General features: G+C 39.4%; 115 protein-coding genes, 1 pseudogene, 2 riboswitches and 1 other annotated feature (1 of these 119 running past the window's edge). Of the genes and pseudogenes, 24 read left to right on the top strand and 92 right to left on the bottom strand.

Annotation, left to right across the window (positions count from 1 at the left end; all coding sequences use genetic code 11):
- The 4 genes from MLE13_RS06775 to MLE13_RS06760 form a co-directional block, all read right to left on the bottom strand.
- Positions 1-1,045: the 5' portion of an acyl-CoA dehydrogenase family protein gene (locus MLE13_RS06775; protein WP_240748852.1), read on the bottom strand. 182 nt of this gene lie to the left of the window's left edge; 1,045 of the gene's 1,227 nt are visible here — the first part of the coding sequence; its start codon is at positions 1,043-1,045; its stop codon lies beyond the left edge, outside the window.
- Positions 1,038-2,618, bottom strand: a complete 1,581-nt coding sequence (locus MLE13_RS06770) for a class I adenylate-forming enzyme family protein (protein WP_240748850.1) — start codon at positions 2,616-2,618, stop codon at positions 1,038-1,040. The genes MLE13_RS06775 and MLE13_RS06770 overlap by 8 nt, the downstream gene beginning before the upstream one ends.
- Positions 2,619-2,816: 198 nt before the next feature.
- Complete coding sequence (locus MLE13_RS06765; RefSeq protein ID WP_240748848.1) at positions 2,817-3,536, bottom strand: YebC/PmpR family DNA-binding transcriptional regulator; 720 nt, start codon at positions 3,534-3,536, stop codon at positions 2,817-2,819.
- Positions 3,537-3,683: 147 nt separating this feature from the next.
- On the bottom strand, positions 3,684-4,781 hold the full coding sequence (locus MLE13_RS06760) for a nitric oxide synthase oxygenase (RefSeq protein WP_240748846.1): 1,098 nt from the start codon (positions 4,779-4,781) through the stop codon (positions 3,684-3,686).
- A gap of 138 nt (positions 4,782-4,919) precedes the next feature.
- Here MLE13_RS06760 and MLE13_RS06755 point away from each other — a divergent pair, with 138 nt between their 5' ends.
- Positions 4,920-5,708, top strand: a complete 789-nt coding sequence (locus MLE13_RS06755) for an HAD family hydrolase (RefSeq protein WP_240748844.1) — start codon at positions 4,920-4,922, stop codon at positions 5,706-5,708.
- A gap of 333 nt (positions 5,709-6,041) precedes the next feature.
- On the opposite strand, the gene serA is transcribed toward MLE13_RS06755, so the two are convergent.
- From serA to MLE13_RS06700, 11 genes are all read right to left on the bottom strand, one after another.
- Positions 6,042-7,628 carry a phosphoglycerate dehydrogenase gene (serA, locus tag MLE13_RS06750; RefSeq protein WP_240748843.1) on the bottom strand — a complete coding sequence of 529 codons (1,587 nt, stop codon included), beginning with the start codon at positions 7,626-7,628 and terminating at the stop codon, positions 6,042-6,044.
- Positions 7,625-8,788: a pyridoxal-phosphate-dependent aminotransferase family protein gene (locus MLE13_RS06745; RefSeq protein ID WP_240748841.1), complete on the bottom strand. Its 1,164-nt coding sequence runs from the start codon at positions 8,786-8,788 to the stop codon at positions 7,625-7,627. The genes serA and MLE13_RS06745 overlap by 4 nt, the downstream gene beginning before the upstream one ends.
- Before the next feature lie 94 nt (positions 8,789-8,882).
- Positions 8,883-9,109: a binding site (T-box leader), on the bottom strand.
- A gap of 239 nt (positions 9,110-9,348) precedes the next feature.
- On the bottom strand, positions 9,349-9,927 hold the full coding sequence (locus MLE13_RS06740) for a TerD family protein (RefSeq protein WP_240748840.1): 579 nt from the start codon (positions 9,925-9,927) through the stop codon (positions 9,349-9,351).
- An 18-nt stretch (positions 9,928-9,945) separates the two neighbouring features.
- Entirely contained in the window at positions 9,946-11,028 is a 1,083-nt protein-coding gene (locus MLE13_RS06735) for a toxic anion resistance protein (protein WP_240748838.1), read from the bottom strand.
- A gap of 20 nt (positions 11,029-11,048) precedes the next feature.
- Entirely contained in the window at positions 11,049-12,662 is a 1,614-nt protein-coding gene (locus MLE13_RS06730; RefSeq protein ID WP_240748836.1) for a YceG family protein, read from the bottom strand.
- Between the two features lie 24 nt (positions 12,663-12,686).
- Positions 12,687-13,502: a hypothetical protein gene (locus tag MLE13_RS06725; protein WP_240748834.1), complete on the bottom strand. Its 816-nt coding sequence runs from the start codon at positions 13,500-13,502 to the stop codon at positions 12,687-12,689.
- Positions 13,499-14,608: a cysteine protease StiP family protein gene (locus tag MLE13_RS06720; RefSeq protein WP_240748833.1), complete on the bottom strand. Its 1,110-nt coding sequence runs from the start codon at positions 14,606-14,608 to the stop codon at positions 13,499-13,501. Before MLE13_RS06720 ends, MLE13_RS06725 begins: the two co-directional genes overlap by 4 nt.
- Positions 14,605-15,975: a phosphoribosyltransferase family protein gene (locus tag MLE13_RS06715; RefSeq protein WP_240748831.1), complete on the bottom strand. Its 1,371-nt coding sequence runs from the start codon at positions 15,973-15,975 to the stop codon at positions 14,605-14,607. The genes MLE13_RS06720 and MLE13_RS06715 overlap by 4 nt, the downstream gene beginning before the upstream one ends.
- Positions 15,908-17,053: an HpcH/HpaI aldolase/citrate lyase family protein gene (locus MLE13_RS06710; RefSeq protein ID WP_240748829.1), complete on the bottom strand. Its 1,146-nt coding sequence runs from the start codon at positions 17,051-17,053 to the stop codon at positions 15,908-15,910. The genes MLE13_RS06715 and MLE13_RS06710 overlap by 68 nt, the downstream gene beginning before the upstream one ends.
- 107 nt (positions 17,054-17,160) lie before the next feature.
- Positions 17,161-17,739: a TerD family protein gene (locus tag MLE13_RS06705; RefSeq protein WP_008498412.1), complete on the bottom strand. Its 579-nt coding sequence runs from the start codon at positions 17,737-17,739 to the stop codon at positions 17,161-17,163.
- 14 nt (positions 17,740-17,753) lie between these two features.
- Entirely contained in the window at positions 17,754-18,371 is a 618-nt protein-coding gene (locus MLE13_RS06700; protein ID WP_240748827.1) for a TerD family protein, read from the bottom strand.
- Between the two features lie 276 nt (positions 18,372-18,647).
- On the opposite strand from MLE13_RS06700, the gene MLE13_RS06695 reads away from it, so the two are divergent.
- The 5 genes from MLE13_RS06695 (at position 18,648) to MLE13_RS06675 (ending at position 24,490) form a co-directional block, all read left to right on the top strand.
- Positions 18,648-19,592, top strand: coding sequence for a glycosyltransferase family 2 protein (locus MLE13_RS06695; RefSeq protein ID WP_346429156.1), 945 nt, complete (start codon positions 18,648-18,650; stop codon positions 19,590-19,592).
- Positions 19,582-19,977 carry a GtrA family protein gene (locus MLE13_RS06690; protein WP_008430244.1) on the top strand — a complete coding sequence of 132 codons (396 nt, stop codon included), beginning with the start codon at positions 19,582-19,584 and terminating at the stop codon, positions 19,975-19,977. Before MLE13_RS06695 ends, MLE13_RS06690 begins: the two co-directional genes overlap by 11 nt.
- 19 nt (positions 19,978-19,996) lie before the next feature.
- A complete protein-coding gene (locus MLE13_RS06685; protein ID WP_240748823.1) occupies positions 19,997-22,591 on the top strand; it encodes a YfhO family protein in 2,595 nt (864 codons plus the stop codon).
- A 226-nt stretch (positions 22,592-22,817) separates the two neighbouring features.
- The gene (locus MLE13_RS06680; protein ID WP_240748821.1) at positions 22,818-23,450 is read left to right on the top strand and encodes a superoxide dismutase family protein; all 633 of its coding nucleotides are present in this window, start codon (positions 22,818-22,820) and stop codon (positions 23,448-23,450) included.
- 164 nt (positions 23,451-23,614) lie between these two features.
- A complete protein-coding gene (locus tag MLE13_RS06675; RefSeq protein ID WP_240748819.1) occupies positions 23,615-24,490 on the top strand; it encodes an SDR family oxidoreductase in 876 nt (291 codons plus the stop codon).
- A gap of 49 nt (positions 24,491-24,539) precedes the next feature.
- Here the strand turns inward: MLE13_RS06675 and MLE13_RS06670 are convergent, their stop codons facing one another.
- Positions 24,540-25,340, bottom strand: coding sequence for a PAS domain-containing protein (locus MLE13_RS06670; protein ID WP_240749102.1), 801 nt, complete (start codon positions 25,338-25,340; stop codon positions 24,540-24,542).
- A gap of 136 nt (positions 25,341-25,476) precedes the next feature.
- On the opposite strand from MLE13_RS06670, the gene MLE13_RS06665 reads away from it, so the two are divergent.
- Complete coding sequence (locus tag MLE13_RS06665) at positions 25,477-26,181, top strand: type 1 glutamine amidotransferase domain-containing protein (RefSeq protein ID WP_240748817.1); 705 nt, start codon at positions 25,477-25,479, stop codon at positions 26,179-26,181.
- Positions 26,182-26,231: 50 nt separating this feature from the next.
- Complete coding sequence (locus MLE13_RS06660) at positions 26,232-26,444, top strand: hypothetical protein (RefSeq protein WP_240748816.1); 213 nt, start codon at positions 26,232-26,234, stop codon at positions 26,442-26,444.
- A gap of 61 nt (positions 26,445-26,505) precedes the next feature.
- On the opposite strand, the gene MLE13_RS06655 is transcribed toward MLE13_RS06660, so the two are convergent.
- From MLE13_RS06655 to MLE13_RS06630, 6 genes are all read right to left on the bottom strand, one after another.
- A complete protein-coding gene (locus MLE13_RS06655; RefSeq protein ID WP_240748814.1) occupies positions 26,506-27,699 on the bottom strand; it encodes a S1C family serine protease in 1,194 nt (397 codons plus the stop codon).
- Positions 27,700-27,712: 13 nt separating this feature from the next.
- Positions 27,713-28,579 (bottom strand): peptidylprolyl isomerase, encoded by an 867-nt coding sequence (locus MLE13_RS06650; RefSeq protein WP_240748812.1) that lies wholly within the window; start codon positions 28,577-28,579, stop codon positions 27,713-27,715.
- Between the two features lie 127 nt (positions 28,580-28,706).
- Positions 28,707-30,110 (bottom strand): sensor histidine kinase, encoded by a 1,404-nt coding sequence (locus MLE13_RS06645; protein WP_240748810.1) that lies wholly within the window; start codon positions 30,108-30,110, stop codon positions 28,707-28,709.
- Complete coding sequence (locus tag MLE13_RS06640; RefSeq protein ID WP_240748808.1) at positions 30,091-30,771, bottom strand: response regulator transcription factor; 681 nt, start codon at positions 30,769-30,771, stop codon at positions 30,091-30,093. Before MLE13_RS06640 ends, MLE13_RS06645 begins: the two co-directional genes overlap by 20 nt.
- A gap of 104 nt (positions 30,772-30,875) precedes the next feature.
- Entirely contained in the window at positions 30,876-31,889 is a 1,014-nt protein-coding gene (locus MLE13_RS06635; RefSeq protein WP_240748806.1) for a GTPase, read from the bottom strand.
- Positions 31,890-31,961: 72 nt separating this feature from the next.
- Positions 31,962-33,779: an LTA synthase family protein gene (locus MLE13_RS06630; protein ID WP_240748804.1), complete on the bottom strand. Its 1,818-nt coding sequence runs from the start codon at positions 33,777-33,779 to the stop codon at positions 31,962-31,964.
- A 180-nt stretch (positions 33,780-33,959) separates the two neighbouring features.
- Between MLE13_RS06630 and MLE13_RS06625 the strand changes: the two genes are divergently transcribed.
- Positions 33,960-34,583 (top strand): flavodoxin family protein, encoded by a 624-nt coding sequence (locus MLE13_RS06625; protein WP_240748802.1) that lies wholly within the window; start codon positions 33,960-33,962, stop codon positions 34,581-34,583.
- Between the two features lie 51 nt (positions 34,584-34,634).
- On the opposite strand, the gene MLE13_RS06620 is transcribed toward MLE13_RS06625, so the two are convergent.
- The 5 genes and pseudogenes from MLE13_RS06620 to MLE13_RS06600 form a co-directional block, all read right to left on the bottom strand.
- Entirely contained in the window at positions 34,635-35,165 is a 531-nt protein-coding gene (locus MLE13_RS06620; protein ID WP_240748800.1) for a histidine phosphatase family protein, read from the bottom strand.
- Between the two features lie 132 nt (positions 35,166-35,297).
- On the bottom strand, positions 35,298-35,762 hold the full coding sequence (ribH, locus tag MLE13_RS06615; protein ID WP_008432128.1) for a 6,7-dimethyl-8-ribityllumazine synthase: 465 nt from the start codon (positions 35,760-35,762) through the stop codon (positions 35,298-35,300).
- Between the two features lie 34 nt (positions 35,763-35,796).
- Positions 35,797-36,405, bottom strand: a pseudogene (gene ribB / locus MLE13_RS06610) (3,4-dihydroxy-2-butanone-4-phosphate synthase); the annotation flags it as partial.
- Between the two features lie 17 nt (positions 36,406-36,422).
- Positions 36,423-37,052 (bottom strand): riboflavin synthase, encoded by a 630-nt coding sequence (gene ribE / locus MLE13_RS06605; protein ID WP_240748799.1) that lies wholly within the window; start codon positions 37,050-37,052, stop codon positions 36,423-36,425.
- On the bottom strand, positions 37,053-37,334 hold the full coding sequence (locus tag MLE13_RS06600; protein WP_240748798.1) for a hypothetical protein: 282 nt from the start codon (positions 37,332-37,334) through the stop codon (positions 37,053-37,055).
- A 62-nt stretch (positions 37,335-37,396) separates the two neighbouring features.
- Positions 37,397-37,567: riboswitch (FMN riboswitch) on the bottom strand.
- Positions 37,568-37,689: 122 nt separating this feature from the next.
- Between MLE13_RS06600 and MLE13_RS06595 the strand changes: the two genes are divergently transcribed.
- The gene (locus tag MLE13_RS06595; protein WP_240748796.1) at positions 37,690-38,013 is read left to right on the top strand and encodes a CHY zinc finger protein; all 324 of its coding nucleotides are present in this window, start codon (positions 37,690-37,692) and stop codon (positions 38,011-38,013) included.
- Positions 38,014-38,043: 30 nt separating this feature from the next.
- On the opposite strand, the gene MLE13_RS06590 is transcribed toward MLE13_RS06595, so the two are convergent.
- The 7 genes from MLE13_RS06590 to msrA form a co-directional block, all read right to left on the bottom strand.
- Entirely contained in the window at positions 38,044-38,532 is a 489-nt protein-coding gene (locus MLE13_RS06590) for a GNAT family N-acetyltransferase (protein WP_240748794.1), read from the bottom strand.
- 38 nt (positions 38,533-38,570) lie between these two features.
- Positions 38,571-39,395 carry a metallophosphoesterase gene (locus MLE13_RS06585; RefSeq protein ID WP_240748792.1) on the bottom strand — a complete coding sequence of 275 codons (825 nt, stop codon included), beginning with the start codon at positions 39,393-39,395 and terminating at the stop codon, positions 38,571-38,573.
- Positions 39,396-39,449: 54 nt separating this feature from the next.
- On the bottom strand, positions 39,450-39,854 hold the full coding sequence (locus MLE13_RS06580; RefSeq protein ID WP_240748790.1) for a VOC family protein: 405 nt from the start codon (positions 39,852-39,854) through the stop codon (positions 39,450-39,452).
- Between the two features lie 87 nt (positions 39,855-39,941).
- Positions 39,942-40,727: an ABC transporter permease gene (locus tag MLE13_RS06575; protein ID WP_240748788.1), complete on the bottom strand. Its 786-nt coding sequence runs from the start codon at positions 40,725-40,727 to the stop codon at positions 39,942-39,944.
- Positions 40,724-41,605, bottom strand: coding sequence for an ABC transporter ATP-binding protein (locus tag MLE13_RS06570; protein ID WP_240748786.1), 882 nt, complete (start codon positions 41,603-41,605; stop codon positions 40,724-40,726). Before MLE13_RS06570 ends, MLE13_RS06575 begins: the two co-directional genes overlap by 4 nt.
- Complete coding sequence (locus MLE13_RS06565) at positions 41,602-41,796, bottom strand: PLD nuclease N-terminal domain-containing protein (RefSeq protein ID WP_240748784.1); 195 nt, start codon at positions 41,794-41,796, stop codon at positions 41,602-41,604. The genes MLE13_RS06570 and MLE13_RS06565 overlap by 4 nt, the downstream gene beginning before the upstream one ends.
- Before the next feature lie 35 nt (positions 41,797-41,831).
- Positions 41,832-42,512 (bottom strand): peptide-methionine (S)-S-oxide reductase MsrA, encoded by a 681-nt coding sequence (gene msrA, locus MLE13_RS06560; RefSeq protein ID WP_240748782.1) that lies wholly within the window; start codon positions 42,510-42,512, stop codon positions 41,832-41,834.
- 154 nt (positions 42,513-42,666) lie between these two features.
- Between msrA and MLE13_RS06555 the strand changes: the two genes are divergently transcribed.
- Entirely contained in the window at positions 42,667-43,251 is a 585-nt protein-coding gene (locus MLE13_RS06555; RefSeq protein ID WP_240748780.1) for a protein-L-isoaspartate(D-aspartate) O-methyltransferase, read from the top strand.
- A gap of 50 nt (positions 43,252-43,301) precedes the next feature.
- On the opposite strand, the gene MLE13_RS06550 is transcribed toward MLE13_RS06555, so the two are convergent.
- Positions 43,302-44,498, bottom strand: coding sequence for a MalY/PatB family protein (locus MLE13_RS06550; protein ID WP_240748778.1), 1,197 nt, complete (start codon positions 44,496-44,498; stop codon positions 43,302-43,304).
- An 86-nt stretch (positions 44,499-44,584) separates the two neighbouring features.
- Positions 44,585-46,693 carry a type IA DNA topoisomerase gene (gene topB, locus MLE13_RS06545; RefSeq protein ID WP_240748777.1) on the bottom strand — a complete coding sequence of 703 codons (2,109 nt, stop codon included), beginning with the start codon at positions 46,691-46,693 and terminating at the stop codon, positions 44,585-44,587.
- A gap of 137 nt (positions 46,694-46,830) precedes the next feature.
- Here topB and MLE13_RS06540 point away from each other — a divergent pair, with 137 nt between their 5' ends.
- A complete protein-coding gene (locus tag MLE13_RS06540; RefSeq protein WP_240748776.1) occupies positions 46,831-47,508 on the top strand; it encodes an NAD(P)H-binding protein in 678 nt (225 codons plus the stop codon).
- 32 nt (positions 47,509-47,540) lie between these two features.
- Here MLE13_RS06540 and MLE13_RS06535 read toward each other — a convergent pair whose 3' ends face one another.
- The 17 genes from MLE13_RS06535 to MLE13_RS06455 form a co-directional block, all read right to left on the bottom strand.
- The gene (locus MLE13_RS06535; RefSeq protein ID WP_240748774.1) at positions 47,541-48,317 is read right to left on the bottom strand and encodes a sulfite exporter TauE/SafE family protein; all 777 of its coding nucleotides are present in this window, start codon (positions 48,315-48,317) and stop codon (positions 47,541-47,543) included.
- A 59-nt stretch (positions 48,318-48,376) separates the two neighbouring features.
- A complete protein-coding gene (locus MLE13_RS06530; RefSeq protein WP_008498378.1) occupies positions 48,377-48,604 on the bottom strand; it encodes a sulfurtransferase TusA family protein in 228 nt (75 codons plus the stop codon).
- Between the two features lie 165 nt (positions 48,605-48,769).
- A complete protein-coding gene (locus tag MLE13_RS06525) occupies positions 48,770-49,897 on the bottom strand; it encodes an MBL fold metallo-hydrolase (RefSeq protein WP_240748772.1) in 1,128 nt (375 codons plus the stop codon).
- Between the two features lie 39 nt (positions 49,898-49,936).
- Complete coding sequence (locus MLE13_RS06520) at positions 49,937-50,494, bottom strand: sulfurtransferase TusA family protein (RefSeq protein ID WP_240748770.1); 558 nt, start codon at positions 50,492-50,494, stop codon at positions 49,937-49,939.
- A 42-nt stretch (positions 50,495-50,536) separates the two neighbouring features.
- Entirely contained in the window at positions 50,537-50,833 is a 297-nt protein-coding gene (locus MLE13_RS06515; protein ID WP_008498375.1) for a rhodanese-like domain-containing protein, read from the bottom strand.
- A 14-nt stretch (positions 50,834-50,847) separates the two neighbouring features.
- Positions 50,848-51,213, bottom strand: coding sequence for a rhodanese-like domain-containing protein (locus tag MLE13_RS06510; protein WP_240748769.1), 366 nt, complete (start codon positions 51,211-51,213; stop codon positions 50,848-50,850).
- Between the two features lie 29 nt (positions 51,214-51,242).
- Complete coding sequence (locus MLE13_RS06505; RefSeq protein ID WP_008498372.1) at positions 51,243-51,725, bottom strand: DsrE/DsrF/DrsH-like family protein; 483 nt, start codon at positions 51,723-51,725, stop codon at positions 51,243-51,245.
- A 138-nt stretch (positions 51,726-51,863) separates the two neighbouring features.
- Positions 51,864-52,124, bottom strand: a complete 261-nt coding sequence (locus MLE13_RS06500) for a metal-sensitive transcriptional regulator (RefSeq protein ID WP_240748767.1) — start codon at positions 52,122-52,124, stop codon at positions 51,864-51,866.
- Positions 52,125-52,271: 147 nt separating this feature from the next.
- Positions 52,272-52,655 carry a DUF302 domain-containing protein gene (locus MLE13_RS06495; protein ID WP_240748765.1) on the bottom strand — a complete coding sequence of 128 codons (384 nt, stop codon included), beginning with the start codon at positions 52,653-52,655 and terminating at the stop codon, positions 52,272-52,274.
- 109 nt (positions 52,656-52,764) lie between these two features.
- Positions 52,765-54,147 (bottom strand): SLC13 family permease, encoded by a 1,383-nt coding sequence (locus tag MLE13_RS06490; RefSeq protein WP_240748763.1) that lies wholly within the window; start codon positions 54,145-54,147, stop codon positions 52,765-52,767.
- An 11-nt stretch (positions 54,148-54,158) separates the two neighbouring features.
- Positions 54,159-55,658, bottom strand: a complete 1,500-nt coding sequence (locus MLE13_RS06485) for a tripartite tricarboxylate transporter permease (RefSeq protein WP_240748761.1) — start codon at positions 55,656-55,658, stop codon at positions 54,159-54,161.
- Positions 55,659-55,671: 13 nt separating this feature from the next.
- Positions 55,672-56,130: a tripartite tricarboxylate transporter TctB family protein gene (locus MLE13_RS06480; protein ID WP_065528282.1), complete on the bottom strand. Its 459-nt coding sequence runs from the start codon at positions 56,128-56,130 to the stop codon at positions 55,672-55,674.
- A gap of 65 nt (positions 56,131-56,195) precedes the next feature.
- Positions 56,196-57,206, bottom strand: coding sequence for a Bug family tripartite tricarboxylate transporter substrate binding protein (locus tag MLE13_RS06475; RefSeq protein WP_240748760.1), 1,011 nt, complete (start codon positions 57,204-57,206; stop codon positions 56,196-56,198).
- Between the two features lie 453 nt (positions 57,207-57,659).
- Positions 57,660-58,334, bottom strand: coding sequence for a response regulator (locus MLE13_RS06470; protein ID WP_240748759.1), 675 nt, complete (start codon positions 58,332-58,334; stop codon positions 57,660-57,662).
- Between the two features lie 17 nt (positions 58,335-58,351).
- Positions 58,352-59,926: an ATP-binding protein gene (locus MLE13_RS06465; protein ID WP_240748758.1), complete on the bottom strand. Its 1,575-nt coding sequence runs from the start codon at positions 59,924-59,926 to the stop codon at positions 58,352-58,354.
- Between the two features lie 138 nt (positions 59,927-60,064).
- Complete coding sequence (locus MLE13_RS06460; protein ID WP_240748756.1) at positions 60,065-60,514, bottom strand: OsmC family protein; 450 nt, start codon at positions 60,512-60,514, stop codon at positions 60,065-60,067.
- On the bottom strand, positions 60,514-61,458 hold the full coding sequence (locus MLE13_RS06455; protein WP_240748754.1) for a carbohydrate kinase family protein: 945 nt from the start codon (positions 61,456-61,458) through the stop codon (positions 60,514-60,516). The genes MLE13_RS06460 and MLE13_RS06455 overlap by 1 nt, the downstream gene beginning before the upstream one ends.
- A gap of 158 nt (positions 61,459-61,616) precedes the next feature.
- Between MLE13_RS06455 and MLE13_RS06450 the strand changes: the two genes are divergently transcribed.
- Complete coding sequence (locus MLE13_RS06450) at positions 61,617-62,180, top strand: GNAT family N-acetyltransferase (RefSeq protein WP_240748752.1); 564 nt, start codon at positions 61,617-61,619, stop codon at positions 62,178-62,180.
- 67 nt (positions 62,181-62,247) lie between these two features.
- Here the strand turns inward: MLE13_RS06450 and MLE13_RS06445 are convergent, their stop codons facing one another.
- The 4 genes from MLE13_RS06445 to MLE13_RS06430 form a co-directional block, all read right to left on the bottom strand.
- Entirely contained in the window at positions 62,248-63,075 is an 828-nt protein-coding gene (locus MLE13_RS06445) for a MetQ/NlpA family ABC transporter substrate-binding protein (RefSeq protein ID WP_240748750.1), read from the bottom strand.
- A 12-nt stretch (positions 63,076-63,087) separates the two neighbouring features.
- Positions 63,088-63,759 (bottom strand): methionine ABC transporter permease, encoded by a 672-nt coding sequence (locus MLE13_RS06440; protein ID WP_008498359.1) that lies wholly within the window; start codon positions 63,757-63,759, stop codon positions 63,088-63,090.
- Positions 63,749-64,762, bottom strand: a complete 1,014-nt coding sequence (locus MLE13_RS06435) for a methionine ABC transporter ATP-binding protein (protein WP_240748748.1) — start codon at positions 64,760-64,762, stop codon at positions 63,749-63,751. Before MLE13_RS06435 ends, MLE13_RS06440 begins: the two co-directional genes overlap by 11 nt.
- 68 nt (positions 64,763-64,830) lie before the next feature.
- A riboswitch (SAM riboswitch) is annotated at positions 64,831-64,935 on the bottom strand.
- A 49-nt stretch (positions 64,936-64,984) separates the two neighbouring features.
- Positions 64,985-65,773 carry a carbon-nitrogen family hydrolase gene (locus MLE13_RS06430; RefSeq protein ID WP_240748746.1) on the bottom strand — a complete coding sequence of 263 codons (789 nt, stop codon included), beginning with the start codon at positions 65,771-65,773 and terminating at the stop codon, positions 64,985-64,987.
- An 85-nt stretch (positions 65,774-65,858) separates the two neighbouring features.
- Between MLE13_RS06430 and MLE13_RS06425 the strand changes: the two genes are divergently transcribed.
- On the top strand, positions 65,859-67,022 hold the full coding sequence (locus tag MLE13_RS06425) for a pyridoxal phosphate-dependent aminotransferase (RefSeq protein WP_240748744.1): 1,164 nt from the start codon (positions 65,859-65,861) through the stop codon (positions 67,020-67,022).
- A 69-nt stretch (positions 67,023-67,091) separates the two neighbouring features.
- Here the strand turns inward: MLE13_RS06425 and lepB are convergent, their stop codons facing one another.
- Positions 67,092-67,625, bottom strand: a complete 534-nt coding sequence (gene lepB / locus MLE13_RS06420; RefSeq protein WP_240748742.1) for a signal peptidase I — start codon at positions 67,623-67,625, stop codon at positions 67,092-67,094.
- 236 nt (positions 67,626-67,861) lie between these two features.
- On the opposite strand from lepB, the gene MLE13_RS06415 reads away from it, so the two are divergent.
- Together MLE13_RS06415 and MLE13_RS06410 are read left to right on the top strand one after the other, a co-directional pair.
- Entirely contained in the window at positions 67,862-68,881 is a 1,020-nt protein-coding gene (locus MLE13_RS06415; protein WP_240748740.1) for an SEC-C metal-binding domain-containing protein, read from the top strand.
- Positions 68,882-69,180: 299 nt separating this feature from the next.
- Positions 69,181-69,699 (top strand): DUF421 domain-containing protein, encoded by a 519-nt coding sequence (locus tag MLE13_RS06410; RefSeq protein WP_240748738.1) that lies wholly within the window; start codon positions 69,181-69,183, stop codon positions 69,697-69,699.
- Between the two features lie 318 nt (positions 69,700-70,017).
- On the opposite strand, the gene MLE13_RS06405 is transcribed toward MLE13_RS06410, so the two are convergent.
- Positions 70,018-70,497, bottom strand: coding sequence for an acyl-CoA thioesterase (locus tag MLE13_RS06405; RefSeq protein ID WP_240748737.1), 480 nt, complete (start codon positions 70,495-70,497; stop codon positions 70,018-70,020).
- A 96-nt stretch (positions 70,498-70,593) separates the two neighbouring features.
- Here MLE13_RS06405 and MLE13_RS06400 point away from each other — a divergent pair, with 96 nt between their 5' ends.
- Positions 70,594-71,397 carry an aminoglycoside N(3)-acetyltransferase gene (locus MLE13_RS06400; protein WP_240748736.1) on the top strand — a complete coding sequence of 268 codons (804 nt, stop codon included), beginning with the start codon at positions 70,594-70,596 and terminating at the stop codon, positions 71,395-71,397.
- 41 nt (positions 71,398-71,438) lie between these two features.
- Here the strand turns inward: MLE13_RS06400 and MLE13_RS06395 are convergent, their stop codons facing one another.
- The 4 genes from MLE13_RS06395 to adh all read right to left on the bottom strand — a co-directional run bounded on the left by MLE13_RS06395 (position 71,439) and on the right by adh (position 74,277).
- Positions 71,439-72,029, bottom strand: a complete 591-nt coding sequence (locus MLE13_RS06395) for a Fic/DOC family protein (protein ID WP_240748735.1) — start codon at positions 72,027-72,029, stop codon at positions 71,439-71,441.
- A complete protein-coding gene (locus tag MLE13_RS06390) occupies positions 72,022-72,210 on the bottom strand; it encodes a hypothetical protein (protein ID WP_008432057.1) in 189 nt (62 codons plus the stop codon). Before MLE13_RS06390 ends, MLE13_RS06395 begins: the two co-directional genes overlap by 8 nt.
- 143 nt (positions 72,211-72,353) lie before the next feature.
- Positions 72,354-72,716, bottom strand: coding sequence for a DUF779 domain-containing protein (locus tag MLE13_RS06385; RefSeq protein ID WP_008498347.1), 363 nt, complete (start codon positions 72,714-72,716; stop codon positions 72,354-72,356).
- 40 nt (positions 72,717-72,756) lie between these two features.
- Complete coding sequence (adh, locus tag MLE13_RS06380) at positions 72,757-74,277, bottom strand: aldehyde dehydrogenase (RefSeq protein WP_240748733.1); 1,521 nt, start codon at positions 74,275-74,277, stop codon at positions 72,757-72,759.
- Positions 74,278-74,485: 208 nt separating this feature from the next.
- Here adh and MLE13_RS06375 point away from each other — a divergent pair, with 208 nt between their 5' ends.
- Entirely contained in the window at positions 74,486-75,193 is a 708-nt protein-coding gene (locus MLE13_RS06375; protein ID WP_240748731.1) for a pseudouridine synthase, read from the top strand.
- 13 nt (positions 75,194-75,206) lie between these two features.
- A complete protein-coding gene (locus MLE13_RS06370) occupies positions 75,207-75,923 on the top strand; it encodes a DUF6904 family protein (protein WP_240748729.1) in 717 nt (238 codons plus the stop codon).
- A gap of 89 nt (positions 75,924-76,012) precedes the next feature.
- On the opposite strand, the gene MLE13_RS06365 is transcribed toward MLE13_RS06370, so the two are convergent.
- From MLE13_RS06365 to MLE13_RS06305, 13 genes are all read right to left on the bottom strand, one after another.
- A complete protein-coding gene (locus tag MLE13_RS06365) occupies positions 76,013-76,312 on the bottom strand; it encodes a hypothetical protein (protein WP_240748727.1) in 300 nt (99 codons plus the stop codon).
- 100 nt (positions 76,313-76,412) lie between these two features.
- Positions 76,413-77,285 (bottom strand): glycine betaine ABC transporter substrate-binding protein, encoded by an 873-nt coding sequence (locus MLE13_RS06360; RefSeq protein ID WP_240748725.1) that lies wholly within the window; start codon positions 77,283-77,285, stop codon positions 76,413-76,415.
- 21 nt (positions 77,286-77,306) lie between these two features.
- Positions 77,307-78,137: an ABC transporter permease gene (locus MLE13_RS06355; protein WP_008498341.1), complete on the bottom strand. Its 831-nt coding sequence runs from the start codon at positions 78,135-78,137 to the stop codon at positions 77,307-77,309.
- The gene (locus tag MLE13_RS06350; protein ID WP_240748723.1) at positions 78,134-79,327 is read right to left on the bottom strand and encodes a quaternary amine ABC transporter ATP-binding protein; all 1,194 of its coding nucleotides are present in this window, start codon (positions 79,325-79,327) and stop codon (positions 78,134-78,136) included. The genes MLE13_RS06355 and MLE13_RS06350 overlap by 4 nt, the downstream gene beginning before the upstream one ends.
- A gap of 32 nt (positions 79,328-79,359) precedes the next feature.
- Positions 79,360-79,836: a thioesterase family protein gene (locus tag MLE13_RS06345; RefSeq protein WP_240748721.1), complete on the bottom strand. Its 477-nt coding sequence runs from the start codon at positions 79,834-79,836 to the stop codon at positions 79,360-79,362.
- Between the two features lie 31 nt (positions 79,837-79,867).
- Positions 79,868-80,830 (bottom strand): 3-hydroxyacyl-CoA dehydrogenase NAD-binding domain-containing protein, encoded by a 963-nt coding sequence (locus MLE13_RS06340; protein ID WP_240748719.1) that lies wholly within the window; start codon positions 80,828-80,830, stop codon positions 79,868-79,870.
- Positions 80,830-81,723 carry a 3-keto-5-aminohexanoate cleavage protein gene (locus MLE13_RS06335; protein WP_240748718.1) on the bottom strand — a complete coding sequence of 298 codons (894 nt, stop codon included), beginning with the start codon at positions 81,721-81,723 and terminating at the stop codon, positions 80,830-80,832. The genes MLE13_RS06340 and MLE13_RS06335 overlap by 1 nt, the downstream gene beginning before the upstream one ends.
- Positions 81,724-81,970: 247 nt before the next feature.
- Entirely contained in the window at positions 81,971-82,507 is a 537-nt protein-coding gene (locus MLE13_RS06330) for a TetR/AcrR family transcriptional regulator (RefSeq protein WP_240748716.1), read from the bottom strand.
- A gap of 169 nt (positions 82,508-82,676) precedes the next feature.
- Entirely contained in the window at positions 82,677-83,105 is a 429-nt protein-coding gene (locus MLE13_RS06325; protein WP_240748714.1) for a CBS domain-containing protein, read from the bottom strand.
- Between the two features lie 148 nt (positions 83,106-83,253).
- On the bottom strand, positions 83,254-83,976 hold the full coding sequence (locus MLE13_RS06320; RefSeq protein ID WP_008498335.1) for an amino acid ABC transporter ATP-binding protein: 723 nt from the start codon (positions 83,974-83,976) through the stop codon (positions 83,254-83,256).
- Between the two features lie 12 nt (positions 83,977-83,988).
- Positions 83,989-84,657, bottom strand: a complete 669-nt coding sequence (locus MLE13_RS06315; RefSeq protein WP_240748712.1) for an amino acid ABC transporter permease — start codon at positions 84,655-84,657, stop codon at positions 83,989-83,991.
- Positions 84,658-84,685: 28 nt separating this feature from the next.
- On the bottom strand, positions 84,686-85,525 hold the full coding sequence (locus MLE13_RS06310) for a transporter substrate-binding domain-containing protein (protein ID WP_240748710.1): 840 nt from the start codon (positions 85,523-85,525) through the stop codon (positions 84,686-84,688).
- 73 nt (positions 85,526-85,598) lie between these two features.
- Positions 85,599-86,441, bottom strand: a complete 843-nt coding sequence (locus MLE13_RS06305; protein WP_240748708.1) for a MurR/RpiR family transcriptional regulator — start codon at positions 86,439-86,441, stop codon at positions 85,599-85,601.
- A 380-nt stretch (positions 86,442-86,821) separates the two neighbouring features.
- Here MLE13_RS06305 and MLE13_RS06300 point away from each other — a divergent pair, with 380 nt between their 5' ends.
- From MLE13_RS06300 to MLE13_RS06285, 4 genes are read left to right on the top strand one after another with little or no spacing between them, the layout of a single operon-like run.
- Positions 86,822-87,571: a carotenoid biosynthesis protein gene (locus tag MLE13_RS06300; protein ID WP_240748706.1), complete on the top strand. Its 750-nt coding sequence runs from the start codon at positions 86,822-86,824 to the stop codon at positions 87,569-87,571.
- The gene (locus MLE13_RS06295) at positions 87,568-88,242 is read left to right on the top strand and encodes a lysophospholipid acyltransferase family protein (RefSeq protein ID WP_240748704.1); all 675 of its coding nucleotides are present in this window, start codon (positions 87,568-87,570) and stop codon (positions 88,240-88,242) included. The genes MLE13_RS06300 and MLE13_RS06295 overlap by 4 nt, the downstream gene beginning before the upstream one ends.
- Positions 88,243-88,244: 2 nt before the next feature.
- Entirely contained in the window at positions 88,245-89,345 is a 1,101-nt protein-coding gene (locus tag MLE13_RS06290) for a glycosyltransferase (protein ID WP_240748702.1), read from the top strand.
- Positions 89,342-90,835, top strand: a complete 1,494-nt coding sequence (locus tag MLE13_RS06285) for a phytoene desaturase family protein (RefSeq protein WP_240748700.1) — start codon at positions 89,342-89,344, stop codon at positions 90,833-90,835. The genes MLE13_RS06290 and MLE13_RS06285 overlap by 4 nt, the downstream gene beginning before the upstream one ends.
- A 56-nt stretch (positions 90,836-90,891) precedes the next feature.
- Here MLE13_RS06285 and MLE13_RS06280 read toward each other — a convergent pair whose 3' ends face one another.
- The 16 genes from MLE13_RS06280 to MLE13_RS06205 all read right to left on the bottom strand — a co-directional run bounded on the left by MLE13_RS06280 (position 90,892) and on the right by MLE13_RS06205 (position 113,260).
- Entirely contained in the window at positions 90,892-91,125 is a 234-nt protein-coding gene (locus MLE13_RS06280) for a DUF1059 domain-containing protein (protein WP_240748698.1), read from the bottom strand.
- An 87-nt stretch (positions 91,126-91,212) separates the two neighbouring features.
- Positions 91,213-92,043 carry a phytoene/squalene synthase family protein gene (locus MLE13_RS06275; protein WP_240748697.1) on the bottom strand — a complete coding sequence of 277 codons (831 nt, stop codon included), beginning with the start codon at positions 92,041-92,043 and terminating at the stop codon, positions 91,213-91,215.
- The gene (locus MLE13_RS06270; protein WP_240748696.1) at positions 92,043-93,500 is read right to left on the bottom strand and encodes a phytoene desaturase family protein; all 1,458 of its coding nucleotides are present in this window, start codon (positions 93,498-93,500) and stop codon (positions 92,043-92,045) included. Before MLE13_RS06270 ends, MLE13_RS06275 begins: the two co-directional genes overlap by 1 nt.
- Complete coding sequence (locus MLE13_RS06265) at positions 93,497-95,023, bottom strand: phytoene desaturase family protein (protein ID WP_240748695.1); 1,527 nt, start codon at positions 95,021-95,023, stop codon at positions 93,497-93,499. The genes MLE13_RS06270 and MLE13_RS06265 overlap by 4 nt, the downstream gene beginning before the upstream one ends.
- A 256-nt stretch (positions 95,024-95,279) precedes the next feature.
- Positions 95,280-96,038 carry a LysM peptidoglycan-binding and 3D domain-containing protein gene (locus MLE13_RS06260; protein ID WP_240748694.1) on the bottom strand — a complete coding sequence of 253 codons (759 nt, stop codon included), beginning with the start codon at positions 96,036-96,038 and terminating at the stop codon, positions 95,280-95,282.
- 248 nt (positions 96,039-96,286) lie between these two features.
- Positions 96,287-97,732 carry a DEAD/DEAH box helicase gene (locus MLE13_RS06255; protein WP_240748692.1) on the bottom strand — a complete coding sequence of 482 codons (1,446 nt, stop codon included), beginning with the start codon at positions 97,730-97,732 and terminating at the stop codon, positions 96,287-96,289.
- Positions 97,733-97,846: 114 nt separating this feature from the next.
- A complete protein-coding gene (locus MLE13_RS06250; RefSeq protein ID WP_240748690.1) occupies positions 97,847-99,718 on the bottom strand; it encodes an alpha-E domain-containing protein in 1,872 nt (623 codons plus the stop codon).
- Entirely contained in the window at positions 99,718-101,175 is a 1,458-nt protein-coding gene (locus tag MLE13_RS06245) for a circularly permuted type 2 ATP-grasp protein (RefSeq protein ID WP_240748688.1), read from the bottom strand. The genes MLE13_RS06250 and MLE13_RS06245 overlap by 1 nt, the downstream gene beginning before the upstream one ends.
- Before the next feature lie 109 nt (positions 101,176-101,284).
- A complete protein-coding gene (locus MLE13_RS06240) occupies positions 101,285-101,755 on the bottom strand; it encodes a hypothetical protein (protein WP_240748686.1) in 471 nt (156 codons plus the stop codon).
- Positions 101,756-101,877: 122 nt separating this feature from the next.
- On the bottom strand, positions 101,878-102,786 hold the full coding sequence (locus MLE13_RS06235; protein WP_240748684.1) for an HD-GYP domain-containing protein: 909 nt from the start codon (positions 102,784-102,786) through the stop codon (positions 101,878-101,880).
- A gap of 88 nt (positions 102,787-102,874) precedes the next feature.
- Entirely contained in the window at positions 102,875-103,336 is a 462-nt protein-coding gene (locus MLE13_RS06230; protein ID WP_240748682.1) for a hypothetical protein, read from the bottom strand.
- A 245-nt stretch (positions 103,337-103,581) separates the two neighbouring features.
- Positions 103,582-105,069: a glutamate synthase subunit beta gene (locus MLE13_RS06225; protein WP_240748680.1), complete on the bottom strand. Its 1,488-nt coding sequence runs from the start codon at positions 105,067-105,069 to the stop codon at positions 103,582-103,584.
- Between the two features lie 70 nt (positions 105,070-105,139).
- Positions 105,140-109,726 (bottom strand): glutamate synthase large subunit, encoded by a 4,587-nt coding sequence (gltB, locus tag MLE13_RS06220; RefSeq protein WP_240748678.1) that lies wholly within the window; start codon positions 109,724-109,726, stop codon positions 105,140-105,142.
- A gap of 252 nt (positions 109,727-109,978) precedes the next feature.
- A complete protein-coding gene (gene recQ, locus MLE13_RS06215; protein WP_240748676.1) occupies positions 109,979-111,754 on the bottom strand; it encodes a DNA helicase RecQ in 1,776 nt (591 codons plus the stop codon).
- 226 nt (positions 111,755-111,980) lie between these two features.
- On the bottom strand, positions 111,981-112,766 hold the full coding sequence (locus MLE13_RS06210) for an SDR family oxidoreductase (protein WP_240748675.1): 786 nt from the start codon (positions 112,764-112,766) through the stop codon (positions 111,981-111,983).
- 137 nt (positions 112,767-112,903) lie between these two features.
- A complete protein-coding gene (locus MLE13_RS06205; RefSeq protein ID WP_008498312.1) occupies positions 112,904-113,260 on the bottom strand; it encodes a helix-turn-helix domain-containing protein in 357 nt (118 codons plus the stop codon).
- Between the two features lie 550 nt (positions 113,261-113,810).
- Between MLE13_RS06205 and MLE13_RS06200 the strand changes: the two genes are divergently transcribed.
- On the top strand, positions 113,811-115,307 hold the full coding sequence (locus MLE13_RS06200; protein ID WP_240748673.1) for a peptide MFS transporter: 1,497 nt from the start codon (positions 113,811-113,813) through the stop codon (positions 115,305-115,307).
- Positions 115,308-115,343: the final 36 nt, after the last annotated feature.

The raw sequence follows: 115,343 nt of genomic DNA, 5'->3' as shown, positions 1-115,343 counted from the left end.
CATTCAGTGAAACGCGCGGTACCGCTACTTTAATCATGGCGATCTCTTTACGCGCAGCTTTTGCACCTTCCGTATCAATCTTATGTGCTGCATGTAAAGTTAGAAGACGGGCCTGCTCAATTTCAATTCGACTTTCAGCAATAATTTCTTTAATAACGTCTTTTTCAGCCAAAGTAGAACCGAATGCTTCTCTACTGTCCGCTCGCTTACATAATAAATCGAGTGCTCTTTCGGCAGCCCCAATTGCACGCATACAATGGTGAATGCGACCAGGTCCCAAACGCCCTTGTGCGATTTCAAATCCTCTTCCTTCGCCTAGTAACATATTGGATACTGGTACTCGAACATTCGTGTAATGTACTTCTGCATGTCCTTGTGGTGCATCATCATAACCGAAGACTGTAAGCGGTCGGATGATTTCCACTCCCGGTGCATCAAAAGGTACGAGAATCATTGATTGTTGCTGATGTTTCGCTGCATTCGGGTCTGTTTTCCCCATGACAATTGCAATTTTACAGCGCGGATCCATCGCCCCTGTAGTCCACCATTTCTTTGCATTAATAACGTATTCATCGCCATCACGAACGATGCTACTTTGGATATTAGTAGCATCTGAAGAAGCAACAGCAGGTTCAGTCATCGAAAAGCAAGAGCGAATTTCTCCACGTAATAATGGCTCGAGCCATTGTTTTTTCTGTTCTTCTGTTCCGTACTTAACGAATACTTCCATGTTTCCGGTATCTGGTGCGTTGCAGTTAAATAACTCTGGTGCTATCAATGAACGACCCATGATTTCGCATAGATGTGAGTAGTCATAATTCGACAAGCCTGCTCCGTATTCAGGATGGTCTATAAACAAATTCCATAAACCCTGTTCTTTTGCTTTGTCCTTTAGTTCTTCGATGATAGGTGGAATCGTCCAACGGTCATCAGCTTCCTCTAAGTATTTTTCGACAGTCGCTTCATTTGGATAAACATATTCGTCCATAAATTTTATTAGTTTTCCTTTTAATTTTTCTGCCTTCGGTGATAATTCTTTAAGCATTTGTTTTTCCTCCAATGTTTTTCAACGTATTTTTCAAAATTTTACCGGATGCATTTCTTGGTAGGCTATCGATTAACTCAAACTCTTCAGGTATTTTAAATTTTGCAAGCGACTTTTTACAATGCTCTTTTAGAGCGGTAAAATCGCGTCCATCCAATTTTGGACCCACTACAAACGCTTTTATTTTTTCTCCAAAAACCGGATCTGGTTCACCAATTACTGCAGCTTCTACTACATCAGGATGTGCCTTTAATACATCTTCTACCTCAATCGAGAAAATCTTTTCTCCAGCGCGATTGATCATATCCTTCTTACGGTCTCGTATATAGATAAATCCATCTTCATCCTTTGTACCAAGATCACCTGAATGCCAGTACCCTTCTGTAAAATTAGAATGATTGGCTACCGGGTTTTCCCAATACTCTTTGACAATCATTGGTCCTTTAATATAAAGCTCCCCAGCTTCCCCAGCTTGGCATTCCTTTCCTTCTGCGTTAACGATTTTAATTTCGCCCACTTTTACAGGGAGTCCTACTGAAGTTACCTTGGAATCAGGATACGCTACTGGCATTAACGTTGCTGGAGAACTTGTTTCTGTCGCTCCATAAGCATTATGCAATTGGGCATTTGGAAATGCTTTTTTTAACATCGTAAAGGTTTGCTGATAAATAGGTGAACCTCCAAAAGCTACTTTTTTCACAAAGTCAAACGAGTGTTTCTGAAATTCCTCACTGGTAGACATCATGATGAAAATGGTCGGTACATTAAACAGGAAATTAATCTTGTTATCAATTATCCGTTTGATATATTCTTCATTCTGATAGCGCCGCATGCTATAGGCAGTTCCGCCAACATAAAACATATGTAATAGTTGACCAATTAGCCCGGTAACATGGAACATCGGTACCGCAATAAGTGTATTAAATGTATCGTCTGTTTCAAATCCCAGTTTAAAATTCATTAAACTATGAATAACATTGATATGGCTCAACACTGCGCCCTTAGGTTGTCCAGTAGTACCAGAAGTGTAAATGATGAAAAGATTATCTTCTTCGTTGACTGTGATTTGCTCATAATGACTTTCCTTATTCAAGAGCTCTTCGTATGTATTTTCACCACCAATAATAAAAATATTTTCGTGCGCAACTCCTGAAACACCTTCGCTAGCTTTTTTCACTTTACCTTCAAATTCTTGCTCGCTGATAATAATACTTGGTTTGGAATTCCCAATAATATATTGAAGTTCCTCCACAGCTAATTTGACGTTAATGGGAACCATGACCGCACCGATTTTTGCACATGCTATAACTAGTAAAGGAAATTCACAACTATTGCCAACTACGGCCGCTACACGATCCCCTTTTTTAATTCCTCGCATTTGAAGGTTAGCAGCAATAATCGTGGCTAGCTCTTCTAGTTGCCGATAACTCAAAGATTCTTCTTCCGTCACAACTGCCAGTTTTTCACCATAGATTTTACAGCTTTCACTTACTGCCTCTCCTATAGTTTGTAGACGTTCTTTAAAAACCTTGACTCCTTGGCGACCAAACAAGCTTATTTCTTGAATTTCCATAAAACGCCTCCTCATAAACCAGAATGAAAACCCTTACATTTAGATACAAAAAATAAAATAGTCATAATTTTCATACTATTGCTTCAAATTCAGTATAATTGTTCTTTTTTTGAATTACAAGTCAATTTTAAAATTAACGGAATATTTTTAAAATAAATAAAAAAGATGCTCTGAATTAATCAGAGCATCTTTCCCTATTTATCCTTCTAAATCTACGTTGTGATAAACCTGTTGTACATCTTCTAAATCTTCAATTGCATCAATCATTTTTTCAAATTGTGCTTGCGCATCTTCTGGTAACGGCAATTCGTTTTGAGCAAGCATTGTCAACTCAGCTACAGTAAATTCTGTTATGCCTGAATTTTTAAATGCTTCTTGTACTAAATGATATTGATCAGGTTCTGCATAGACGATTACGCCATCTTCTTCTTCCATAATGTCGCGAACATCGATGTCGGATTCCATCATCAACTCGAGAACTTCGTCAGCTGTTTTTCCTTCGACACCAAATACAGCCGTGTGGTCGAACATATAAGCAACCGATCCACTAACCCCCATGTTGCCGCCATTTTTCCCAAATGCTGCACGAACATCTGAAGCTGTACGGTTAACGTTGTTCGTTAGCGTATCTACGATGACCATCGAGCCATTTGGACCGAAACCTTCATAACGCAATTCATCATAGCTTTCTTCTGATCCACCTTTAGCTTTTTCAACTGCACGGTCAATAATTGCACGTGGAATGCTGTATGTCTTTGCTCGTTCTAATACTACTTTCAAGGCTTGGTTAGATTCTGGATCTGGCTCACCTTGTTTAGCAGCTACATATATTTCGCGGCCGAATTTTGCGTAAATCCGACTTGTATTGGCATCTTTAGATGCTTTCTTTTCTTTAATATTATTCCATTTGCGTCCCATTAAATTTCCTTCTCTCTTCAAAGTTTCACATAACATACTATTCACTATCTACTATTATAATACAAATCATTCAAATGTACCGCAAATCGCTAATAAAAACCGCAGTTTTAACCCATTTAAAAAGTACGCCAGATCAACTTCTGCTTATTAATACGGAGAAGGTTGGTGAAAGTAATTCGGTTTAATCAACTTGTTTTTATAAGACTTGTGAAAAATATGCGTCGTAGCTGGAGACATCGGCGGAATGAGCCACGCCCAGTTCCCAGTAACATCTCGGCCTTCGTTTTCTTCTTTTTTCTCAAAATTTTTGAATTGCTTCGCTGCCGTGTGATGATCAACGATGGTCACGCCCACTTCTTGGTAAGACTCTAAAACTGCAATGTTCAATTCAACTAATGCTTTGTCTTTCCATAAAGAACGATTTGACTGTGTATTCAACCCCATAAGTTCTGCTACTGCCGGCAAAGCATTATAGCGGTCTTCATCCGCAAGATTTCTTGCACCAATTTCAGTGCCCATATACCAGCCGTTAAAAGGTGCCATTTTGTATTCAATGCCACCAATTTCTAGTAACATATCAGAAATTAAAGGAACCCCGTACCATTTCAATCCTAGTTGTAAAAATCCAGGGATTTCCGGATGATCTATTTCAACTTCCTTAATCGATGGTTGCGGAATTTCCTTTAAAAACAGTTCACCATTCGGCATTTCAAGGACTAATGGCAAAATATCGAAAGCGGATCCCACTCCTTGCCAGCCAAGTTTTTGACAACGTTTTGTTAATTCAACTGAACTTGAATCGCCAATAATGCCTTCCGCTGTTTTATACCCAGCATAACGGACTAGCTGGTGATTCCATAAGCGCATAGCTTTTTTATTTTTTTGTTCTTGATGAAAAATGGTAATTGCAGGACGGACTTTACCGCCATTTGTGGCAAAGTCGATATGTCGAACCAATGCATCAAAAACACCGGCCGCTGTTTTTTCCTGTCTTTGGTCAAATATCGTCAGTGAATTCCAAAACAACCGACCAATGCAGCGATTATTATTGCGCCAAGCCATGCGTGCGCCATGTTCCAACTCTTCGAAACTATGCGTATAGGTTCCGGTATTAATGATTTCTATTTTGATTTCGAGTAATCTGCTCGATTTTTCGGCCTTGCTCTTCCCAAGCTCTCCATAACAAGTTTCTATAAAGTTAGTCGCTTCTTCTAATAAAAGCATCGTCGAATTGCTAATGGTCATTGTCTTCACTCCTTATCCATATCATACACCTTGAGTCCTACTCTTTTCTGTGACAGTTCTCTGAACCCCTATATTTCCACCCACTTTTCCAGTACACTTAATGAAAAGTAAAGATATTGTCAGGGGGAGCTCACACCGATGGTAAAAGCGATTTTTTTCGATTTAGACGATACGTTGTTATGGGATAAGAAAAGTGTGGAAAAAGCATTTCAAGAAACATGTCTTTTGGCCGAAGAATTAACAGGTCAGGCTTGTTCTGGTCTAGAGGAAGCAGTAAGAGCTGCAGCAACTGAACTGTATTCAGGGTATGATACATATGACTTCACGAAAATGATAGGCATTAATCCTTTCGAAGGACTATGGGGAACTTTTGATGATGAAGGAGAAGATTTCCAAAAGATGAAAACCATCGTTCCGAGTTATCGCCAAGAAGCTTGGAAGCTTGGCTTACAGAAAATCGGAATTGAAGATCATGCTGAAATTGGCAGTCAACTCGCTGAATATTTTCCTGAAGCACGTAAAAGAAATCCTGTCCTATATGAAGAAAGCTTAAATGTACTCGCTGAATTGAAAGAACATTATCAGTTGCTTTTACTAACAAACGGTTCACCTAGTTTGCAACAACTTAAACTTGAAATCACACCTGAAATCGCGCCTTTTTTCGATCACATCATTGTATCTGGTGCATTTGGAAAAGGAAAACCAGACCCTGACATTTTCTATCATGCTTTATCTAAATTCGACTTTACCGCCGACGAAGTATTGATGGTCGGAGATAATTTAATGACAGACATTATCGGTGCTGGAAAAGTAGGCATCCGCTCTGTTTGGATCAACCGTGAACAAAAAGCTCCTCACGAAACCATCATCCCGACATATGAAATACAGCATTTAGAAGAATTACTTCAACTGTTAGAACAACTTTAATAGAATAGGAGGTCCTCATAACGAGGATCTTAGACTATAGACAAACTCGATTTATACGAGCTTTCTATAGTTTTTTTTTGAAACTAAACCGCTCTGGTCGCTTTGGGGATGGCTACCGCCAGAAGCCACGAAGACCACCTGTCTTCTGGCTTCGCCTACCCCGTAGACGCGCCTTCGCTAGTGTGTGGTTCTGTTTTAACGAAATGAACTAGCCTCTTATCCTTGCTGGTCAATGTCTTATATAAAAAACGCAATGATAAACATGATGACAAAAAACGTCGATTGTCAAAAACATCAAAAGGAGGTTCTCGTAGTGAGGACCTCCTTTTGGTTTTATAAGTTAATAGCTGTAACTCCTTGAATTTCATCTAATTTCGCCAATTGCTCGAGACTGCCTGCTTCTGCAGGTTTATCGATTGATAACATCATGATGGCACTTCCCCCAACAATTGACCGTCCCACTTGCATCGTAGCAATATTGACATTTTCTTGACCCAGTAAAGTTCCCACTCGTCCGATTACACCTGGGCGGTCATTATGACTAACGTACAATAGATGTCCTTCTGGTACAACATCTACTAAATAATCATCTACTTTGACAATCCGTGCGCCTTGTCCGTTCAATAATGTCCCAGCCACTGTTCGAATGCCATTAGCCGTTTTTACTTCTACTGTGATGAGCGTCATAAACCCTTTCGATTCAGTAGTCTTTTGTTCAGTAACTACGATGCCTTTTTGGTTAGCAAGGTACAAAGCATTTACATTATTGACTTGCTTACCAAGATGTCGCTTCAGCATCCCTTTTAACATATTGCGCGTTAACGGCCTTACATCCATATTCGCTAATTCTCCTGCATAGCGAACAATAACTTCCTCTGCCGTTGTACCCGTCAAATCTGTTAGAAAAGCACCTAGACGTTCTGACAAATCAAAATAAGGTTCGATTTTTTTCATAATCTCTTTAGGTACTGATGGTAGATTGACTGAGTTGCGTACGGTGCCAGTCGTGAAATAGCTCACCACGTCCACACTAACGTCCACAGCGACGCTTTCTTGCGCTTCAAAGGTGCTTGCGCCTAAGTGAGGTGTCGCGATGATTTCTGGTAAATCCAATAAACGAAAATCAACCATTGGCTCTTGTTCAAAAACATCGAGTGCTGCTCCGGCAACTTTCCCAGATTTCACAGCATCGTACAACGCATTTTCATCAATAATACCGCCACGTGCACAATTGACAATTTGAACGCCGTCTTTCATGATTTCAAATGCTTCTTTATTGATCAAATGCTTTGTTTCTTTTAATAGCGGTGTATGGACCGTTATGAAATCCGCTGCTCTTAACACATCTTCTACCGAGCCAAAATCGACACCCAGTTTTTCTGCTTTTTCAGCCGTTAAGAAAGGATCATACGCAATAACGTTCATTCGCTGACCTTTTGCGCGTGCCGCTACTTCTTGCCCGATTCGTCCAAATCCAACAACACCAAGTGTCTTGTTTTTTAATTCAACGCCGACATATGATTTCCGGTCCCATTGCTGATTGCGCAATGCATGGAAAGCTTGAGGGATTTTACGTGCCATCGACATAATCATCGCCATCGTATGTTCTGCAGCTGAATTGGTGTTACCATCCGGCGCATTCACAACAATAATTCCGTGCTCTGTGGCGGCTTCTAAATCGATGTTATCGACTCCAACACCGGCACGTCCAATGATCTTTAAGTTCGATGCTTTTTCGATCAACTCACGTGTTACTTGCGTTTGGCTACGTACCAGTAAGGCGTCAAAACCATGAATACGATCTTCTAATTGTTCTGGAGTTAAATTGGTTTCCATGACGATGTTTACACCGTTTGCCTGGCGTAAAGGATAAATTCCTTCTTCGCTTAATGGGTCACTAATTAGTATATGAAATGTCATTTCGTTTTCGCTCCTTCTGTTAAAAAGACTCGCTGTGCAGCGGCAGTTCCTTTACCAAGTTCGATTTCTTTCCCGACTTTCATCAACCCAATTTCCATCGCTGCGATAGTTTGTAACATATCTGCCGGAGAGCAATAGCCCATATGACCGATACGGAAAATCTTTTTCGCTAAATGCTGCTGACCGCCTGCCACTTCTAAAGCAAATTCTTTCTTCATGACTTTACGGAATTCTTCAGCATCAAAATCATCTGGTTTTACAGCAGTAACAGTTGGTGAAGCATCTTTATCAGAAGTTAGCAATGGAATTCCTAATGCGTTAAACGCTGCACGTGTCATATCTTTCATCAAACGATGTCTCGCATACACGTTCTCCAAACCTTCTTCTTCCAACAATACAAGCACTTGCTGTAAGCCAAATAAAATCGACAAGGCCGGAGTAAAGGGAGTGGTATCTTTTAAAATATTGTCGCGGTGTTTTTTAAGATCTAAATAAAATCGTGGTTGAGGATTAGCTTCGATTTTCTTCCATGCGCGTTCGCTTGCTGCGATAAACGAAAGTCCTGCAGGTAGCATAAAGGCTTTTTGTGAACCTGTCACAACTACATCAATTCCCCATTTGTCCATTTCGGTTTCCGTACCTGCTACACACGATACGCCGTCAACAATCACAAGAGCTTCTGATACTTCTTTTACAGCAGTAGCCAATTCTTTAATTGGATTTAGAACCCCTGTTGAAGTTTCACAAAATGTAGAAAATACCACTTTGATTTCTGGATGTTCCGAAAGGAAGTTCTTTACCGCTTCCGGATCCACTGCTTGTCCCCACTCTACTTCGAAAACATGAGTTTGAATCTCATATGCTTTACAAATTTTTGAAAATCGATCGCCGAATGCGCCTGTTACAAGAACCAGAACTTCTTCACCAGGAGCAACTGTATTGACTACAGCCGTTTCTAGTCCCGCAGTTCCACTGCCAGTCAAAATGATGACTTCTTGTTCTGTTCCAAAAACACGTTTTAGCCTTGGTCGGATGTCACTAATCATGTCAGATGTACTTTGTCCACGGTGTCCAATCATCGGTTGCGTCATCGCGCGTTGCACACTTGGCGGGATTGGTGTTGGTCCTGGGATTCGTAAAATTTGTTGGTCTGTCAGCATAATGATTCTATTCCCCTCTCGATTTCCCCGCTTCCACGGGTCAGTAAGTTACGTATTAAAGTGAAAAAAGACCCTTCTCCCCCTACATAAAGATGTAAGGGGCGAAGAGTCTTCTGTTCGCGGTACCACCCTAATTCACTGTCAAAAAACTGACAGTCTCATTGGTTCACATGCGTAACGGGCACGAATCGGATGGACCTACTAATTTGTTCAATCCATCTATTCAGGAGTGCTACTAAATGCTGAAACCACTGATTCTCACCAACCATCAGTTCTCTTGAGATTTCCTTGCACAAAGTGTATCTCCATCAACATAGTTAATCTGTATATTTGAATTGACTCCATCATATACAGCGATAAAACCATTGTCAATATATAAAAAATATTAAGATTATTTTGCAAGCGTTTCCACTTTCCATAAACCTAGTAGCCATAAGACTTCAAGAAATCCAAAAAAATTTTCATAATTCAATCAAGCCCGTCTATTACTACTATCCTTTTTGTTCCCAAAAAATCAGCACAGAAAAACCGCCCACCAAAAGCTTGATGAGCGGTTCGTATTAGCTTAAGCCGAAATCATTTACTAATGCTGCAAGGCCGCCTTGGTAGCCGCTGCCAATTGCGTTGAATTTCCATTCGTTGCCGTGGCGGTATAACTCGCCAACTACTAAAGCTGTCTCGATTGAGAAATCTTCTCCAAGATCATAGCGGATGAGTTCTTCATTTGAGTTTTCGTTCATAATGCGGATGAACGCGTTCGAAACTTGCCCAAAGTTTTGGCCTCTGCTGTCTGCTTCGTGAATCGTTACTGTAAATACCACTTTATGAATGTCAGCAGGAACGTTTGGCAAATCAACGATCACTTGCTCATCATCGCCGTCACCTTCACCAGTCAAGTTATCTCCTGTGTGAACAACAGATCCGTTTCCGCCTTCAAGATTGTTGTAGAATACAAAGTCTTCTGGTCCGCGTGATTTGCCGTTTTCACCTACTAAGAAAATAGATGCGTCTAAATCGAAATCGCCGCCACCGCTGTATTTGTTCGTATCCCAACCTAAACCAACGACCACTTTTGTAAGACCTGGGTTTGTTTTTGTTAAATCGATTTTCTGTCCTTTTGAAAGGTTAATTGCTGACATCGTAAATTCCTCCTCTAGTTAATTAGCTTTACGTTGAGCATCTTCATATTTCTTCTGCAATTCTTCGATGCGGAGACGTCCTTCTTCACGCATTTTACGATTTTCTTGCTCGATTTCGCGTGTGTCGTTCATCCCTTGCATAATAGTCTCCCATGTCTGTTCGATGGTTTCAATCTTGATGCTCGGTTGACCAGACATTCTAGCAATATCTACACTTTGACGTGAAATATCATTAGCGTTATTCAACAGCATTTCGTTCGTGCGACGATCCAATTCACTCATTGACTCGGCTACTAAGTTTTGACGCTTAGCTGCGATGGCATTGATCAAGCCTGTTTTAAAAATTGGAATGGTCGTAACAAAAGCTGAATTGATTTTCCCGATAAGCTTTGTGTTCCCACGTTGAAGCATACGGATTTGAGGCGCCGACTGGTAAGAAACTTGTTTTGCCATTTCCAAGTCGTAAACACGTTGTTCTAAAAGCTCAATGGCATTTTGCAAAGAGTTTAGTTCCATTAATGCCATTTGATCTCCAGATTCTGCTTTTGCACGAACAGCTGGCTCTTGTGCTCTTAATTCTTCTACTTTAATGTCGCCCGCTGCGATGTATTTTTCTAACTCCATGAAGTAATTGAAGTTTTGATTGTAGAGTTCTTCTAAAGTTGTTGTCGATTTCTTCATTTCGCCTTCATACTTTGTAATTTCAATGTATACTTTATCGATTTCAGTCCCCATCGTTTGGTACTTATTAAATAATTGTTCGATTACTTTATTGCCCTTATTGAAAATTTTATTGAGAAAACCTTTTTTTTCAACGAAATCTTTTTTATCGAATTTGTCCATAATTTTACCTAATTGCTTCAGTAATTCACTAGACTCTTCCATACTATTTGCTTGAACTGAGTTTAAGACTTTTCCAGTAAAAGCGGAAATTTCATTGGCTGGCTCACGGCCAAATTCCAATAAAGCGATTTGGTTTTTCGGATCAATTTTTTCAGCTAATTGAAGAACTTCAGGGTCTTTTTTCAACTGAACTTTTAATTGGTTTTCATCTTTCATCACCAATTCTTGTTGTTCAATTTGATCTGGCATATTGGTCATCCGTTTTCACTCCTTTTTGGCTATAGCCATTTTTTAAAGATTTTCTTCACTACGGACGGCTCACGGTATGGCTCGTTAAAGCTCCGTTCATCGAGCCAGTGTGTATCAAATGACTCTGCATCAATCCATCTTTCAATATCTTGATGCCCTTGAGGATTGATGACAATCACATCGAGACCAAACACATGAATTAATGCAATTGCATTAGCATCCGCACGGCTCAGTTCACCATCTTTTTCTTCGTTATAAAATAACATTGTTGGTACAAATTGCGGATAATCAAACAGCTGAATCAATTGAATGACCGAATCTGGTAATGCCATCGATTGCGAAAAAGCATAAAGTTGCAGCTCTTCAAACGACTCGCTACTTTGAGGTTGCAAGATTGGTTTTTCTACATGTCTTGCAATTGCAGCGGCAATTGCAGTCTGCACACCGTCAGGCAACTTATTGTATTTCCACCAATGTGCAGATTTCATCTTTTCAGGATCAAGTTGTCCACTTTTTCCAAGCGCTGCGCGGTAATGAAATTTCTGATTGCCTTTTCGTTCTTCGATAAACGGAAAACTTCGAATCAACTTCGTGTCTTCACGCTCAGTTAAGTTATGAACATTGTCCCAAAAACGTTTACGGTCTTTTTCAATGCCCATTACTTTAGAAAAGACGACAGGAATGTTGACTCGTCCACTCCCCACTGAAAAGGATGGTCGAACCATCGCACGTTCTTTAGCAAGCATAAATGCTTCGTCCATTGTTGTCTTCAATCGAACGGATTGTGTTAAATAAGATTTGAATTGAAATGGTTTATAGAGTCCCGAATCATCATGATGTAAAAGACGATCTACTTCTTGGGTTGCTCGGTAAGCGACCGTTCCTACGCGTTTTGGCTTTTCTTCCGGAAATGGCAAGAGTGAATCGGCATTTACTTGGAAACTATGACTATGAAGTCCTTCGCTTCCAATGGCTTTCTCAAACCAACGCTCTCCTTTTGGGTCAAAGACGATTATATGGAATCCAAAAGCTGTAGCAAATTTCAAAAACCAAGTTTCACTTTCTGTAACGCTGCCATACCATAAAAATCCTGGCAAACCTTTTTCTAGATCCAACTTTTCAATTTCAGGTTCGATATGATTAAATATCCATTTAACCAAGTCTGTCGTTACACGGCGGAAAGACGAATGAGTCGTATCTCCACCTGATTGCGCTTGAAACGCTTTCAGAATATCAATCAACACAATTCGCAAACGTCTATTGAGATCCGCGTCTTTCAACTTAGGGAGTAGTCCTTTACCGTCGAGAAAAGCTGTCATTCTACTGGGTGATAACCCTTTTTCTTTTTTATTCATTTCAAATAAATCTTGAAGTGTTCGCAATCGATCTTGTTCAATATGCTTGTTCATCTTGTCAGAAAGTCGAATTAACCGACCTTCTGACTCTTCCATAACGTCATAGATTGATGCGAAATATTCATCCACATCAAGTGTCATGCCTGTATATTGGCCCATCAATTGTGGGTACGTAATGCTAGTTTCTTCAATTTTAGTTTCACTGTGATCCACTATCGGTTTTTTCAGCCATTCCCCGATTTTCTCCGGATCCCAGGTTTTAGCGGGGATTGGATTCAATTGAACCATCGGAATCTCTCCTTGCTTTGTTGCTTACTGACGTTGCAGTGATATCTCAGCAACACGAGCTAAAATTTCCTCGCCTGCTTTAATGCCGTAATTTTCTGTCTTACGAATATGAGCTGAAGTAGGAGCTGCATTTTTCGCAGCTTCACCGTGGGATGCAAGCATGCCATAATCCGCACTTTCCAATAAATCAAGATCCAATAACGAATCTCCAGCAGCAACGACATAGCTAGCTCCTATACGTTTCTTAATATACTCCATTGCCCCTGCTTTCGTAATGCTTTCTGGCATAAAATATAATTTTCTGCCTTGAAGAGATAATCCCCAGCCCAGCTTTTTAAAAGTGGTGGTGTAAAAATCCAACTTGTCTTCCGGAAACCGAGCACGATCGATGATTAAATAAACAAACCAATCGTCTGCTTCTCTCACTTTTACTACCCAGTCTTCTGAAAAATGTCGCTCAATTTCCGGTAGCAATTCATTTATAACCGTTTTACGATCTATACATGTTTGGCGAATTTGGTCGGACCATTCTTTAATCGGTTGCCCATTTTCTAGAATAACCGCTCCATTAGAAATAACTGCAAAACGTGGTGGTTGTTGCCCTTCAAAAATACCGGTTACTCGCTCGTATTGAGCTTGAGTACGCGTTGTGACTGGGAGAAAAAAGGTTGAATCACCAATATTCCATAGTGCCGATTGACTCTTTTTTGTCATGAACGACAAAGGCTTGCCTTCGTAGCGCTCTACTTCGACTAACTCTTCTTCCGTGATGTCCATTCCCATTGAATTACAGGAATAAATCAATGTTTGATCTAAATCGCTAGCGAATAATACCGTCATATTTCTTTACCTGAACGGATCAAACCGATTGCGCGATAAAACAAGTCTGGAATCACTTCGACCGGCACGTCTTTTTCTTTTGCCAACATTAAAATATGATGTACATCCGGATTGTCCAAGCTATTAACAAGAACTTTCCACGGGCTTCTGCGGAGCAAAACACGTGTAGTTTCACCAACGCCTGGTTTAATCAAATGGTAATCGGTTTCACGATACATCTGCTGGCCGATTTCTTCGACTTCTTTCATGCCTTGCCACGTTCTTTTTGCTGTTACGGGAGTTGAGACAGCGTCTTTTTCGACTCTTTCTTGTGTTCCCTTAAAACAATCTGTAATTTGATCGACAAAGTCATTTGATAAATCTTCTTCCAGCAATTCACCGTAAAATTTCGCACCATGAAAATCATCTTCACCGATATACAGTTTGTTTAAAATGGTTCGGCTCACAAGTCCCGATACTGTCGCATTCAGACATGCGCTCGGAATAAGAAAGTCTTCGCGCGTACCGAATAATACTGCACACGCTCCGGGATCGGCCAGTACTGCCATATCATCATGGAGATTTAAGTTTTTCGTTTTATTGAGATGATTTACCGCCTTGGTCAATTCCTTTTGAATTGCCCCTTTTCCGGTCCATCCATCGACAAATTGAATGCGACTTGTCGGATGTGCAGCACGTATTGAATCGATCGCTTTTTCATCAATTCCTTTATCACGCAAAATAGAGACGCTATAATGTGGCCATTTCATATTCAATATTTTTTCAGCGTAACGGCGAATTAAGATGCCGATTGGGCTACCTGCTCTCGCTAAAGATACAAGGACAACATCATCTGTTCCTGCGTTCATAAAAATACGCCGTGTTACGAGGCCCACTAAATAAGCCAGTTGTTCTTTCGTTTTTACTACTGTTTCATGATAAAGCTTTGTATATTCATCAGAAGGTCGATATTCCATCGGCAGGCGCTCTGCGTAGTGAGCACCTGTTTGAACTGCTTTTTCGCGCTCTTCTAATGTACTTTCAGTAAATACTTCGCTTACATCTTTCAATAGGAAAGTGATGTCTTCTTTCGGATAACTCGTTTTTACTAAACCGGTAGCTATCATTCGATTTCTTCACTCCTTTTGGTAGTTGTTAGAGATATCCATTCTACTGGTGCTTTTTCTTCTAAATAAGCAAGTAAGGGCTGCCATTCAGAGGAATCGATAACCGATTCAGCAAGTAAATAAATCCGATCAATATCCAATTCATTCAAGTTGTAGATGAATTGGCTTATCCCTTCGGCATCTGGTAAATCAAACTTCGCTTTTTCTTGAATTGGATAGCCTGTTGTCTTTGCAGCGAAAATCGGACTACGCGTCGTCGTCTGTACGCGTGAATTGCCTCCTAATGCTAAAGCAAAACGAATTGGCAAATACATATTCTCCCCTACTCCAATGACCAATGCTTTATCGCTTTTTTTAGCAACTTGTGCTGCTGCAGTTTCTACCCAACTTGTGATTTCATCGTGTTCTTTACTCGTAAGGCCGAAGCGCCCCGTATGCGAAATATACTGTTGGTTTGTTTTCGAAACAACCGATAATTTGTTTTCACTCATTTCGATAGACGGAACCCTTTCTCCTGTACCATTTAACACTGTATCTTCAGGTTCTTCAGGTGCTCTGCTATGCACTAGTTCAAACTCACCGGACATTAACGATAAGATTTTCAAGCTAATTTCTCGGCTACTTGTCATTTTTTCTATCTTTTCTTGTTGGCTAGCATTTCGCCAATCGAGAATCGACAGCGACACGTAGTTTTTTCCAGGAAATTGATCATCCAATGCACAAACCAAATTTAACAAAGTATTGCCGGTTGAAATTTCATCGTCAATTAGCACAATGGTTTCAGCTTCTTCAAGCATTCCTGAAGGTGCATATACTTTATGGGAAGTTGCGTGGGAATGTTCTTCTTCAAAGACAAAAGATGGGGTCATGCCAACAATTTCTTCACGGGTTGTATGAAGATAAGCCGCTTTTTCAAAATGTTGAAAAACCGAATGACCAAGGCCTGTTGCAGTTTCTGCCATTCCGATAAAAACCGTTTTTTGCGGCAGCGCTTTTTTGAATTCGAGTGATTCAATGCTTAGTTCACGATTGGCTTTACCTGTTTCAATCATTTCCACAAGATAAGTTGTATTAGAATACCCTTTAAGACCTGCTTCTTCCAATAACAAAGAAGCTAGTAACGTTCCTGTTCCAAGCGCTACAGAAGGATTTACAGCTAAATGTTTGGCAATTAGCTTGCTAACAAATAAAAACTGACGCTTTTTGTTGACACGTAAAGCTACAGAAAAAAGCGATTCTGGTGAAAGCCCAAGATAAGCATCTGTAACTGAAATATGGATATTTAAGTTATCCCATAATTTAGTATTGATTTGATAATTGGTTCGCCCGGAGATGATTGAGGACGTCGATTGGTTGATAGTTTTCATTCAGCACCCCATAGACTTCCGCTTGAGCAATTACTTTTTTTGCCCAGCTCAAATGCGGTTTTACTTCGTTCATTTTGTTGCGTTTAGGACTTTGTAAAACACCATTTCTCCCCTTACTTTCATTGAGGATTAATTTGGCGTCTTCATAAGCCTCGAATGATATGATGTGTCCGGCATTAACGATTGAAATTTGAGAAGGATGAATGCATGTTTTCCCTTTAAACCCGTTTAATATATCCAGTTGGACTTCTTCCCAAAGGGTTTGTTCTGGTTTTGAAGAAAGCCAAAGTCTTTCTCCGACCGAAAAATGTTCATAGACAGGACCTGAAACTGTGAACCCGTCTTCTGAACGACCAAACTGGTTTAATATAGCAATCAGGCAATCACGAATGATGTGAACATCATAAATCGTCCGTTCAGCTGGACGCCGCAAGCCATAAAGACTAGAAAAATCGGTTGCCCCAACGCGAACGGTCAAAATACGTTCTGTTTCTGACTGTATAATTTCATATAATTCCGCTAAAGTCTGTTCACGAGATTCGCTGTACAGCACTTCTTTTGTTTCAAGTAAAGGCAAGGCGTATAGCTTTCTACCAGCTGCTTCACTGGCACGATCGAGCGCATCAAAAAACAATGGTAAAGTATCAGGTGAACATTTCGGAAAAACAATTCCTGTTATAACACTTAAAGCGCTTCCGGCAGTTTTGATCAATTTATCCAATTGATCCGGCGTGCGGATTCGCAAAAACAAAATGGGACCTGCTGCCAATTGTTCAGCACTTGCTTCTTCAAGCTTTTTAAATTCACTTATTGCATTTTTTTCCGCTTGCTCTAGTTCCGTATCCGCTACTGCATCTTCTAGGCAGATAATTAATGTGGTTAAGCCAGCAAATGTGCCTTTACTATATTCACCATTCAAAATTTTTTGAGCAAAATCCGCTCTAGATCCCGGTGTATAAAGTGCTGCGCCCAATGCTAAACTTAATGTTTCCCGTTTTGTATCACGGTTAAATTCTGCCGGGGAATATTTAAAAAAAGTCTTTAAATCAGAATCGGTTAATCCGTTAAAATGTCTCATACATGATCCCTCCCGGCATGCTGCCGTAACAGCCCGTTCAAATTATCCATTCCTTTATGAATGGAGAAAAAGCAAGGAGATAGTCTCCTTGCTTTTCCATCGTTTTCTCAGCTGTTTAAGCCAAAGTCTTTTACAAGCGACTCTAAGCCACCTTGATAACCGCTGCCAATGGCATTAAATTTCCACTCTCCGCCGTGACGGTAAAGTTCACCGACAACCACAGCAGTTTCAATTGAGAAATCTTCACCTAGGTCGTAACGGATTAACTCTTCATTTGTATCACCATTTACAATACGCACATATGAATTGCTTACTTGGCCAAAATTCTGACCGCGTGCTTCAGCATCATGGATTGTGATTGCAAAAGTGGCTTTTTCGATAGATGCAGGAATAGCTGATAGGTTAACGTTTACTTGTTCGTCATCCCCGTCACCTTCACCTGTTTTGTTATCGCCCGTATGCTCTACAGCACCGGCAGCGCCAGTTGTATTATTGTAGAAGATGAAATCAGCTTCTGATGCTGTTTTTCCTTCGCCATTCAATAGGAAGACTGAAGAATCCAAGTCGAAGTCTTGTCCACCGTCATATTTATTTGTATCCCATCCTAAACCAACAACTACTTTTGATAAGCCTGGGTTACTTTTAGTTAAGTCTACTTTTTGACCTTTTGATAAATTAATTGCCATTACTTCAACACTCCTTAAGAATATTTGTTTGCAATTGATCCGATATCAGGTTCTGATGCGCCTTCACCAATCGCAGAAAACTTCCAGTCAGTTCCTTGACGGTAAAGTTCGCCTGTAATTAGCGACATTTTGCCAGCATAATTTTCTGTTAAGTTATAATGAACCAGTTCTTCTTTCGACTGATTATCCACCAAACGAATAAACGCATTTTCAATCATACCGAAATCTTGTTTCTTTTTCTGTGCGTTGTAAATATTTACAACAAAAACTAAACGGTGAACTGATGGTGAAATTCGTTTCAAATCAATATTGATCATTTCATCATCGCCATCGCCTTCTCCAGTCAGGTTATCACCAGAATGGACTACGCTACCGTCTTTGCTTTTTTTATTGCCGAAATAGATTAAGTTTTCTTTTGCAGTCAACTTGCCGTTTTCATCCAGTAATAAGACAGATGCATCACAGTCAACGTCAGCTCCGCCGCCGCCTCCGCCGCCTAATAGATTACTTAAGAAGCCTCCACTTTTTTTGGTTGCAACTGGATCCCAGCCTAAGCCAACCATAATGCTCGAAAGCGATGAACGTCCTTTTGTTAAATCGATTTTTTGACCTTTTACAAGATTAATCGCCATTCCTAACACTCTCCATTCATCATTATGTATTCTATTTTAATGGTATTGGTCTAACATGTAAAATTCAACGAATAAAGTTTACCGGAAAGTTCAGTCATTTGGAATTTCCAAGGTTATAAAAACACGCTGAATCTTCAGAAAAATGTTTTCTTAAAACACCTGACGTATACTAATACGTATATAAAGCTAGAAAGTTTCATTTTCTTATGCTCACTTCTTAAATAGCAGGGGTAATGGGAGCTAGCAAATCATTTCAGTACCAATTGGAGAGGGGAAATAAAAATGAAGCTTATCTCGATCGTGGTTCCGGCTTATAACGAAGAAGCCAATATTGCAGCAATGTACGATAAATTGATGCAGGAACTAGAGTCGCTTCCCTATCGTTATGAAATTATGTTCATTAATGATGGTAGCAGTGATAACACCTTACAGGAAATTTTAAAATTAGCTGAAGCCCATGAACATATAAAATATATTTCGCTAACACGTAATTTTGGTAAAGAGTCCGCGATGCTCGCCGGCTTAAAACGCATTAAAGGAGATGCAGCCATTGTCATGGATAGTGACTTGCAACATCCGCCTACGTTGATTGGTGAAATGATTCAAGGCTATGAGGATGGCTTTAACCAAGTGGTAGCCAAACGATCTCGAACAGGCGATTCTAAAGTGCGTTCTTTGTTTTCTTCTCTTTACTACAAAATCATTAATTCAATCACTGATGTGGATTTGCAAGACGGTGAAGGAGACTTCCGTTTATTAAGTCGTAAAGCCATCAATGCCATTTTAGCATTAAGTGAAAGCAATCGTTTTTCTAAAGGTTTGTTCTCTTGGATCGGTCTTAGTAAAAAGACCATTAACTATGAAAATGTATTGCGTACGGATGGCGATTCAAAATGGTCATTTAGCAATCTCGTCAATTATGGCATCGATGGCATTATTTCATTTAATATGAAGCCTTTACGCGTTTGTTTTTACACAGGCTTTTTGGTTTTGTTCTTGTCACTCATTTATATTTTCTTTACACTCTACAATATTATGAAAGAAGGTATTGGTGCTCCAGGTTACTTTACGACGATTACAGCAATTCTGTTACTTGGTGGAATCCAGTTGATCAGTCTTGGTGTGATTGGTGAATACATTGGTCGAATTTATAATGAAACAAAGCAACGCCCTCATTTTCTTGTAGATATTAGCAATGCGGATGAATACCATGAATCTTAAAGCGCTCAATACTGAATTTACTCGTTTTATATTTGTCGGTGTACTTAATACCCTGAGTTACTACTCAATCTATTTAGTTCTTCATAACCTTTTCAATTTGCCTTACCTATTGGCACATATCGTCGGCTTTTTAATCAGTTTAAATATTTCATTTTTCTTAAACTGTTATGTCACGTATCGCATTAAGCCGACTCTTAAAAAATATTTGTATTTCCCATTAACACAAGTTGTGAATATGTCAGTTTCGACTATACTTATTTTTGTTTTTGTTGAATTTCTGCACCTCAACAGCAATATCGCGCCTTTTGCTGCGGTATTATTCACAGTTCCCATAACCTTTATCGTATCAAGCAAAATCCTTAAAGACACACCTTCACCAAAATAAGTAAAAAGACGGTGACATTATGCAAAAGTTACGACCTGTTATTTTTCTCATGTTCGTCAGTCTACTCTTATCAGCGATAGGGCATATTGTTTTTCTCACGCAATGGTCCAATGAACATTTTATGGTAGGGATTAATGATGGTCTTTCACAAATGATGCCTTTTAAGAAACTTCTCTATAAGCAATATACGCGAGGCGAATTTTTCTATTCGTTCGATTTTGGTTTAGGAGCTGGCACATTTAGTGAACTGTCTTATTATTTTTCTACTTCGATCGTGTTCTTGGTTTCAGTAATAATGATATCTATACTAAAAGCGCTACACATTATTCAAACTACTGATGTTTTATTTTGGGCAAACGCTGCCGTTTTCATCAGTATTATTCGTTTAGCAGCTGCCTTGTTTATCACAACTCGATTATTTATGTATATGAACATATCAAAACTAGCAGCGTTAGTCGGTGCTTCTCTTTACGGCATTTCTGGTATGTACTTCCGCCACGTTACGTATTGGGAATTTTTCGCGGATGCTTTTTTGTGGCTGCCAATTTTATTGCTTGGCGTTGAAAAGATTTTCCGCGAACAAAAACCCGGCTGGTTTGTAACTGCCGTAGCGATTTCCATGATTGATAACTTTTACTTTGCCTATATTAATCTGTTACTGACCGCTATTTATATTTTGTTCCGTTTATTTATCCCATTAACTCAGGATGAACAAACCAAAAAGAAAAGCATGATAAGTTTTTTTGTCGCTGGATCTATTGGTGCTGGTATCAGTGCAGTGTCGTTTATACCAGCTGTCTATGCATACTTAAATAACCATAGGCCAGTTTTTAAACAAGAAATTCTTTGGATGGACGAAACAATCGATAATATTTTGTTTAGTAGCTCCATAATTGTCTTACCTGCATTTTTTGTTCTTGTGTTATTTAGTTGGTTTTTATACCGCGATAAAACATTCCGCTTGTTTGCACTTCTTGGCATTGTTGCAGTTATCATGCACAACAGTCCAATGATTGGCAGTGCTTTCAACGGTTTTTCTGCCCCACAATATCGCTGGGAATACTTTTTATCGTTGGTTATGGGTGGAGCAGTGGCCGTGGCTTTTGACCAGTTGCATAAATTCACGTGGCGACGCTTTACCATACCAGCTATACTGACGATTTCTGGTTTTTGGTTTTACACGTGGAAAGATGAATATTTTGAAATAGATTCGCATTATGCAACGTTAGCGATTAGCACTCTAGTCATTACATTTTTACTATTGCTACTTTACATCTTATTCAACAAAAACTTTATTAAATATTCGGTTATGGCATCTCTGTTAATGTGGACCTTATTATTTGCCAACCTGTATCAAACCGAAAAAATTCTTGAAGTAGGAGAAATTTCGCAAGTTAGCAAAGAACTAATGACAGGTGTCGATTATGACGATCCCGAAATCAAAAAACTATTGGAATATATTCATGGAAAAGAAAATGACGGACCTTACCGCATTGAGTGGATGGAAGGCGTTCGCAACAATACTCCAATTGTTCAAGATTTCCAAGGGTTTAGTGCATATTCCAGCATTTTAAATAAAAATCTATTGTATTTTTATTTATACGATCTTGAAATCGACATGGGACGTGAAAGCGTCAGCCGCTATGCCACGCTTGGCAACCGTGCAAACTTGCATAGTATGTTACAAGGAAAATACATTATTCGCTCTCGTGGAGATTCCAATGTTCCATATGGTTTCAATGAAATTTATGCTTCTCCAAAATACATCATTTATGAAAATGACTATGTCTTGCCGTTCGCTCGTGCTACCTCTAGCGTTTATGAAGAACAGCAATTAGCCGCCGCCTCTCCGTTAATGCGCGAACAAGCTATGTTGACAGGAGTCGTACTTGATCGAGGCCAGGTTGCTGACCCTTTACCAGAGCCAGATGAAAACATTTTAAACTTTGACCCTGCCACAATTGGGGCTACGTTCAATGATGGCGTACTAAAAGTAGTTGAAAGAACCGGAGGCTTGAACTTAAACTTGGAAAACCCACCTAAATCTGGTGTTGATTTGTTCGTTTCCTTCCACTTGGTAACAAAAGCAGAAGACCAAGGCTTTCTGCTCGAAGTAAATGACTACCAAACGACAAGAAAATCCAATCAGTCGATTTACAAAACATTTGTAGATGACTTAACCATTCGCATTCCAGCTGAAGAATCTATTGAAATCCGGTTGCCTAAAGGTGAATATGAAATAACGGAACTTCAAGTATATGCAGCTTCTTATCAAGCTCTACGCAAACAAGCTGCCCAGCCCGATTTATCGAGCAATTTATCAATAGATGGCAGTCATGTGAGTTTAAATTATGATAATGCCACGAATGATGAATACTTAAAACTAACTATTCCTTATGAGCGAGGCTGGCAAGCAACAATTAACGGAGAACAAGTAGAAGTGTTAAAAGCAGATTTTGCTTTTATAGCCATTCCATTAGAAGCCGGCAACAACAACATTTCTCTCTCTTACCGCCCACCATTTTTCAAACCTGCAGCAGCAATTAGTTTAGTGTCTATGCTTCTCGGTTTTGCTTTTGTTTTTCGCAAAAGAAAAAGAATAAACAATTACTAGTAGCGAAAATATTGGCAACTCAACCATTTCTTTTACTTTAAGCGCCCCTATTTCGACTTTTATGACCAGTCGAAATAGGGGCGTTTTTTTTACTGCTACTTATTAGGAAATACTAACCTTATATGGAATTTCTCCTCCTACAAAAGAAGTGGTTTCACCTAATCTCGTTTACTATGTTGCTTTAACGTGTAAGGAAGAGTAACACAATTTTAAGGGAGGAATTCAGATGAAGCGTTGGTTTTTGCTCGGTTTACTCTTGACCTTTTTGGTATTTCTAGCAGCTTGTGGAAATGACACCACAGATGAGCCCCCTACCGAATCTGATGGTGCAACAGAAACAACGAACGACGACAGTACAGCCAACCAAGATACCACTGAAAGTGCACCTACTAACGGTGGCGAGATTGTTATGGTAACTGTCGAGTTACTAAATGGTGATGGGAATGCAATAGGGACCGCTGAATTGACTGATGAAGAGGATGGCGTGTCAGTAGCACTACAAATTGAGGACTTGGAAGCAGGTATGCACGGCATTCATTTCCACCAAGAAGGAAAATGCGAAACTCCTGATTTCAAATCGGCTGGCGATCACTTTAACCCAGAAAATTCAATGCATGGCATAGACAACCCCGATGGTCCGCATGCTGGTGATTTACCGAATATTGAAGTAGGGGAAGATGGGACAGTTTCTCAAGAGTTTAAAGCTGAAAATGTCACACTTAAAATTGGCGAAGAAAATTCATTGTTTAAAGAAGAAGGAACTGCCCTTGTTATTCATGGAGGAGAAGATGACCAAATAACCGATCCTTCTGGTGACTCAGGTGACCGAGTTGCTTGTGGAGTTATTACCGCAGAATAGCAATAAACGAGATAGAAAACAAACTAAAACGACAATCCTTCTTTCAGAGTGGGCATTGTCGTTTTTACTAAATCCTATTATTTAGTTTTTCTATATGGTGTTTAAGTAAATTAACGGCGGGAATATTGACGTTAAATACCACTTAATCTAGAGGAGGATTCATCATGACAAAAGATAAATTCGAAAAAATAGATGAACAAGTTGACCCACAAGAACAGTCCACACAACCCGGTTCAGAAGAACAAATGCAACCTGAGCCAATTTATGATGACGAGAATTATGTAGGCTCAGGTAAGCTTGATGGGAAAGTTGCACTTATCACCGGTGGAGACAGCGGCATTGGTCGCGCAGTTGCAGTCGCTTACGCTAAAGAAGGCGCCAATATTGCTATCGCTTACCTCGACGAACACGAAGATGCAGAAGAAACACTAAAAGCGATTGAGTCCTATGGCGTTAAAGGTGTTAAGTTCGCTACAGATATTAGTGATGTAGAAAATTGCAATCAACTTGTAGTAGATGTCATTTCTGAATTTGGTCAATTAAATATTTTAGTAAATAATGCTGCTAAACAATTTCCACAAGAAGATTTTTTAGCGATTAGCCCTGATCAATTAATGGAGACGTTCTCTACCAATATTTTCAGTATGTTCTATTTAACACAAGCTACCCTACCACACCTGCAAAAAGGAGACAGCATCATCAACACTTCTTCTGTAACAGCTTATCAAGGTTCTCCTGGCTTAATTGATTATTCATCTACTAAAGGAGCCATTACGAGCTTTACGCGTTCTCTCTCTGCTAATCTTGCGCATCAAGGAATTCGTGTGAATTCAGTAGCTCCGGGACCTATTTGGACACCATTAATCCCTTCAACTTTCGATGCCGAGAAAGTCAAAAAACATGGGCAAAACACATTATTAGAACGACGCGGTCAACCTTCCGAATTGGCTCCCGCTTACGTATACCTAGCTTCTAAAGATTCTACTTACGTAACTGGCCAAGCCATTCATATTAATGGCGGTGACTTTATTAGTTCTTAAAAAAAACAGACTCAGCAAATGCTGAGTCTGTTTTTTTATTCACCTAATATTATTTTTGCTTTTTTTCTTCTTGTGCGATGAAAGTTAACGCTCTTTCAATTGTTGAGAATGTTACTAATCGACTATCACGGTCTAAATCATTAGAAAATTGTTGTGCTGCCGCTACGGTTATACCTGTTACATAAAGCTTGCTTCCCATAATTCGAAGGGCATCGTAAATCTGCTTAAACCAATAAAGTGGTGAATTTTCATTCCAAGATAAACCGGTAATATCGATGATGACGTATTCAATGCGATTCGATTGAACATATTCACAAACTTTAACTTTCAACGTTTCAAAGCGATGATGGTACATTGTTCCAACGAGTGCTACAGTTGCCACATTTTCTTGTACAGATAAGATTGGCAACATCAATTTTTCAATCTCATTTTCGTTGGCCATAATTGCTTGTTGCTGAGAACGCTCGAGAGTAATATCTGTTTGAGTACCGATAAAGTACAAATTTCCTTCAATTCGAACTGGATCAATAACTAGCCGATTCCAAAATGGCGAGCCGTCTTTACGGTAATTTCGGATTGTTACAACGACTTTTTCTTCAGCAGCAATTGCCGTTCTCATCTTTTCGATATCTTCTTTAGCTGTACCCGCTCCTTGTAAGAAGCGGCAATTCCGACCAATTATTTCTTCCTGCGAGTAACCCGTCATATCCATAAAGGTTTTGTTTGTATAAATAATAGGGTTATCCGGTTGCGACGGATCGGTCACAATCGTGCCCACTTTACTACCATCTAACATAGCTTCAAGCAAAGTTACTTGTACTTCATGGTTTAACTCCTTCAAGCGTTCCACCTCGTCTTTCGTTTCATAAAATAATCCTAGCATAACCACAAAGCGAAATCCAAAGACTCCTCCGCTTTCGCGTTTCATGTTCTTTTCATAGGGTAAATAAAAGAACAAAGAATCTTTCATACAGGAGGAAGATATAATGGCAAAAGTATTAGCAGTATTATCGAGTGGCTATACAAATGAAGAGCATAATTACGTAACGGGTTGGTGGGCAGAAGAACTGTTTGCTCCTGCATTAGAGCTTGAAAAAGAAGGTCATACTGTTGAACTAGCTTCTATTGACGGAGGTAAACCTATCGTAGACCCGATAAGTATTAGCTCAGATTATGACCCGACCGGTATATACAAAAAGCAATATGAATCAGGGATTGCGGATAAAACAATGCCCATCGTTAATGTCAAAGCTAGTGATTATGATGCGATCATGATTGTCGGTGGACATGGCGCCATGTTCGATTTAGCGCATAATGAAGATTTGCACGCAGTGATTAATGTAGTTTACGAAACAGGCGGTATCGTGTCTGCTGTTTGTCACGGACCCGCTCCATTAATTTATACGAAAACAAAAGAAGGACGTAGCTTGCTTCAAGGTCTAAAAGTAACAGGCTACCCAAATGATAAAGAGCCAAAAGAAGTGGTCGAGTTGTTGCCTTTCAGCTTAGAAGATGAATTAGATAATATTGCGAATTATCACGAAGAAAAAGAGCATGACGCTTATGTTGTTTGGGGCAGTAAGCAAATCCTTACAGGACGCGACCCACAATCTTCTGAGTTATTCGGTAGAGAATTGGCTCAAAAGTTAACCCAACGCACACTTCAATCAGAAGAAAAGTTTACGAGTTAAAGTCAATTTTAGATAGAAAAAAATAATAGCGATTTTGAGGAGGCATTTATATGAGCAATGATCATAAAGATCATGAAGAAGAGTACATGGAAGCAACCAAAGAAGAAGCAAAAAATCGTTCCCCTGAAGAAAAACAAGGGATTCAAGAGCCACGAGTTACAGGCTATAAACCGTTACAACTCGGCATGATTATTTTTGTTATTTTAGTTCTTGTTATCGTTGGTTTTGGGTTTGGTACTGATTGGTTTGGAATTTTCGATTGATTACAGACGTGTACATTCACGATAAAAGAGGCTTTCCGACAATCGGAAAGCCTCTTTAATATTAATTATTTTCGGTTAATGTTAGTTCGAAATTCTGTAGTTCACCATTTCTATAAGCTTTCACTTTTAATGTGTCGCCGACTTTTGTTTCATTATACAGATACTGTCGAAGTTCCAAAACGGAATTTACTGACTTTCCGTCCAATTCAACAATAACATCATATGGTTCCATGCCTGCAGAAGCTGCTCCTGAGCTTTCGACTACCGATTGAACGACAATCCCACCTTCAATTTCAGAAGGCAAGTTCAACTGGCTAGTGCGGTATTGCGCCGGCACTTCAGCTAAATCCAAAATAGCTACGCCCATAGATGGTCGGTGTACAGCACCTTCAGCTTCTAAATCTGAAATAACTGGAATCGCGGTGTTGATTGGAATCGCTAGTCCAATTCCTTCTACTGCCTCTTGCGAAATCTTCATCGAGTTAATGCCGATTAATTGTCCTTGTGCATTGATCAATGCGCCTCCACTATTCCCGGGGCTGATCGCAGCGTCGGTTTGAAGAACTTCTGACTGCCAATCTTCTGTCCCATCTTGGTTGATATCAAGCGGCACTAAACGTTCGGTTCCTGAAATAACTCCCGTTGTAACAGAGCCAGAAAATTGAAGACCTAATGGATTCCCGATTGCAATAACCGGTTCTCCTGCTTGTAATACAGAGGAATCTCCAAATTCTGCAACTGTTTCAATACTTTCTCCGGGCACTTTTAAGACAGCTAAATCCGTCCAAATATCGGTTCCAAGTACTTCGGCATCTAATTCCGTGCCATCGGCCAAAGTGACCATTACATCTTGAGCACCTTCTACTACATGATTATTAGTAACAATATAAGCCATGTCGCCGTCTTTTTTATAAATGACGCCAGATCCTACACCTGCTTCTTGTGACTCTTTTGAATCACCTGTTTGTGATTCAAAAGGATTTTGCTGTGCAACTTGCAAATTAGAAACACCCACAACAGCACTAGAAGTTTCCTCTACAATTTTGGTCACATCTGAAGTGACAACTGTAGATGTTGTTTGCACTCCACTAACGGCCTGGTTTGTTGAAGTTGTCGCTGCGCCTTCAACTTCTCCATCCGTCACACTTGGCAAAATAACGCCTACTAATAACGCTCCAGCGATCAACCCTGTAAAGCTAGAAGCAAAATAGCCTTTTTTGTTCGTTTTTGGTTCAGTTGAATTATAATAGCCCATCTGCATGTCCTCCTTATTCTTCTAATTCGTTAACAATGTTATATGACTCTGTTTTTTCTGCTAACCATTCCGCATATTTCGTATTTAACGCTTCATCAAACAACGTTTCTTTTATTTGTTCTTTGCTATTTTCCAAATTGGCTTCAGTTGCTTCTGTTTTTCCAGTTACTTGGATGATATGAAAACCGTAATCTGTTTCTACAGGTTGACTTATTTCATCTACTTTCAAACTAAACGCGGCTTCCTCAAATTCGGGCGTCATTTCACCGGCACCAAACTCGCCTAATGCTCCGCCATTTTCAGCGTTGCTTGTATCTATTGAATACTCAGCTGCTAATTCGGCAAAATCACCACCATCATCTAATTCCGATTTTACTTTATCTGCTTCTTCTTGAGTTTCTACCAAGATGTGATTCGCTTCTACTTTAGAAGCTTGTTCGAAAGTTTCTTTGTTTTCTTCGAAGTAAGTACTAATTTGCTCATCTGTTATTTCGATGTCTGGACCGATGATTTTTTCAACTTTCAAGTAGGTTTTCATTTCTTCTTCTAAATCTGCTATCGACATGCCACTTGAAGCAAGCGCTTGTTCAAGTGCTTCTGCACCACCATATTGCTCTTCATAAACAGCCATTTCTACATCGATTTCTTCTTGTGTCACTTCAACTTTTGCTTTTTTTGCTTCTTGACTGACCACTTCATTGGAAATCATTGCATCAAGTGTTGCCGCCCCCGAAGTAGCTACTAATTTTTCATACAATGCCTCTTTAGTGATTTCCTTGTCTCCTACTTTTGCGACCGTTTCATCGCCATTAAAAGCAGCTAGTATAAAAATAGCGGTTGCCGCTAACACACCAATCGAAATATAAATCATTTTTTTCATCTTTATTTCCCCTTTTCCTATTCGTTATTACTAGCTTAACAAGCAGTTGTGAATAAACTATGACCAGAGTTTTAACAAAAATATAAAGTTTTCTACACAAAAAAAAGAGCTAAGGAATTCCCTTAGCTCATTTCTTATGCGGCAAAAGAATAATGAATTTCGTTCCTTGTCCTTTTTTACTTCCAACATGGATTTCTCCGTCATGGAGCGTCACCAGTTGCTTGACGATAGATAAACCAAGTCCAAACTGACCGCTTCCGCGTGACAAGTCCGCTTTGTAAAAACGACGCCACACAAGATCAATTTCTTCTACGTCAATGCCTGCTCCGTTGTCTTCTATCGTTATCCTCATTTGTTCCGCTTCCATATGAGTTGAGACTGTAATCATGCCGTTCGCAGTAAACTGAATAGCATTCTTCACGATGTTCATAAGAATTTGGATTAAACGATCCATGTCCCCATAAATAACATCCCCAGGATTCGTATGAATAACAATTTGGTTGCCTTTTTCTTTCGCTTGTAGGTAAAGCTGCTCTTGAATAATCTCCAAGAGCTCATCCGCTTCAATTTCTTCTTTTGTTAATATCACCTGATTAGATCTGATTTTTTCATAATCTAAGTTTTCATTTACTAATCGTATTAGGCGTTTTGTTTCTTCACTCGCTAAACGAACGCCTTTTTCTCGTTGACCTTCTTCTATCATGTTGTTGCGCAGGCCTTCCATTATCCCCGCAATGGTCGTTAATGGCGTCCGCATTTCATGTGAAACATCCGCCATAAATTGCCGTCTGCGGTTTTCAAGTCGATCGATTTCTTCGTTAGATTGTTGAAGTTTTTCAGCCATTTTATTAAAATCATGCGCCAAATCACCAAACTCATCGAAATTTGATTCTGGTAAATTCACATCGTAATGACCTTCACTTATCATAGATGTCGCTTTTCGCATCCGTTTGATTCGACTAACATGCATGTTAGATAATCCTAAGCTAAGAAGCAATGCGATAGCTAGGGCAATTAACACCGCAGTGACTAAGGTTTTATTCAATTCTGCAATCATTTCACTTACTCCGCTAACAGGAGCAGCAAGAAGTACCCCTCCAGCTAATTGTTCGTTTTCGAAATACGGCATCGCTACAAATGTTACTGACAGTTCGAATCGTTCAACGTCCCGGTTGACGGTCAGTGTCTCACCTCGTTCAATGACGTTCCATTCTTCTGATGTCAGCTCTACGGGGGGGAAAGAACCCGACACTGGATACATAATCCGACTTTGCTGATCAAAAACGATAAAACTGATATTTTGCGCTTTTAATATAGAGACATAGGATTGCAGATTGGTCCCTGGGCGTTCTCGCTCAAGCTCTTCGATAATTTGCCCACCGTATTTCTCCAATTCTTCCGCCTTTTCAGCATAAGCAAAATCATCTACGAAACGAACAAATAAAATACTCAAAATCAAAAAAGCAATCAATAAAATACTCATGTGGCTAGCGATAAGCTGGTAAAAATACTTAATTCGCGTGTTCTTCAAATTTATAGCCAACTCCCCATACTGTATGGAACAGCTTGTCCCCTCCGTCTATTTTTTTGCGTAAACGTTTAATATGAACATCTACTGTCCGTTCATCACCATAAAATTGATATCCCCATACTTGTTCTAATAATTGTTCTCGGCTGAATACTTGCTTTGGATGTTGCAGAAAAAATACCAATAAGTCGAATTCTTTTGGTGTTAGGCTATCCACCGCTTGTCCATCTTTTTTAATATCGCGCGTCTCTTTATTGACAGTAAAATGAACGGTTTGAATTAAGTCTGATACAGGTTCCGATTTTTGGACTCTTCTTGTGACGGCTTTTATACGTGCCATCAATGTTAATGGGCTGAATGGTTTTGTGACATAATCGTCTGCGCCCATTTCAAAGCCAATAACTTGATCGGATTCGCTGTCTTTTGCTGTTAGCATGATGATCGGAACAGAGCTTCCTTCTGCTCGAATTTTGCGGCATAACGCAATTCCATCCATTCCTGGAAGCATCCAATCTAGAATCAGTAAATCATGTTCACCTTCTTTATATTTCTGGTAACCTTCCAGTCCATCTGCTGCAAACTCCCCGTCAATACCTTCTTTCGAAAAAAACAATTCCAGCATGGAACTGACACTCGGGTTGTCTTCTACGACCAATATTCTCATCCCGCACCTCCGTCTATCTTTCTCTTAAAGTTAAATGACAAATCCGAAAGACGCAAGAAAATTGAAAACCGCTCTTCTATAAAAGAAGAGCGGCTCGACAGCTTTTATGCTTTTTGCTCGCTTTTTTTCAATTTCTCGAACAAAGAACCAATCATGTCGTAATCAATGTCGATGTTGTTTTCATACGAGTATTTCACGCCGTAACCGAGTGCTAAGGTCATAGATGAGGCAACAGTGCCGCCAATAATCGACCCTGCTCCTGGAATAAATTTTAACGCTTGGCGATAAATGGTGTGACCGATTGTTTTCGTAGCAGTGACAACAATCATATCTTTTGCCGCTTTTTTAGTTAATGGCTTGTCGTATAGGTTGGATAATTTGATGATTAAGCCTGCTTGTAAAGTGGTAAGTGGCAATACGTCAGAACCTGGAATTGGTGACGCGCCAATTACACCGGCTGAAATACCTGCGCCAATAATCCAACGATTAGCAGCAGCGGACTTTTCTTTTATGCTTTTGGCGAAGAGCAAGTCCTTACCCTTCTTTTCGAGCAAAAAAAGGATCTCCTTCTTTAAGATGTCCAAGTTTTCTTCTGTTTTGGACGAAATCGGAATAACCTTGTATTTATTGGCAGTATGTCTTTTTACAAACTTAACAATGGACGGAACATCTTCCGCGGCATCGATTTTATTTAAGACAATCAAAATATCTTTATTGTGTTTTTCAATTTCATTGAACTTTTCTTTTTCACTTTCAGAAAACACTGTGCCTGCAGCATTAAGGAAAAACAAGACCACATCCGACTTCTGAACAAATTCCAAGGTTTTTTTAGGATTTTCGTCATTTGGGTCATTTAATCCAGGTGTATCCATAAATTTAATGTTTTCTAATCCTCGAATATTATAAGGATCGACGCTGACCGTTTCTCCTGGCATTGGATTTGTGCTAGCAATATTTTCTCCAATGATTTTATTGACGGTGGAAGATTTACCGGCATTTACTTCACCGATTAAAGAAATTAAAAGTTCCTGTTCAAGGGAATCATTCACTTTCTTCATTTCCCTTTCAAACATCTTGTCCATCGCTTGCATTACTTCTTTTTCAAATTCCTTTACCATAACTCACGTTCTCCCCTCGTGCATACTTACTTACTATTCACTTTAACAGCTTTTCTTGAATTATGGGCATTCTTACTCCGTATAAACTTTTAATAACGTATCCGCATAGTTCATTAACGTTTCCGTATCTTTAATGTGTTTTTTCGCTGCGCTATTTTTACTGCGTTTCTCCATGGTTTCTAAATCGTATAAAACATCTGGCAATTTAGCCCCTGGCGCTTTGTAAAATTGTTCAGACTGGATATAAGAGCCTCCTGGCATATAGTAGCGCATACCTAGTAAATTCTTTTTATACTGAAATAAGTTATGACCCATCATCGGATAGTCGTGATCGATTCCGAGTAACGCGAGTACCGTTGGCATAATATCGGTTTGACCGCCAAGGCGGGTCATTTCCGTTTCTTCAAAAAGATTTCCTCCTGTAAACAATAACGGAATGGTGAATTGATCTTTTAACGAATATTCATAACCTAAAAATTCACTTAACAATTGATGATCTTCTTCTGTTACTAAGCTGCCATGCATACCTGAATGGTCTCCTAAAATAACGATTAACGATTCATCGTAAATCTCTCGGTCTTTCAGTTCTTGAATGAAGGAACCAATTTGCTCGTCTGCATAACGAACTGCCTGCAAATAATTTCCGATATACATACCCTCATATTCAGAAGGCAGATCTAAATATTGCATAGTATCTGGCATTTCAAATGGTGTATGACTCGTGACCGTGACAATATTCGCATAAATTTGCTCATACGTTTCGAGCTGTCGCGGCAATTCACCTGCCACAAAGTCGAACAACACTTCATCTGCCGGTCCAAAGCCGACTTCTTTAACATTTGGTATGTCTTCACTGGAAAAAACTTCTTCGTATCCAAGCACTGGATAAAGCACATCACGGTTCCAAAATGTCACTTCATCGGAATGATACGTAGCCGATCCATAACCTTTCTCTTTTAATACCCGTGCTAAAGAAGGCGCTTCTTTTCCTGAGAGACTGTTAGATGTCGGAATCATACCTTGTGGATAAAGTCCTGTATTAACAATCCACTCGGCATCAGAAGTTGTTCCGGCTCCTACTTGTTGAAATACATTTGAAAAATAAGCACTTTCACTCAGCAGTTGATTGAGATTTGGCGTGATTTCCTGTTCATTTAATGACTTGTCTAGAACGAATTCTTGTAAAGACTCGACTTGTATGATGAACAAATGGCGTCCTTCCGCAACTCCAAAGCTATCATGTTCACGAACTTCTACAAATTTATTGCCTTTTAGTTCCTCTAATTCTCTTTCTGTTAATTTACTCGAAGAAGCATGTGCGCTATCTGTCGACCGGTTATACAATTGAGCTACTTGAGACTGCAAATAACCGTGTTCTTTCGCAAAATAGGAGACATCGATGATCGACTGCTGAAGAGCATAGACTACCGTAATAGCACAAATCGCTGCCATACTAACCGCTACATGTTTCAAAGCAACTAGCTTTACTGGATTTTTCCAGCGACGCGCCAAAAACAACAGCACCAAAGCATCTAGGAAAAACAAAAAATCCCATGGATTTGAGAGCATCGTAATAGTTCCACCAACAGAGCCAGATTGCGTCAATTGCTGCAAATCGTAATAAGAAGGAATTGTAGAATAGTAACGCATGTATAAGGTAATCGTAAAAAAAATGACGGAGACCAGCAAGTTAAATACCCAAACTGCCCGCCACATTTTTTTATGGGCAACCAATAAAACAACAGATAGCAACAATGCCCACATTGGAAATTCGATTAAGATAATATGCCAAATTGATTTTTCATTAAAAATAAGCACACGAAAAGCACTTACTTTAATTAATAATAAGAGATAAATAAGGACATATGGCATAAGATTTATTTTTTTCACACAGAGCACCTCTTTTCTACAGACGAAAAACTATGTTGAATGTTGCATATATTCAATTTAATAGGGAATAAAGAATGTATAGTGTTATATAGAATACACTAACAATCAGCAGGTCAACTATAAGACAAGCTAGCTAGTCGTTTTAATGAGTGAGCCTGACTACCTAAAAGGAGCGATTCGATGCAACCTTTAAAAGCACTTTTCATCAACACTTCATTAAAAAATTCAAAGGAACCTTCCCATACGGAAGAGTTTATCAAAGACGTTCAAGTTCACTACAATCAATTAGGTGTAGAATCTGAAGTTGTTCGTTTAGCCGATTATGCCGTTGCTTACGGTGTTCAACCGGACATGGGTGAAGGGGATGAATGGCCTCAAGTTTTTGAAAAAGTAATGGCCGCAGATATTGTGATTATTGGTACACCTTTATGGCTTGGAGAAAAAAGTTCGTTAGCGACACAAACCATCGAGCGTCTTTATGCAAGCAGTAGCGTTACTAACGATAAAGGACAATCCATTTTCTACAATAAAGTTGGTGGTGTAGCGATTACAGGAAACGAAGATGGCGCTAAACACGCAGCCGCTTCTGTTCTTTACGCACTTTCTCATATTGGATTTGTTGTACCACCAAATGTCGATGCTTACTGGGTCGGCGAAGCAGGTCCTGGTCCGTCTTATATGGATACTGGTAAAGATAATGAATTCACTAAAAAAGCAATTAGACGACTTGCTTATAATACGTATCATTTTGCAGGGATGCTTAAAAACAACCCGATTCCAAGTGAAGGAAATACACTTGAATAATTTCTAGCCACCAAACTGACAGCAGATCTGCTGTCAGTATTTTTTATGTAATTATTGCCACAAGCGAACTACAGAAGTCTGTCCATCACTTATTTCCACTTTAAAAACATCTGGATTGGTCAGTTTTTGCCATGTTGAAAAGTCATAACGAGGATCGATACTTTTTAACAGTAGTCCAAGCAAGTTTCCATGAGTCACAGCAGCGGTTCCGTGTTTCATATCGCTTAACGCTGCCATTGCACGAGTTGTTGCTTCTTTACCCGATTCACCGCCCGAAAATTTCAATTCCTCATCATTAAATGACGCTTCTAGCTTTTTCATCCAATCTGGCAAATCTTCCGAACTTAATATGCGTTCAGCTAAGCGACTATCAATCACAATCGGTAAACCCAATTGCTTAGCGGCCGGCTCAATAGACTGAATCGCTCGCATGAATGGGCTAGAAACAAAATGAACAACTTGCCGTTGCTGAAAAAACTCCGATAAATCCTTTGCCTGCTTTTTACCTACCTCTGTTAGCTCGGCTTCTGGCGCTTGTCCAGTTGCTTGACAATGTCTAATTAGATAAATTGTTTTGTCCATCATTCTCCACCTTATTTCAATTGATATTTCTTAAACTAATTACATTAAGTATTTCTCGCTATATCACACATTCCCCAAATTACATTTTTTAACCTCAAAAAAACTCCCGAGCATTAGCTCAGGAGTCATAAATTATAATTTTTTCATCAAGTTGGCCATTTCAATAGCACCTGCTGCTGATTCCCAACCTTTGTTGCCTGCTTTTGTTCCTGCACGTTCTATTGCTTGTTCAATCGAATCTGTTGTTAATACACCAAAGATTACTGGGATATCTGCATGGTCACTAGCTCTTGATACGCCTTTAGCAACCTCGCTGCAAACATAATCAAAATGAGGAGTTGCGCCTCTGATGACTGTTCCTAACGTAACAATGGCATCATAATTTCCGCTCATCGCCATTTTTTTCGCTACAAGCGGAATTTCGAAAGCTCCAGGCACCCAAGCAATCGAAACATCGTCTTCTCCAACGCCATGACGTTTTAAAGCATCTTCTGCCCCACTTAATAATTTGCTTGTGATAAATTCATTAAAACGACCAACTACAATTCCAATTCGTAAACCTTCACCGTTTAAATATCCTTCAAAATGTACAGTCATGCAATCCATCTCCTCTAGTAGATTAATAAGTTGTCATGTTTTGTTGTTTTTGTTGGTACGTTACTAAATCTTTAATCGTTAAAATACCAAGACCGAGACGTTCTGACACTTGTAACAAATCGTTAACACGCGCCATTGTGCCATCAGCATTCATAATTTCACATATAACTCCTGCTGGAGGTGAACCTGCAAGCTTTGCTAGATCTACGGCTGCTTCAGTATGTCCTGTTCGTTCAAGGACGCCACCATCTTTTGCGATCAAAGGAAAGATATGGCCTGGACGTTTAAAGTCAGTGGCCGTAGCATCTGGCTTCACTAAGCTAGTAATTGTATGAGAGCGTTCAAAAGCACTAATTCCTGTTGTCGTATCTTTATGATCCACACTGATTGTAAAAGCAGTACCATATTCATCTGTATTATGGTCCGTCATTAGACCAATTTGTAAGTTTTGGGCGATTGATTTTGCAATAGGTACACAGATCAAACCTCTTCCTTCGGTCGCCATCAAATTGACGATTTCAGGTGAAGCAAATTCTGCCAAAGCAACAAAATCGCCTTCATTTTCTCGATCTTCATCATCAATTACAATAATGGCTTTACCATTCTTTAAATCTTCAATGGCTTTTTCTACCGTGTAAAACATTTGTGTTGCGCCTCCTTTTAAAATCCGTTTTCTGCTAGCCAGCTTCTGCTGATTTTCGTTTCTGCTGTTTGAATTCGCTCGGTATACTTTGCCAATAAATCACATTCGATATTGACCTTTTCACCAATGCCTTTTTCTCCTAATAGCGAGTCTTCTTGCGTCGTCGGAATAAGAGAAATCGTCACAGTATTATGGCTAACAGCAAAAATAGTCAAAGAAGTACCATCTACTGCGATCGATCCTTTTAGCATCATATACTTCAACAACTGAGGTTCAAGCTCGATTGTTTTAGTGATCGCATTTGCTTCTTTTTTCACAGATCGGATAACGCCGACGCCATCAATATGTCCACTAACAAAATGACCGCCAAAACGTCCATTAGCTGGCATAGCGCGTTCAAGATTTACCCGGGAACCTGCTTTCAATTCCTTCATCGTTGAAGATTTGACCGTTTCTGGAATCACATCAACTGTGAAAGTATTAGAAGTAAAGGTCGATACAGTTAAACAAACTCCGTTAATGGAAATACTGTCTCCGCGCTTAACGTCTTCTAAAATTAGCGCACAGGAAATGGTTAACTCCATTGCTTGTGGCTTAGAGCGAACTGAGGCAACATGTCCAAGTTCTTCAACAATACCTGTAAACATTTAGGCATACTCCTCCAATCTGTTCGCTAAAGTGTATTCAATTGGGGTCTTACGAGTTTTCGGGTGCTTTCCACCATGGGGCGTATGGGTGGTGAGGAAAGAATATTTCAGAAGGGTTTGAATCCATAACACAATGTGCCCTGCTTCTTTATCAAGTTGGCCAGTCGGACGGCCATTTTTCGTACCTTGAAGAAGCTCGTTTTCCGCTGAGAGAATGAGCAGGGTTAAAGACCGTTGACTTGTATTTCCAGAGACTACTCCCTGATAAAGGTGTTTGGTCATACAAATTCCTCCTTTCAATTTCAACACATTGAAAAGAAGAGGCACATAACGAAGCCGATCTCTAAATTCTTCTCCCATCCAGACTGTAACTGTCGGTGCCGGAATTTCACCAGCTCCACCGTTTGGACGTTTAAAACATAGTGGCCTATGCTTGCCATCGTCCAACCGGGTCACGGACTTGCAGTTTCCTGCTCACCGCCGGTAAGGAATTTCACCTTGCCCCGAAGAATTAGATTCGTAGTTTCGTCTTTTTAATAGTAGCATAGAAAGAAACTGAACCATATAAATCAAACTGATTATTTTAAATTAAGAAGTTTTTCTTGTAAATTCACTTTTTTCTAAAGGAGGAACTGAGATGCCCCATCACCAACAAGTAAAAGGCATAAACGTAGATGCTGAAACACGTTGTATTCATTACGACTCACCTATCGACCGAATTGCTATTAAGTTTTTCTGTTGCCAAGAATACTTCCCTTGTTTTGAATGTCATGAAGCTGAAGGTTGTAGGAAGCAACAAGTTTGGCCAATCGACCGCTTTCACGAAAAAGCTATATTATGTGGTACTTGCGGATATGAATTGACAATTACCGAGTATTTAAATTGTGCCTCTACTTGTCCATCTTGCTCTTCGGCGTTCAACCCGGGGTGTAATTTACACAAACACTTATATTTCGAGTAAACAAAAAACCAAGCAAAAGCATGTATGCTCTCACTTGGTTTTTTGGATAGATAAAGACATCACATAGTGCTCACCTTTGGTACGCATAATTCTTCTACCAGTATCTTCAAATCCCGCTTTTTGATATAACCGTTGAGCTGGTATGTTGCGTGCATTAACACCCAGCACCACTTCATCAAAATTCAAAAATTCCTCTTCTATAAATTCTGGTAGCGCATAAATTGATCCCGTTGCTATTCCTCTTCCTTGAAATTTCGGGTTAACCGAAAACCCTCTAAGCAATAAAGACTTTGGATTATCAGAGTATTTCTTGCGGTCTTCTGATTCATCTAATTCAAAAAATCCAGCATCTTCTCCACGTGCTTTGATGATAATGAAATGCTTTAACGGATCACTAGCATCTTTTTCCACGATTTCTTTAGGTAAGCGTGTAAATTCCAATTGCTCGACTGGTAAATCATAATCTATTGAACGTTTCGAAGAGTAACGATGCAATGTAACTTCCTTTTTTTTAATCATTAGAGGCGACCTCCTTGCTTGTATTTACTCTACAATCCTTATTCTCTTTCCAACGTCACTACAACAAGTTCCGGACGATTGAAAATTCGGAGAGGAAAATTACTGTTCCCCAAGCCGCGACTGACGACCATTTGGGATGAACCTTGATCAAAAATTCCTTCCGTTACTTTTGGAAACCACCCTTGGCCTGGCGCATACAAGCCGCCAATTCCAGGAAGACGAACTTGGCCGCCATGAGCATGTCCAGCAAAAACAACATCCACTTCAGCTTCAGCATAGGTAGATAAATATTCGGGACGATGTACTAACAATAAAGTGAAGTCATCGGTCAAACGAGCAGATTCAAGGTAATCATGCGTAACCTCGTCCCCATGTCTTGTAGGCTCACTTAGCGGATCGTCAATTCCTGCAATTTGAATCGTGCTGCCATCCTTTTCCCACTCTACTGAATCATTTTGCAAAACGATCACTCCGCGGTCTTGCAAAGCGGCTGTAATTTCCTCTACCTTATTTGAAGCTATTTCATGATTCCCAGTAACAAAATATACTTTACTCATTTTCACTATTTCATCTATTAACACTAAGCTCGCTGACAAATCATAGCGATTGCTGTCGATAAAGTCGCCTGTTAAAAAAACCGCATCGGGTTTAGCGGATTGTATTTTCTTTATTAAAGACGATTGATCTTTTCCAAAAGTCGCATTGTGTAAATCGGATATTTGGACAATTTTTGCCCCATCAAAAGCCTCAGGTAACTCTTCAGACACTACTGTATATTCGGTGGTTTCTAACCACTTATTACTGCTCCAAAAGATGCCCCATATGACTAGCGCGAACAAGATAATAATTACAAGCTTCTTCATAATCAACTAGCCTCTATTCGATTCTAATTTTGTTAACCACATCGTACATAAACCTTAATCATTACTGATTGTTTCGTTCGGTGCGACAATTTCTATTTTTAAGCGATCAGGTCCTTCAAAGAAAACCGCATAATAATCTGGTCCTCCCGCGTAAGGATGAAGATCTTGATATAAAATCCGGGCCCCTAATTGCTGCATTTTTTCCGTCATTTCGTCTACTTGCGCGCGTGACGATGCGTGAAATGCTAAATGATTCAACCCTGTTTCTTTGCGGTGATACGGATGCTGCAGAAACTTTTCTTCCGTTTGTACAAAAACCAGATAAGTAGAACCTACCTTATAACTAAATCCCTTTTCCCATTCTTGAAACAACGAATAGCCAAGGGGTGGCAATAGTTTACTGTAAAAAGATTTGGATTCTACTAAATTTGAAACGTTAAGTTCTACATGGTGCAGCATATCCCCCAGCTCCTTTATGCTATTTTAACAGCTCTACCGAAGAAAAGTGTAAACTAGCTAATCACACTCGGAACGTAAAATTTCAAACTAAACTTTGGTCTTTGCTTTATTTCTTTGGGCTGCCCAACTCCCTATAGCGAATAAAAGCAAGATAAGAAGAACCGCTATCCCTATAGCTCCCCACAAACCACTACTGTCAGGAGCACCTATCAACCATTCTAGTCCATATTGAGGGATTTTCCCGGGGGAAAAAGTCCAGTTCAGTCCAAACAAGCCATCAGTTAATTGGATAAGCAAATAGGTGGAAAACGCAATTGCTGCAGCAAATCCGCTATTCGGTGAAATGGCACTTGCAACCAAGAGAAGGGCCATAATAAATAGCACCCACACACTATAAGTCCCCATCATTTGCAAAACTTTGATCAATTCTACTTCTCCAAAAAACAGGTATGTATAGTAGTAGCCTGCCAGAAAACCGAGCCAGACACTGACTAGAGAAATAACCGATGCCATCGTCCATTTACTTAAAAAATACGCTCTAAATGACAGCGGCCGAACATACAGCAAAGTGGCAGTCCCACTTTTCCGCTCTCCTGCTATTGTTCCCATATAAGCTAAAATCAGCACCGCTATTCCTATTGTTTGAAATTGCTCTACGATTGCAGCCAACATCTGTTCTGGCGTAGGCGTCGGTATTTCTAATACCGCACCTTCTGGTAAGCCTCCAGACGACTCAATAATTTGTGGAAGAAAATAATTCGTAGTGGGTTCTAGTATGCCCAAAAGAATGAAAATTGCTGGTATCCAGTATATTTTATAATTACGTATATTTTCTAGCTGTTCTTTTTTTAATAACATAAAAAACTGTTTCATTTAGCAGCAACCACCTTTAGAAAGATTTCTTCCAAGGATGCATCTTGAAACTCGACTCCTATAATATCCTGTTTTTCAGTTGATAGGATGTGAAGAACTTGCTGCATAGTCGGACCGGAGTTAGAAACCGGTATTAGAACAAGGTTTTCTTCAACTTCACACTTCCATGTATGACTGCCTACAAACTCTAACGCAGAAGTATGGTTTCTAAATTTTATCTGGATATACGGGTTCGCATGTTTTTTCTTAACTTCCTTCAAAGAACCTTGCTCAATCAAACGTCCATCTTTCATGAACAATAGCTGATCTGTCATTTCTTCCGCATCATTCAAAATATGAGTAGAATACAAAATGGTCGTATCTTGTTGTAACGATTTTAATAAATTCATGATTTCTCGGCGTCCTGTTGGATCCAATGCTGAGATGGGTTCGTCTAGTAAAAGCAAGTTAGGTCGGTGAACAATCGCTTGTGCAAGACCTAAGCGCTGCTTCATGCCTCCAGAAAAGCTGCCAATTTTTTTATGTAAAGAACTTTCAAGACCTACAAATTCTAAAGTTTGTATGGATTGCAATCTTGCTTGCTTTGTTTCGACACCACTTATTTTAGCTGCCAATTCTGTAAATTCAACTGCTGTCAGCCATGGGAAGAATTGAGGGTATTGAGGAAGAAAACCAAGGGATACGTCTTTTTCCATTGTGATTTTTCCGCTCGTTGGAGATAACAAATTAGCCAACATCGACAAACTTGTCGTCTTCCCCGCGCCATTCGGACCAATCAATGCTGTAGCAGTCCCTTTCTCCAGTACAAAAGAAAGATCTTCAACAGCACTTTCTGCTCCATAGCGTTTTGTCAGGTTTTCAACTTCTACGATATTCAATAATTTTTCCTCCCAATCACAAAGTAAAGAATGGGACCAAGAATATTGATGACGACAATAATAATCCCCCACATCCACTTTGGTCCATTTGGACTAGGATTTTTCACTAAATCCACTAAAGCGAAAATCATTAAAGCAAGTTGAATAATAATAATTGGCACTAAAGCCATAATCATTGTGGTTTGATCCATTGTTGCTTCGCCCCTCTACATTTCATTCTATGCCCTTACCATTTTAACGATAAAAAAAGCTTTGTTAAAAAAGCCTTCTCAGTTTCTCCAATGCTCCACTGATTTATCTCTTTTTGCAAGCTATCTTTTGTACCGAAGCCTTTCACAAAACCATTTAATCGCGCAGCAAAAGTAGAGTCTACTAGCATTTCTTTATTTGGATAAAGTGCTGCGAGTTGATCAAGTGCTTTCGGGTAACGCTTTAAATAGTATTTTTGATGACGCTCTTCTGCCAAAGTAAACTGACTAAAAAGAGAAATCTCCGTTTCAATCGACTCGCCTAGTTCTGTTTCCATTTCTTTTCGAATCGCCTCAATTGCTTGTCGTTGTAGGTCGGTATGATAATGGACTAAAGAAATATATTGTCTTCCTTTGTAATTATCGCGATTCGGGTAATGATTCCGCCAAAATTCCTTTAGTATATTTGCGTAGCTAATTACCTGTGGATCGTATTCGATTTGGATAGTTTCTGTATGGTCGCCCATCGTTCGGTAACTAGGCATTGGAGTGGTTCCCCCTGCAAATCCCACCCGAGTTCGCATAATACCTGCCATACTCCCAAACCGCGCGTCTGGACCCCAAAAACAGCCCATTCCCAAAGTTGCTACTTCCCAATTTTCTTCACTTAAATAAATTCCTTTTTCGATTGTTTCGATGGTCATTTGTTGATATGTCATTATGACAATCTCCTTCTCCGAAAATGCCGTAGCAAATACTATACAGCTTGCTGTTTTCCACTTAAAATTACTGTAACAAGACCTCTCCGAAAATGCATGATTTAAACACTGCTTTGCTTAATATTTCCGTAGGAAAAGAAAGTAGGGAAAGATAATGGAAAATCGTAGAAAAGAGATTATTGCTTATTTCAGAGAAATGGATCGCAGCTATTTCATGGATTCCAATAAAGATCTTGCGTCACTCGACCATGCCCTTCCCATTGGATTTGAACAAACCATCTCACAGCCATCGCTTGTTCTTGAAATGACCCTAGCACTTGGTCTTCAGCCAACTGATAAAGTGTTAGAAGTAGGAACAGGTTCCGGTTTTCAAACTACATTACTGGCCATTTTCTCAGGAGCCGTCTACACCATTGAAAGAATTGAAGAATTACACAATCGCGCAAAAGAACGATTAGCTCATTTAAACATCCACAATATCCATTTCAAATTAGGTGATGGCAGCGAGGGTTGGCAAGAACATGCGCCTTTCGATCGCATTATGGTCACAGCCGCAGCTTCTGAAGTGCCTCCAGAATTGCTCGACCAATTAAGTAATGATGGGAAAATGGTTATTCCAGTTGGCAACTCCTTTAACCAAGAGCTGCTCTTAATCGAAAAAGATAGTAGCGGAAAACTTCACACGACGTCTTTAAACAACGTATTATTCGTTCCGTTAAAAGGGAAATACGAAATTTAATCACAAAAGGGGTAAGCTCATTTTGTGAGCTTGCCCCTTTTTTTGTCTACTTACTTTTTCGAAATATCTTCAAACTCTTTAGCAATTCTTTCTAACGCTTCTTGAATAAGTGGACGCGGAGAAGGTGTACAAATTCGCTGAAAGAACTCTCCTTCTTCCCCAAACATACTGCCATCTTCTAACAAGACATTGGCTTTATTGTAAATGCGGTCGTGAATTTCCTTCGCTGAAATTCCGTAACCGCTAAAGTCTAGCCACATAATATACGTGCCTTCTGGTATCGCTACATTAACTTCTGGCATGTTGTCCGCTAAAAATTCTTTTATATACGTCATCGTGCCATCCACATAGTCCTTTAGTTGTTCTAACCAATCTTCACCTTCGTTGTAAACAGCAATTAATGCCGCAATAGCAAACGGAGATGCTAGTTGCATGCCCATTTCAGTAGAGAATTTAGTTCGCAGCTCTTCATCAGAGATAATGACATTGGTGCAATGAAGTCCAGCAACATTAAAGGTTTTATTGATGGCGGTGCACGTAATGATATGATCTTTGTGCTCTGCTACTTTTGCCATTGGCACAAATTTTTCGCCACGACGAAGCAAATCTCCATGAATTTCATCTGCCACAATTAAGACATTGTGTTTATGACAAATAGTTGCCATTTTTTTCAATTCGTCTTCATTGAAATTCCGACCAGTTGGGTTATGTGGATTGCACAGTATAAACATTTTCGTGTTGTCATCTTGGGCTTTTGCTTCAAAATCTTCAAAGTCGATTGAATAATAGCCATCATCATCTTTTTTCAAAGCATTATTAACTACGTTCCGATTATTACCTTCAATTACAGAAGTAAAGGGAGGATAGACAGGGCGTTGAATCATGATGCCATCTTCCGCATTTGTAAATGCTTTAACTGCAATACTCAATGCATGAACAGTCCCTGGGCTATAGACAATATGTTCTTTTTCTATGGTCCAGTCATGCCGTTTTTGCATCCATGCTTGAATCGCATCAAAATATTCATCTGGAAAAACAGAATATCCGTATATACGATGATCGACTGTTTTATGCAATGCATCGACTAATGGTTGAGGTACCGGTAAATCCATATCTGCCGTAAATAATGGAATGGTGTCTTCATCATACCTTTCTGTCAGACCAAACTGTTTGATCAATTCTTCCCCGTCCCACTTCAAGGAATAAGTCCCTCTTCTATTAATAATTTCATCAAAATTGTAATTCATGCGAAACTCCCTTTCTTCCAAATTATTTACTTTGCTCTCTTATTGATTATTAAAGAGAGGCCGGGGTTATTGCAACCAAATGAACTTCAGAATTCCATTTTCAACTTACCGTCTTCAAGTATCAATTTGGCATTGAATTTCTTGCCATTTTTCGAAACGAAGCCTTTAATGACTGGCGTCTTACCTTTCGTACACAAATACTCGATTTGCTTGGCTGTTAATCGTTTTTTCAGGAACGTTGCAGGAAAAGATTGCTTGCAGCCATTCGCATATTCCGTGCAATTATAAGAACCTCTTCTTGAGACAATCATGCCTGTTTTGCACCTTGGGCAAAGTGCGATTTCGTCTTTTGCATCAGGCGTTGCTAGTTGCGCTGGCAATCCGTTTTGCTGCATTTGAGCTGGTACTTCGTCGAGTAGCTTTTGAATAAATTTGCCGATAGTTGCTAAAAATACTTCAGCGGATCCTTCTCCGCGCCCAATTTTCTTTAAATACGTTTCCCATTTCGCCGTCATTGATGGACTCGACAATAAATTCCCTTCAATAGACTGGCATAGGATACGCCCTTTTCCCGTAATAGAAACAATGTTTTTTGTGACTGAAATGTATTCATGACGCTTGATTGTTTCAATAATGCCACTTCTAGTCGCTTCTGTGCCGAGTCCTTCAATTTCTTTCAGAATCTCGGTATCTTCTACGTCTTCAACAAGCTTCCCGCATGTTTTCATCATGGCGATTAGTTGTCCTTCTGTATAAGGCTTTGGCGGAGTCGTCATACTTTCTTTTATGTCAATTTTGCTCTTAACAGGCTCTTGCTCACGCAATTCCGGCAATGAAGGCTCTTGCTTCGCTTCTTTAGAAACGGCAAACAGCTCTTTCCAGCCTTTATCAAGCTCTGTTTTTCCGGTTGTGAAAAATGGTAAGCCTTTAACTTCTGTCGTTACTTTTGTTTCTGCATATCGATAATCTTTATGAAACATCGCCAATGTCGTCCGCAACACTTCTTCATACAAATTGCGCTCGTCTTTCGCTAACCCTTCGATTTTGCGTGCTGTCGGTATTGTTTTTGTTGGAATGATCGCATAATGTTCCTGAACTTTAGAACTGTCCACAAAGCGCTTTTTGGGCGCCTTTGACGCGATTGGAAACTGTGCATTGATGATTTGTTGGTATTTCTCTACTTGGCCTGCCAAATAACTAAATTCACCAGGTGTAATATGTTGTGTATCGGTTCTCGGGTAACTAACCAGTTTTTTCTCGTATAGACCTTGCATAACAGATAAAACTTTTGCTGGACTGTATTTCCACTTGCGATTGGCCGCTGCCTGCAAAGTAGATAACGAGTGCAACTGTGGAGGCGGCGTGCGCTTTTCTGTCGTTTTAACCTGTGTCACAACCCCCTCTTCTTTTGCTCCAATCGTATGCTTAACGAGTAATTCCTCTGCTTCTTTACGCTCTTTTGCACGCAACTTCACTTTGCCTTTATAACGTCCTTTTTCTGCAACAAACAGCCCTTCGATTTCATAAAAAGGTTCTGGTACAAACGCTTCAATTTCTTTTTCACGTTGGTAAATCAAAAAAACAGTGGGCGTCTGAACTCGCCCTATCGCAAATACTTCACGTATGCCTTTTTCTTGAAGCAATAACGAATACAAACGAGATCCATTCATACCGACAAGCCAATCGCTAATTTGACGCGCTTTTGCTTCTTGATACAATAATAAGTCTTGCTGATTGTCACGCAGTTCTTGAAAACCTTTTCTGACTTCATCTGCTTCTAGTGAGTTTATCCATAAGCGTTTTATTTTTTTGTTCTTGGCACCTGTATGATAGTAAATGCTATAAAATATATTAGAGCCTTCCCGGTCAACATCGCATGCATTAATGACCGTATCGGTTTGAAATATCAACTTTTTAATGATGCCAAATTGCTGTGCTTTGCCTCGTGCTATTTGAAACTGATAATTGCTGGGCAAAATCGGCAACGCAGCCAATGACCACTTACCCCATTTCGGATCATAAGCTTTTGGTTCTTTTAACTCCACAAGATGTCCAATTCCCCACGTGATATATGCGCCTTCCGGAAAAATTGGGTCTGGTGCAATTTCAATAAAACCATCACGTTTTGTGGACTTGAACGCTTCAGCATAGGCCTTTGCTTGGCTTGGTTTTTCAGCGAGTATCACTGGTTTCATGTGCGTCTTCCTTTCTTTTTGACCTTACTCTTATTGTACCCCTACAATAGAAGAAACAAAGCAAAAAGACAATTTACTAAAAAATGCGGTATAGTAGATTTTAAACTAAAGAGATACAGACAAAGGAGTCGTTCACATTGAATAGTAAAACGGCTTTACTAGCAGGAGCTAGCGGCTTGGTTGGCAATGAATTGCTTCATATCCTTTTAAACAGTGCACAGTATAGTCACGTTAAAGTTTTGGTTCGCCACTCCCTCGAAATCACACATGAAAAACTTGAACAAGTTACCATTGATTTCGATAAACTGGACGAATACGCCCAACACTTTGATGTAGATGATGTTTTTTGCTGTCTTGGCACAACTATTAAAAAAGCGGGGTCACAAGAAGCTTTCAAAAAAGTCGATTATGACTATCCTCTTAAAATGGCTGAATTGGCTGCATCCCAGCAGGCAAAGAACTTCTTAGTCATTACAGCATTAGGTGCAGACTCTACTTCCAAAGTTTTTTATAGCCGCACTAAAGGTCAACTGCAGTTACGGTTAAAGAAAACAGGTTTGATTGCACTCCATATTTTTCAGCCTTCTTTACTGCTAGGAGAGCGCAAAGAATTTCGGTTAGGTGAAAAATTCGCAACGATACTAAGTCCAGTATTCAGTATTTTAATGCGAGGCAAAATGAAAAAATATAAGCCTGTTGAAGCTAAAAATGTAGCATTAGCAATGTATGAGGTGGCTCAAATCGAGCGTACTGGAAACTACACTTATCCATCTGACCGCATCGAAATCATAAGTGGAAAAAGCGCTGAAATATAAAAGAGGACGCCTTTAAAGGCGTCCTCTTCACATTAAAGAATATCTGTCCAGATTTTAATAGCTGTACCTAAGATCAATAAAGCCAAAATCCATTGAAGATAGTTCGTATTCATTTTTTGTCCTAGCTTAGCTCCAAGTGGCGCTGCAATAATACTTGCAACAACCATAACAGCCGCTGGACCGTATAAAATCTGATCCGTAACAATTTTACCAACTGTCGCACCGATTGACGATAAGAACGTAATGGCAAGCGACGTCGCAATTGTCATCCGCGTTGGGATTTTCAATACAATCAGCATAATCGGTACTAAAATAAAGGCACCTGCTGCACCTACGATTCCGGCTGCAATTCCGACAGCAAATGCTAATCCTGCTGCTAGCCATTTGTTGAATGTAACTTGATCAAGCGGAATGTCATCCACGCCTTTTTTAGGCATAAACATCATGACTACAGCGATTGTTGCTAATGCGGCATAGACAATATTAATACCTTGCTCAGTCAACATTGTTGAACCATAACCACCAATAAAGCTACCTACTAAAATCGCACCGCCCATATAAGCGATCAATGTTTTGTTTAAATAGCCGCTACCACGATATGCCCATACTCCGGCAATCGTCGCGAAAAAGACTTGGATGGCACTAATACCTGATACTTCATGGGCACTAAAAGCCGTATAACCTAGCATTACTGGTATATAAAGTAACATCGGATACTTGATAATCGAGCCGCCGATTCCCACCATTCCGGAAATAAAAGAACCAACAAAGCCGATGAGAAATATAACAATGATAAAATCTATGCTCATTTTACATCACCTTTCAAAAAGGGAAAAGGGCATCATGACGATACCCTTTGATCCAACTTTTAGCCTTTCTTAATCCAGAATGTAAAGACATCACTATCTTCTCGTGAATCCAACATTTCGTGACCGCCTGATTTTGCCCAAGCAACTAAATCTGCTTTTGCGCCTTTGTCAGTTGCCAAGATTTCAAGCACCTGTCCACTTTCCATTTCTTTCATTTGTTTTCTTGTTTTTACGATCGGCATTGGGCATGCTAGCCCTTTTGCGTCTAATACTTTATCTGCGTTCATCAAAATCTCTCCTTTGAGTTGTTTTATCATATAAATTGAAATGACTATTTACTATTCCACTTGAAACTATTCTACAAACCCACTCTACTTTCCTGCGAGCTTGTAAGAACCTTCGTTAGTTTGCTTCATATCTAAATGATTGGCTGTTCTAGGTGCAGCTTTTACTTACCGAACTGCACAGCGATTTGGTCCAATTTCCATTTCGCGCTGTATTTCATCATCTGGTGTAATCTGACCCATATTTGTTTTACGAATATCTTGATATGCATTCGGCTGTGGCGGTAAGTTTTTCGTAACCATATCACGGAATTCTTGTTCGTCCGAAATATTCAATCCGTGGTTTTCTTTAAATAAGTCGCCAAGTTTTTTAGCCACACTACCGTCTTCATTTAATTCATCAATAATCATGAAATGAGCTGGAAGAACAATAAGTTCGTTTGCTAGATCCTGATAACGTGAGTAAAGAGATTCTCTCAAATCGCCTACCCAGTCCTCAGCAAGCCCCGCAAGATCTGGACGGCCAATTGAATCGATGAATAGAATGTCACCAGTCAACAAGTACTTGCTATCTACGATAAACGAAGTAGAGCCGATTGTGTGTCCGGGTGAATAAACAGCTTCAATTTCAAGTTTCGAATTTCCAATTGCTACTTCGAGACCATTTTCTAGAGCCGCGTATTCAAATACAACACCTTCTGCGTCTTTGGGTGGCAAGTAATACGTTGCGCCTGTCGCTTCTGCAATTGCACGGCCCCCAGAAATATGATCGGCGTGTAAGTGTGTATCAAAAACGTGTTTAATTGTTGCGCCTTTTTCCTGCGCGAAGTCCAAGAAGATATTTGCCATGCGAGTTGCATCAACTACAGCGGCTTCTCCTTCAGAGATTACCATATAAGACAGGCAACCCTTACCAAGACGTACAAATTGATATAATTCGCCGCCGTTGCTCAATTCACCGACTTTTACTGGTTCCAGATGCTCACTCCAGGCTTTCATACCACCTTGAAGATACGCTGCTTGAACACCTTCTTCTGATAGCATTTCTGCTACCATAATCGAAGATCCTTCTTTTGCACAGACGACTAAAATATCTCTGTCTGTCGGCAATTCTGAAACCACTTCTTCGACGCCGTCCAATAAATCGAAATAAGGTGTATTCAAATATTGGATATTGCCGCCTTCAATTTTCCAATCCGCGAAGGCATCGCCATTTCGTACATCTAAGATGAACAATGGCTGATCATTTACTACTTTTTTTGCTACTTCACTTGCTGTCATTGCTGTTACCGTCATACAAAATTACCTCCAGGGGTATATAATTAGTTAAAATTTTTAAACTGTTTTTCCAGTCCAATCTCTCATACCTGGTACTACGTTATAAAGTTTATCAAAGCCTTTTTTAGCCATCAAATCTCCTGCAATTCCACTTCTACGACCAGAATGGCAAATGATATAAATTGTATCTTCTTTTTTCAACTCATCCATGCGCGTTTCTACATCACCTAATGCGATGTGGACTGCACCTGGAATATGAGCTTCTTCAAACTCATCTTCTTCACGAACATCTAAAATCGTTAACTTTTCATCTGCATCAACTTTTTGAGCAAAATCAGTTAATGTGATTTCAGGTATTGTAATGGTTTCTTCAGGAGATCCTGCACCATCTTTGCGTAGAAAATGACGTAAAACATCTCCTTCAGTTTCAGTTCCGATATATTGATGCCCTGAACTTTTTGCCCATGCTTGAAGATCGGCTGTTGAACCTTTATCTGTCGCAAGAATTTCTAGTACTTTACCTGAATCCATGCTTTTCATTGTTTTTTTCGTTTTTACGATTGGCATCGGACATGCCATTCCTTTTGCATCTAATGTTAAGTCTATCTTTACCATTAAATTTCCTCCTTGATATTCCGCCTGTAGTTCAGCAGGTAATTAGTTTGTTTCGCCATTCCAATTCAGCATTCCGCCGTCCATATTCGTAACTTTGTAGCCTTGGTTTTCAAGGAAACTAGTTGCTTGTCCACTGCGGCCACCTGAACGGCAAACCATAATATATTCTTGAGATTTATCAAGTTCGCTCATGCGGGATTCCAATGATCCTAAAGGAATATTAATCGCACCTGGAATTTTACCTGCTGCAACTTCGTCTGTTTCGCGAACATCGATTAAATTGATCGATTGATTGTTTTCCAATAATTCTTGAACTTCTTGAGTTGTCATGGTTTTCATGATAAATCTCTCCTTTATCTGCGGTAACTGCTCATTCCGCCTCTAATGTTTGTGATTGCTGTAAAGCCGTTCTTTTTTAATAATTGACTTGCTTTACTGCTACGCATCCCACTTTGGCAGATGACTAATGTTTCTTTATCTTTTGCTAGTTCATTCATGCGTTTCGGTAATTCATTCAATGGAATATTTTTAAAGCCTTTAATGTGATTTCCTTTGAATTCACCTGGAGTTCTTACATCAATGTATTGTTTATCTTTTTTACCAAGTTGAGATTTCATTTCTTCTGTAGATATCGATTGAACACCTTTAGTAGGTGTAGTGAATCGATAAACCAACCAAAGAACCGCTGCCCCAATTAAGAGCCATGTAATCCATTCCATATTGCATTCCCCTTCCTATTTAAATCTAATTAAATGAATAGGTTAACGTGCCCGTCTTCTGCATCTCCAAGATAAGCTGCAACTCCTGCATACTCAATTTCATCAAGCAATTCTTCTTTTTGTAAACCAAGAAGATCCATTGTCATTGTGCAAGCAATCATTTTCACATCTTGTTCTTCTGCCATTTCAATTAATTGTGGTAAAGATAATGCATTATGCTTTTTCATAACTTGTTTGATCATTTTCGGACCCATTCCACCAAAATGCATATTTGATAAACCAAGTTTATCTGCACCTCTTGGCATCATTTTCGCGAACATCGTTTCTAAGCGACCTTTTTTCAATTCTGGTGGGTTTTCTTTTCTTAATGCGTTTAATCCCCAGAATGTGTGGAAAATTGTTACTTCATGATCGTATGCCGCAGCACCGTTGGCAATAATATAAGCCGCCATTGCCTTATCATAGTCACCGCTGAATAATACGATCGTTGTTTTCTTTTGCTCTTGTGCCATTGTATTGCCTCCATTTTAAATTACCCGTAGGGGTATTTATTTTCTTCAAAAAAAATAACGTTTTATAGTGACGCCGCACTCTTTATACCCTACAGGGTATGTTAAAGCATATGTTTTCGATTGTCAAACATTAATTTTCTATCTGCTTTTTACTAGTAAGTCTACAGCTTCTTTTACCATACTCTCAGTGCTTTCGCCTTTGTCTATGCTTTCACGTACACATGATTCTAAGTTATCGCTGACGATTACACCAATAGCTCGATCTACTGCGCTTCTTACTGCTGAGAGTTGCATAACGACGTCTCTGCATTCGCCCTCGCTCTCAACCATTTTAATCACACCGCGTAGCTGGCCTTCTATTCTTTTCAATCGGTTTTCAACACGTTTATCGTATTTCATATCAATTATGCCTCCTATTAATAAAATAAAGGATATCTTACTTACCCCTTATTTTATACCCCTTAGGGTATGCAGTCAACACATTAGCTTATGATAAAAAATCACTTTGAAGTAAAGACCAGCCCGCATGTGAATGTTCCAGTCTATTTATGCAGATTGATCAATACATTTGATTAATCGTTGTTCAATGTCTTCCGCAATCGATTTAATATTTTGATCTTCTACCATGCCGATCAAAGCAGTTGGCTTTGGCATTCCAATTTTCACACTATCACTTTCTTTGTAAACAACAATCTTACAAGGAAGGAAATAGCCAATCATCAAGTTTTCAGATAGCACACGATTTGCTTCTTGTGGATTGCAAACTTCTAAAATCGTATAAGGCGTATCAAAGTCCTCGCCTTTTTCTTGAAGCTTTGCAGTTAAATCAAAATTCCAAAGAACACCGAACTTCTCTGCCTTTAAGTTTTCCTCTAAAGCTTCAACGGCTTCACTCACTGTTTTTGATGTATCTATTGTGTAATTAAACATATTTTAGTTCCTCCTCATGATTTTTCGCTCTATACGTACCCTACCCCGTATAGAATGAGCTAAACATAAGACAAGGGAGAATTCAAATTGCTTTTAGATTTTTATCGACTCACCAAACAAATATTGCCCATGTAATTGCGATGACTAGGATGACAAAGCTTGAATAACTGCCAATAATAATTTGTTCTTTAAATGAGAAGGCTTTTTTTTGAAAAGCTAAAAATGTTGTTGGTGAGTGAATTGGCAATATAGTAACACCCCCAATAATCATAATCACTAAAAATGCACTGGCTATAATAGATAAGCCAAGAATATGTGCATAGTTCATAACGATAGGAAAAATAATGATCATTGATGTCGAGGGCACGACGAATAGGAAACGCAACACAAAAATAAAACAGGCAATAAAAACAAGATTGCCAAAATCTCCAAGGTCATCCGGCAAAAAGCTCATCAACTGTTCAGCTAATACGAATGCCGTGCCATTCTTTTCAATCACGTAACCGAGTGAAAAAGAAGAGCCTATGAGTAAAAAACTCTCCCAATCATAGTTTCTTACCGTTTTATTGGTTATTAATCCATTAACCGGCATTCCATAATATCCTACTAATAAGAGCGGAGCTAAAATTAGTGGAACTTGTTGATGATCTAACACAATCCAACTAACAATCATAATTCCAAAAGGTAACATAATCCACCAAAAACGAGGCGGAAGTTTTTCATTTTCTACTATAGAAACTTCCGTATTAATGAGGTCTAGAGAATCGCTCTGCTTTTTAAAGTAAAACCATACGCTAAAACTAATAATTAGCATTCCGATCCAAAGAGGTGGCGCAATACGCAAAAACCATCCAAGCCATGAAATGTCAGTATCTCCGAAATCCTTCAATAATTGTGCCGCTAGAATCGGAAATCCGCCTCCAGTAAAAACAACCATTGTCGAGTTTTGATTAAACATTCCTATTAAATACATGCAGTATTTACGAAATAGGCTTTCTTGTCCAAAGCCAAACCGAATATTTAGCTCTTCAATAATTGGCTCAAGTATACGAAATCGTGCAACTGCTGATGGCAAGAAGACGGGCATCCATAAAATAAGCAGAGGCAACCCGAACAAGATTGCTCGAAATCCACCTCTGCTAAATTTTAGAATAATATGCGCAAACACCCGGTCTATCCCAGCCCTTACTAAAGCAGCTGAAATAAGTGACAACACTAAAATAAAGTAAAGAGCACTAGAAATAAATCCTGTGAAAGCTTCCTCTGGCTCCTCCACAACACCAAACAACAACATCAATCCGATCAGCACAAAACTCGATGTTGCTATAGGCAATGAACTAAGCGTCCAAAAATAGATTGCTATCACCAACAAGAGTAGCGTTAATTGGTGTTGCAATGAATAAGCAGACGCTATATCGGTATATATATAGAAGATAATAGCCAAACTCAACAGAAAAAACAGGCTCAAAAATCGAAGTTTAGAAAGAACCACATTGTCCCTCCTTACATTTTAGCTAGTTTTCGACGGCTTCTCCATTTTAGAAGACCTGGAATAACTAGTGAGAAGAATGCAATCAGGATTAATGATAATGGCAATGGACTGTCAACAAAGATTGCTAAATTCCCATTTGAAATAGTCATAGATTGTCTGAATGCTTGCTCCATCATTCCTCCTAAAATAAACGCCAAGATAAACGGTGGGGCTGGAAAAGAAAAGACCCGCATCGCAAAACCAAGTGCCCCAAAAACAAGAAGCATATAAAGATCAAATACATTAAAACTAATAGAATATACCCCGATTAAACTGAACATGATCACCAATGAAATCAACAACGGTCTCGGAATGCTCAATATTTTAGCTAAGTAAGGAATGAGCGGTAAGTTCAAGATTAATAGAAAAATATTCCCTAAATACATACTTGCAATAATTCCCCAAAATATCTCAGGACGATCCGTCATTAATAATGGCCCCGGTTGAACACCTAATACAAGAAATGCTCCCAGCATAACTGCCGTTGTACCAGAACCCGGAATACCAAGACTTAATAATGGCACAAATGCACCACTTGTTGCTGCATTGTTTGAGCTTTCTGGAGCAGCTAATCCTTTAATGGATCCTTTTCCAAATTCCTCTGGATTTTTTGAAATCCTTTTTTCAAAGATATAACTAATAAAGGAAGCGATTGTTGCACCAGCACCTGGTAATACGCCGAGGATAAAGCCAACAAATGACTGACGCGTCATCGGACCGCTCATTTCTTTCAAATCTGCTCGCGTCACTTTTAAACTACCGAGCTTTTGATCATCACTCAAGCTACGATTTTTCCGATTAAGCACCAACATACAAACTTCTGCAATGGCAAACAGGCCGAGTGCAATAATTAAAAAGTCAAAGCCATCAAATAAATTTACATTCCCAAACGTAAAACGTTGGGTACCTGTTTGTGGATCGATACCGATAGTGACGACCATTACCCCAGCAACTGCAGCAATCATCGCTTTTATCGTAGAACCTTCAGATAAACTGGATATGGCTGTTAATCCCATAAGCATTAATGCAAAATAGGCAGGTGGACCAAACGAGATGGCCACACTTGATAATGCAGGCGCTAACAACATTAGCATGATAACTGAAACAGTGCCTCCGAAAAATGAAGCAATCGCAGCGATGGCTAGTGCTTTTCCGGCTTTTCCTTGCTGTGCCATCGGATAGCCATCAAAGGCGGTTGCAACAGTTCCAGAAATCCCCGGAGCATTTAACAGAATCGAGGAAGTCGACCCACCAAATACTGCGCCATAATAAACTCCTGCCATCATCACTAGGGCAGGTGCCGGGTCCATTCCGTATGTAATCGGAATCATAATGGCTATAGCACTGATGGGACCAAGACCTGGCATCATGCCAATTAGCGTACCGACAATAACACCGATTAAAACAAACAAGATACCTTCCCAACTTAAAGCGACTTGAAAACCTGTTATCATTCCATCAAAAGCATTCATAAATCCACACCTCCTATATTGGTAAAATGCCTCTAGGTAGCGAAATTCCTAAAGCAAAAACAAAAATCGCATACATCCCTAAAGGAAATAAAATCGAAACAATAATATTTGATTTCCACTTGGTATAGCCTAAAAACCACGAACAGAAAAAAATAAAGACCGAAGTCATAATGACAAATCCAATGATTTCAAACAACAAAATATAAAGGAAAATCATGGCGAATACTGCTAATAACACTAGTAGTTCTTTTTTAGGAATATTACGCTTCTCTTTTTCCGCCTCAGTTTCAATAGCTTTAGAGAAAAAAAGGAAAATTGATAAAATAATCATTAGGATGCCCAATCCTTTTGGTATAACATCAGCATCTATTGGTGCATACGGATAATTTGGCAGTTGAAAGCTCAAAAATAAGTAAATAGCTGCTATAACAAATAGGAGCAGAGCTATTCTTCGATTGATTGTTAATGGCAAGTGGAACGCCTCCTTTATACTGAAAAGAAAGAAACCGAATAATGCTTATTCGGTTTCTCATTTCTTTAGTTTCCTAACCCAATTTCCTCTAATAACACTTCGATTTCTTTGTATTCATTATTCAAAAACTCCTCGTATTCTTCTGAATTTAAGTACATTTCGTTCCAACCATATTTTTTACGCACCTCAGCAAATTCTTCAGATTCACTCAACTCTTTGAATTTTTCTTCGTAGTAATCTACTGCCGCTTGGTCCATATTTGGCGGTCCAAAGAACCCGCGCCAGTTGATAAAGCTTTCATCAATTCCTTGTTCGATAGCTGTTGGGAAGTCCGAAAGAATTTCGCCCTCCATTCGTTCTTCAGCTGTCACGCCAAGAACTTTGATGTTTCCAGCACGTACTTGTTCAACTACTTCTCCGACACCCGTAGAAAATACATCAACTGAGCCGTTTAATACTGATGTTAATGCTCCGCCATCTTGGTCAGATACATATTTGATTTTCTTTGGATCTACACCTGCTGCTTTCGCGATACGCACAAATTGCATGTGGTCCATGCTTCCTGGAGATGATGTTCCTACGACAGTTACACTCTCAGGATCTTCTTTCATTTGATCGAATAAATCATTCAAGTCTTCCCATTCGCTATCTGCACTTACTGCAAATGCACCATAATCTGCAATCATATTTGCTAGTGGTGTAAAGTCTTCATGGCCATATTCAGATTGTCCATTTAACGGAACAAACATTAGGGGTGGAGAAGAAACAAATAAATTATAAGGACTGTCATCCTGGCCATGAATATACGCCCACGCAATGGCTCCACCGCCACCTTCTTTATTGATTACGGTCATGTTCTTTTCAACAATTCCCGTTTCACCAAAAACTCTTGCCACTTCACGAGCTGTCGTATCCCAGCCGCCGCCAGCTCCAGCTGGTGCTACCATTTCTATATTCTTTGAAGGTTCGAATGCCCCACTTTCACCTGTATTTTCATTCGCGGCTTCTTCTGAGTTACATCCAGCAAATACTAAAGCACTTGCTGCCAAAATTGTTGTAAAAATTGTCTTTTTCATTCGATTTCCTCCTCGTTTTTTAATTAACTTGAGTATAACTTTGAATTTTCAGAATGTAACCGTTTGCAAAATAAGCTATTTAAAGAGTTTTGTGTTCTTTTTGTTCATAAAGTTCACGCAAAAAAAGACTGATGAATAGCATCAGTCTCCGCTTGTAGACAAAAGAATAGTAATTCATTGTTTCGTATTTACATGGGATCTTCCGCACCAAACGGACGCTTTCCGCGGACGATGCAGGAGCATATTTTTGCCCTTCGCCGTTTGATGCTCCAGATCCTTAAGTGACTGGTTAAAAAGACTTCATGACTTTTTTAATGGTAGAAAGTAGACTAAGATAACTCACTTTAATATAAGTAAGAAGATTCTAAGCGAAGTGGGCAGCTCGCTTGGAGGTTATACACCACTATTTCTTTTAATGAAATTTTGTCTACAGTCTGAGACTGATGAATAGCATCAGTCTTTTTTCATATAGTAATGTCGCTCTGGTCTTCCTACAATTCCGTATGCTAATTCGGCATAGCATTCTTCGATCGTTACAAGATGTTCTAAATACCGGCGAGCTGTTGTTCGTGAAGCGCCCATTTGTTCGCCCATTTTCTCAGCAGTAATGCCTAATGTATTGCCTGTTAAGATATCTCTTACCTTTTCTAAAGTCAGGGGATCGATTCCTTTCGCACCGATAGTTGGCTTTTGAACAAGTTTCACACCAAAAAAGTCATCTAAAAAATGTTGATCAATATCATGCGTGTTTTGAAGCGTTTTTTTGTTTTCTATGTATTTGACGATTGTCGAGACAAATCTTTCTAATGTGGCTGGCTTGATGATGATGCCTTTTACTCCTTTACGTATAGCTTGCTCAATATATCCTTTGTCATTTTCAGCAGATACTAATATGACGTCTGTTTGTGGACTTAAAGAACGTATGTCATCGATCAAATCAATTCCCAATCCATCTGGCATATAATTATCCAATATAATTAAATCGATTTTATGTTCCTGTATGGCTTTTAAGGTTTCTTGACAATTGCTGGCTTTGCCAAGTAATTGTACTTCGGGTATTTTCTTAAGAAATTGCTCATGGATATTCGCTACTCTAAAATCATCTTCGGCAATATAAACCTGTATCATAATTTATCCTCCTTTTCTTATTTTGGTAAAAAGACCGTGAAAACAGTGCCTTTTTTTAACTCTGAACTAACTTCTATAGTTCCTTGCAATTGTTCAACTGCTTGCTGCACAATTGCTAATCCATAACCTCGATCTTTTTTTCCAACTTTCGTTGAAAACCCTAGCTTAAATAAGTCTTCCATATGTTCTGCTTGAATTCCACGGCCTTTATCTTCTACCTCAATGACCAAATCATGACCTAAATCAGTAACAAAAAAAGAAACTTCTTTAACGGGTTGTTGTACTACTTCTTCAATCGCATTGTCTATCAAGTTTCCTAATATATGAATCAGCTTGGCAATATCGAAGTGTTCCGGAAGTTCTTCTAAAGAGCTATTTTCATCAATGAGTAGCTCTACTTTATTTTCAGATGCCTTCCCCATTTTCCCTAATAATATTGCTTGAACTTTTTTATCTTTAATATGGTCTAGCATATATTTTGTTTGATTCTCATGAATCTTTGTTTCTTGTTGGATCAATTCGATTGCTTCATCCTTTTGTTCGAGCTGCAATAATCCTGATATGGCATATAGTTTATTGGAGTATTCATGCGTTTGAGCGCGCAACCCTTCTGAGTATTGCTGAATTTCCGATAAGGTTTCCAACACTTCCTGAATATCTGTTTTTTCACGAAAAGTTGACACCGCTCCTACAATTTCATTTTTATGCATAATTTGTGTACGGTTGATAATCAGCACTTTGCTGCCAATGAGCATTTCTTCATTGCGCATCACTTTATCCGGTTGTAACGCTTCTTTCATTCGTGAATGGGGCAGGACGTCGGCAATATCCGAATTAATAACAGCTTGTGTAAGTCCAAGCATTTTTTCTGCGGATTGGTTGATTTCAGTAATTCTCCCCCGATTATCAATAGCCACTACTCCTTCAACAATGGAAGAAAGTAACGCTTCACGATCTCGATACATCGCTGCTATTTCCCTTGGTTCTAACCCCATCGTTTCTTTTCGAATATTTTTAGCTAATAGTATACTGCCGATTACACCTAGTATTAAGGCTAGTAAAACAAATTTTAAAAGTTCTAAGCTTTTTTGAACGATGATTTGTTGTACATCTTCTAATAAATAACCGACTGAAACTAGCCCCACTACATTTCCGTTGCCATCAAAAATTGGCGCTTTCCCTCGTAAACTTGGGCCGAGTGAGCCTTTTGCTTCAGATGTATAAAATTCGGCATTTAATAATGCACGTTCGTTGTCTCCTCCTACCATGACTTTGCCGATCTTCGATGGAGTAGGATGAGAATAACGAATTCCGTCTTTATTTCCCACTACGATAAATTCTGCCCCCACTTGTTTTCTCATATACTCAGCTATTGGCTGGATTGTGTCTTCTGGGTTTTCATCGTCCATTGCCTCCACTACGCTAGGCATAACGGAAATACCAATTGCGGTTTCAAGTGCACGCGTCCCCACATTGCCTTTCGTGTCTCCCACTTCGTTATAAATAACAATGCCACCAAAAAAGACAGTGACAAATAATATCAATGACATACTTAAAATAATAATTTTTGTTTGAAGCGATAAATTCCTCATACTCGATACTCCTACAAGATACTGAATTTTTAATATTTGTAGTCTATCACAATTCATAGAAAGAAAAAGCTCATTTTCAAGACAATTCAAACAAAAAACTTCATCCCTTAGAAAAGAGATGAAGTAAATGATAAACCTTTAGTTTTCTTTCTGAATATCCGCTTGCAATTCAACTTCTACATTGCCTTTGATGGCACGTGTAATCATACATGAACTTTCGGCTTTTTCTGCTAGTTTTTGCGCTAGCGCTAAGTCCTTCTCTGTGGCATCGCCTTTTAACACTAATTTGGGCTTGTGAATAATGCGCTTGTACGTAATCACACCTTTTTCAACTTCGACAATTCCCTCTGACTCCATCGTGAGCGATTGCTTCTCTAATTTACTACGCTCCAGCATTGCAGCAAGAGTGATGATGTAACAAGTCGCCGCGGCGCCTAGTAGCATCTCATCAGGGTTTGTACCGACTCCTGGACCATCCATTTCTGGTGGAATCGAGATTTCCGTTTTTAAATTGCCTGTTTTAATTTCTCCTACGTCGTTACGCAGACCTGGCCAATTCGCCTTTAAATGAAAGCTATGTAATGCCATTAAGCTTCTCTCCCGTCTTTCATTTCTTCAATACGCGGCATCGCTGTTAAAGCGCCTGCTTTCGTCGCGCAAAGAGCTCCCATTCGATTCCCAAAGTCAGCACACTCTATAACTTCCTGTTGCGTTTTAGGGAATCCGTTTAAATAGACGTGACGAATTATCCCTGCCATAAATGCATCTCCTGCTCCTGTCGTATCGACAGGTTGCACAGGAATAACCGGCACATGAATTGTTTGGTCTTGAAAAACCGCATAAGTCCCATTTTCACCATCGGTCACAAAAACCAACGGAATCGCATTGCCGGATAATCGTTCAATTCCCTCTTCGAGTGAGTCTGTTTTCATTAAAAATGCAAGCTCTTCTGTTGTTAGCTTAATGATATCGGCTGTAGGTAAAAATTTCATGACAATTTGACGACAATGTCCTTCGTTTTCCCAGCGCAGCGGCCGAATATTAACGTCATAAGTACAAATAACATTATGCTCTTTTGACAGTTCAATCGCCTTTCGCGTGGTCGCCCTCGCCTCTGGATGAAAAAGAGTTCCTGAACAAAAATGAAAACTACTAGCCTGCTCAAAAGACTTCGTGTTCAGCTGTTTGCCTGTCACTTGAAGATCCGGAGTTTCATTCACATACGATGCAAACACTCGATCAAAATCTGGTGTCAGGTGAATATAAACACCGCTGACTCTTTTTTCCGGAACCATAATCGCATGTGTTAAATCAACACCTTCGCTTACCAATTCATTGCGTACAAAAGTAGAGGTCTCGTCATCCCCTGTGATTGTGATAAAACTTGAAGGTATGCCTAAACGGCTAATACCTGCAGCCACATTCACTGTAGCTCCGCCAAGATGGCGATTAAATGCTGTGTTAGTAGTATCTGTGGCGATATAATCCACAAACGCATCTCCATATGTGAGTACGTACTTATTGTTTTTCATGCGTAATTCTCCTTTGTGTTAAAAACCTTCTTCATTGATATACTAGTAGTTGAGTGAATATCACCTACTAGTGGACTCCATAATACGAGTCTATATAATTATACTCTTCATTATTTCAGGCAAAACCGTTTTTAATCAAGTAAAAGGAGGTTTCTACCTTGGAAATCGCTATACGACAAGCAAACCCTAGTGATGCTGAAAAAGTCGCACCTCTCATTATCAATGCTATCGGTAAAATTGCAAATCATATGACCGCACAAAAAGATTCTGAAGCAGTACGTGAAAAAGTTGAAAATATGGTGCGTGGAGAAAATACCCGTCATAGTTACCGCTATACATATGTAGCCACTTTAGATGGTAAAATTACAGGCATTTTAGTTCTTTATCATGGCAACCTAGCAGAAACTTTAGATCGTTATTTGATTGAGCAGTTGAAAAAGCAAGGTCATGAGCGAACACTCGAGCCGGAAGCCCATACCGACGAATGGTATATCGATACCGTTTCGGTCGATTCTGCTTATCAAGGAAAAGGAATTGGCTCAAAGCTACTTAATTACGCAGAAGAACTTGTATCGTCTAACGGAGGTGGCAAGCTTTCGCTTAACGTTGATATTGATAAAGAAGGCGCTATCCGACTTTATAAACGCCTTGGTTATTCGGTTTCTGAACCGTGGACGATTATTGGAGAACCTTTCCATCACATGGTGAAAATCATTTCTTAAATTATTTATAGTAATAGAAGAAAGCCGTTCCAGAAAACCTGGAACGGCTCTTTCTATCTCACTATCATTATTCTTGATCAGTCATCCATTGAGGTTTACCGAATCCTTCAAAATTCTCATCAATTACCTTTTCAAATTCTTCTGATTCCACAATTTCTATTATATCTTTCGCCAATTCACTATCTTCATTTTCCGCTTTAACTGCTACTAAATTGCGGTATTGGTCAGGCATGTTTTCCAGTGCCAATGCATCCAAAAGGTCCATTTCAGCTGCTAATGCAAAGTTTCCAGGAACAGCGGATAAATCAGATCCTTCAACTGCACGTGGCAATTGTCCAGCTTCGATTGGCTGGAATACTAGGTTCTTTTTGTTAGTAATAACATCTCTTTCTGAAATTTTTAAGTCATCTACTTCCGGATCTACTTCGACTAGACCTTGATCTTCAAGAATCTGCAAAGCACGAGCCGCATTAACAGGGTCATTAGGAATTGCGATGGTTGCCCCATCTTCAATATCATCTAATGTATCAAATTGATTTGAATAAATGCCCATTGGCGCTGTCGGCACAACGATTAATCCTGACAAATCCATATTATTTTCTTTTTCAAAATTCTCCAAGTAAATGCTGTGCTGGAATAGGTTGGCATCGATATCTCCACCATCAAGCGCGATGTTTGGCTGAATATAATCACTGAATTCTACCAAATCTACTGTATACCCTTTTTCTTCAAGGCCTGGGACAATGGCTTGTTTTAACATATCGCTATAAGGCCCTGCCGTAGCTCCTAGTTTAATATCTTTTGAAGGTTCTCCTGTTGTTGCTTCGTTTTCTTCACTGCCACATGCCGCTAAAGCCAATGCACTCGCTGCTATTATTAATCCTAATTTTTTCATATCATTCTCCCCTTATCTTTTATCTATAGCTTTCGCTGTATAGTCTCCTGCTTGTTGAATCAATTGAACCAACACAATTAAAATAACGACTGTAACAACCATAATGGTGTTATCGTATCGGTAATAACCAAAGCGAATGGCTAAATCTCCTATGCCTCCGCCACCCACAACACCAGCCATAGCTGAATAGGCGACTAAACTAATAATCGTTAACGTAATCCCTTGTACGATGCTCGCTTTTGCTTCAGGTAGTAATACATCTTTAATAATCATCCACGGTGTAGCACCTACTGCAATTGCTGCTTCGATTACTCCTTTATCAATTTCGCGAAGTGAATTTTCCACAATTCGCGCAAAAAACGGAATGGCTGCAACTGACAAAGAAACACTAGCCGCAACAGGACCGATTGTTGTACCTGTGATAAATTTCGTCAAAGGAATAAGTGCTACTAACAAAATGATAAATGGAATAGAACGTACAATGTTTACAACAAAGCCTACCACTGAATTCACGGGCCGATTTTCAAGAAACAAGCCGCGATCTGTTATAAATAGCAAAATTCCAAGTGGCAATCCAATAATCAGTGATACTGATAACGAAATGCCGATCATCATTAAGGTTTGGAAAAATGCAGTTTGGATTTCTGGCCATAATTCAATAATTCGTCCCCATTCAATGTCCACTCGATATCACCTCCACTATTGCCGATCTATTTTCCAAATACCGCAATGCCTCCATAACTTCTATTTCAGCGCCTTTTAATTCCATGATAAAGATGCCAAGTGGACGCTCTTGAATATACTCGATTGCCCCGTGTAAAAAGTTACCTTTTACTGAAAAGCTCTGCAGCATATCGGAAATGACACCTTCACCGGCTACGCCACCTTTAAATAGTACTTTTACTAATGTGCCTTTAAATTCCTTTAAAATATGTATTGGAACATTAAATGATACGACACTAGAGATAAATTCTTTTGTTAGTTCTTTTTGAGGATCCGCAAAAATATCGTATACTTGTCCTTCTTCAATCACCCGTCCACCTTGCATAATAGCCATGCGATCGCAAATTTCTTTCACGACATTCATTTCGTGGGTTATCAATACAATCGTGATGTTCAATTTCCGATTAATTTCTTTCAATAACCGTAAAATTGATAAAGTCGTATTAGGGTCGAGTGCTGAAGTCGCTTCATCACATAACAGCACGGCGGGATTGTTTGCCAACGCTCGCGCAATGCCGACACGCTGTTTTTGGCCACCACTCAACTGAGCAGGATAGACATCCCGTTTGTCTGCTAAACCGACCATTTCAAGCAGTTCTTCTACACGCATTTTAATCTCTTTAGAAGGTTTGCCTGCCGCCCGAAGTGCAAAAGCGATATTGTCGTAAACTGTCTTTTGGCTAATCAAATAAAAATGTTGGAAAATCATCCCGATTTTTAACCGCGCTTTTCTCAGTTGATCGCCATTTAACTGTGTTAAATCTTTTTCATCGACTATGATGCTGCCAGAGCTTGGTCGTTCGAGTAAGTTAATACAGCGGATCAACGAACTTTTTCCTGCTCCTGAGTAACCCACAATCCCAAATATTTCACCTTTTCCGACTTCAAGTGACACATTATCCACTCCGGTAACGGCACCATGTTTTGTTGTATACGTTTTCGTCAAATTTTTAATCTGTATCATGGCTTCCTCCTGGCAATAAAAAAATGCCTCTTTCATCAAGAAAGAGACATCGAAAATTTTAATTTCTCGACTTATCTTCCGAAATGTTTTCACATTCCGCAGGACTTGGCACCTTCCCAACTGGGGGTTGCCGGACGTCATAGGGCCTACCCCTCGGTCTCTCTTGATAAGTTAGTATATTAGATTGAATTTCATGTTACAGACATACTTTCAGGGTGTCAATCAAATTTTGAATGTTTCGTATAATTTTTCACGACGATCGTCAAAGACCGGGATTCGTTTACGAACTTCTTCTACTTCTTGTAAATCAATTTCCACATACCCTATGCCTTCTTCTTTTTTCATGTCCAAACGAATTTCTCCCCAAGGAGCAATTACCATGGTGCTTCCACCAAACACGTTGTTCGGATCACTGCCAATGCGGTTAACTCCAACGATAAAGCATTGGTTTTCAATCGCACGAGCTTGAAGCAACGTACGCCAATGATCAATTCTTGGTTCTGGCCATTCTGCAGACACGAAAATAAGCTTTGCATCATTTAATGCTTGTGCACGAATCCACTCAGGAAAACGGATATCATAGCAAATAACACCGCCATAAACAACGTTATCCAATTTAAATGTACCTAGAGTATCTCCTTCTTCTAAATGAATATGTTCATCCATCAATCCAAAACGATGTGCTTTATCGTATTCAGAAACAAGCTCACCTTTTTTATTGACGACATACATCGTATTGTAAAAGCCATTATTTTTCTCTGTTGAAACAGAACCCCCAACAATGTTTACCGATTTTTCTTTTGCGAAGTTTTTCAACATCTCCACTGTCCGGTTTGTATTGTCTGCTAACGTGTTAAGCTCTGTTAGTGCATAACCAGTATTCCACATTTCAGGCAAAACAATCGTATCTGCCCCGTTGTCAGCGGCTTCAGTTAAATAGTTCAATACCTGCTGATAGTTTTTTTCTGGTTCCCCAAATACAATATCCATCTGAACACATGCAATTTTCATATTCTCTCCTCCAGTAGACAAGCTCCTCTAAATTCTATAAGATTCGGAGTAGAAGTGCAATTATTTCGAAAATAAGGAGAATTCCATGGACTTTTCAAATCGCTTGCAAAATTTACCGACTCAATTTTTTGCTCTACTCGTTGCTAAAACGAGCCAAGCTATCGCTGAAGGGCGCGATGTGATTAACCTTGGTCAAGGCAATCCTGATCAGCCTACACCTGACCATATCGTTAAAGCATTACAAACTGCAGTGACCGATCCAAAAACGCATAAGTATTCACCTTTCCGCGGAATATCAACTTTGCGGCAAGCAGCAGCTGATTTCTATAAACGCGAGTATAACGTAGATATCGATCCCGATTTAGAAGTGGCCGTTATGTGCGGAACAAAAATTGGGCTTGTTGAGTTGCCATTAGCATTGCTGAATTCAGAAGATCTTTTATTGCTACCAAATCCAGGTTACCCTGATTATTTATCAGGTGCTCCATTAGCAGATATTGATTTTGAACTAATGACATTAGATCCGGAAAAAGGATATTTACCAAACTACGATGAGTTACCTGAAACTGTTCGCTCTCGCGCAAAATTAATGTACTTAAACTACCCGAACAATCCAACTGGAGCAGTAGCGAGCAAAGAGTTTTTTGATGAAACCGTCGCTTTTGCAAAAGAAAATAACATTGCCGTCGTTCATGACTTTGCTTACGGTGCTGTTGGTTTTGAAGGAAAAAAACCGGTTAGCTTTTTACAGTCTGAGGGAGCAAAAGAAGTCGGTATTGAAATGTATACATTATCGAAAACTTACAATATGGCTGGCTGGCGTATTGGGTTTGCTGTCGGACATTCCAAAATGATTGAAGCCTTAAACTTAATTCAAGATCATTTATTTGCCGGATTATTCCCAGCGGTTCAACTTGCTGCAGCAGAAGCATTAAACGCTGATCAGCAATGCGTTGATGATCTAGTAAATCTCTATGAAAAACGCAGAAATGTACTCGTGGCAGAATGTGCACGTATTGGTTGGGAAATAACAGCTCCACAAGGTTCATTCTTTGCTTGGTTACCAATCCCAAAAGGTTTTACGAGTATCGAATTTGCTGATTTCCTACTTGAAAAAGCAGATATTGCAGTAGCTGCTGGCAGTGGGTTCGGTGATGGCGGAGAAGGCTTTGTCCGTGTCGGATTACTGGTTGATGAGAGCCGTATTGTCGAAGCAATCAAACGGATCGAGAAACTAGAGTTATTTTAAATAGCAAAAGACAGCTTCCTTATAAACGAGAAGCTGTCTTTTGCTATTAACCCGATAAATGCTTTAGTGTTATTCGACAAAGCCTACATGTTCTAGTGGTGAAATTCGCACTTTCACTTCTCCCACAACACTCTTTTCTGAAATAAACCCTAAAACTCGGGAATCGGTACTGTTCAAGCGATTATCTCCTAACACAAAATAAGATTCCGCTGGCACAGTAAATTCTTTAAAATCCTCAGTCAATCGCAACATTCCCATTTGTTTTGCCGCTTTTAAATTTTTTTCCAGATAAGGCTCGACCTTAGCTTTTCCATTTATATATAATTGGTCATCTTGCATGGAAATAACGTCTCCTGGAACACCAATTACTCTTTTTATAAAATTAACGCCATTTGGTGCAGTAAAAACAATCATATCAAAATTTTCGATTGAGTAAATTTTAGCTAGCACAACTTTATCATTTTCTTCAAACGTAGGCATCATCGATTCCCCATGGACGGCTACTGGCTCAAACAGAAAATGCCGTGATAGTAAGACAATAAGTACCGTCAAAACGATGACCCGCATCCAAGATATAGATTCTTTTACAGGATCTTTATACACATTGTCTCCTCCTACTACTTTATATCTTTTATTATAATACTCCTTATGGCTGGTGCCTACTGCTTGGTTTTATGCTTACAGAATCAACTAACTTCAAGGCTTTTAACGTTGCTTTCCAACGTATAATGGCGGTTCCAATTTTTACTATCTATATAGCTTACTAGCGTCTGAATCGTCAGACTTTTGAGCCCTTCGCAATTTTATGTTACACTCAATAAAAAATGTAGGTGATTAGAATGGTAGGAAGAAATGATCCATGCCCATGCGGCAGTGGCAAGAAATACAAAAAATGTCACGGAAAACAAGAAACTGTATCTATCAATGATTTGGTGAATGAGGAACTATTCAAAGTACGTCAACAGTTCTTCTCGGAAAACCCAAATCAGACACATATTACTGAATTCCGTGAATTGCAACAAGAATGGCAGCCACATTTGATGAAATCAATGGCTGAAAACGATGCACAAGCATTTGTTATTGAGAATTTCCTGTTCATGAAAAAACCTGAACTATGGGAAGAGTTTCTAGAAAAACAAATTGATCTTGCTCAACGTCCAACAACGAAAGAAGTACTCGAAAATTGGAAAGACGTAAAAGTATTCCTTGGTCAATACGTTAAAGGTGACACTGAGAAGGCTCAGTTTACAGACGTTCTGACAGGCGAAACGCTTGAAATGGCTGACCAGCCACCAACTGATATGGAAAACGGACAAGGCTTATTAGCAATCTTACTTCCAGATTCACGCGTGGGGGAAAAAGGCGTTCTATTCTTGAATGGCTATTTAACGGTTGTAGGAGAATTCACTCCATTCTTCGAACAATTGAAAGCACAAATCGCTGCTGAAAATGCTTCACAAGATGAAAGCTACTTGCGCGATAACTACTTAACAATTGTTGAACAAATCGTTAAGTATTCAACCGGCAGTGTAGAAGAAAGCATCCAGCTTTCTCCAGAGCATGACTCTGTCATGGCTGAACTTGATAAGCATATCGAGAAAGCTGATTTTGATGAAGAAACGGTTAGCAATATTACGAGTATTTTAAATAGCTATCTTGTAAGCCAGCAACCAACTGTCCAAAAACCTGAAGCACTTGTTGCAGGATACTGGAGATTCTTACAGGATCACGAATTGGTGAAAGGTCCTATGCTATCTTCAAAAGACTTAAGTGAAAAATTCGGTGTATCTTCAAGCACAATCTTGAAACGCTCTAAAGAATTCAGCGCTTATTTTGAAGAATTGTTAGCCAAAAAATAAAAACATACGCTATAGAATATTTCCGCTTTTGTGGAGATAACAGCAAAAAGAGTAGCCCTGGCTACTCTTTTTTTTGTTTGTTGATAACTTTATAGGGAAATATAAAAGAAGAAAGAAAAAACGTTAAAAAACGGGATCTATAAGTAAAATTCTCTATTTCCATCATCTTATACACAGTAAACCGCTAATTTTTGTGTGCTATGTGGATAAGTTTTTAGAATTTTGTTAATTTTATTGCATAAAGGAAAGTTATCAACATGTGGATAATTTTATTAAAAACGATAAAAAGGAGGAAGAATATGTTTGAAATCACACTTAGTAGTTTTATACGCATCATCACAGTTGGTTTTTTAGCTTATGTGGGCCTCGTTATTTTACTTCGTGTTTCAGGTAAAAGAACTTTAACAAAATTGAATGCCTTTGACTTGGTCGTGACCGTTGCTTTAGGTTCGACACTCGCGACCATATTACTTAACAATAGCATAAGCCTACTTGAAGGAATGACAGCATTTGGATTGCTCATTTTATTGCAATATTTGATGACTCTTTTTTCTCTTCATTTCAATTGGTTTAACAACTTGATCAAGTCCGAACCGCGTCTCTTGTATTTAGATGGTAATTTTTTAAGAAGTTCCATGCGAAAAGAACGAATCAAGGAAATGGAGATTCTTCAGGCCATTCGCAATACAGGATTTGGATCTACCGAAAAAGTAAAAGCAGTCATCCTAGAAACTGACGGGAGTTTATCGGTTATTAGTAGTGAAACGGGCAATGCTTTAAAGCATGTTAACTCAGAGGTAGATATTAACGAGACATAATTTAATTAATATAAGAAAAAGGTACATAGATTTTATTCCATGTACCTTTAGGCTGTAGGCCAAGTCCTTCTGCACAGTGTATGGCGCCATAAAACCGCGCTGGTCGCTTTGGGGATGACTCCCGCAAGAAGCCAGGAAAACCACCTGTCTTCTTGCTTCGTCTACCCCGTGGACGCGCCATCGCTAGTGTCTATGTCAGTTAAGCATATCTAAGACTATCAAGATTTACATATAAGGGAAGAGGTATTGGATTAAGTTCTACCAATACCTCTTTTGTCTGCAGTCTGAAGTGCATGGATTTTAGCCATGCACTTTTTCTTATGGTCTAGGTGGCTTTACGCGCAATTTTCGATATTCTCGTCTTGCGGGTGCCGTATCAAAAAAGAGTTTTTCGCCTACGGACTCCGGCAGCACAGGAGGAACTGGAGTTGGCTTACCATCGTCTCCCATTGCAACCATCGTCAAGAATGATTCTGTCGTTAGTTTTTCATCACCTGTTTGAAGGTTTTTTGATTTTACTCGAACATAAACTTCCATCGAAGTGCGCCCCGTTGAAGTAACATTTGCTTCGAGCTCCAATACATCTCCAACTTTAGCTGAAGATAAAAAATCCACTGAATCAATTGATGCCGTTACAACAACTTGACGGCGTGCGTGTTTCATCGCTGTAATGCCTGCGATTTCATCGATGTATGCTAAAACTTTTCCCCCAAAAATAGAATTCATGTGATTGGTATCAGGAGGAAGAACAAGCTTTGTTTGAATGGTTCTCGATTCTTTCATCGGTTTTGCTTCCATTGTCATCAGTCCTTTCTATTATAGCTGTGTTATTGGAAGTTTCCCCAAAACAGTAGCCTTTCCTTTATAATATATTGAAATGAGGAGGAATACTTTATGTCAGAGTTATTGAATATTTTAAACACGCCTGAATTTCAATCAAAAACAACATTAAAACATCAACTTCAAGAACTGGGCATCGTCACTGGAGACCAAATAATGGTTCACGCATCATTAAAGTCAATGGGTTGGATCGCTGGAGGCGCTCAAGCAGTCGTTGAAGCCTTAATGGAAACTATTACAGAAGCAGGCACGATAATTATGCCCGCTCAGTCTGCGGACAACTCAGACCCCGTTTACTGGATGCAGCCTCCGGTCCCCGAGAATTGGCATCAATCGATTCGCGAGCACCTTCCTGCTTTTGATCCCCACTTAAGCGGACTCCGGGGTATGGGAAAAATTGCGGAATGCTTTCATCGCCATCCAGCGACCATTCGAAGCCCACACCCTTCTCATTCTTTCATGGCATGGGGTATCCATGCCAAAGACTGGATGAGCGAACAGCCGATTGACGATTCTTTCGGAGAAAGATCACCACTCGCAAAAATGCTGCAAGCCAAAGTCAAAATCCTTTTTATTGGTGTCGACTTTGATTCGTGTACAGCTCTTCACTATGCCGAGTTTGTTCAAGAAAGTCGCTCTACTTCCCCGCAAGGTGCCGCCATGATACGTGATGGAGAACGAGTTTGGCAAACATACGACTGTATCGATATGGATTCAGAGCGCTTCCCGGAAATCGCTAAAGCTTTTCCTGGTGTTATTTCTAAAGGCGTTTTGGGTCAAGCCGAAACTCGAATCGTCGACATGAAAGAGCTTGTCGAATTTGGCATTGAATGGCTTAAAGAAAACCCTACAACATAAAACATAGAAAATGCCAGCACTCTTTGAGCAGCTGGCGTTTTTCATGGCGTAATAATTTCGGATAATAGCCTTTCTAAACGATCATTCCCCTTGTTAAACGAGTCAACAAAAGCATTAATAATCTCTGCAGGTTCCCGTACTTTTCCCCACTCTAACTGATAACCCGCATTTTGTAGCAACTGACGAGCAAATTCACGAATACTACGTCCATTACCTTCTCGAAACGGATGCAAAGCATTTAGTTCCGACAGAAAATAAGCTAGTCGGACAACAAGCTGGTCTCGAGGCAATTTTTTCAAGTAATTCTCAGCTTTTAATTCATTAAAAATTTTAAGCAACTGTGTTTCAATGTGTTTCGGATGAGCAAAAGAAGAAGAACCTTTGGAAATCATTTCTTTTCGCAATTCTCCAGCAAACGGATAGACATCTTGAAGAATATATTGATGAATGGCCAAGTAAGATTTAACATCTAAGGGATCTGTCGGTTTTTGTAACCGCAGTTCTGCAAGACGAAACAAAGAATAGACTTTTTCCAGTTCTTTCAGCTTTTCTTCATCTTCCACATCAAACAAATTGATCAATACATCAGTGCCCGGATAACAATACATTGAAGTATGTTGGTACTTAGACATTAAACTTCCTTTTGATGGCCTGATGGAATTGTGCTTCCGTCCGTTCACCAGTTAATACCGATCGAACGAAGTTCTCATCCTCACTTGTCACATCAAATCCTTCGGTGACCAAAGAATGTGAAGCATAGGAAATCGCATGATTGGCTTGTTCATGGGAAACTCGGTTTGCTAAATTCGTCAACGTGATGACCACCTTTCATGTAGAAAGTATACCATTTCCACGACTTTTTTTCTATCATCAACCCTTGTTGTATAAAGGTTTCTATCGCTTTTTATCCAATAAGAAATATTAAAAAACCCGGATGCATTTGCATCCGGGTTCGTTTAAGCTTGTTGTTGCAATTCTTTATTTTCTTCAGAGGTGAAAGCTCTAGATCTTGTTAAAAACCGTTTGCCTTCGACTCCTTCTAACGAAAACATTCCACCGCGTCCTGGCACGACATCAATGATCAGCTGAGTATGGCTCCAGTAATCAAATTGGTTTTTATGCATATAGAATTCACTGTCACCGATAACTCCCATTAAAATGTCTTGATCTCCGACAAATAAGTCGCCTTTCGGATAACACATGGGGGAGCTACCATCACAGCAACCTCCGGATTGATGGAACATGACCGGACCATGCTTTTCCTTCAGCAATTCAATCAGTTCAATAGCAGCATCTGTCGCAATTACGCGTTCGACCATTGCTATCCCTACTTTCTGGTAGCCTTTAGACTACATAGAATCAAAAGAATCCTTGCTTGTTCTCGTTGTAACTAACTAGCATATTTTTTGTCTGTTGGTAGTGGTTAAGCATCATAAGATGATTTTCACGACCAAATCCAGACATTTTGTATCCGCCAAATGCTGCGTGAGCTGGGTACTGGTGGTAACAGTTTGTCCATACGCGTCCAGCCTGAATGCCGCGTCCGAAGCGATAAGCTGTATTCGTATCACGTGTCCAAATTCCAGAACCTAGACCATATAACGTATCGTTAGCGATTTCAAGCGCTTCTTCTTTCGTTTTAAAAGTTGTTACAGAAACAACTGGGCCAAAAATTTCTTCTTGGAATACACGCATCTTATTATGTCCTTTAAAAACGGTCGGCTGGATATAGTAACCTTCTGCTAAATCGCCTTCTAAATGGTTGCGATCGCCGCCTGCAAGAACTTCAGCGCCTTCTTGTTTACCGATATCCAAGTAAGATTGAATTTTCTCCATTTGTTCTGTAGAAGCTTGTGCTCCCATCATCGTTTCTGGATCAAGCGGATTTCCAAGTTTAATAGCTGCTACACGCTTTAAAACACGCTCCATAAACTCGTCATAAATATCTTCTTGGATCAATGCACGGGATGGACATGTACATACTTCACCTTGGTTTAATGCGAACATAACAAAACCTTCAACTGCTTTGTCAAGGAAAGCATCGTCTTCGTCCATGACATCTTTAAAGAAGATGTTCGGCGATTTCCCACCCAATTCTAATGTAACTGGGATTAGGTTTTGTGATGCATACTGCATGATCATACGACCAGTAGTTGTTTCACCTGTAAATGCAATTTTGCTAATACGCGGACTTGAAGCAAGCGGTTTCCCTGTTTCAAGGCCAAAGCCGTTCACGATATTTAACACTCCTGGAGGTAAAATATCGCCAATTAATTCGGCTAGAACAAGAATACTTGCCGGAGTTTGCTCAGCTGGTTTTAATACAACACAGTTACCTGCAGCTAGTGCTGGCGCGAGTTTCCAAACGGCCATTAAAATAGGGAAGTTCCACGGAATAATTTGACCAACAACACCAAGCGGCTCATGGAAATGATACGCTACTGTATCATTATCAATTTGGCTCAAAGAACCTTCTTGTGCGCGAATAGCTCCAGCAAAGTAACGGAAATGATCGATTGCCAGTGGTAAATCGGCATTTAATGTCTCACGTACCGCTTTGCCGTTATCCCACGTTTCGGCAACAGCTAACATTTCTAAGTTTTGCTCCATACGATCTGCAATTTTCAAGAGTGCATTTGCACGTTCAGTAACTGAAGTTTTGCCCCATGCATCTTTAGCAGCATGTGCGGCATCAAGCGCTAGTTCTACATCTTCAGCAGTTGAGCGCGCAATTTCAGTAAACTTTTTACCCGTAACTGGTGAAACGTTATCAAAGTACTGACCTTTAACGGGCGCTTTCCATTCTCCATTTATAAAATTCTCATACTTATCTTTAAAATTTACTTTTGAACCTTCTGTGTTAGGTACTGCATAGACCATTCTTATCTCTCCCCTTTGATCATTTTACCGTTATGTACGCGCTTTCATTTTTGCATTTACCCCTTGGCGTATTAATAACAGCTCCCCTTCTATATTGTCAAACTAATCTAAAAATTGCAACTGTAAAACACTATTTTTTTTATTCATCTCCTTTGTTCATGTATAATGAGAGCGAGACTAGGAAATAAGGTAGTGAAAGGAATTTATTATGCGAATCAATAAGTTTTTAAGTGAGACAGGAATTACCTCCCGCCGCGGAGCTGATAAGTTTATCGAAGCAGGTCGTGTGACTATTAATGGCAACCTTGCCGAACTTGGAAGCAAAGTGGAATCTAATGATGAAGTAAAAGTTGATGGCAAAGTTATCGAACAACCAAAGCAACAATACGTTTACTTGGCGTTAAATAAACCGGTAGGCATCACGAGTACGACAGAACGTCATATAGAAGGAAATATTGTCGATTTCGTTAACCACCCCGAACGTATTTTTCATATAGGACGCTTGGATAAAGATTCAGAAGGGCTTATTCTATTGACTAATGACGGGGATATCGTCAACGAAATTTTACGTGTTGAAAATGAACATGAGAAAGAATACATCGTTAAAGTAGATATGCCGATCACCGAATCCTTTATATCAAAAATGGAACAAGGTGTCGAAATTCTCGATACAAAAACACTTCCAGCAAAAGCTGAAAAGTTGTCTAGCTACACCTTTAAACTAACCTTACGTCAAGGTTTAAATCGCCAAATCCGCCGCATGTGTACAGCGCTTGGCTACGAGGTTCGGAGTTTACAACGAGTCCGCATTATAAATATCTTTTTAGAAGATTTACCTGTTGGTGAATGGCGCGATTTGACCGATGCTGAGCGGACAGAACTGTTCACCCAACTCAATTACACACCAAAACGCTGAGGAGGAATTTGATATGTTAGCCATGAAAAGCACACCAAACCATACAGGTGTTAAAATTAGCGGCGATTATTTTGATTTAGATGAGTTGAACCTAGCCATCTATAAAATGATTGGACAAGAAGACCAGTATTATGGCTACGAAGGTTCTAGAATGAGAATCCTTAGTATTTCCCATGAAATCCGGTGTGCAGCTCAAGGCGACCGCAACGTGGACTTTGTTTTTAATGGACTTCATGAACATACGATGAAACAGCACGAGTTAATCGCTCCGGATAAAAACATCTACTTTTCTACTGAGGTGTTGTGGCCAGAAGTAATTTATGCGGCGATCGCTCTAAAAGATTTCGTTAACTTCTACCAAAAAGATAAAGAATTCCCGTTTTGGGATGTTCACATACCAACGATTCTTCGTTTTCAATCACTGGTTCTTGACTGTTTACAAGGTCATGTACCCGAAGAAGAATTTGATGCAGTCCTACAAGCCTTCAACCATCCCGGTTCAGTAAACGATTACGCAATCCAATACGTAGACCTATTAAACTTGAAATACATCGGCATGACTAAAAAACAGCGCGAACAAAGCCTATCGACTATCGCAATGAAAATCGCGGTACAAGATCAAGATTACACAGCATTTCGCAACCAAGTAATCGCCGCTGCCTCTCCACACAAAAAGCCGATACACGAAATTTCCATAAAAGCCGAATACCCAGAAAACTTTGAATGGTGAATAGAAAAGTGAAAGCGCCCGTGGAGCTCCGACATTCTGCAAAGTAGACACTAAACAAAAAGCTCACGCTATCGATGCGTGAGCTTTTCTTATGGCATAATCTGTAGAACGAGTAAATCACTTGCTTCTGTTGCTGTTAAACTATGTTTTTCTTTTGGCTGCATGTGAAGAATTTTTTCAGGCGTCACTTCAACAACCTGGTCTTCTACAACAAACGAAACTCTTCCACTGCGCACTATAATAAGAACATCTGTTACTGAATCGTGTTCTGGAATATTTTCTCCAGCTTGTAACTGTATATTTACAACTTTGGTTTTTTCAAAGCTTAATGCTTTTTGAACATGCTTACTTTTCTCACCCAGTAGATAGGGAGTCTCTATCAATTCCATTCAAACACCTCTTTCCTGTTATATCAATGCTATACCCGTTTCCATCAAAAAAAAGTGTATTTCTCTTTGAATAAACAAGGAGAAATACACTTTTCACATTTTACTTACCTAACATTTCATCTACTTTATCTTGGTTGTTGTCAATCCATTCTTGTGCAACTTTTTCAGGATCTCCACCATCTTCGATTTTCACAATCATATTTTCCACGTCGTCAATTGAAATACTCCAGTTACTTAAGAATTCATAAGCTTCTGGTGCATTTTCTTTTAATTCGTTGTTTGTGATTACTTCAACTGAAGAAGTTTCAAAAAATCCTTTTTCATTCGTTAAAACTTTCAAATCGAACTTATTGAACATAGTGTGTGGTCTCCAGCCATAAAAGACGACTGGTTCTTCGTCAGCCATCATTTTTTGAGCTTGAGCGAGCATACCGCCCTCTGAAGAGTTTACTTGCGTCATATCAAAATCATACGCTTCAAGAATTTCGTTACTTTCAATTGTAGCCCCTGCGCCAGCTTCAATTCCATAAAACTCATTTCCAAATTCATCTTCACGACCTTTTATGTCTTCAACTGAATTGATGTCTTCCATGTAAGTCGGAACTGTCCAGCCTGTTTCTCCATCCGGATAGCTTACTGAAATACTTGAAATATTGTCTTCATATTTATCCAGGTATGTTTGATGTATCGGTACCCATGCATCCATGAATACATCAAGATCACCACGAGACAATCCAGTATAAACACTTCCTGCGTCAGCACTTGTTTCAATTACTTCATAACCCATGTCTTTTAAGATTAAACCAGCAACTTTAGTTGGTGGTACAGTACTCGTCCATGGTGTTACACCAAAAGTGATTGTTTTTTGTTCAGCACCTTCAGCCTCTCCACTTGCTTCTTCGTTATCAGAACCACATGCTACTAAAACTGCTGCTAGCAATGCAATCATTGCTAAAAATAATAATTTTTTCATCATTTATTTCCCCTTTATTTTTTATTTATTTCGAACTAGCCCTTGAGTGATTCGATCCATCACAATCGCTAAAACAACAATACCTAAACCGCCTGTTAGACCAAGTCCAACATTTACAGTAGATATCCCTTCAAGAACTACCGAGCCTAGCCCTGGCGCTCCAATCATCGATGCAATAACTGCCATTGATAAGGCAAGCATCATTGTTTGGTTAATACCGGCCATAATAGAAGGCATGGCCAGTGGCAATTGAACTTTATAAAGTAACTGCCATTTTGTTGATCCGAAAGCTTTTGATGCTTCCACTACGTCTGCTGGAACTTGAAGAATTCCAAGTGTTGTCATGCGAACCGCTGGTGGTGTAGCGAAAACAAAAGTCGCGATAACTGCAGGAACATTCCCGAGTCCGAATAATAAAATCGCTGGTATTAAATAAACAAAACTTGGCAATGTTTGCATAAAGTCCAAAATTGGTCGAATAATGCTCGCCATCGTTTTATTGGTTGCCGCTAATATCCCAACTGGAATACCAATAATGACTGATATTAACGTAGAAACGATGACTATCGCTACTGTTTGCATCGCTGCTTCCCACAATCCAACAGACCCTAGGTATAAGCTACCTAACAATGCAAATAACGCCAGTCCTTTGCCCGAAAATTTCCAAGCAATTAATACAAGAATTAATACAAGTAATTCAGGAGGAGCTACAATCAACAAATTGGTTACTCCATCAACAAATGTTCGAAGGTTGTCACTAATGCTGTCAAAAAAATCACCTGTAACTGGCAACAGCCAATCATCTACAAATCGATTTGTCCATTCTTCAATGGGTAATGTGAAATAATTCATGAAGTAGCCACCTCTTCTTTCCCTAAGACTAAGCCGGAAAGAATAGAAACCCGTGATACAATTCCAAGTAATTTACCATTCTCAACTACTGCCAGTGGATATTTCGCTTCGACAGCCACACCAAAGAGGTCATTTAAAGGGGTATCTGGAGAAATTTCATGAATATCTTCTATTAATACCGTGTCAATTGCCAGCTCTTTTTTATAAGCATTGATGGCATTATCAATTGTTAGTAATCCTTTGAAGTTGTTTTCTTTGTCTACTACAAAGATACTTGAAGCTCCTGCATCTTCCATTTTGCGAACAGCTGCCAACGCACCACTCTTATCCATCATATGGACTGCTGGCTTTTTCATAACATGAGAAGCCATAAGCACTTTCGAGCGATCGACATCTTTAACAAAGTTCGAAACATATTCATTTGCAGGGTTTTCCAATATTTCATCGGCTGTTCCTACTTGAACAATTTCACCGTTTTTCATAATGGCGATACGGTCTCCTAATTTCAATGCTTCATCCAAATCATGTGTAATGAACAAAATCGTTTTCCCTAATTTGTTCTGTAGATTCAGCAATTCATCTTGCATTTCTTTACGAATTAATGGATCTAGTGCACTAAATGCCTCATCCATCAAAAGAATATCCGAATCATTGGCAAGTGCACGCGCTAACCCAACACGTTGCTGCATTCCGCCACTCAATTCTTTTGGATAACTTTGTTCGTATCCTTGTAAGCCAACATCTTCTATCGACTTTTGTGCACGACTATTACGTTCTTCTTTTTTGACGCCTTGAATTTCAAGACCGTAAGCAACGTTTTGTAAAACCGTGCGATGCGGAAATAATCCAAACTGTTGAAATACCATGCCTAGTTTTTTTCGTCTAGTTTCAATTAATTCGTTTTTGCCCATTTCAACAATATTTTGGCCATCAATAAGGACTTCACCTGAAGTCGGCTCAATTAATCTATTTACTAAACGGATTAATGTGGATTTACCGCTTCCTGACAATCCCATAATGACAAAAAACTCGCCGGCTTCTACTGAAAATGAAGCTTTATTAACGCCTACCGTCATGCCAGTTTCAGCTAAAATATCTTCTTTTTGATCACCGTTCAGAAGTCTTTTCAATCCTTGTTGGGGATTAGAGCCGAAAATTTTTGTTAAGTTATTCACTTCAATCTTATTCATCGACATGCTCCTCATTATTTTGTTACAGATAATCAACGAAAACCGATTTTTTTACCTGCTTGTTTTGGTATCGGCAACTCTTTATGTTCTATAGTAAGTCTCTCTATTATTGCAGCTATTGTTTGTGGAAATGGTGCTGGTTTTCCTTGAGCTGAATCCATTCCCATCCACATTTGTTCACTTGTGGCGACTAGCTCACCAGCTGAGTTGGTCATTGAAAGAAAGGTATGCAATCTTTTTGCATCACTATCTAACAACCTTACTTCAATCGCCAAGTTGTCATGTTCGTGTACTTCTTTCAAGTAACATAAATGCGTTTCAAGAGTAAAGATAGTGTAATCGAGCTGATTTCGAGCATCTTCAGTCAATCCTAAAAAATCGATAAAACAATCTGTTGCTTGGCTGAATACTTTAGCATAGGCCGCATCATTCATGTGGCCATTGTAATCAACCCAATCACTTTGAACCTTTTCTTCGTATAGAAAAGATGATTCCACCACACAACTCATCTCCTTTCTACATGGTCTTCACAACTACTAATTACTTGGCTGCTGTTGTTTCTGGCCAATAAGATTCGACCAAATCCAGTAGTTCGACTAAGAAAGCATTACGTTTGTTTTCTAATTCAGCAATTGTGGTGTCATTTGCATGACTTTCACAACCTTTAATCACTTTCTCTTTTAGTTCATCTGTTAGCTCAGGCGCTTCAAGCTTGGTCCAAGGCAGTTTTAATGCCGGGCCAAATTGCTCAAGCATATGACGCATTCCTTTTTCACCGCCAGCAAGGTGGAATGTGAGGAATGGACCCATTTGAGCCCAACGAAGACCTGCTCCGTAAACAATAGCAGCGTCTACTTCTTCTGTAGTAGCAACTCCATCATTTACAAGGTGCAATGCTTCACGCCATAGCGCTTCCATCAACCGATCAGCCAAGTGACCTTCAATTTCTTTTTGGATGATTAATGGTTTCATTCCCACGCTTGCGTAGAAATTTTTAGCACGATTTACAATATTCGCATCCGTCTTACTGCCTGCTACTAGTTCAACTAGTGGCAAAATATATACCGGGTTAAATGGATGAGCTACAATCAACCGTTCAGGGTATTTTAATCCTTCTTGTAAAACGCTTGGCATGATTCCTGATGTACTCGATCCAATAATCGCATCTACTTTCGCATATGTATCAATGCTTGCTAGGACAGATTTTTTCAAGTCTTCTCGTTCAGGTACGTTTTCTTGGATTAAATCAGCATCACAAACGGCTTCTTCAATCGTTGATACAAAAATCAAACGGTTTCGATCTGCGCCTTCTGCCAACCCAATCTTCTCTAGGGATGGCCATGCTTGATCTAACGCTTTTTGCGTTCGTTCTTGTGCGCCTTCTGCAGGATCGAATGCAACTACATCAAAACCTTGAGCTAGAAAGCGTGCTATCCAGCCGTTTCCGATTACGCCCGTTCCAACTACGGAGATTTTTTTAAACTGCTGCACATGTTCGTTCATTATTGTCCACCTCCGTAAGGGTTTCGCAAGTTAAAGTGAATACGTGCTTCCTGAGGTGTCATTATTTCCACATTTGATGCGTGTAATTTGGTCACAGCTTGATCAACAAGTTGGTCATTACGTGCAAAAACGCCTTTTCCTAAATACAGATTGTCTTCAAGTCCCACACGGACGTTTCCGCCATGCTGTGCAGCCATCTCTACAATCGGCATTTGCATCCGACCAATACCAAACGCGGACCAATGAGCGTTTTCTGGCAGACGATTTTTCATATACAACATCGTTTCCTCATCCGCTTCAGCTCCCCACGGGATACCTAAACAGAATTGAAACATTGGATCGCCATCGATTAAGCCTTCAGTGATCAATTGTTTTGCAAAACGAAGATGTCCCGTATCAAAACATTCTAGTTCAGGCTTTACACCACTTTCTTGTATCAGTCTTGCTTGTTCACGTAACCATTCAGTTGGACTCATGTAAACCATATCGCCGAAGTTGACACTCCCACAATCTAGCGTACACATTTCAGGAAGCAGACTGCCGACCGGCTCATGCCTTTCGTTAGGCGTTTGCATATCTGTTCCTTCTCCACCAGTCGCTGGATTTGAAAGGTTAGGGATAAAGTCTCCCCCACCTCCTGATGTAATGTTAATAATTACATCAGTTTCAGATTCACGAATACGTTCGATAATTTCTTTGTAATGATCTAAGTTATGGCTAATACCACCTGTTTTAGGATCACGCGCATGAACATGTGCAACCGTTGCACCAGCTTTTGCCGATTCGATTGCCGAATCTGCAATCTCTTTTGGAGTGACAGGAACGTGTTTGTTCTTGTCAACCGTGTCTCCAGCTCCTGTTACAGCTGCAGTTAATAAAACTTTTTGTGTCATAGAATCTCTCCTGCTATTTTTAGACATTTGCTTTTTGGAATCACTTTTTATCCCATATAAACAAGTAAATTGTTTTTCTATGTTTTAAACTGTACCATCCAGACGGTTTTCCTTCAAGGCGATTTTCTGTATAAATGGCCTGAATATTCAGCGCATACCTCCTTTAGACCACACCCTCACTGACTTCAGATGATTCCCAAAAAAAATAAAAAAGACGTGCCATTTTATTAAATGACACGCCTTCTACTTACTCATTTATCCAGTTTTTCAGTTTCAAATAGATTTCTTTTTTCTTATCTTCTCCTAAATGATGAATATCAAAAAGCTCGGATAGCCAAATTCCATCTGTCGCCAAACGGATAACCGTTGCTTTTATAGGATCAATTCCATCATCTTCAATTGCCGCTTGCCATTCGTTGTAAAGATCTCGAATCGGATCTAGTAAATCCGAATTCACAGCTTTTGCAGCTAATAAGCCCGCATGCATCTCTTTGTTTGGATAAGGATTATTAAATGTCACATCTGCGTATGAACTAATCCATTTGCCATGTTCTTCTGTGGACTCTTCTACAGAAGCAGCAATTTTATCACGGTAATTCGCAGCTAAATGATCTACCATTCCTTTAACTAACGCTTCTTTAGATGGAAAATGATAAAGCAATCCACCTTTACTAACTCCTGCTTCAATCGCAACTGCTTCTAATGTCAAATTAAAAATACCACGATCACTGACGATTTTTGATGCCGCATGAAGAATCTCAATTTTTCTGGTTGCTCTGGCCATATGCATCTCCTTTATTGACTGATTTTCACTTTACTATACTCCCTGGACGGTTTTTTATCAAATTCCTTTTGTTTTATACTTTACTTAAAGCTTGTCTTGCTAATGACAGTTAGCTATAAATATGATTATACTGTAAAACAAAAAGCTGATTCTTTGAAGAATCAGCTTCTCACGACTCGGGCTCCTCTAGTTTAGAGCTTTTAATAATAGCGTCTTCCTCCTGATGCGTTATCGAGTCTTTAGTTATAGCTAAATCACACCAAGAGATGATGCCGATCATGCGATCGTTCTCGACAATAGGGAGTCTGCGAATTTTGTGTGTAGTCATTAATTCAGCCGCCTGTTCAGCGCTTAAATCGGTTGTACCTGTAATGACTTCTTCTGACAAGATTTCCGCAATGGCGGTATCACTCGGTAATTTTTCAGCTAGCCCTCGGATAACAATATCTCGATCTGTAACGATCCCAATTAAACGACCTTTTTCACAGATGGGAATCGCACCTACATTTATTTCACGCATAATCGAGGCAACTTCCTGAAGCGTTGATTCAGGCATACACGTTTCGACATCTGTTGTCATGATTTCTTCGATTCTCATCCCTTCTGCCTCCTCTAGTTATCTCATACTATACCTTAACCGTTTTAAAGGAGAGCAAACGTCAATTCCTAAAAGAAGGAAAGAGTCAGTTCTAATGAACTGACTCTTTCCTGTTTCAATTAGGAATATTAACCCATTTTTACCTCGGTTATTCCACCAATTGTATAAATTGTTTTGTTCGTTCGTTTTGCGGGTTTTCGAAGAAATTTTTTGGATCTGCCGATTCAATAATCGTCCCTTTATCAATCATGATAATGCGATCCGCTACTTCTTTAGCAAATTTCATCTCATGAGTGACGACTACCATTGTCATGCCTTCTTCGGCTAGTTGCTTCATAACTTGAAGCACCTCGCCAACTAGTTCTGGATCCAATGCCGAAGTTGGCTCATCAAATAACATAACCTTTGGTTCCATTGCAAGAGACCTCGCAATAGCGACGCGTTGTTTTTGCCCGCCTGATAATTTGCTTGGATAGACATGTGCTTTATCTTCCAAACCTACTTTTTTCAATAATTCCATTCCTAAAGCTTTCGCTTTTTCCTTTTTCATCTTTTTAACGGTAATTGGTGCTTCGATTACATTTTCCAATACCGTCTTATGAGGAAATAAGTTGAAATGTTGGAACACCATGCCGACTTCGGCACGTATGTTTGTTAAATTATCTTTTTTCGGATTTACCGTATGACCATCAATGGTAATTTTTCCTTCATTGATCATTTCAAGAAAGTTAAAGCATCTGAGAAGTGTGCTTTTACCGGAGCCACTGACTCCAACTAGCACAACCACTTCCTGAGGCTTAACATGAAGGTCTACGCCTTTCAGCACCTCGAGGTCACCAAAGGATTTATGAATGTTTTCTCCAATAATCATGTTAGTTCCTCCTTAGGCTTTATCGACATCGAGTTTATTTTCGTACCAACGCAATAGATACGTAAAGATCATTACGAGTACCAAGTAATACAGTGCAACAACTAAGAATGATTCAAAAGGTTGGAAAGACTGCGCTGCTTCACGGTTCGCGAGTGCGAAAATTTCCGATACCCCGATAATATAAACTAGTGATGAATCTTTTAACGTAATGATGAACTGGTTGCCAAGTGGTGGAATCGAGCGACGCAACGCTTGTGGAAAGACGATACGTTGCATCGTTTGTTTCCGGTTCATACCAAGCGACATACTTGCTTCACGTTGACCAGGGTCAACGCCTTGAATAGCGCCACGGAAAATCTCCGCAATATATGCCCCGTTATGAATACCTAAAGCAATTGCACCTGCCCAAAAATTGTCCATTGTATAAATTTCTACAATCCCGAAATACAAGAACATAATTTGAACGATTAGCGGTGTACCACGGATAACCGTGATATACACATTTGCGATTCCTTGTAGAATTTTCGATCCTGAAATTTTCATCAAAGCGAAAACTAAACCAATTACTGTACCTAAAATAACACCAATTGCAGTCAATTGAAGCGTGACAACAGTAGCCCTTAGAAATCCTGGATAGGTCCGCATGAATACTTCATAGACTGTTGAAAATAACTCTAACATACACACCATTCCTCCCTATCCTAATTGATTACTTGAGGATTTCGACTCCTTCAAGATCTACATCAAGGAGGTTACGGCCGAACCATTTATTCGAAATTTCGTCATATGTGCCGTTTTCAACGATTGCAGCTAATGCTTCGTTCACTGCAGCCAAAAGTTCTTCGTCATCTTTGTTAATAGCAACAGCCGCTTGTTCAATCCATAGTGGTTCGCCGACCATTTCAATTTCAAGTCCAGCTTTCTCTGCTTCAAAACCTACTACGTCAGCAGTAATAACCGCGTCTAGACGACCTTCAATTGCTAAATCCTGCAATGCAACAACGTCACTATTGTAGTACTGAATATCGTCTGTGTATTTTTGTGCTGCCGTATCATATGTGCTTTGGCCAACAACGCCAATTTTTGCGCCTTCAAGATCTGCTTCAGATGTGATTTCTGTGTTTCCAGCTCTAGTGAAAATGACACCACCTGAGTAATAGTATGGATCAGAGAATGAAATCTGTTTTTCACGTTCTTCTGTAATGGCCATCGATCCGATAATTGCATCGAAACGATTAGTCGTTAGACCTTGAATAATCGTTTCCCAAGGTGTTGTAACTGGATTTGGCTCAAGACCCATTTCTTCTGAAAGTGCGTTACTAATGTCAATATCAAAGCCCGTTAAGTCGCCACCTTCTGTAAAGTTGAACGGCTTATAAAGACCACTTGAAGCAGTAGTGAATTTGCCTTCTTCAACCAAGTTCAAATCACTGCTTCCGCCTTCTTTGTTTGATCCTTCATCCGAACTAGATGAGTCGTCTCCTCCACAAGCTGCTAATAACATTCCTGCAGAAAAAATTACGCTTAAAAATGATAATTTCTTTTTCATTTTGCTCTCCCCTTTTCGTTTATAATTGACCAAACCGCCAAAGCGTTTCGGAAATTCCCAGTATTACATCTTCTTACATAAAAAGCTCTCGATCTTTGTAGATCGCTTCTACTTTTGACAAATTGTCATTTACCTTTGCATGTTCTTTAACATAAACGAACCGCATAATCGAAGTTAAAAGCGCATGGACAGATGTGTATGAATCGATATTCAAATTCGAGTTTACAGATACCGTTAGCGAGTAGTCTGCATAAGTAAGCGCTGGGGATTCCTCTGAGTCAGTTAACACGACAACTTCCGCTCCTTGTGCTTTGGCGCTCCTTAGCGTATCAATAGCAAGTTTGCTGTATCGGGGAAAAACAAAGGCAATTACTAAATCCCCTTTTTCCAATTTGGCAAGTTGCGTGTAGTATTCTCCAGTTGAAGGATACATTGTTTCCGTATGGCCCAACACAAGGTTTAACCAGTTGGCGAACCAGTGAGCAATGCCATAATCAAAGAAATTTCCAGTAACATAGATTTGATTTGCTTGACTAATTCTATCGACAATTTCAAGAAGTTTTTCTTCATTTATCGATTTTTTAAGCTTCACAATACTCAAAATATCCGCATCCAGTAAATTCTCTAAAAAAGATTGATCAGCGATGGGTTCTGGAAGTTTCTGCTCTGCTTTTTCCAATCGTTCTTCAGCTAACTTTCGCTGCACGACTTGTTGGAATTCTGCATATCCCTTGTATCCAAGTTTTTGTGTCCATCGAATCACTGTAGATTCACTGACATTTACTCGCTTACCTACTTCAAGAGCAGTAGAGAACGCTAAAAAAATAGGTTCTTTAAAAAACAAATTGCTAACTTTTTTCTGACCCGAACTAAATTCTGTATAAGAATTCGATACACTCCGCAGTAAATCCTGCATATTTAACGCCTCCACTTGAAGAACACACTCATTTACTCTTCAAAGTATACTATTTTGCAGGAAAACCTGCAATAGTATACAGAAAATTCTATAGAAACTATTTTTACAGATTATTTATAAATGTGTATAAATAGCCGTTCTTAAAGGGTTTTAGGCATAAATAACAGATAAAAACAAACTGTGAGTAAATCAAGAGAACTACTCTATTGAAGCTGTTTTACAACATTACATCCGCTATTTCCATAAAACACTATCCCCTTTTTTATCCAATTTAAACCTAGAAACTAAAGGACGGACCTATCCTGCATCACTTGTTTTCATATTTTAGACGGACTCCTGTATAATATTTGTATAAGTCATTTTATTAAGGGGCTGTTGTTGTGTGGGAAGATCGGATATTTAAACTATTTATTTTTTGGTATATTTGCGGAATTATACTTCTTGGATTTGATCTCTTGCCTTCTTGGCTGGAATGGGCAAATGCATTCTTTTTGATTTTAGCTGGTACTCTTGGCTTTTTGTATTTCCTTAACCGCTTTGGTTTAATTAGTGGATCTATACTAGGTATTTTTATCTTCTTCTCTACTTTTATCGTAGAGTGGGCAGGTTCAGATAGTGGATTTTTGTTTGGCTCTTATGATTACACAGAGCGTTTTGCTCCAAATATATTCGGTGTGCCTATTGCCATTGGGTTTGCTTGGTTAATGGTTATGGCTACCACACATGTGGTGGCACGTTGGGCAGTTCCTACTGGCGGTTTTTTGTACTCGGTAGTGGGAGCAATTGGCGCTGTTATTATAGATTTGATCATTGATCCGGTAGCCTATCAAGTTAAACAATATTGGATTTGGGAAGATACTGGTCTTTATTATGATATTCCTTGGACTAACTTTTTTGGTTGGTTCGTAGTAGCTTTTGTTCTTCATATGGCAATTGACTTACTAATGAAAAAGAAATCTCTGGTTATCACTGCCGAAAAACCTGAAAAACGGATGGTTCTTTTATATGTATTGATGATCGCTATGTTTGTTATGCTCGGATCTATCGGTGGTTTATTGTTAGCCGCTTTCTTGACTACAGGATTAACTACTTTGATCGTTATAATCGCATGGAAGAGGCGACCCGTATGATTAAAGCTAAAAAATCTACTTTATTTGAAATGGGCTTTAATCTGTATTTAACACCATTTATTCGATTCTCTTTTTCTCGTTTACTTGGACAAGGAGTAAAAGTAATTCCCGAAAAGCCGGTATTGTTTATCGCCAATCATAGCTCTTGGTGGGACGGGCTCGTGTTCTTCTATTTAAATCGCACGATTTGGCATCACGATATTCATATGATGATGCACGAAGAAGGTCTTAAAAAACATTCTTATTTCCGCTATCTCGGAGCATTTTCCATTAATCGTCAAAAACCAAAAGAAATACTGACTTCACTTCAATATGCTGAATCTTTATTAAAACAAGGAAAATCGGTTGTTCTTTTTCCTCAAGGAGATGAATTCCATCTCGAAAAGAGACCTCTTGCCTTCCAATCAGGTGTCGCGTATTTGATGGAGAATTGTCCAGAAGTGCCTGTAATACCGATTAGCTTCTACTATTCTTTCGGACATCAACAAAAACCTGACCTTTGGATTCGCCAGTATGCGGCGGTTTCGAACGAAGAAATTGCGCATATGACACGAAAAGAAAAAACCTTATATCTTCAGCAACTTTGCACACAACAACTCGACCTTTTAAAAAGCACAGTTATTAGCGAAAACAGCGAAGCTTTTCAGTCTCTTGGAAAAAGGAGAAGTTGATCATGATTCTTTATATCGGAATCCACGTATTTTTTTTAATCTGGATTATTATTAATCGCCTGTTTCTGCCTTCCTTGCCAAAACACCCAAAACTTACCACTGAACCGTTAGTTTCTGTCCTGGTCCCTATGCGAAACGAAGAACGAAATGTCGCTACGTTAATAAAATCATTAAAAAACTCTACTTATCGTCATTCAGAATTTATCATTTTAAACGATCAATCAACTGATGGTACACAACAGGTCCTTACTCGAGAAATTGCAGGAGATTCCCGTTTCAAAATTATCATGGGCAAAGAACTTCCCAAAGGGTGGGTTGGCAAGGTTCATGCTTGTCATCAATTACAACAGGAAGCTTCAGGAGATTATTTATTATTTGTAGATGCTGACGTTCGTTTCCGTCCAAAAGCAATCGAGCAATCACTTGCGTTGCTTCAACGAAAAAAAGCGCAATTGTTAACGGGATTTCCGGCTTTTGATGTGTTGCCTTTTTTCAGTAAACTTCTCGTTCCGATGTTGCATTTTTTAGTACTATTTCATCTGCCTATTTTTCTAGCCAATCACACCAAATTCAAAGCAGCTACTGCTGCTAATGGGATGTGGATGATGTTTGAATCAACTAGTTACCAGAAGATGGGTGGACATGCAACAGTATACGATTCCTTAGTTGAAGATGTTCATATTGCCAGGGAAATAAAAGAGCATGGCTATAAGGTCGTACTGGCAAACATCACAATGTCTGTGAAATGCCGAATGTACGATACTAACGCAGAAGTATGGGAAGGGTTTTTGAAAAATAGTTACGCCGGGATTGGTCGCTCCCCTTTTATGGCTTTGTTGCTTATTCTTTTCTACTCTATTTTCTACATCCTTCCGCCTTTTCTTGCAATCTACGGGGTAATCAGTGGAATGTATATGTGGGTGGTTCCATATGCACTGACAGTAGCCCAGCGCTGGTACATTGATATGGTAACCAACCAACGCTGGTACTTGGCATTTTTCATTCCATTGCAAGCTTTAGCGATGCTGGCCGTACTGACACAATCTATGCGAAAATCCTTTAAAAAACAAGCTTATTCATGGAAAGGAAGGCATTATTCATGAAAAAAATTGTCATCGTTGGCGGCGGATTAGGTGGACTGGCTTCTGCTGTGACGCTTGCCCATGCAGGGTTTGACGTAGAACTATTTGAAAGAAATGACCACTTCGGCGGAAAACTGATGCCTGTTCAACTTGGAAATCATCATTTTGATTTTGGTCCAAATACCATTACAATGCCGGAAGTTTTCACTAAAATTATTTCTCAAACTGGAGAAAATCCACAAGACTATTTAGACTTTATCCCTTTAGAAGCGCATACACGCAATCACTTTCCCGACGGCAGTATTTTTGACTTTACAAACAATCAGCAGCATATGATTTCTCAGCTTCAAACAATTGATTCTCAAGCGGCAGTGAATTATCCAACTTTCATAAACGAAATTAGCCGCTTGTATAAACTATCTGAACGTTATTTCTTCCCAGTAACTTTTCAATCTTGGCGCGATTACTTGTCACCATCTCTCGGTTTCGCACTTTTTCAAGTGCGGCCCGCAGAATCTATGCATCATTTTTTCCAGCGCTATTTCACAAACCCTTTCTTGGTTCAAGCATTTGATCGGTACGCGACATACATCGGCTCATCCCCTTATCAGGCTCCCGCTACGTTTTCCATGATTGCCTATTTAGAGTTGGTCGATGGTGTTTACTATACAAAAGGTGGAAACACAAAAATCGCTGAAGCTTTTGCTGCTGTGGCAAAAAAAGCTGGAGCTCAATTGCATTTGAATACAGCAGTTACTAGAATTATTACAGAAAAGGGCAAAGCGATAGGTATCGAACTCCAAGACGGGACATCTATTGCAGCTGACAAAGTAATTTTAAATGGAGATTTGTTATCGGTTTTTCCAGATTTAGTCGAAGAAAAAGCCCGTCCTTCTTTATCGGATAAAAAAATAGCAGCTTTTGAACCTTCTATATCAGCGTTTGTGATAACGGCTGGCTTAACGAAAAAACTCGGAGCGCTAAAACATCACAACGTTTTTTTCTCATCGGATTATAAAAAAGAATTTAACGAGTTATTCGAGACATCTACATATAGCAATGAACCAACAGTTTACATCAGCAATTCATCCTATACAGACCCAGCCATCTCACCCGATGGTGACAATTTGTTTATTTTGGTTAATGCTCCGGCGTTGACTAAAGAAGGACATCTTCAAATTGATCCTGAGTCATATAAAGAACGGATTTATGACTTTCTGTTAAGTTACGATATTGATATTCGAAGTCATTTAGTAGAAGAAAAAATTTTCACACCTGCTTTTATTCGCGAGAAATTTGGTTCGTTCCGTGGCGCTTTGTATGGTCCGTCATCGAACAGAAAAAAAGACGCTTTTTTACGTCCGCCAAACGCAAGCCGTGATATTCAAAATCTTTACTTTGTCGGGGGCAGTACGCATCCTGGTGGTGGATCGCCAATGGTTGTTTTAAGTGGGTGGAATGTAGCGAAAAAAATTATCGAACAAGCGAAAAAAACATCCTTTTCAAAATAATTTCATAACAAAAAAAACACTTAAACATGGGTTCCATCCGTGTTTAAGTGTTTTTTTTATTTATCATCTGGTAAGGATTCAAATTCTTCTCTTTTCTGTTCAAACCATGCTTTCATTTCTTCCGATGTTAATTTACTCATATTGTTCATCGCATCCAGGTGAGCTTGATCTCCCTGTTGAAACATCTCTTTTCCATGTTGTTGGCTTTTTTCTGCCATTTCCTCAAAAGAATTCGCACTAAATGGTTGATCACAAGCACCAGCTAATTGTCTGCAGGTCATGGTCTTCATCATTGTGCACTCCTTTCGGCTAATAATTTTATTCGAGACAAATCCAAATCAAGTTGCTAGTTACTGCTTAACATCCAGCTCTCCCGGTCACAGACAAGCTAATATGGCTTGTTTTGATTCATCGGGCACAAAGTGTTTTTCACGGAACACGTTGTATTCTTTTGAGCGTATAGTCACTAAAATTTCACGGTAAACAAGCGCTGCTCCTTTGACAGGTACCCGTGAAGATAGTGGATATTCATGAATGGTTTCAAAAGCTTTTTTATAATGACATTCGGCTTTGTCGGCCAAATCCTCCCAAACCGCGATAAATTGAGGACTAACAATTCCGGCACGTAGTTCGTCTTCATGCAACTCGTATTTCTTCATAATTTCTTCCGGTAAATAGATTCTTCCCATTTCCAAGTCTTCACCAATATCACGAAGAATATTGGTAATTTGCATCGCATAGCCAAGCGAAATAGCACCTTCTTTTAAAATGGCTGTTTTCCCTGGAGCTAAAATCGGCAGTAACATTAAGCCAACTGTACTGGCTACATAATAACTATAGTTCAGCAGCTCTTCCATTGTACGATAGCGATTAATGGTCAAGTCCATTTCCTGTCCGGTGATCAAGCCTGAAAATGCCTCGATATCCATTTCGTAATTGTCAAATACATCTGCAAGTGCTACCCACATTGGGTTTTCATCATCATAGATGCCTGTCAAAAAACGTTGAAAATCTTGTTTAAACTGCGCCAGCTCTTCAGTTGAGTTTTTCCCTTCATCCACAATATCGTCTACTGTTCGACAGAAAGCATATACAGCCCACACTGCTTTTCTTTTTTCTTTCGGCAATAATGAAAAAGCTTTATAAAAACTTTTCGAATGCATAGCAATGACTTTTTCACAGGAGGTATAAGCATCTTTTAAATTCATTATGCATTGCTCCTTTCCTTTGCAAAATCGCCTTGGATTTGTTCAGCTAGCAATTTTGCGCCTTGCATCACAATCGGAATGCCCCCCCCTGGATGTACTGAGGCACCTACGGCATACAAGCGATCTGTTTTAAATGGTTTGACTTGGGGACGGAAAACACCTGATTGGAACAAGGTCGGACCGATTCCGAAACTGCCTCCTTTAAATAAACCAAAAGCTTCTGCTTCAGAAGGCGTACGAACTTCCATCCATTCAACAGCTTCACGGAAATCTGGGAAAGCTAAACTTTCCATACGATCGATAATTCTATCGATCCACGCTTTATCACCTGCCCAATCGATATCTGTTCCTGAAGGTACGGGAACTAATACATACAGTACACCTTTGCCTTCTGGCGCTAGCGAATCATCTATTTTCGATGGATGGAACGTGTAGATTGCAGGATTTTCGGTCTTCTGCTTTTTCATAAACACATCATCCATATGGTCAACGTAATTATCACCAATGAAAAATTGGTGAACATTTCCTTCTTCATATACTTTATTTAATCCAAAATACAATAATACGCACCCAGAAGATGCTGTGTAACTTTTCTTTTTCTGTTCAGGTAATACTTTTTCAATGCCAGGAAAATCACCGTTATAAACAACCGCATCGAACGCTTCAAAACCCGTTGCTGTTTCAACACCGATAGCTTTTTGGTTTTCTGTCACGATTTGATTAACCGGACTGTTTGTTTTGATCGTTACGTTTTTGCGTGATTGAAGCTCTTTTTCTAACACAGGAATAAGACTGCCATATCCGCCTTTCAAATAATATACGCCGTGTTCATGTTCACTAAAAGGAACAAGAGCGTACATGGCTGGAGCACGGAAAGGGTCTCCACCGATATACAAAGACTGCAAGGAGTAAGCTAATTGCAGTCTTTCGTCGCGGAAATAATTCGACATGAGTTTGTTTACCGATTGTTGAGGTTTTAACTTCATCAATTTTTTTATGTTACCTGCTGTGAAAAAATCAGCTTTCTTAACAAATGAGTGCTCTAAGAATGAAGATTTGCCGATTTTAAAACGCTCTCGTCCTTCTGAAATAAATCGAAGAAATCCTTCTTTTTCAGTCGGGAAGACGTTTTCGATTTCCTCTAACTGACGATCAATGTCCGGATATTTTGTATAGACAACTCCGTCCGGAAAGCGAATGGAATAAAGTGGGTCACATAATAACAATTCGGTATCCTCTGCTGGTATCCCTGCTTGTTGAAGAAGATCTTGAAACATTTCTGATAGCAACACAATAGTAGGTCCTTGATCAATTTTAAAGCCATCACGCTCAACAAATGTTAAACGACCACCCAACTTTTTCTCTTTTTCAAAAATGGTGACATCAAAGCCCATATTGCTTAAATACAAAGCGCCCATCATACCCCCAACGCCACCACCAATCATAGCGATTTTCATGCAAATCCCTCCATTACTGGAAGAGGCAAGATTGGAATCCCTTTTTTGCCATGCTGCTCCAGAATACCGTTAGTTGTAATACGTGCCGATTCCAAAATTGTTGGCAAGCCACTTCCCGGATGCGTGCCACCACCGACTAACCAGCAATTCTCTAGCTCTTCGAATTTGTTGTGAGGGCGGAAAACCATCATTTGAGTTAATTGATGTCCCAAATTAAAAGTCGCTCCTTGATAAACTGAATAATCTTCCTGCCAGCCCATAGGTGTCAACATTTTTTCAACTTCTATATGATCTCGAAGGTTTTTAAATTCCGACTTTTCTTCTATGGTGTCTAGCACCAATTCACGGAACGCCTGTTGTTCATTTTCCCATCCAATATCACTAAAGTTATTTGGCACTGGTGCTAAAATATATAATGCCGATTTCCCTTCTGGTGCTAAGGTCGGATCTGTAACACTAGCATTTTGCACATAAATTGAAGGGTCTGCAGAGAGAATACGCGATTTCGTCATTTCTTCCACATTCTTCTTATAATCTTTTGCAAATATAATCGTATGGTGAGAAAGATCGTATTTTTTATCGAGACCTAAGTAGAGCATAAATGTAGAGCATGAATATTTTTTCTTCGCCAACTTCTCCGGTGTGTATTTTTTTAAAATTCCCGGTTCGACCAAATTGTTCATAACATGTGCAAAATCACCGTTAATAATGACTTGGTCTGCTCTTTCGCGCTTGCCATTTTCAAGGTCTACTCCTTTGACTTTACGGTTTTCTATCCATAGTTTTTTAACGCCTGTGCTCGTATGGATTTTACCGCCTAACTCTTCTACTACTTTCGCCATTGCTTGCGATAATTGATTTACCCCACCAATAGGGTGATAAATGCCATAAGCATGCTCCATATAAGAAAGGATTGAAAATGCGCCAGGGCATTCCCACGGAGACATTCCTAAATACTTGGATTGGAAAGCAAAAGCCATTTTCAATCGTTCATCTTTAAAATAACGAGACAAGACATCATATAAAGTTTTGTTTATTTCAAGTTCCGGCAAAGCTTTTAAGACTTTAGGATGGACCATATCAAAATAGCTATCCATCTTCGATTGCAACATTGGCGACAAGGCTTCCAATTTCTTGCCTGTTTCTTTCATGAAGCGTTCATAACCGTCTCCATCGCCTTCGAATTTTTCATTGATTTGTTTTTTCATTTCTTGGTTATTTCGAGTCATCACCAAATTTTCATCTTCAAAAACTAATTCATACATCGGATCTAGTTCAATAGCATTCATGTAATCTTTTAACTTACGACCTGTTACTTCAAACAACTCTTCAACTAAATGCAACATGCTCAAAAAAGTGGGACCAGTATCAAACGTAAACTCACCAAGGCGTAGCTCTGCATTTCGGCCACCTACCCATGGCTGTTTCTCATAGACATCCACTTGATATCCTCTACTTGCCAACAACATAGCTGCGGCCAATCCACCTGGGCCTGCGCCTATCACGATCATTCTCTCTGACATAACAGATGCCTCCATTTCAACTCTTCGGTAAAACTCTACAATAGTTATACAAATATTATACCGCTCGGTTTTAAAAAAGACTATTTATTTGAATTTACCCTCTTTCGATCTTTTTTATGTCTTTCATCATGTTTAGGGATGAATGTTTAGAGAATGCTCGATGATAATTCCAACAAATTTATATATTTAATCTATTTCTTATCAAAAAATCTTAATCCATAAAAAAATCCAGCTCACAAAATGAGCTGGATTTGTATTAGTTTAATATTTTTATTTTAACGTTCTTGCGTCCCCATCGAAGCGCATTGCTTTGAGTTGGGATGAAAACATCAATTTTGTTTCCTTTGATTGCACTTCCTGTATCTCCAGCAACCGCGTAGCCATAACCTTCTACATGAACTTTGGATCCTAATGGAATAACTCTAGGATCCACTGCAATAACTTTAAGTCCCGGATTTTTCTTTAAGTTAATGCCTGTTTTCGTAATACCAGAACATCCTCTGCAGTATGCCGTATAGGCAGTCGCACTAACTGTGAATTCTTTTGCTACAGATCCGCTCGTTGAACGAGAAGGAGTTGTTTTTTTAGAAACGGGTGTTGCTGCCGTTTTATTTAACTTAAGTTTTTGGTTTGGATAAATCGTACTAGACTTTAAGCCATTCCACGCTTTTAAGTTACTAACTGACACTTTTTGCGATTTTGAAATTTTATATAGTGTATCTCCACGTTTCACTGTGTATACTGTTGAACTTCCACTTTTAGAAGCAGTAGCTTTTTTAGAAACTGTTTTTACTGTAGCTTTTTTCAATTTAAGTTTTTGATTTGGATAAATCGTATTAGACTTTAAACCGTTCCAAGCTTTTAAGTTACCGACTGATACGTTGTTCATTTTTGAAATTTTATATAATGAATCTCCACTTTTTACTATGTATACGTTTGATGCTGCTGAACTCTCAATCGAAGTGCCTAGGAATAAAATCAGTGCAAAACTCAAGACCATCAATAGTTTTTTCAATCCGCTATCCCCTTTGCTTTTTCTTAGTACAACCAAAATAGCACGGCAATATTACAGACGTGTAACAATTAGAGTCAAGTTTCATTACAAAACGACTTCTTTTTATGACATAAGTATTGTTAAGTCTTAATTTTTCACCTAAATACTGGGTTTTAAAAAGACTATTAGACCACTCCATATGATACATGAGCAATTTATTCCCTGGGAAATAAAAAAAAACGCACTCTTTAAGAGTACGTGTTTTCTGATTATTTGTTTGCTTTATGAACTTTCAATATCTTGCCTTTTACCGTCTTATCTTTCATAGCTTTTAGCACCATTGGACCTTTACCGTTCAAAATATCGATATATGTTACCGTATCTTGAATTTTGATGATCCCAATATCTTCAGCTGTCACTCCTGGAATGCTTGTTAACGTTCCGACAAAGTCAAAAGCACGTAATTTCTTTTTCTTCCCACCGTTAAAATATAGTTTCAAAATATCTTTATTGACTTGCTCGTTTTTGTTTTTCTTTAATTTCGGACGACTTTCTAGCTTTTCTGTAAATGCAAGCATTGCTGCATCTATCTCATGAACTGAAGGTGCTGTTCTACGCGGAATTTCAAATCTGATATAATCTTCAATTTCAGCTAAAAATTTGTCCTCGTTTGGCGATACAAACGAAATTGCTTTCCCTGTTTTTCCAGCACGTCCTGTACGACCTGAACGGTGCACATAACTTTCTTTCTCCATCGGCAAGTCATAATTAATGACATGCGTAATGCTGTCGATATCAATTCCACGAGCTGCTACGTCGGTTGCTACTAAATAACGGAATTCTCCACGCTTAAATTCATTCATAACCGCAGTCCGGTCTTCTTGCAACATACCACCATGCAATTTATCACATGTGTAATAATGTTTTTCTAATTGTTCCATTACAAAATCTACATTGTCTTTTGTCCGGCAGAAAATAATGCAGCTGTCTGGATTTTCAACAATGGTCACATCACGTAACAACGAGAATTTCTTTTGTTCCGCTACAACAAATAACGAATGATCAATTTGATCTGTCAAATTTTCTGTAGATGCAATTTCGATATGCTGAGGATCAATCATGTATTTTTTCTGTAACTTCTCTACATTTTCAGGCAGTGTTGCTGAAAAAAGCATCGTTGTACGCTGTTTTGGTAATTTGTTAATAATCGATTCTACTTGTTCAACAAATCCCATATTCAACATTTCATCCGCTTCATCAAGAACAAGGTACTCAATTCGTTCTAAGTTTAATGTGCCGCGCTCGATATGATCTAACACACGACCTGGAGTTCCAACTACAACATGGCATTTCTGCTTGAGTTCCGCTTGCTGATATGCAAAAGGTTGCTTGCCATAGACTGCTGCTGCTTTAATGCGTTTAAAACGCCCAATATTCGTTACGTCTTCTTTTACTTGATCTGCTAGTTCCCGTGTTGGCGTCAAAATCAATGCTTGAGGTTTATTTTCTTCCCAGTCAACTAACTCACAAATTGGAATGCCAAATGCAGCTGTTTTTCCGCTCCCGGTTTGCGACTTTACCGTTAGGTCAGTTTTAGAAAGTGCAACAGGGATAACTTTTTCCTGTACTTCTGTTGGTTCTGTATAGCCAAGTCCATCAAGTGCTTTTACGATCTGCTCACTAATGTTGTATTCGTTAAATTTTTTGTTACTCATAATTATTCTCCATCTCCGTTCAAAAATTTCAGGTTCTTTTATTATCGCACGGATTAGAAAATTCTGCAGTTAAACGATTATTAAGTTATATCTGGCTTTTATGCACCGTACTTGTCATTGATCCATTAAGCTTACGGAAACTTTTACGTCTAATGACTGACTACCACCTCGGTACACACCTTGAACAGGGCTCACATCATTGTAATCGCGCCCAACGCCAATGCGTATGTGATTTTCCAAGGCCTCCACATTGTTTGTTGGATCTAAACCAACCCAACCAATACCTGGAACCATCACTTCTACCCACGCATGACTCGCGGCATCACCAACAAGTGCAGAGTTTTCCCCTACATACAAATATCCGCTAACGTAACGTGCAGGAATATGTTTACTTCTCAAAATACCAAGCATTACGTGTGTAATATCTTGGCATACGCCTTTTTTGAGCGTAAATGATTCTTCTGCTTTTGTATGAACAGTAGTCGAATCTCCGTCATAAGTAAAATGTTCATGAATATATTCCATGACATCAATCGCATATTGAACTGGGTTTTTCATCGTTCCAAGTTCCCGATCAATTTGACTCATTTGTTCAGGGGTTAAATACGTGTAAGCTGTGTTACTTAAAAAGGCCAAATAATGCTCTCCGAATAATTGCGAATGAAAAATAGCGTTCATTTCGGGCGAATAATCTATTCTATGGATAAATGGACTTTTTTGAATACTGACTATAGAGCTTGTCTTAACTTCTAAGTGCTGGTGGTGCTCCGCAATGAAAAAGGTTTCTACGTGATTGCCCCAAATATCGATATGTTCTTTCGTTAAAGAGGCAGGTGTTATTTCTGCGCGATAAGAGAGTAGTCGCTGACATTCATCTGTTCTTGGCTTTAAGCGAATTGAGTTCATACTTTGATCCACAATGGTGTCGTATTTGAATATATTCGTATGTTCAATCTTATATTTCATAGTAGTTATTCCTTTCGCGCCCATGCTCTGTGATTGGCTAGATTCTGCCAATTTCGTCTCGGAATCGCTTAAATAATAGGTTTTCGAAAAAATGTGACCGACTTCATTGCAACCGTTTTGGAAATCATTTAGAAATCCCATAATTTCATCCGAGTTCAATTCATCCATACTGACTTCTTTAAACTCTTTTTGCAATTGATCTAGTTTTGCATAAAGCTCCCATGAATAATGTGAAATTTTCCCACCTTCCAATTCGTCAACTGCCTGTCTTACATGTGCCAGACAATAGCGAATCGATCGTGGAAAACTGGTATTGGCTATGAGAAACGACAATACTTTTTTGGGTTTCATTTGGGGTGGATTCATTTTTAAATAGGCATTATAACCATTGGTCATACGTAAAGCGGCCAGCCAATAATAATAATCTTCAGACTGCGTTTGAAGCGAACGCTCTAACGTTCGCTCGCAAACTACATTTAAGATACGCGCTGTTTTTTCAGCACGTTCTAACCATTTACCAATTTTAATAATCTGATAGGGTACGCCTCGAGGCATTGAAGATTCCACAATTCCTTGTGTAATCAATGAGGTTAATTTAACCTGCTCTAGGAAGTCGCGCATTTCTTTGACCGTACAGCTTTGTTGATCCATCTCTTGTAAGGTTAAATAACAGCGATTCCATGCTTCCCAATAATCATCTGGAATATGGTCTCTACTAATTCGTGCATTTTCTCGAACGACTTTCACGCAGCTTGCGACAGAGTTGAAATTGCTTTCTTCCATCGCTAAATAATAAACAAGTTGGTCTTCTTGATAACTTGGCATAGATTTTATTTTCTCCATAGTTTCTGTCGAAGCACAAATCTCATAAACCAACTTCCAATCACTGCCTCGTGCCAACTCTTCATCAGAGGCTTCAATCATCTGCAATAATTGTACGTCTAGTATACGAGCGTTGTTTTCTGCCCTTTCTACATTTCTCGACATCCAATACAACGAATTCGCTACACGACTAAGCATCAGGTGTCCCCCTCTTCTTCTTTATTTTTGAACACCCACGTATCTTTTCCACCGCCACCTTGTGAAGAATTGACGACAAGCGACCCTTCTTTTAACGCAACACGGGAAAGTCCGCCTGGCATAACATGTGTATCTTCGCCTCTCACCACAAAAACTCGCAAATCGACGTGGCATGGGTAAAAGTCTTCTCCTTGATATGCAGGGGCACGAGATAATTTAATCGTTGGCTGAGCAATGTATTGATGGGGCGTTTCAATGATTTTCTCACGGAATATTTCGATCAGTTCTTCAGATGCGTGTGGTCCAACAAGCATATCGTAGCCACCCGACGCACCAACATTTTTCACTACCAATTCGTGTAAGTGATCCAATACCCATTCTCGCTCTTCTTTATTGTCTAATAGATAGGTTTTCACATTATCGATGATAGGTTCTTCCCCTAAATAATAGCGAATCATATCAGGAACATAAGCATAAATGGCTTTATCATCTGCCACTCCGTTGCCAATGCCATTTAAAATGGCTACATTTCCTTTTCTATAAGCCATCAAAAGTCCTGGAACACCTAACGCAGATTCGGCTAAAAATGCTTCCGGATCTAAATAATCATCATCAATTCGACGATAGATGATATCTACCCGTTTCAAGCCTCTCATAGACTTCATATAGACAATATTTTTTTTGACGATCAAGTCCCGTCCTTCTACTAAATCGATGCCCATCTGCTGAGCTAAAAACACATGGTCATAATAAGCAGAGTTATACATCCCTGGTGTTAACAGTACTGCAAAAGCCTTGTCTTTTCTCGATTCTGGGGCATGATCTAGTATCGCTTGATGCAAATACGACAGCTGGTGCTCGAGGGTATGAACAGACTGACTAGCGAAAAATTCGGGGTACACTTGGCGCATGACATATCGATTTTGGTATACGTATGACAAGCCCGAAGGATTACGTAAGTTATCTTCAAGCACATGATATTTTCCATCTTCATCACGAATCAAATCAATTCCAGCTAAAAAAATATGGTTTTTCAGTGGAATATCAATTCCTTTTACTTGTTCGTCGTAATAATAGGGGTTTTCTTCCACTAATCGTCTTGGGATGATTCCATCTTGAAGAATGCGCTTTTCGTTATAAACATCTTCTAAAAATTGATTGAGTGCTTCTGCACGCTGAACCATCCCTTTTTCAATAACGTCCCAGTCTTCAGAAGGAATGATAATCGGCACAAAATCAAAAGGCATTGTTCTTTCAGTACCCACATTATTGTTATAAACAGTGAATGTAATGCCTTGCCTTAAAAAAGACAATTGAGCGGTCTCATGTTTTTCTCTGAGTTCATCTTTTGAAAACCTTTGTAGCACTTCAAAAAATTTTCGATAATGCGTTTTCGGCTTTCCATTCGGCATAAACATTTCATCAAAAAATGCTCCAGTTGAATAAGTTTTGAACAAACCGGTGACCCCCTTCAATACATAGAATATTCAGACAAAAAATGAGTAAGAAAAAGCTATGCCGTTTCTGCAAACGCGCATAGCTTATCATACTTCTATTATAACAAAATCATTTTCCAAATGTTGAATCTTCTGAAGATGATGGATTTTTTTTCAAAGATTCGCTATATTCGGTGCTTCCGCCATAAACTCCACCTGTCGGCTTATTAGGGTCTGAAGAACTTTCACCAGTATCACCTTTAGAACTGTCTGCTGACTTGGTAGTCGACTCTTGAAATTCTTTATTGGCTTTATCCAATACTTCTTTTTCTTTATTCATCATTTCTTGCTGAGCGTCTATTGCTGTTTTTACTTTTTCTACAGCTTTGTTGACCGTTGGTTTTACTTTATCAACCATGCCACCAGATTGTTCATTAAACCGATCGAGCCCTTTTTTAATATTTGCTTTTATGTCTTCTTTACTGGTTTGAGTAGTGCCGCCTGTCATCGTTTTTTGTTGAGTCATTGCCGCACCTATTACCGCACCGAGACCGATTAACACGAGCTTACCGAATATCCCACCTGATGATTTTCTAGACATATGAACCTCTCCTCTTCGTAAGTATATAAACTATTTTGTATAAAGTATTGACTAAATTATTCATTTTCAAACATTTCACTCAAAACAAAAGACACCTCAATATATCATCGGTGTCTCACTAGTTATAAATTTAATTTCCCTTCTTCTTTTAAAACCTGTTCAAAGGCTTTAACAACTTCCTCATCATATTGAATCCCGATCAAGCTGTTAATTTCGGCCATTGCATATTCAGCAGACAAAGCAGCGCGGTAGGCTCGATCTTCTGTCATCGCATCGAACGTATCGCAAACACCAATGATTTTAGCTTCTATCAAGATTTCATCACCTTTTAGTCCGAACGGATAACCTCTTCCGTTCACACGCTCATGATGCTGTTCAATGATGTCTGCAATATCCGCATATGGCGTTTCACGAATCATAGCAGCCCCTTCGCCCGGATGAGTTTTCATCAAATCAAATTCTTCGTTTGTAAGTTTTCCTGGTTTCTTCAAAATTTCTTCTGGAATATTGATCTTCCCTATATCGTGCAATATAGAGGCTAATAACAAGCCCTCTGTTTGTTCTTTTCTTAGTTTCATTTTAGATGCTGTCTTAACTGCATAATGAGCTACTCGAGAACTGTGTTTATGTGTATAACGATCTTTTTTTTCGACAGCTTTCCCTATCTTGCGCAACTCTTTAATGACATCGCTCATATAATGAAAAGTAGGCGCTGTTGAAATCGATAAAAAAGTGACATCTGTTTTGGCTGTAAAATACACTTCTTGTTCTAATTTTTTTGCCGAAAAACAATCATGTGCTTTAAGTAACCGTTTTTCGTTATCTATTTCTACTTCCATTTGTCCCTCTAGAACATAGTAAAATTCTTGGACTGTATCGTTCTCTCCTGGAAAAAGAATAATTAGCGTATCTTTTAAAAAGGCTTGTTTCATCAGTTCAATTCCTTCACCACGACCAAGTAAACTGAGCGTCGTACTTCCGTTATTAACTTTTTCAAGAAACCCATTCTCTAATATTTCCAAGCCTTTCATAAATCCACTTCCTCATATATAAAAAATAAAAGCATAGAATGCTCTATGCTTTTATTTTACACTTTTATTAATTTTTTAGGAAATATTTTTACCAACCAACGCCTACCATTGGATCAATTTTTGCTTCACGATCAGCAAATTTTACCGTAATCCATACTACTTCAACTGTGACTCCCGCAATTCCAGCCTTTTCTACTTCTTTTTTCGTAATGCTTTGAGTTTTCATATCTAAGCTCTTAATTTTCTCAGTAATTTTGCTATCATATTTCTCCCATAAAGCTGCTTTTTGCGCTTCGCCTTGAGTAATTTTTAGCTCTTCAAGATAGTTTTTGTACATTTCATTAGTCTCAACTTGGACTTTTTCGATTTCTGTATAAATTTTCACATTTGCTTTTTCGATACTTTCAATGATTGCCGCAATTTCAGGTGTCATTTCTTTTGAAGTATCATATTCAACTGGTGGTACATTGATTTCTGCAAGTACGTTCATACCCATTCCCATAGCCATAAGCACAGAAAGCAAAGCAACGATTAAACCTTTTTTAAACATATTTATTCCTCCTAGTTTCTATTTTGTTAGAGAGTATAAAATTTCAGTGTATTTACACGTAAAATAATGTATATTATCATCATTTTTTTACTATAAATTCCAACTCTTCACTAATATAGTATATACATTCTACTGAACTTCTACAATGACTTATTAGCTATCTTACTAAAAACATATCCTCCACAAAAAAAGCTGCGACAACTTCGAATTCGAGTTTGTCGCAGCTTGAAAGAATGATTTTTTATTTATGGTAAGACAGTAGTGCCCATTAAGAAACGATCACATTCGCGCGCCGCTTCACGACCTTCGTTTATCGCCCAAACGATTAAACTTTGACCACGACGCACATCGCCTGCTGCAAAAATGCCTTCTACACTCGTATTGTATTTGCCATACTCTGCTTTTGCTCTTGAATTCAGCTCTGTCTCAATTTCCAATTGTTGAAGTAGATCTTGTTCAGGTCCACTAAATCCAATGGCGATTAACACTAAGTCAGCTTTCCAGACTTTTTCAGTACCTGGAATTTCTTCACGAATTCGATTACCTTGTTCGTCAATTTTCAATTTCACATTGACTGTATGCACTTCTTTTAATTCACCCTGTTCATTGCCAACAAACTTTTTAGTCATAACAGCATAAGCTCGTGGATCTTCTCCGAAAGTTGCTGCTGCTTCTTTATGACCATACTCGATTCGATGAACTTTTGGATACTGCGGCCACGGATTGCCTTTTTCGTCACGAATCGCACCTTTTTTGTCATAGACATCAAATTGAACAAGACTCTTACACTCATGACGTACCGATGTCGCTAAACAATCTGTACCCGTGTCTCCGCCTCCGATAACGATGACGTTTTTATCTTTTGCGGAAATATAATTGCCATCCTCCAAGTTTGAATCTAGTAAACTTTTTGTACTAGCATGCAAAAAGTCCATCGCAAAGTGTACACCCTTTAAGTCGCGACCTTCTACATCAATATTCCGGTGCACAGTCGATCCTGTACACATGATTACCGCATCGAAGTCTGCTTTTAGTTTTGAAGAAGGATAGTTCTTCCCTACTTCTACACTTGTAATGAATGTAATGCCTTCTTGCTCAAGGATATTCACACGTCTTGTTACCATGTCGTATGGTAGTTTCATTTCCGGAATTCCGTATGTTAGCAAGCCTCCAACACGGTCACTTTTTTCAAAGACCGTTACTAGATGGCCCGCTTTATTTAACTGAGCTGCTGCTGCAAGGCCTGCCGGACCAGAACCGATGACCGCAACTTTTTTGCCGGTACGTGTTTTAGGTGGCTCTGGCACTACCCAACCTTCTGCAAATCCACGTTCAATGATGGAACGCTCTACTGTGCGTATTGCTACAGGCGGTTCGTTAATGCCTAATACACAGGCGCCTTCACAAGGTGCTGGACATGCCACTCCGGTAAACTCTGGGAAATTATTTTTCAGATGCTCTCGGTGCAATGCTTCTTTCCATTGGTCACGATAGACAAGATCATTCCATTCCGGAATAAGATGGTTTACAGGGCATCCTGTCGTTACATTATCCAGTTCCATTCCCGTATGACAAGTTGGCACTCCACAATCCATACAACGTGCACCTTGCTTTGCAACTTCTTCATTCGATAAAGGGATGGTGTAATCGTTCCAGTCTTTTGTCCGTTCAGCCGGTTTGCGCTCTTTGACTGTTTGCCTGTCGTATTCCATAAATCCTGTTGGTTTCCCCATAGTTTCCCTCCTATACACAATTGCTCGTTTTAAAAATCACTTGGTTAAATCATTTTGAGTGACAGCAGACTTATTTCCCTGCTCCAGCCATTTTACTTTCTTCAAATGCCGCCATTTCAGCTTCGTCTCTTGTCATTCCACCGCTTTGTAACTTATCAATTCGTTCATTGATTTGAAGATAAGCTTTCGGAATAACACGTACAAATTTAGCAGAATAAATATCCCAATTTGCTAATAAGCGCGTTCCGTTGCGACTGCTTGTATAATGCACATGTTTCTTGATCATTTCACGTAATTCTTCGATTTCCGCTGGTTCCGCAAGTGGCTGTAAATGAACCATCTCTGCGTTGCAACGTTTGCTAAATGTACCTTCTTCGTCAAGGACATATGCAACGCCTCCAGACATGCCTGCCGCAAAGTTTTTGCCGGTTTGACCAAGAATTGCGACTCGACCGCCTGTCATATATTCGCAGCCATGATCCCCGACACCTTCGACAACAATGTTTGCTCCACTGTTTCTGACCGCAAAGCGCTCTCCTGCTACACCATAAATATAAGCTTCACCGGCAGATGCTCCATAAAACGAAACATTCCCGATAATGATATTTTTCTCAGGAAGGAACGTTGAATCCAGCGCTGGATACACCAGTATTTTACCGCCCGACAACCCTTTTCCAACAAAATCATTGGCATCTCCGATTAAATTCATCGTCATTCCTTTTGGAATAAATGCTCCGAAACTTTGTCCGGCTGACCCTTGGAAATTTAAGTTGATGGTATCTTCTGGCAATCCTTCTGCACCGTAACGCTTAGAAATTGCACTACCGACAATGGTTCCTGTTGCTCGATGAATATTACGAATTGCCGTAGCCACTTCGACACGTTCACCTGTTTCGATGGCTTTTTTACAACGCGGCAATAGTTCTTGATAATCTAAAGTTTTTTCCAATTCGTGATTTTGTTTAATCGTTGCATAGCGACCTACTTTTTCTGGCAAGTCTGGCTGATACAACAGAGCCGTTAAATCGATGCCACCCGCTTTCCAATGGTCGATTGCCTGATTCGCTTCGATCACATCTGTTCGACCAATCATTTCATTGATCGTACGGAAACCGAGTTCTGCCATTAGTTCTCGCGCTTCTCGTGCGATAAAGCGCATAAAGTTAACAACATGCTCTGGATCTCCGCCGTATTTTTCACGTAACTCTGGATTTTGAGTTGCAATGCCGACAGGACACGTGTCCAAATGACAAACGCGCATCATGACGCATCCCAGTACTACAAGAGGCGCGGTTGAGAATCCAAATTCTTCAGCTCCAAGTAGAGCCGCTGTTACAACATCGCGACCAGTCATCATTTTACCGTCTGTTTCGACAACAATTCGATCACGCAGACCATTTAACAAAAGCGTTTGATGCGTTTCCGCCAAACCGATTTCCCAAGGCAGACCGGTATGCTTCAAGCTTGTTTTTGGCGCCGCTCCAGTTCCTCCGTCATAACCACTAATTAATACAACATCCGCACGACCTTTTGCAACACCCGCCGCAATGGTTCCGACACCGACAGCCGATACTAATTTAACGCTAATACGAGCAGTAGGGTTGGCATTTTTTAAGTTAAAAATCAATTCCGCTAAATCTTCAATTGAATAAATATCGTGATGTGGTGGTGGTGAAATCAGTTCTACACCTGGAGTAGAGCCACGAACTTCTGCAATCCACGGGTAAACTTTCTTCCCTGGTAAATGTCCACCTTCTCCTGGTTTAGCTCCTTGCGCTACTTTAATTTGAATCTCATCAGCATTCACTAAATAATGGCTAGTGACGCCAAAACGACCAGAAGCGACTTGTTTAATCGCGCTACGACGGTTATCTCCGTTTTCATCAGGGATAAAACGAGAAGTTTCTTCTCCTCCCTCTCCTGAATTACTTCTTCCACCAATGCGGTTCATCGCTACAGCAAGAGCTTCGTGTGCTTCTTTACTAATAGAACCATATGACATGGCCCCTGTTTTAAAGCGCGCACAAATTTCTTCAACCGTTTCGACTTCGTCAATCGGTACTGGCGTTCGTTCCTTAAAGGACATTAAGCCGCGCAACGATTGAAGATTCGCCTTTTCATCGGTTAGCAAATTTGTATATTTTTTAAAGACGTCATAGTTATTCGTACGACATGCGTGTTGCAATGTGTGAATTGTTTTCGGGTTGTATTGATGATTTTCTCCATTTTCACGGTATTGGAATTCATCACCCGATTCTAGCGCTTGATCGTCTCCTTGAGCTACAGGATAAGCAGCGGCATGTCTCATGAGCACTTCTTGTGCAATGATATCAAGACCAATTCCGCCCAAACGTGAAGAAGTACGAGTAAAGTATTTATTGATTACATCCATATGGATGCCGACAGCTTCAAAAATTTGAGCACCACGATAACTTTGAATCGTGGAAATACCCATTTTGGACAATACTTTGATAATGCCATCTGTGACAGCTTTGACGTAAGTCGTTTCTGCTTCTTCAAAGCTAACATTTGGAATATCGCCTATTTCGATTAGGTTTTCAATTGTATCAAAAGCTAAGTAAGGGTTAATGCCTTCTGCGCCGTATCCAAGAAGAGCGGCAAAATGATGCACTTCACGAGGTTCTGCAGATTCAAGCAATATACTCATTTGAATACGCGTTTCTTGGCGAATCAAATAATGATGCAAACCTGACACTGCTAAAAGTGCAGGAATTGCTGCATACTCTTCGTTTACGCCACGATCGGATAAAATAAGCAGTTTGGCACCCTCTTTAATGGCTTGATCTGCTTCCGCAAAGACTGCGTCTAATCTTTTTTCCATCGCTGCTGTGCCTTCATCTTTTTTGAATAAAATCGAAATTGTAGCAGGCTTAAAAGCCGGAATGTCTTGCTGACGTAATTTTTCTAGTTCTGCATTTGTTAAAATCGGTGTTTCTAATCGAATATGACGAGCACTTTCCGGTGTTGGTTGAACTAAGTTAGCTTCGGCACCAATAGTGGTCCGCGCAGCTGTAATAATATGTTCACGAATCGCATCAATCGGTGGATTCGTTACTTGGGCAAATAATTGTTTGAAATAATTGTAAAGAAGTTGTGGCTTTTTCGATAAAACAGCTAATGGAGAATCATATCCCATTGAACCGACAGGATCTTTTCCTTCAGTCGCTAGCGGTTTAACGATTTTTTGAACTTCTTCCATTGTATAACCAAAAGCCAATTGCCTTTTGATCAAAGGTTCTGCATCAGTAGATTCCGCTGGCATTACCGGTTCCGGAAGATCTTCCATATCAAACATATTTTTATCGATAAAATCTTTATAAGGCATTTCTCCCGCTATTTGAAGTTTGATTTCTTCATCCGGAATGATTTTGCCTTCTTCTAAATCAACTAACAGCATTTTCCCCGGACGCAAGCGGTCTTTGTAAATAATATCATCCGCAAAAATATCCAATGCACCGACTTCTGAACCCATAACGATCATGCCACTTTTCGTCACATAATAACGGGCAGGGCGTAGACCATTGCGGTCAAGACAAGCTGCTATTTGCTTACCATCAGTAAAGACGAGAGCAGCAGGACCGTCCCACGGTTCCATTAAAGTACTATGATATTCATAGAAATCTCTTTTCTCTTTTTTAATCGTTGGATCATTAACCCATGGTTCTGGTACCATCATCATTGCAGTATGCGCCAGAGATCTTCCAGATAAATGCAAAAATTCAAAGCAGTTATCGAACATTGAAGAGTCACTGCCTGTCTCATCAATAACAGGTAAGACTTTTTGAAGATCTTGTTCATTGAATGCAGGCGATTCGCAAAGCACTTGGCGAGCGCGCATCCAATTGACGTTACCTCTTAAGGTATTAAATTCTCCATTGTGGATTGAGTAGCGGTTCGGATGTGAACGCTGCCAGCTTGGGAAGGTATTCGTACTAAAGCGAGAGTGGACTAGAGCCAACGCTGATTTGAATTCAGGGTGGTTGAGGTCTATATAAAATGAATCTAATTGTTCCGGGATAAGCATGCCTTTGTAAACAATCGTGCCTGCTGAAAGACTGCTAAAATAAACGTCTTTAAAATCGTCTTTTCCGAGCATAGCTTGTTCTACTCGCTTACGAATAATATAAAGTCGTCGCTCAAGGTCGGTTCGGTCTTCTAAACCTTGTGCAGCACCTATAAATACTTGTCGGATAACTGGCTTAGTTTTTGATGCCACTTTACCAACAAATGAATCATTAACCGGTACCGGACGCCATCCAAGACAAATTTGTCCTTCTTCTTGGATAATTTGATGAATCATTTCTTTTGTTTTCATGCGTAAATCATAATCTTGCGGCATAAAGAGCATACCGATGCCGTACTTTCCTTCTTCAGGCAAGGTAATTCCTTCTTTTTCACATTGCTTAAGGAAAAAGCGATGTGGAATTTGAGTCAAAATTCCAGCGCCATCTCCAGTGCTTGTATCTGAGGATTGTCCGCCACGGTGTTCTAGGTTACACAGTATATTAATCGCATTCTGTACAATTGCGTGTGATTTTTCCCCATTGATATTGGCGATCATCCCTATTCCGCACGCCTCATGCTCTTGATCTGGATGATAAAGTCCTTGTGGGATTGGATACTCTTTTTTACTCATCAAACCGCCTCCTTCATAACACTCATGTGTCATAATATTTTGATAGTATATCATAAGTCTGAATATATATACAATTCCCCTAAGTAAAAAAATATTAATAATAGTCCTGAATCCCCATCAAACCAATGAAAACGCTTCCATTTCCCGATTACTAAACAAAATATCCCTATAATAAAACAATGTATATTTATACAAGTCAGACAATTTAAAAATTAAAAAACCCCATTTCATATGGGGTTTTTTTGTTTATATTTATTCATTTTCCATCGCATTAAAAGAGTGGATTGCCACTAAGAATGCTTCTCCATATTTCTCGAGTTTATTGGCACCTACGCCATTCACTTCTAAAAATTCAGCTTCGTTTTCCGGTTTTCTTGCGACCATATCTTGTAATGTTTTATCAGAAAAAATGACAAAAGGAGGAACACCGGCTTCATCTGCTAATTTTTTTCGAATAACACGCAATTCTTCGAATAAAGGATCGTTTGTAGCAATCTGTTTTGTTATTACTGCGCCTTTTCTTAGTACTTGCCGCTTACCTAACAAAACATCTCTCCCACCATCAGGAACGTAAATCGTTGGAAACGACCCTTGTTCGACAGCTAACAATTCTTGAGAAATCATGAATTCGATTAAATTTGAAACTTCTTTTGAATTTTGGTGTTTTAAAATTCCATAAGTCGAGAGTTTATCAAAACCAAAATCCAGTACTTTTTTATTGCGCGACCCGGTTAGCACTTGAGCTGTCATTACTTTTCCGAACTTTTGTCCCATGCGAATCACACATGACAAAACCATTTGGACATCTTTCGTGACATCAAGACTTTCACGGTCATCTAAGCAATTTCCACAATGTCCACAAGGTTCCGCCGCCGTATCTCCAAAATAATGGATGATAAATTGCTGCAAGCAATTTTCTGTATGACAGTAGTCCACCATCCCCTGCAATTTCATTAATTCTCCAGGAATTCGACTAGGATCTTGCGCTTGATCGATTAAAAATCGTTGGGTTTGGACATCTTGTGACGCATACAGCACAATACATTCACTAGGCAAACCATCTCGCCCTGCACGTCCTGCTTCTTGATAGTAGCTTTCCATATTTTTGGGTAATTGATAATGAATAACGAATCGGATATTCGATTTGTCGATCCCCATCCCAAAGGCATTTGTCGCTACCATGACTGTCACTTCGTCATTCAAAAAACGTTCTTGGCCGCTTTTTCTTTCATTGTCTGACATTCCTGCATGGTACTTGGCCGCTTTAATGCCTTTTTTTATTAGCATCTCGTAAACTGAGTCTACGGTTTTGCGCGTAGCGGCGTAAATAATACCTGCTTCTTTATCGTTTTTTGCCACATATTCTTTTACAAATCTCTCACGGTCTTGTCCTCGTACAACCGAAAAGGTTAAGTTCGCTCGTTCAAAACCTGTCATTACAGTATGTTGTTCTTCGATATTTAAAATTCGACAAATATCCTCACGAACTTGAGGAGTAGCGGTCGCAGTCAGTGCTAACACCGTCGGATTATTTGGAAACAATTCCGTCATCCGGCTAATCAAGCGATAACTCGGGCGGAAGTCATGACCCCACTGCGAAATACAGTGAGCTTCATCGACAGCAATCAATGGGACATGAACTCCTTGCAATTCATTCAGGAACATTTCTGAATCCAATCGTTCAGGGGCAATATAAAGCAATTTAATCGCTCCGCGTTGAACATCCATTAGCGTCTCTCGGACTTCATCAAAATCGAGAGAGCTATTTATATAAGCAGCCGGAATACCCGCTGCTAAAAGTGCATCCACTTGGTCTTTCATTAATGAAATCAAAGGCGACACAACTATTGTGGTCCCTTCCATAACAAGCGCTGGAATTTGGTAGCACATTGACTTACCTCCGCCTGTCGGCATGACACAAATCGAATTATGCCCTTCAAAAACTTGCGTAATGGCTTGCTCCTGGCCGACCCGAAATGACTCATAGCCAAAATGGGACTGCAGTAATTTCTTTGCGCTTTCCAACAAAATAGAACACTCCTAATACTCGTATCGTATGAGTTAGCTTACCACATTTCCGCATCTTTTTCTGTGGTAGAATCTCGAGAAGAGCTTCTGTGTAGAGGCAAAAAAATCGCCCTTCAAGTTTGCACTTCAAGGACGATTCTTATATTCCTATTTATTTCAAAAAACACCCTAATCTTCAGGAGTTACCTTACAAGTATTCCTAACTTCAGATTTAACCTTTTCATTTTCAAATTTCCATATTCCACCGCTGCGCTTCTTCTTCTTTCATTTGTTTTTCTGTTTCGCTTGGGAAGACGGTACGGAATTTATGCGTATCGAGAGGAATAACTTCAACCATCTTCTCAATCATTTCGGCAGGGTCGTATTGATTTTCTAGAGCTTGGTCTGCTTCTGCCATGTCTTCTTTACGTGTGAAGTGAATAGCTTCGTCGTACCACTTCCATTTCGCCTCTGCGCTACGATCATTAAAACCTGTCGCAAAAGCACCCGGATTAATCGTAGCTACTTGTACACCATGATCTTTCAGTTCTTTTTGCATCGTAGCCGCGATTCCTTCAATTGCATGTTTAGTCGCGGTATAAGGGCCTACGTATGGTGTCGCCGTAATGCCAGCCATCGAAGACATGAAAACAATTTTCCCTTTTCCTTTATCTACAAATTTCCGCGCAGCAATTTGTGCAGTCTCTAAAGTGCTGAAGACATTAACTTCAAACAACTCCCTGAAATTCGACATCGGCACTTCTGCAAGAGGTCCACCTTCGTTAACTGCAGCGTTGGCTACGAAAACATCAAAATCATATTCAAGCATTTGCGCTAAATCCTGGGGATTTTTAATATCCATTTTAAAAACTTCTAGTTCTAGTCCTTTTGAAGCCGCTTCCTCGCGTAAAGCTGTCACTTGTGGAGCTGTTTCCACCGGCGCAATTACTTTGTGTCCTTTTTCTGCAAGACCGAAAGCAGTTCCTTTTGCTAAACCACTTCCCGCTCCGGTAATAAATACTGTCTTAGTCATCAAATTCATCCTTCCTGAGTTTGTTCTGCTATGTTTTCTGTTTTCCCAGAATAAGAGCAACTAAACAAAAAGAATGGGTAATCAAAAAAACCCCGCTCTTTTAAAAGAGCGGGGTTTTTATATCGGCCTTTTGACAATTATGAAGTAGCTGTACCATAAGTTCCCATACGGCGTTTAACTTGAATAAATGAGGCAGCCTCAGCAATCTCAGTTTGGTTTAGTGGCTGGTCATCTAGCATTAAATTGTAGTCATTTAAGAAACTAGTATTTTGAAGATCTACATTAATAGTCCGTTCGTCGCGATCCAACAAACTGTCGACCGAAATCTCAAAATAATCAGCAAGTCTTTCAAGATGTACTACAGAGACTTGTTTTTTCCCACTTTCATAAGCCCAAACCGTGCTTTTCGCAAAGCCGATTGCTTCTGCCAATTCTTCAGTAGATAGTCCTTTAGCTTCTCTTAAGTCCTTGATTCGTTTGCTTAACTGTTTCATTTACATTCCTGCTCCCTAAATAATATTCTAACTATTTTAAATATACTGCACTTTGAGTTTTTTAGCAATATTTATATGGTTATTATTTAAAAAAATTGTGAATAATTAGTGAACAACAACTAAAGATTACTAAATATGGTAATTAAATAGGATATATTATTTTTTTTTAACATAAAAATAGTTTTTTCAAATAACAGGTAAATAGACACTATAACTTAAAACCGACTTTTCAATACTCGAGACAAATTTTTTTCTTAGGTTTAATCCTCTTCTGATTACATCAGATCAATAACCAACAATAGATTAGTTTCTTCTATATAAAGGAACGAGAAAGGCCAATACAATCTGGTAAGATAATTATTCACTATTAAAGTTTACTATATTAATTTAGTGTTCGGAATTTAATAACTATTTCAAAAAAACAATATCTTATTGTAATGAGACTAATTACACGGCAAAAGAAGCCTTTAGTATTGATTTTAAAATTTATTTTGATTTTTTTAACTAAAAAAAGTATTATGTTAGAATAAACAAAATGGAGGTTTGAATGATGTCTGAAAAGTATTCTCGACAAGAGATTGTTAAAAGCGTTCCTCAAAAAGGCTTTTTTGGTCATCCAAAAGGGTTGTTCACATTATTCTTCACTGAGTTCTGGGAACGGTTCTCTTATTATGGGATGAGAGCCATTCTAGTTTTCTATATGTATTACGAAATGTCTGAAGGTGGACTTGGTCTTGATCAAACGACGGCATTATCCATTATGTCTATCTATGGATCACTCGTTTACATGTCTGGAATTATAGGTGGTTGGTTAGCTGACAGGATATTCGGTACTTCTAAAGCCGTATTTTACGGTGGGATACTTATTATGCTTGGGCATATTGCTCTAGCTATACCTGGAAATCTTGCTTTATTCTTTGTTTCAATGGTCTTAATTGTACTGGGTACCGGTTTATTAAAACCAAACGTATCGAGTGTGGTCGGTGAAATTTATGAAGAAAATGATGACCGGCGCGATGCAGGTTTTAGTATTTTCTATATGGGGATCAACATGGGTGGTTTCTTAGCGCCATTAATCGTTGGTACTGTTGGGATGAAAATCAGCTTCCACTTAGGTTTTAGTATTGCAGCTGTTGGGATGTTCTTTGGTCTTGTAATCTTTGTTCTTACAAAGAAAAAAAATCTTGGCTTGGCAGGAACTGTTGTACCAAACCCATTATTGCCTTCAGAACGCAAGGCAACAATGAAAGCGTTCACTATCGGAGTGTTAGTTATTGCAGCAGCAATTGCTATTGGGATTCCAACAGGACTATTGACGTTCAATAGTTTTGTCGGTACTGTCGGGGTTTTTGGTATCTTAATTCCGATTTTGTATTTCACTGTTATGTATCGCAGCAAAAAGACAACAGAAGTGGAACGCTCACATTTGTTGGCTTATATTCCTTTGTTTATCGCGTCAGTTATGTTCTGGGCGATTCAAGAACAAGGTTCAACAATTCTTGCTGCATACGCAGATACTCGTACAGATCTTGAATTTGCAGGAATCACCATCTCTCCTGCTTGGTTCCAATCGTTAAATCCATTATTCATCATTATGTTAGCACCAGTCTTTGCTTGGATGTGGGTTAAACTCGGAAGCAAACAACCATCAATTCCGCAAAAGTTCTCTCTCGGATTACTATTTGCCGGTTTGTCTTTCTTAGTTATTTTATTACCAGCTTATTTCGGTGGACCATCAGCATTGGTGAATCCACTTTGGCTTGTTCTTAGTTATTTCATCGTTGTATTAGGTGAACTTTGCCTATCTCCAGTTGGATTGTCAGCAACAACTAAATTGGCTCCTGCCGCTTTCTCAGCTCAAACGATGAGCTTATGGTTCCTTTCTAACGCTGCTGCTCAAGCTATCAACGCGCAGTTGGTTAAGTTCTACACAGTTGAAAACGAAATGATGTATTTCGGAATCATCGGTGGCGTTTCAATCGTTCTAAGTATTGCGTTGTTCGCCTTTGCACCACGCATTCAAAGCTTCATGAAAGGCGTTCGCTAATATTTAAAAGAGCGAACATAAAAACCTCGACAGTCA

The sequence above is a fragment of the Planococcus halocryophilus genome (assembly GCF_022489025.1).
GTDB classification, from domain to species: Bacteria; Bacillota; Bacilli; order Bacillales_A; family Planococcaceae; genus Planococcus; species Planococcus halocryophilus_A.
Note: the sequence above shows the minus strand (reverse complement) of the source record. Positions and strands in the feature narration are given on the sequence as shown.

Bases quoted from the DNA above. Each gene is read 5' to 3' on its own strand.
- MLE13_RS06650 (WP_240748812.1), bottom strand. From the start codon at position 28,579: ATGAAAAAAATGATTTATATTTCGATTGGTGTGTTAGCGGCAACCGCT.
- MLE13_RS06330 (WP_240748716.1), bottom strand. From the start codon at position 82,507: ATGGCCAGAGCAACCAGAAAAATTGAGATTCTTCATGCGGCATCAAAA.
- MLE13_RS06520 (WP_240748770.1), bottom strand. From the start codon at position 50,494: ATGGTAAAGATAGACTTAACATTAGATGCAAAAGGAATGGCATGTCCG.
- MLE13_RS06355 (WP_008498341.1), bottom strand. From the start codon at position 78,137: ATGAATTATTTCACATTACCCATTGAAGAATGGACAAATCGATTTGTA.
- adh (WP_240748733.1), bottom strand. From the start codon at position 74,277: ATGGTCTATGCAGTACCTAACACAGAAGGTTCAAAAGTAAATTTTAAA.
- MLE13_RS06240 (WP_240748686.1), bottom strand. From the start codon at position 101,755: ATGTCTAGAAAATCATCAGGTGGGATATTCGGTAAGCTCGTGTTAATC.
- MLE13_RS06385 (WP_008498347.1), bottom strand. From the start codon at position 72,716: ATGGTCGAACGCGTAATTGCGACAGATGCTGCTATTGAACTGATTGAA.
- gltB (WP_240748678.1), bottom strand. From the start codon at position 109,726: ATGAGTAAAAAAGAGTATCCAATCCCACAAGGACTTTATCATCCAGAT.
- MLE13_RS06365 (WP_240748727.1), bottom strand. From the start codon at position 76,312: ATGGAATTGATAGAGACTCCCTATCTACTGGGTGAGAAAAGTAAGCAT.
- MLE13_RS06565 (WP_240748784.1), bottom strand. From the start codon at position 41,796: ATGGATCAAACCACAATGATTATGGCTTTAGTGCCAATTATTATTATT.
- MLE13_RS06690 (WP_008430244.1), top strand. From the start codon at position 19,582: ATGAATCTTAAAGCGCTCAATACTGAATTTACTCGTTTTATATTTGTC.
- MLE13_RS06255 (WP_240748692.1), bottom strand. From the start codon at position 97,732: ATGAGTAACAAAAAATTTAACGAATACAACATTAGTGAGCAGATCGTA.
- MLE13_RS06265 (WP_240748695.1), bottom strand. From the start codon at position 95,023: ATGTCAGAGAGAATGATCGTGATAGGCGCAGGCCCAGGTGGATTGGCC.
- MLE13_RS06640 (WP_240748808.1), bottom strand. From the start codon at position 30,771: ATGAGAATATTGGTCGTAGAAGACAACCCGAGTGTCAGTTCCATGCTG.
- MLE13_RS06325 (WP_240748714.1), bottom strand. From the start codon at position 83,105: ATGAGAATCGAAGAAATCATGACAACAGATGTCGAAACGTGTATGCCT.
- MLE13_RS06405 (WP_240748737.1), bottom strand. From the start codon at position 70,497: ATGGAAGCAAAACCGATGAAAGAATCGAGAACCATTCAAACAAAGCTT.
- MLE13_RS06445 (WP_240748750.1), bottom strand. From the start codon at position 63,075: ATGAAAAAATTAGGATTAATAATAGCAGCGAGTGCATTGGCTTTAGCG.
- MLE13_RS06455 (WP_240748754.1), bottom strand. From the start codon at position 61,458: ATGAAAAACAATAAGTACGTACTCACATATGGAGATGCGTTTGTGGAT.
- MLE13_RS06515 (WP_008498375.1), bottom strand. From the start codon at position 50,833: ATGAAAACCATGACAACTCAAGAAGTTCAAGAATTATTGGAAAACAAT.
- MLE13_RS06725 (WP_240748834.1), bottom strand. From the start codon at position 13,502: ATGACGGTATTATTCGCTAGCGATTTAGATCAAACATTGATTTATTCC.
- MLE13_RS06500 (WP_240748767.1), bottom strand. From the start codon at position 52,124: ATGAAATACGATAAACGTGTTGAAAACCGATTGAAAAGAATAGAAGGC.
- msrA (WP_240748782.1), bottom strand. From the start codon at position 42,512: ATGACATATCAACAAATGACCATCGAAACAATCGAAAAAGGAATTTAT.
- MLE13_RS06305 (WP_240748708.1), bottom strand. From the start codon at position 86,441: ATGCAGGATTTACTGCGGAGTGTATCGAATTCTTATACAGAATTTAGT.
- MLE13_RS06430 (WP_240748746.1), bottom strand. From the start codon at position 65,773: ATGAAAATTGCATGTGTTCAGATGGATATTGTATTTGGGGAACCAGAA.
- MLE13_RS06485 (WP_240748761.1), bottom strand. From the start codon at position 55,658: ATGAATGCTTTTGATGGAATGATAACAGGTTTTCAAGTCGCTTTAAGT.
- MLE13_RS06730 (WP_240748836.1), bottom strand. From the start codon at position 12,662: ATGGTTCAATTGAATCCAATCCCCGCTAAAACCTGGGATCCGGAGAAA.
- MLE13_RS06765 (WP_240748848.1), bottom strand. From the start codon at position 3,536: ATGGGACGCAAATGGAATAATATTAAAGAAAAGAAAGCATCTAAAGAT.
- MLE13_RS06350 (WP_240748723.1), bottom strand. From the start codon at position 79,327: ATGAATAAGATTGAAGTGAATAACTTAACAAAAATTTTCGGCTCTAAT.
- MLE13_RS06575 (WP_240748788.1), bottom strand. From the start codon at position 40,727: ATGAAACAGTTTTTTATGTTATTAAAAAAAGAACAGCTAGAAAATATA.
- MLE13_RS06275 (WP_240748697.1), bottom strand. From the start codon at position 92,043: ATGAATTTAAAAGATGCTTATACCTCCTGTGAAAAAGTCATTGCTATG.
- MLE13_RS06370 (WP_240748729.1), top strand. From the start codon at position 75,207: ATGTTAGCCATGAAAAGCACACCAAACCATACAGGTGTTAAAATTAGC.
- MLE13_RS06205 (WP_008498312.1), bottom strand. From the start codon at position 113,260: ATGAAACAGTTAAGCAAACGAATCAAGGACTTAAGAGAAGCTAAAGGA.
- MLE13_RS06345 (WP_240748721.1), bottom strand. From the start codon at position 79,836: ATGAGTTGTGTGGTGGAATCATCTTTTCTATACGAAGAAAAGGTTCAA.
- serA (WP_240748843.1), bottom strand. From the start codon at position 7,628: ATGACATTTCATATACTAATTAGTGACCCATTAAGCGAAGAAGGAATT.
- MLE13_RS06470 (WP_240748759.1), bottom strand. From the start codon at position 58,334: ATGATACAGGTTTATATTGCCGAAGATGATTTTAGAGTAGCGAATATC.
- ribE (WP_240748799.1), bottom strand. From the start codon at position 37,052: ATGTTTACAGGTATTGTTGAAGAACTTGGACATGTTGCCTCAGTTCGC.
- MLE13_RS06530 (WP_008498378.1), bottom strand. From the start codon at position 48,604: ATGAACGCAGATAAAGTATTAGACGCAAAAGGGCTAGCATGCCCAATG.
- MLE13_RS06585 (WP_240748792.1), bottom strand. From the start codon at position 39,395: ATGAAGAAGCTTGTAATTATTATCTTGTTCGCGCTAGTCATATGGGGC.
- MLE13_RS06225 (WP_240748680.1), bottom strand. From the start codon at position 105,069: ATGGGGAAACCAACAGGATTTATGGAATACGACAGGCAAACAGTCAAA.
- MLE13_RS06665 (WP_240748817.1), top strand. From the start codon at position 25,477: ATGGCAAAAGTATTAGCAGTATTATCGAGTGGCTATACAAATGAAGAG.
- MLE13_RS06505 (WP_008498372.1), bottom strand. From the start codon at position 51,725: ATGGCACAAGAGCAAAAGAAAACAACGATCGTATTATTCAGCGGTGAC.
- MLE13_RS06600 (WP_240748798.1), bottom strand. From the start codon at position 37,334: ATGACCAAACACCTTTATCAGGGAGTAGTCTCTGGAAATACAAGTCAA.
- MLE13_RS06475 (WP_240748760.1), bottom strand. From the start codon at position 57,206: ATGAAAAAGACAATTTTTACAACAATTTTGGCAGCAAGTGCTTTAGTA.
- MLE13_RS06285 (WP_240748700.1), top strand. From the start codon at position 89,342: ATGAAAAAAATTGTCATCGTTGGCGGCGGATTAGGTGGACTGGCTTCT.
- MLE13_RS06705 (WP_008498412.1), bottom strand. From the start codon at position 17,739: ATGGCAATTAATTTATCAAAAGGTCAAAAAGTAGACTTAACTAAAAGT.
- MLE13_RS06395 (WP_240748735.1), bottom strand. From the start codon at position 72,029: ATGTCTAAGTACCAACATACTTCAATGTATTGTTATCCGGGCACTGAT.
- MLE13_RS06660 (WP_240748816.1), top strand. From the start codon at position 26,232: ATGAGCAATGATCATAAAGATCATGAAGAAGAGTACATGGAAGCAACC.
- MLE13_RS06715 (WP_240748831.1), bottom strand. From the start codon at position 15,975: ATGAAAACTATCAACCAATCGACGTCCTCAATCATCTCCGGGCGAACC.
- MLE13_RS06550 (WP_240748778.1), bottom strand. From the start codon at position 44,498: ATGAATTACAATTTTGATGAAATTATTAATAGAAGAGGGACTTATTCC.
- MLE13_RS06535 (WP_240748774.1), bottom strand. From the start codon at position 48,317: ATGAGCATAGATTTTATCATTGTTATATTTCTCATCGGCTTTGTTGGT.
- MLE13_RS06200 (WP_240748673.1), top strand. From the start codon at position 113,811: ATGTCTGAAAAGTATTCTCGACAAGAGATTGTTAAAAGCGTTCCTCAA.
- MLE13_RS06710 (WP_240748829.1), bottom strand. From the start codon at position 17,053: ATGAGACATTTTAACGGATTAACCGATTCTGATTTAAAGACTTTTTTT.
- ribH (WP_008432128.1), bottom strand. From the start codon at position 35,762: ATGACTGTACATTTTGAAGGATATTTAAACGGTGAAGGTTTACGAATT.
- MLE13_RS06580 (WP_240748790.1), bottom strand. From the start codon at position 39,854: ATGCTGCACCATGTAGAACTTAACGTTTCAAATTTAGTAGAATCCAAA.
- MLE13_RS06655 (WP_240748814.1), bottom strand. From the start codon at position 27,699: ATGGGCTATTATAATTCAACTGAACCAAAAACGAACAAAAAAGGCTAT.
- MLE13_RS06495 (WP_240748765.1), bottom strand. From the start codon at position 52,655: ATGTTTAATTACACAATAGATACATCAAAAACAGTGAGTGAAGCCGTT.
- MLE13_RS06680 (WP_240748821.1), top strand. From the start codon at position 22,818: ATGAAGCGTTGGTTTTTGCTCGGTTTACTCTTGACCTTTTTGGTATTT.
- MLE13_RS06465 (WP_240748758.1), bottom strand. From the start codon at position 59,926: ATGAGGAATTTATCGCTTCAAACAAAAATTATTATTTTAAGTATGTCA.
- MLE13_RS06700 (WP_240748827.1), bottom strand. From the start codon at position 18,371: ATGGCGATTAATCTTGTAAAAGGTCAAAAAATCGATTTAACAAAAGGA.
- MLE13_RS06400 (WP_240748736.1), top strand. From the start codon at position 70,594: ATGTCAGAGTTATTGAATATTTTAAACACGCCTGAATTTCAATCAAAA.
- MLE13_RS06250 (WP_240748690.1), bottom strand. From the start codon at position 99,718: ATGCTTAGTCGTGTAGCGAATTCGTTGTATTGGATGTCGAGAAATGTA.
- MLE13_RS06720 (WP_240748833.1), bottom strand. From the start codon at position 14,608: ATGATAGCTACCGGTTTAGTAAAAACGAGTTATCCGAAAGAAGACATC.
- MLE13_RS06435 (WP_240748748.1), bottom strand. From the start codon at position 64,762: ATGATACAGATTAAAAATTTGACGAAAACGTATACAACAAAACATGGT.
- MLE13_RS06625 (WP_240748802.1), top strand. From the start codon at position 33,960: ATGCAACCTTTAAAAGCACTTTTCATCAACACTTCATTAAAAAATTCA.
- MLE13_RS06635 (WP_240748806.1), bottom strand. From the start codon at position 31,889: ATGGTAAAGGAATTTGAAAAAGAAGTAATGCAAGCGATGGACAAGATG.
- MLE13_RS06360 (WP_240748725.1), bottom strand. From the start codon at position 77,285: ATGAAAAAATTATTATTTTTAGCAATGATTGCATTGCTAGCAGCAGTT.
- MLE13_RS06685 (WP_240748823.1), top strand. From the start codon at position 19,997: ATGCAAAAGTTACGACCTGTTATTTTTCTCATGTTCGTCAGTCTACTC.
- MLE13_RS06740 (WP_240748840.1), bottom strand. From the start codon at position 9,927: ATGTCAGCAATTAACCTTTCAAAAGGACAGAAAATCGATTTAACAAAA.
- MLE13_RS06460 (WP_240748756.1), bottom strand. From the start codon at position 60,514: ATGGCATTACATAGCTTTCATTTAAAGGCGAATTGGCCAGGTCTGCGT.
- MLE13_RS06280 (WP_240748698.1), bottom strand. From the start codon at position 91,125: ATGAAGACCATGACCTGCAGACAATTAGCTGGTGCTTGTGATCAACCA.
- MLE13_RS06235 (WP_240748684.1), bottom strand. From the start codon at position 102,786: ATGAAAGGCTTGGAAATATTAGAGAATGGGTTTCTTGAAAAAGTTAAT.
- MLE13_RS06310 (WP_240748710.1), bottom strand. From the start codon at position 85,525: ATGAAAAAGAAATTATCATTTTTAAGCGTAATTTTTTCTGCAGGAATG.
- MLE13_RS06595 (WP_240748796.1), top strand. From the start codon at position 37,690: ATGCCCCATCACCAACAAGTAAAAGGCATAAACGTAGATGCTGAAACA.
- MLE13_RS06230 (WP_240748682.1), bottom strand. From the start codon at position 103,336: ATGTTTAAAAAAGGTTTAATCGTTGCTTTGCTTTCTGTGCTTATGGCT.
- MLE13_RS06510 (WP_240748769.1), bottom strand. From the start codon at position 51,213: ATGGAATGGATTACATGGCTCTTAATTGGGGCAGCGGTTCTTTGGTTG.
- MLE13_RS06525 (WP_240748772.1), bottom strand. From the start codon at position 49,897: ATGACGGTAACAGCAATGACAGCAAGTGAAGTAGCAAAAAAAGTAGTA.
- MLE13_RS06760 (WP_240748846.1), bottom strand. From the start codon at position 4,781: ATGACCATTAGCAATTCGACGATGCTTTTATTAGAAGAAGCGACTAAC.
- MLE13_RS06755 (WP_240748844.1), top strand. From the start codon at position 4,920: ATGGTAAAAGCGATTTTTTTCGATTTAGACGATACGTTGTTATGGGAT.
- MLE13_RS06290 (WP_240748702.1), top strand. From the start codon at position 88,245: ATGATTCTTTATATCGGAATCCACGTATTTTTTTTAATCTGGATTATT.
- MLE13_RS06590 (WP_240748794.1), bottom strand. From the start codon at position 38,532: ATGATTAAAAAAAAGGAAGTTACATTGCATCGTTACTCTTCGAAACGT.
- topB (WP_240748777.1), bottom strand. From the start codon at position 46,693: ATGAAACCAGTGATACTCGCTGAAAAACCAAGCCAAGCAAAGGCCTAT.
- MLE13_RS06735 (WP_240748838.1), bottom strand. From the start codon at position 11,028: ATGACCAATATGCCAGATCAAATTGAACAACAAGAATTGGTGATGAAA.
- MLE13_RS06415 (WP_240748740.1), top strand. From the start codon at position 67,862: ATGGTAGGAAGAAATGATCCATGCCCATGCGGCAGTGGCAAGAAATAC.
- MLE13_RS06340 (WP_240748719.1), bottom strand. From the start codon at position 80,830: ATGAACGAACATGTGCAGCAGTTTAAAAAAATCTCCGTAGTTGGAACG.
- MLE13_RS06620 (WP_240748800.1), bottom strand. From the start codon at position 35,165: ATGGACAAAACAATTTATCTAATTAGACATTGTCAAGCAACTGGACAA.
- MLE13_RS06295 (WP_240748704.1), top strand. From the start codon at position 87,568: ATGATTAAAGCTAAAAAATCTACTTTATTTGAAATGGGCTTTAATCTG.
- MLE13_RS06745 (WP_240748841.1), bottom strand. From the start codon at position 8,788: ATGCTGACAGACCAACAAATTTTACGAATCCCAGGACCAACACCAATC.
- MLE13_RS06555 (WP_240748780.1), top strand. From the start codon at position 42,667: ATGGAAAATCGTAGAAAAGAGATTATTGCTTATTTCAGAGAAATGGAT.
- MLE13_RS06210 (WP_240748675.1), bottom strand. From the start codon at position 112,766: ATGACTAAGACAGTATTTATTACCGGAGCGGGAAGTGGTTTAGCAAAA.
- MLE13_RS06375 (WP_240748731.1), top strand. From the start codon at position 74,486: ATGCGAATCAATAAGTTTTTAAGTGAGACAGGAATTACCTCCCGCCGC.
- MLE13_RS06425 (WP_240748744.1), top strand. From the start codon at position 65,859: ATGGACTTTTCAAATCGCTTGCAAAATTTACCGACTCAATTTTTTGCT.
- MLE13_RS06320 (WP_008498335.1), bottom strand. From the start codon at position 83,976: ATGATTATTGGAGAAAACATTCATAAATCCTTTGGTGACCTCGAGGTG.
- MLE13_RS06675 (WP_240748819.1), top strand. From the start codon at position 23,615: ATGACAAAAGATAAATTCGAAAAAATAGATGAACAAGTTGACCCACAA.
- MLE13_RS06410 (WP_240748738.1), top strand. From the start codon at position 69,181: ATGTTTGAAATCACACTTAGTAGTTTTATACGCATCATCACAGTTGGT.
- MLE13_RS06335 (WP_240748718.1), bottom strand. From the start codon at position 81,723: ATGACACAAAAAGTTTTATTAACTGCAGCTGTAACAGGAGCTGGAGAC.
- MLE13_RS06770 (WP_240748850.1), bottom strand. From the start codon at position 2,618: ATGGAAATTCAAGAAATAAGCTTGTTTGGTCGCCAAGGAGTCAAGGTT.
- MLE13_RS06270 (WP_240748696.1), bottom strand. From the start codon at position 93,500: ATGAAAATCGCTATGATTGGTGGTGGCGTTGGGGGTATGATGGGCGCT.
- MLE13_RS06315 (WP_240748712.1), bottom strand. From the start codon at position 84,657: ATGTTAGAGTTATTTTCAACAGTCTATGAAGTATTCATGCGGACCTAT.